A 104,309-nucleotide genomic window follows, 5' to 3' on the forward strand; every position below is an offset into this window, starting at 1 on the left:
CGCCGGGGGGGGGGGGGCCGGGGGGCGGGGGGGGGGCGGGGGGGGCCCCCCCCCCCCCCCCCCCGCGCCGCCCCCCCCGGGGGGGGGGGGGCCCCCGCGGCGGGGTGAACCCGGGCCGAGCGCAGGGCCGGAGGCCGACGGTCCGTCAACCCCGGCCGGGGCTCTCAGCGCTGGCCGGGGTGCGGTTCGAGCGGCGGTGCCGGATCGGGGTCGGGCGCCGGGAACGGCGGCACGGGCGGGGGCGCCGGATCGGGGTCCTCGCCCGGTCGGGGCGCGGGGTTGGGATGGGGGATCGGCTGGGTGTCCGGATCCGGGGGCATCGGAATGGTCATGGCGGGACCTCACGGACCTCGTCGAGGGGTACCGGGCGCGCTCAGCGTCCCAGCGCGTCGGCCAGCTGGTGCTTGTTCATCTTCGAACGGCCCTTGATGTTGCGGTGCTTGGCCTCGTTGTACAGCTGGTCGTAGGTCGGGCCCTGGGCACCCCGGTGGGAGCGCTGCCCGCCGCGCCTGCTCGACGACATGTCGTGCGTCGAGGTGCGGCTCGCGGTCTTCGACTCGCCGTGCCGGGCACGTTCCTTGTTGACCGTACGGGCGGCGATCTCCTTGGCCCGCTTCTCGCTCTCACCCCGGTCGAGCGCGCTGTCCTTGATGTGCTCGTACTGGCGCTCGCGCTTGGGGCTGGATCCTCGGGGCATGACCGCCCTCCTCTCGTGTCGCAGTCCTGTCGCCACCGCGTGTACCCGGAGGAAATACAAGAAACCCACCCAAAACATGAATTCGAGGTCGCAGGTAGGGTAGAACACGGATGCGGTCGGATGGACGAACGGCCGCTCGGCACCCCGAACGCGGGGTGCGACCGGGGCCCAGCCGACGGCACGGGTCCTGGGGAAGAAGCCTCGACACGCCGGCGCGAGTCCGCCGGGCGTCACCAGGCGTTCACCCCGTCACCTGGAGAGACCAGTGTCCACCTCCCTGGAAACACCTCGTACCGGCGAACGGACCACCACCGTGCCGTCGGGCACGCCGTCCGATCTGCCACCGAGGCCCACCGAGGCCGAACTGCGCTCGATGGGCAAGACCGAAGCGCGCGAACTCAGCGACGCGCTGTTCGAGCGCCTGGGCGGACTCGCCCAGGAGACCCACGCCTACAGCTACGTGCGCGGCACGATCATCGAACTCAACATGCCGCTCGTCCGGTTCATCGCGGCCCGCTTCCGGCACCGCGCGGAGGACATGGACGACATCCTCCAGGTCGGTACGATCGGCCTGATCAAGGCCGTCGACGGGTTCGACCCGGCGCGCGGCGTCGAGTTCGTCACCTACGCCATCCCCACCATCGCCGGGGAGATCAAGCGGTTCTTCCGCGACACCTCCTGGCCGGTGCGGGTGCCGCGCAGCATGCAGGAGCTGTACCTGACCGTCGCCCGCGGCTCGGACCGGCTGGAGCAGGAGCTCGGCCGCCTCCCGCAGCCCGAGGAGATCGCCGAGGACCTCCACCTGAGCGTGGCGGAGGCCACCGAGGGCCTGGTGGCGGGCCGGGTGTACCGCCCCAGCTCGCTGGACGCCCTGCGCGAGCAGAACACCGACGAGACCGGCAGCGCGCTGCTGGACCGGCTCGGCTGCTGCGATCCCGGCATCGAGCTCGCCGACTTCCGCACCGCCGTGCGCCCCCTGCTGGCCAGGCTGCCGGAGCGCGAGCAGAAGGTGCTCAAGCTGCGGTTCTGGGACGGCTGCACCCAGTCCGAGATCGCCGAGCGGATCGGCGTCTCCCAGATGCACGTCTCCCGGCTGCTGAGCGCCACGCTGAGCCTGCTGCGCGAGCAGCTGGAGAACGAGGACGCGCCCGGATGGGCCGACGAACCGGAGGAGGCGGGCTGACTTCCTCCCGGGCGGGCGTTTCCGGTCCCCCGCAGCGGTTACCCGCGCTGCGGGGGACCGTCGTGTCACGGCGGGGCCGAGGGGCCGGGGCGCGGAGCCGTCGGCGCCGAGACATCGGGACGTCGAGGCCTCGGGGCGCCGAGTCGTCGGGGCCGTCGAGGGCGGAGGCGAGGCGGAGAAGAAGTCGTACGGAGAGCACCAGCAGCGAGAAGGAGGAGCACTGTGTCCCCGAAGGTTTCCGACCACATCCTGGAACGACTGCGTGCCTGGGACGTCCGCTACGTCTTCGGCTACCCCGGTGACGGCATCAACGGGCTGGTGGCCGCCTGGGGCCGCGCCGACAACAACCCCGTCTTCGTCCAGGCCCGGCACGAGGAGATGGCGGCCTTCGAGGCGGTCGGCTACGCCAAGTTCTCCGGCCGCACCGCGGTGTGCGCCGCGACCTCCGGCCCGGGTGCGATCCACCTGCTCAACGGCCTCTACGACGCCAAGCTCGACCACGTCCCCGTGGTGGCGATCGTCGGGCAGACCAACCGCAGCGCCATGGGCGGCTCCTACCAGCAGGAGGTCGACCTGCTGAGCCTGTTCAAGGACGTCGCCGCCGAGTACTGCCAGATGGTGACCGTCCCCGAACAGCTGCCCAACGTGCTCGACCGGGCGCTGCGCACCGCCACCGCCCGCCGCACCGTGACCGCCGTGATCGTGCCCGCCGACGTCCAGGAGCTGGACTACAGCCCGCCCGAGCACGCCTTCAAGATGGTGCCCTCCAGCCTCGGCAGCCCCCGCTGGACGGTCGTCCCCGAGGACGGCGAACTGCGCCGGGCCGCCGACGTGCTCAACTCCGGACGCAAGGTCGCGATGCTGGTCGGCCAGGGTGCCCGGCACGCCCGCGAGCAGGTCCAGCAGACCGCCGAACTGCTCGGCGCCGGCGTCGCCAAGGCGCTGCTCGGCAAGGACGCCCTGCCGGACACGCTGCCGTACGTCACCGGGGCGATCGGCCTGCTCGGCACCCGCCCCTCCTACGAGCTGATGCGCGACTGCGACACCCTGCTCACCATCGGCTCCAGCTTCCCGTACACCCAGTTCCTGCCCGAGTTCGGCCAGGCCAGGGCCGTGCAGATCGACCTCGACCCGTTCATGGTGGGGCTGCGCTACCCGTACGAGGTCAACCTCGTCGGTGACGCCGCGCGCACCCTGGACGCGCTGCTGCCGCTGCTGGCCCGCAAGGAGGACCGCGACTGGCAGCGCACCGTGTGCGACAACACCGAGCGCTGGTGGGACGTGATGGAGCGGCGGGCCCGGGTCGGTGCGGACCCGATCAACCCCGAGTACGCGATCCACACCCTCGACCACCTGCTGCCCGACGACGCGATGGTCACCGCAGACTCCGGCTCCGCCGCCAACTGGTACGCCCGGCACCTGCGCTTCCGCGCCGGGATGCGCGGCTCGCTCTCCGGCACCCTGGCCACCATGGGCCCCGGCGTCCCCTACGCGATCGGCGCCAAGTTCGCCCACCCGGACCGGCCGGCGATCGCCCTGGTCGGTGACGGCGCGATGCAGATGAACGGCCTCGCCGAGCTGATCACCATCGCCAAGTACTGGCAGCACTGGGACGACCCCCGGCTGGTGGTCGCGGTGCTCAACAACCGGGACCTCAACCAGGTGACCTGGGAGCTGCGGGCCATGGAGGGGTCACCCAGCTTCCTGCCCTCCCAGGAGCTGCCGGACGTCGACTACGCCGGCTTCGCCCGCAGCCTCGGCCTCGGCGCCGAACGGGCGGACGCCCCGGAGGACGTCCAGGACGGCTGGCAGCGCGCCCTCGCCGCCGACCGCCCGTTCGTCCTCGAACTGCGCACCGACCCGGCCGTGCCGCCGATCCCCCCGCACGCCACCTGGGACCAGATCCAGGCCGCCGCGACGTCCGTACTGCGCGGGGACGCCGACCGCGCGGCCATGGTCCGCCAGGGCTTCAAGGCCAAGCTCCAGGAGTTCCTGCCGTCGTTCGGGGGCCGGCATGGGCGCCACTGACCAGGCCCGGCGGGGCGCCGGGCTCGCGGTGCGCAACATCCGCACCGGCCGCTTCCAGCGCTCCCTGGCCATGGCCACCGGCATCGGCTCGGTGATCACCGCCGCCGAGATCTACCTGGAGCACGACCGGGCCGGATTCGGCAACCGCATGATGTGGTGGCCGGTCGTGCTCGGACCGGTCGGCGCGGCGGCCGGGATCGCCGGGGCGCTCAGCCCCAGGGCCGCCCGCACCCTGCTGCCGGTCGCCTCCGCCGCCATCACCGCCAACGGCCTCCAGGGCACCTGGCTGCACGTGCGCGGCGTCGCCCAGAAGCCCGGCGGCTGGGCGATGGCCCGCTACAACGTCGAGATGGGGCCGCCGCTGTTCGCGCCGCTGCTGATGAGCATGGTCGGAGGGATGGGCCTGGTCGCCGCCGTACTGCGCCGGGAGTCGCGTGATGCCTGAGCCGCGCTTCCCCGGCTACGACGCGCTCAGCCAGTCCCGGCACTGGGACCGCGAGACGGTGGCCGCCGTCGTGGCCCGCACCGGCCCGCTCCCGCCGCTGCGCTTCTTCACCCCCGCCGAGGAGGCCACCGCCCGCGCCCTGCTCGACCTGCTGCTCGACCACCCCGACGTCCCGCTGCTGCCGATGATCGACGCCCGGCTCGCCGAGCTGGAGACCGACGGCTGGCACTACGCCGACATGCCGCCCGACGACGAGGCCTGGCGGCGCAGCCTGCGCGCCCTGGACGAGGACGCGGACGGCCCCTTCGCCGCGCTCTCCGAGGTCCAGCAGCGGGCCCTGGTCGGGCGGGTCCAGGAACTCCGCGGCGAGCGCTGGCACGGACTGCCCGCCCAGCACGTCTGGAGCCTGTGGACCCGCTACGCCTGCACCGCCTACTACTCCCACCCCACCGCCTGGAGCGAGATCGGCTTCGGCGGCCCCGCCCACCCGCGCGGCTACCTGCGCCTGGGCGTCGACCAGCGCGAGCCCTGGGAGGTCGCCGACGCCCACTCGAAGCCGCCCCGGCCGCCCGACGACCGGCCGCCCGCTCCCGTGCCGCCCGCCACCGACCCCGGCCGGCACTCCCGGCTGCGCGCCGCCGCCGGGACCGTACGGGCCAACGCCGCCGCCCAGCGCGAGGTGCGCCGCTCCAACGCCTCCGCGTGGCTGCTGCCCGAGCACGGGCACGGCTTCGACCACACCCTGCGGCGCGACATGCGGCGCTACGCCGACTCCGACGAGGTCGACCTGCTGATCGTGGGCTGCGGGGCCGGCGGCGCCACGCTGGCCCAGCGGATGGCCCGCCGGGGCTGGAGCGTCGTCGTGCTGGAGGCCGGCCCGTTCTGGGACCCGCTCACCGACTGGGTCAGCGACGAGGCCGCCTCCCACCACCTGTACTGGACCGAGCCGCGGCTCATCTCCGGCTCCGACCCGGTGCCGCTCGGCTCCAACAACTCCGGCCGCGGCGTGGGCGGCTCGATGGTCCACTTCGCCGGCTACGCACCCCGCCTGCACCCCTCGGACTTCCGCACCCACACCCTCGACGGCGTCGGCGCCGACTGGCCGATCGACTACGAGGACCTGCGCGAGTCCTACCGCCGCGTGGAGTACGAGCTGCCCGTCGCCGGCCAGTACTGGCCCTGGGGCGACCCGCACCCCTACCCGCACCCGCCGCACCCCGTCGGCGGCAACGGCGAGATCTTCCTGCGCGGCGCCGCCGCCCTCGGCATCGAGGCCCGGGTCGGCCCGGTCGCCATCGCCAACGGCCGCTTCGGCCGCCGCCCGCACTGCATCTACCGCGGCTTCTGCCTCCAGGGCTGCAAGGTCAACGCCAAGGCGTCCCCGCTGATCACCCACGTCCCGGACGCCCTCGTGCACGGCGCCGAGATCCGCGCCGACTGCATGGCCGCGGCCGTCGAACTCGACCACGACGGGCTCGCCCGCGGCGTCCGCTACTTCCACCACGGCCGCGAGCACCTCCAGCGGGCCCGCACCGTCGCCGTCGCCGGGTACGCCATCGAGACCCCGCGGCTGCTGCTCAACTCCACTTCCACACGCTTCCCGGAGGGCCTGTGCAACGACCACGACCTCGTCGGCCGCTACGTCATGGTGCAGGGCGCCCCGCAGACCTCCGGCCGCTTCGAGGAGGAGGTCCGCGCCTACAAGGCCCCGCCGCCCGAGGTCTCCACCGAGCAGTACTACGAGACCGACCCGACCAAGCCCTACAAGCGCGGCTTCACCATCCAGAACACCTCGCCGCTGCCGATCACCTGGGCGGAGCACGTCGTCGCCCAGGGACACTGGGGCGCCGACCTGCGCGCCTACCTCTCCGACTACGTGCACTGGGCCACCCTCGGTGCCGTCGCCGAGCTGCTGCCCCAACCCGACAACCGGGTCACCCTCGCCGCCGAGACCGACCGGAACGGCCTCCCGGTGGCCGAGTTCTCCTACTCCCAGTGCGACAACGACCGGCAGGTGATCGCCGCCGCCCGCGGGGTGATGGAATCCATCCTGCGGGCCGCCGGCGCGAGCGAGGTCATCACCATCGACCGCTACGCCCACCTGGTCGGCGGCTGCCGGATGGCCGACCACCCGCTGGCCGGCGTGGTGGACCACCGGCTGCGCACCTTCGCCGTACCCAACCTGCTGATCACCGACGGCAGCGTGCTGCCCACCCAGGGCAGCGCCAACCCGGCGCTGACCATCATGGCCCTGGTCGACCGCGCCGCCGGCCTGCTGGCGGCGGGCGAACGCTCCGGACTGCGGGCGCCGTCCTCGTGAACCGGGCCGACCGCAGCCGCGCACGCGTCCGGCCCCACCAGGGGCGGACCGGAAGGAGGAGTCCATGACCACGACCCCGGCGGCGCTGTTCGACGTCGACGGCACCCTGCTCGACACCGCCTACTTCCACGCCCTCGCCTGGTGGGAGGCGCTCCGGCAGTACGACCGGACCGTCCCCACCTCCCGGGTCCACCGGGCCGTCGGCATGGGCTCCGACCAGCTCCTGGACCACCTGCTCGGCAGTGAGCGCGACCACGGCGACGACGAGGCGATCACCGCCGCCCACGACGCCCTGTACGCCCGGTTCTGGCCGCAGATCCAGCCGCTGCCGCGCGCCGCCGACCTGCTGCGCGCCTGTGCCGACCGGGGCTGGCGGGTCATCCTCGCCAGCTCCGCGTCCGAACGGGAACTCGTGGTGCTGCGCCGGGCGCTCGACGCGGACGACGCGATCACCGCGGCCACCTCCGCCGACGACGTGAGCGCCACCAAGCCCGCCCCCGACCTGGTCCGCGCCGCCCTGGCCCGGGCGGACGCCGAGCCCGAGCACGCCGTGTTCATCGGCGACACCGTCTGGGACGTCACGGCGGCCGGCCGGGCGCGGGTGCCCTGCATCGCGGTGGAGACCGGCGGCTCCGACGCGCGGGAGCTGCTCGCCGCGGGCGCCGCGGAGGTCCACCGCGACACCGCCGAACTGCTGGCCGACCTGGACCGGAGCCTGCTCGGGCGGCCCGCCCGCTGACACCGGGCGCGCTGCCGCCCGGGGCCGCCGGTGGCACAGTGGGAGCAGGACGGCACCCGCCGTCCTCCCCCTCCCCCCGACCGGGGGGCGTCCCTCCCGGACGCGCCCCGGCGGTTCCCTTCGGGAAGGCCGACCGGCTGGACGCGAAATGACCGAACCGAGCCAGTCACCGGACCCCACGGCGCAGGCCCTGGCCGCGACCGTCCGCCGGCTGCAGGACGAGGTCCGCCACGTCCAGGCCGGGGCCCGCGGCCGCTCGCTGGTCGACCTGGCCACCGGGATCCTCGCCGAGCGCCTCGGCCTGCTGCCCGTCGAGGCGGCGGTCCACCTCGCCCGCCTGGCACGGGACGCCGGCGTCCCGGTGCCCTCGCTGGCCGCCGACATCGCCGGATCGCCGGCCCCCGTGCCCGTCCCCGGCCACCCCGGTGCGCCCGGGGACGCCGCCGACACCGTGCCGTCCGCGCTCGCCGCCGTCCCGGACCTGCAGCGCGCCGCCGAAGCCGTGCTGGAGCAGCTGGGCGCCGCACTCGGCGCCCACGCCGTCGTCGTCTGGCGGCGCCTGCCCGGCGGCGTCCTCGCCCTCGCGGCGCACGCCGGGCTCCCCGCCGCCGAGGTCGCCCCGTGGGCCCGCGTCCCGCCCGGTGTCCCGACGCCCGCGCAGCGCTCCGTCGCCGAGGGAGCGGAGCTCTGGCCGGGCGAGCCGGGGAGCGAGGACCCGTCGGTGGACCCCGGCTCGGCACGGGCGGTGCTGCCCACGGTCGACGGCGGCCGCCGCCGGGGCGCACTGGAGGTGCTCTGGCAGGCGCCCGCCCCGGCCCTCGGCGGGGCGCAGCGCCGCCAGCTGCGGGCGCTCGCCGAGCTGTGCGCGACCCTGCTGCACGAGGACGAGCCCGCCTCGCCGCCCGAGGACCCACCGGACTTCCTGGAGGGGCTCGCCACGCCGGCCCTGCTGCTGCAGCCCGTCCTGGTGGAGGGGCGGGTCGTGGACTTCACGATCGTCCGCGTCAACGCGCGGTTCCGCGATCCGCTGGGCCGGCCCCGGCGCCGACTGGAGGGGGTCCGGCTGCTGGAGGCCTACCCCGTCGCCTCCGCCACCGGCCTGTTCGAGCGGCTGGTGCGGGTCCACGAGACCGGCGAGCCGCTGCCCGCGCAGCACCTGCGGCTCGTCTTCCACCGCGGCGGGCTGACCGTCCCGGACACCGTCCTGCTCGCGGTCGCGCCGCTCCACGGCGGGCTGCTGGTCGAGTGGCAGCAGGGGCGCGACCGGGAGGACGGGCAGGCCGACCCCGTCGAGCGGAGCGGCCTGCTGGACCAGGCCCAGCGGCTGGCCCGGGTCGCCGGGTTCGTGGAGGGCCCCGGCGGCAGCCGGGTCCAGTGGAGCGAGGGCCTGCGGGAGCTCTTCGGCCTTCCGCCGGACGCCGACCCGGTCCCCCTCGGCCGGCTCACCCGGCACGCCCACCCCGACGACGCCCCGGCGGTCCGCCGACTGCTGGACCGGGTGGTCCGCCGCCACCGCACCGCCTCGGCGGTCTTCCGCCTCGCCCAGCCCGACGGCACCCACCGCTACACCCGGGTGATCGCCGAGCCCGTGCTCGACGACGAGGGCCGGACCACCGCGATCCGCGGCGCCTACCAGGACGTCTCCGCCCAGCACTCGACCGAGGTCGCCCTCGGCGCCACCCGGGCCCGCCTCGCCGACTCCGAGCACCAGGCGGCCGAGCGCGAGCAGCTGGCCCTGCGGCTGCAGCAGGCCATCCTGCCCGCCGCGCCCCCGGCGCTCGCCACCGCCGGCCTCCAGGTGGCCGTGCGCTACCGCCCCGCGGCCCAGCGCGACCGGGTGGGCGGCGACTGGTACGACGTGCTGCCGCTGCCCGACAAGCGGGTCCTGCTGGCCGTCGGCGACGTGGCCGGCCACGGCGTCGAGGCGGCCACCGGGATGGTCGCCCTGCGGCACGCGCTGCGCGGCCTGGCCGTCACCGGGGCGGGGCCGGGGCGGCTGCTGGAGTGGGCGAACACGGTGGCACTGGGTGAACCCGCCCAGGTCACCGCCACCGCCGTGTGCGCGCTGTTCGACCCGGCGGGCGGCCGACTGCGCTGGGCCCGGGCCGGCCACCTCCCGCCGGTCCTGCTCGGGCCGGGCAGCGCCGAACTGCTGCCGCTGCCGCACGGCGTCCTGCTCGGCGCCCTGGAGGACGTCCGGTACGAGGAGCACGGGCTGCAGCTGGTGCCCGGGGACGTCCTGCTGCTGTACACCGACGGCCTGGTCGAGCGCCGGGACCGCCCGGTCGAGGAGTCCGTCGACCAGCTGATCCGCGCCGCCGGGGCGCCCGGCCGGGACCTGGAGGGCTACCTCGACCGGTTGCTCGCCCTCAGTTCCGCCGACACCGGAGACGACACCTGTCTGATCGCCGTGCAGGTCGAGTAGCCGGCGGGAGCGCCCGGACGGCGCAAGCCGGCGGAAGCGCCTGCGGCTGCAGGCGTTGGCCCGGGCCCCGCCGCCCGCCGCAGCCATCGCCCACCGGCCGGGCCACCGCCGCGTGCCGCCGCCCCCGCCGGTCACCCGGACGGAGCAGCCCGCGCCCGGCGTGAATCCCCGCCGTCGGGGTAGCCGTGGGATCGCCCCGAATCCGCCGGCCGAGGAGGAGGACGCGATGGACCACCGCGTCGACGAACCCGATCCGCCCCGGCCGCCGCGCCCGCGGGTGGACGAATGGCCGCGCGACGAGACCTCGGGGCAGCTGCCGCCGGACCGTACCCAGGCCATCCTGGAGGCGGCGAAGCGCATCGCCTCACTGCTCAAGGCCAAGGACCACCCGTTCGCGCTGGCGGGCGGGGTGGCCGCCTACGCGCACGGAGCGGTGGTGCGCCTCCAGCACGACGCCGACTTCTGCATCCGCCGCGAGGACGTCGACGCCGTCACCCGCACCCTGCGCGAGGCCGGGCTGCAGGTCTTCCTCCCGCCGGAGGACTGGCTGATCAAGGCCCGCTGCCTGGGCCAGGACATCGACCTCATCCTCGAACTCGCCAAACGCCCGGTCACCTCCGAACTGCTGGACCGCGCCGAGGTGCTACCGGTCGACTCGGTGCACATGCCGGTGCTCTCCGCCACCGACCTGGTCAGCAGCCTGCTCGCGGCCTTCTCCGAGCACCACTGCGACTTCGGGGCGGTGCTGTCGGTGGTGCGCCCGCTGCGGGAGAAGGTCGACTGGCGGCGGGTGCGCGCCGAGCGCGGGGAGGCGCCGATGGCGGCCGCCTTCCTCTTCCTCCTGGAACGGCTCCAGGTGATCGAACCCGAGGAGGCCGCGCCATGAGAGGCGCCGACGACACCGAGTACCGGCTCGCCCACCTGCGTGACCGGCTGGCCGACGACGAGGTCGGCGAACTCGGCCTGCGGATCGAACTGCACGGCTCCCACGTCACCGTCTCCGGCACCGTACCGAACGAGGGGCGCCGCGCAGCCGTCCAGCGCATCGTCGCCGAGGCCCTGGCGGGGCTCACGGTGTACACCGACATCGCCCTGGCCGACGGCCGGCCGCCGGTGGGCGCGGAGGACCTGCCGTGATCCGGGTGGCCGCCGTGGGGGACATCCACCTGGGCCCGGACAGCCGCGGAGCGCTCCGGCCCGCCTTCGCCACCGTGGCGGACCTGGCCGACGTGCTGCTGCTGGCCGGCGACCTGACCCGGCACGGCACGCCCGAGGAGGCGGCGGTGGTGGGGGAGGAGGTCGCCGGCCTGCCCGTGCCGGTGGTCGCCGTCCTCGGCAACCACGACTACGACGCGGGCCGGGCGGACGAGGTCACCCGGATCCTCGAGTCCCACGGCGTGCGGGTGCTGGAACGCAGCTCGACCGTCGTCCGGGTGGACGGTCGGCTCGTCGGCGTGGCGGGCACGAAGGGGTTCGGCGGCGGGTTCGCCGGCCGCAGCGGCGGTGAGTTCGGCGAACCCGAGATGAAGGCCTTCATCCGGTACTCCCGGCACTGCGCGGACGGGCTGCGCGAGGCGCTGGACGGACTCACCGCCGCCGGCTGCGACCTGCGGATCGCGCTGACCCACTTCGCCCCGGTGCCGGACACCCTGGCCGGCGAGCCGCCGGAGATCTACCCGTTCCTGGGCAGCTACCTGCTCGCCGAGGCCATCGACGAGGCCGGGGCGGACCTGGCGGTGCACGGGCACGCCCACCTCGGCACCGAGCGAGGCCTCACCGCCTGCGGTGTCCGGGTGCGCAACGTCGCCCAGCCGGTCATCGGGCGGGCCTTCGCGGTCTACCACCTGCACGGTGCCGAACCGGGCGGCCGACCCGGCCGAGCCGCCTGACCCGGGCAGCCGGCGGAGACCACGGCCGCGGTCAGGGGCCGGGCGGCAGCGCCAGACGGGCGGCGGACTCCAGCAGCATCGCGTGCACGAACGCCTGCGGCAGGTTGCCGCGTTGCTGCCGCTGGGCGACGTCGTACTCCTCGGAGAACAGGCCGGCCGAGCCGCACAGCCCGCGGGTGGTCTCGAACCAGCGGGCCGCCGCCACGGTGTCGCCCTGCTGGTGCTCGGCGAGCGCCAGCAGGAACCCGCAGAGCACGAACGAACCCTCGGCCTCGGCCAGCGGGCGCTCGTCGTGCCGGAACCGGTAGGCGTAGTGGCCGTCGGTCAGCTCCTCGCGGCAGGCGCGCAGGGTGGCGACGGTGCGCGGGTCGTCGGGAGCCGGGCAGCCGCGGACCGGCGGGAGCAGCAGCGCGAGGTCGGGTGCCGGATCGTCGGGGGAGCGCTGCCACCGGCCGGAGGGGTGCAGCGAGCGGCGGGCGGTGCGGGCCAGCAGCCGGTCGGCCAGGGCGTTCCACTCGGCCGCGAGCCCGGCGGACAGGCCCGCCGCCGCGGCCACCCGCGGGCGGGTGATCGCCCGCAGGCCCGCGGCGCAGATCAGCCGGCTGTGGGTCCACCGGCGATCGTCCAACTCCCAGATCCCGGCGTCCGGTTCGCGCCAGCGGGCGGCGATGGCCGCGGCCGCGATGCGGACCGCGCGGTGGGCGTCCGGGTCCAGCCGGTCATGCCGGGCGGCGGCCGCGAACAGCAGCAACGCCTCGCCGAAGGAGTCCAGTTGGAACTGCCGGTTGATCCGGTTGCCGACCTGGTCGTGGCCGCCCGGGTAGCCGGGCAGGTCGACGGTGCGCTGGTCGGGGACCCGCCCGCCGGTCACGGTGTACGCCGGGGCGATCCGCGGGCCGTGCTCGTGGAGCCTCGCGGTGGTGAACCGCACCGCGTCGTCCAGGAGCGGGTACGGCCCGCAGGCGGCGACGGCCTGTCCGGCCAGGCACTGGTCGCGGATCCAGACGTAGCGGTAGTCGTAGTTGCGGCCCTCCTCCGCACGTTCGGGCAGGCTCGTGGTGGCCGCGGCGACCATGCCCCCGGTGGCCGGGGAGGTGAGTCCGCGGAGCACGGCGTAGGAGAAGCGGGCGTCGCGCCCGTCGAGGGTGTGGGCGAGGTCCGGTACGGCGTCGCGCCAGCCGCGTTCGGTGGCGAGCCAGCACCGGTCGGGGTCGGGCGGCGGGCCGTCGAAGCCGCCGTCGCAGACCTCCAGGACGAGGTCCAGCCGCTCGCCCGGGTCGAGCACGACCTCCGCGGTGAGCTGCCCGTCCTGGTCAGGGCGGGCCGTCCCGGCTCCCGTCCAGCGCAGGTGCAGCGGCCCGGTGCGGATCGTCCAGCCGTCCGCCGTGCGGCGCGGGGGGCGGGTGCGGTCCGCTCCGAAGCCCTTGCCGGCGGCCAGCCGGATCCGCAGCCGGGCCGGCCCGTACGCGGCGGTGACGCGGCGCAGCAGGACCAGCCGGTGCGGATCGGCGGGCAGGGCCAGCGCCTCGCGGCACTCCACCTCGCCCTGTTCGGTGACCCACCGGCTGCGGCGGATCAGTCCGCCGTTCTCGTAGTAGCCGCCGGGGACGAACCGGCCGACCGGTGTCACCGCGTACACCCCGCTGCCGCCGACCAGGCCGGCGAACAGCGGGTCGGAGTCCCACCGGGGCGCGCAGAGCCAGGCGATCTCGCCGAACGGGCCCACCAGCGCGCCGCGTTCGCCGTCGGCGAGGAAGGCGTACTCGCGCAGGCTCCAGGGCGGGAAAGCGGTCACGGCACGCTCCTCGGCGCTCAGGCCACTTGGGGCAGGATCTGCTCGCGGTAGAAGTCGAAGAAGCCTTCCTGCTCCTGGCCGATCTGGCCGACGTACACCTCGTCGAAGCCCGCCCCGACGTAGGCGCGAAGCTGGTCGATGTGCTCCTGCGGGTCGTCGCCGCAGGTCACCGCGTCGGCGACCATCTCCTCGGTGACCAGCTCGGTGGCCTGCTCGAAGTGCTGCGGGGTGGGCAGGATCTGGGCGAGCTCACCGGGCAGCAGCTCGCTCGGCCAGAGCCGGTGGACGGTCTTGACCGCCCGCTCGCGGTCCTGCGACCAGCACACCTTCACCCCGCCGATCACCGGCCCCGCCCCTCCGGCCGCGCGGTAGCGTCCGATCAGCTCGGTGTCCGGCGTCATGGTGACCAGGCCGTCCGCGAACGCGGCCGCCCGCTCGGCCGCCTTGGGGCCGAAGGCCGAGACGTACACGGGCAGCCGGCCGTCCTTCGGCGGGGTGTAGAGCCGGGCGTTCTCGACGGTGTAGTGGGCGCCGCGGTGGGAGACCGAGCTGCCGGTGAACAGCTCGCGCATCACCGCGACGGCCTCCTCCAGCATGTCGGCCCGGACCTCGTACGGGGGCCAGCGGTCCCCGAGGACGTGCTCGTTGAGCGCCTCGCCGGTCCCCACGCCGAGCCGCAGCCCGCCGTCCAGCTGGACGTCCGCCGTCGCCGCCGCCTGGGCCGTCACGGCGGGGTGGAGCCGGACGGTCGGGCAGGTGACGAGGGTGGTCACCGGCAGCCGGGTGACCTGGGACAGTGCCCCGATCACGCCCCAGACGAACGGGCTGCTGCCCTGGGCGTCGTTCCACGGGTGGAAGTGGTCGGAGATCGCCAGCCGGGTGAACCCGGCCTGCTCCGCCATCCTGGCCTGCTCGACCAGCTGGGCGGGGGTGAACTCCTCGCAGGACAGGAAGTAGCCGAACGCGGTCATGTCAGCCTCGGTTTCCTCGGACGGGGGCCTCTGGTGCTGTCGTTCCTCCGCCGAGCGGTTAACCGGCCCCGGCCCGGTGAAACCTCCGCCCGGTTTGCCCCACCTCCGCCCGGGTAGCCAGCGGGGTCGATCCCCGGCGACCGGCCGGGGCCCCGCACCCGGAGGTGACCACCATGGACGCGCGCGAAGGCCGTCCGGCCGAAGCCGCCCGCCCGCTCGAACGGTCCGACGTCGGCGGACCGGCCCGCTCCGGCCCGTCGGGCGTACCGGACGACGAGAGCGCGGAGCAGGGCGACGCGGAGACCTATGCCGTCCTCGGCGAGGACTGAGCGGGCCGAGTCCTGGGCGGGCTGAGCGGGCCGGGAGCCCTGGGCGGCGCGGGCCGGGAGTCCTGCGAGGACCGACCGGACGGCCCCGGCTGTCCCGGCCCGCCTGCCCTGTCGTCGCGTGCCGGCGGCCGCCCCGGGGTGGGGCGTCGACCGCGGAGCGTCCGGCTGATGCGCCGTCAGCCGAAGCCGCTCCCCGGTCGCGCTCCCGGCGGTGGATTCGACCGTGCCTGTGGGGGAATCCGCAGCTAGGGGGCCGTGGAAGGAGACGGCGATGGCCAGACCGGTCTGGACGGGCGTGCTCACCTTCGGCCTGGTGACCGTGCCCGTGGCCCTGTACACCGCGACGCAGTCCCACGACGTCCACTTCCACCAGCTGCAGCGCGGCACCTCCGACCGGGTCCGCAACAAGCGCGTCAACGAGCGCACCGGCAAGGACGTCGACTACGCGGACATCGTCAAGGGGTACCAGGTCACCGAGGGCGAGTACGTGGTCGTGGAGCCCGACGAGCTCGAGCAGATCTCCCCCGGCCGTTCCCGCACCATCGACATCGCCGGGTTCGTCGACCTCGCCGACATCGACCCGATCTTCTTCGACCGCACCTACTACCTCGGCCCCCGCGGCAAGGAGTACCAGAAGGTCTACGCGCTCCTGGTCGAGGCCCTCGAACACGCGGGCAAGGCGGGGCTGGCGATGTTCGCCATGCGCGGCAAGGAGTACCTGACGGCCGTGCGCTCCGAGAGCGGCATCCTCAAGCTCCACACCATGCACTTCGCGGACGAGGTCCGCGACCCGCGCCGCGAGATCGGCGACCTGCCGGAGAAGGTCAAGCTGTCCCCACAGGAGGTCAGGACCGCCGAGCAGCTCATCGGCATGCTCGCCATCGAGTGGAAGCCCGACGAGTGGCACGACACCTACGAGGAACAGGTCAAGCAACTCGTCCAGGACAAACTCGCCGGCCGCGAGATCGCCGTCTCCGCGGGGCCCGCCCCCGAGGCCACCAACGTCATCGACCTCATGGACGCCCTGCGCCGCAGCCTCGAGGCCGCCAAGGGCGAACCGGCCGACCGGCCCCGGAGGAGGGGCGCCGACCAGCCGCAGCCCTCGGCCGCCCGCACCGGCCGCTCGCCCAAGCCGACCGGAGGGAAGAAGAGCACCGCGGCCCGGGCCGGCGCCGCCGCCGAGCCCGCGAAGCGCGCCGCCACCGGTGGCCGCCAGCTGTCCCGGCTCACCAAGGCCGAGCTCTACAAACGGGCCACCGACCTCGACATCCCCCACCGCTCCACCATGAGCCGCGACGAGCTCCAGCAGGCCCTGGAACACACCGGCCGGCCGCGGCACAAGGCGTCCTGACCGACCGCGAGGAGTGCCACCGCCAGGCCCTGACCCCGCCCGCCGGCGCCACGTCGCTCCCGGCCGCTACCCGCGGTTCGCGGCCTGTTTGACCGTCCTGATCGACGGTGCCGTCTCGACGTGGGTGACGGCCGGGAGCGCGGCGATCCGGGTGGTCAGGTAGCGGTAGAGGGCGCGCTGGTCCGCGCACACCACGGTGGCGTACAGGTTGGTCCGACCGGTCGTCGCGCAGGCGAAGGCGACCTCCGGGTGCCCGGCCAGTGCGCGCCCGGCCTCCTCCAGGTACGGGGGAGCGACCGAGACCCACAGCAGGGTCCTGGTGCCGACACCGAGCAGGCGCGGGTCGCAGTCGATGTCCAGGTAGAGCAGCCCGCGTTGGCGCAGCTCCGCCATCCGGCGCCGGACGGTGGTCGGGGACCAGCCGGTGACGGCGGCCAGTTCCTCGAACCCGGCGCGGCCGTCCGTGCCGAGGGCGGCGAGCAGTCGGCGGTCGCCGTCGTCCAGCCGTACCGGGCCGGGCGGTTGGGGCGGCGTTTCCGGCTGCGACGGTTCTTGCGGCTGCGGCCGCCGGTCCGGCGACGGCCCGTGCGGTGGCGGCGCCGGGCGCAGGGCCGCGACAGCCGCCGGGGGCAGCGGGCCGAGCTTGGCGATCAGGCTGTCCGGGCCGCCGTAGAAGGTGTGCAGCACCGAGTGCGCGCTCACGCCCTCCACCCTCGGCGTGCGCGGCAGGCGGGCCAGCAGCAGGGCCTCGCTGTCGGCCTCCGTCTCGGCGCGCACGGTGCAGGTGATCTCGGTGCCGCCCGAGGTCAGGCTCACCCAGGAGGTGTCGGGGCGGCGGGCCAGCGCCTCGGCCACCGCGACCGCCGCCGAGGGCGCGCAGCGCACCCGCAGCAGCCACAGCTCCGCGCCCAGCGCGACCGGGTCGACCCCGCCGAGCACCCGCACCGCCCCGGACGAGCGCAGCCGGGCGTACCGGCGCGCGACGGTGCGGTCCGAGACCCCGAGGACGGCCGCGAGGGTGCTGAACGGGGCCCGGCCGTCGATCTGCAGGGCGTGGACGAGGCGGCGGTCCAGCTCGTCGTAGTCGGATTCCACCGTGCCGAGGGTAGCCGGTGCCGGATTCCGCCGTCACCGCGCCGGTCACTGGCCCAACGGCCGCCGCCGGGGCGAGCGTTGACCCGTCAACGAAACACCTGACGGATCCTGAGGAGACCACCATGGACACCGACGTACTTGTCGTCGGAGCCGGACCGACCGGCCTGACGGCGGCCAACGAACTGCTGCTGGCGGGCGCGTCGACCGTGCTCGTCGACCGGCTGCCCGCGCGCAGCACCCTGTCCAGGGCGGGCGGCGTACAGACCCGGACGCTGGAGGCGCTCGACCAGCGCGGGCTGCTGGAACCGCTGCTGGCCGGCGGCGAACACCCGGTCGGCGGGAGCCACTTCGCCGGCATCCCGCTGCCGGACGCCCCCACCCCCGACACCGGACCGGGCGCCCACCGCCCCCGTCAGCCCTGGCGCTCCGTGCCCCAGGTCGCGCTGGAGGCCTTCCTGGAAGACCATCTGGCCGGGCAGGGCCTGAAGGTCAGGCGCGACCACGAGCTGGTCGCCCTCGCCCAGGACGAGGAGTCCGTCACCGCGACCTTCGCCGACGGCCGGTCGCTGCGCGCCCGCCACCTGGTCGCCGCCGACGGCGCCCACAGCACCGCGCGGAAGCTGCTCAAGGCCGAATTCCCCGGCCGCGCGGGCACCGTGACCACGATCGCCGCCGACGTGCGGCTCAGCGGCGCCGACGGCCTGCCCACCCACCACCACAGCACGGACGGCCACTGGACGGGGATCTTCCCGCTCGGCACCGACAGCGAGGGCAGGCCGCTGCGCCGGCTCGCCATGGGCGGGCCGGGCCGCTCGCTGCCCAGGGACGTGCCGATCACCGAGGAGGAGATCCGCGACGGGCTGCGGGCCGTGTTCGGCGACCGGGTGCAGCTGCTCGAACTCTGCCACGCCCGCCGGATCACCGACGCGGCCCGGCAGGTCGCCCGGTACCGCCACGGGCGGGTCTTCCTGGCCGGCGACGCCGCCCACGTGCACCTCCCGCTCGGCGCCCAGGGCATGAACGGCGGGATGCAGGACGCCTTCAACCTCGGCTGGAAGCTCGGCGCCGCGGTCCGCGGCTGGGCGCCGGAGGGCCTGCTCGACAGCTACCACACCGAACGCCACCTGGCCGGGACCACCGTGCTGCGCAACGTCCAGGCGCAGGGACTGCTGATGGACTGGGCCGGCACCCGCGACCCGGGCGTGCTCGCCACCCGGGACCTCTTCGCCGAGCTGGTCACCCTGCCGGAGGTCCGCCGCCTGCTGAGCGGCCTGATGTCCGGCACGGCCGTCCGCTACCCGATGCCGGACACCGGCCCGCACCCGCTGCTCGGCGGCCCGGTGCCGGACATCGACCTCGGCCCGGTCCGGGTGCACCAGCTCCTGCGCTCCGGCCGGGGCCTGCTGCTCGACCCGCAGGACGCCCTCGCCGGGATCGCCGCCCCCTGGGCCGACCGGGTGGACCGGGCCGGTGGGGGAGCGCCGGTCGAACCGATGCTGATCCGCCCGGACGGCCACGTCTGCTGGGTGGGCACCCCGGAGACCCTCCGGCCCTCACTCACCCGCTGGTTCGGCACGCCGACCCCGGCTGCTTGACAACGACATCAGGAAGCTCGGAGCTCCGCCAGGGCGCCCTTCGACAGACCGGCGCGGACCAGCGCGGCGGACAGCCGGGCGTACTCCTCCGGCGGGACGAGGCGGCCGAGGCCCTCGGGGGTGTGCGGCAGCCCGAGCTCCTCGGCGGCCCCGCACGCGCGGTCGTCGAAGTACGGGCGCAGCCACGGCCACACCACCTGGACCTCCCGGCAGAAGATCTCCGCCCCGACCGGGCCGATCCTCGGCACCTCCCGCAGCAGCCCGCGCAGTGCGCCGGGGTCGTCGCCGGCCTCCTCGCGCATCCGGCGCAGGTCGCCGTGCCAGCGGTCGAGGACCAGTTGCGCCCCCTCGCCGAGCGCGGTCGCGGTGCTCTCGTCGTAGCGGACGTAGTGGGCCCGGCCCAGTGCGTCCACCCGTTCCTGCCAGCCGGAGTCGGCCATCGCGCGCGGCGTGCGGAAGCCCGCGGCCGACAGCTCGCGGGCCGCCTTCACGGCCGTCTCGGCGCTGATCCGGATCGAGCAGAGGACGGTGAGGACCAGCAGCCGGTACAGCGGCGACGGCTTGTCCTGCAGCGTGATGCCCGCCTCCTCGGCGTAGGTGCGGCCGTGCTCCGCCAGGAGCCTGCGCACCACGGTGTCCGTCGACATGGTCCACCCACCTCTCGTGCCTCCTGGTGACGGACGGTCAGCCGGCTCCTGCCAGCCGCGCCTCCAGGTGCCCGGAGAGCACCCTGGTCTCCAGCACCGGCTGGGGCGCCGTGGCGGGGCCGTTGGCGACCTGGCCGTCGCGCAGCCGGAACTCGCTGCCGTGCCAGGGGCAGCGCAGGCAGCCGTCGACGACGGTGCCCTCCGACAGCGGCCCGGACAGGTGGGCGCAGCGGTCCGCGAGGACGTGGAACTCGTCCCCGTCGCGCACGACCACCACGGCGAGTTCACCGGCGCTGCGGCGGACGGGCTCGCCCTCGGGGAACTCCTCGACCGGGCCGAGCGCGACCCAGTCCGCCGGCGCCAGCCGGGGCACGGCGGCGGTCCGGTCGGGTCCGGCGGCCTGCCGGTAGGACAGGTGGCCGCCGAGCACCCCGCCGACCGAGACGGCGGTCAGCCCGGCCAGGCCGAGCAGCCGGCCCCGGGCGCGGTGGCCGCGGCAGCGGGCCAGCAGCGAGCCGCCGTACAGCAGCAAGCCGGTCGTGTTGGCGAGTGCGTGGACCAGCCCGGTGCGCCGCCGCGGCGGGTCGAGCCGGGCCCAGTCCACCCAGCCCGCGAGGGCGGCCGGGACGGCCGCGGACAGGCCCGCCGCCACCAGGACGCCGGCCGACCGGCGGCCGCCCGGGGAGAAGTCCAGCAGCGCCGCCGACGTCCAGCAGCCGAGGGGCAGTTGGACCAGCGCCGGGTGGAGGGGATGGCCCAGCCAGACCCCGTGCAGGGCGTCCCGGTAGGGCCCGAGCGGAAGGGACTCGGCCGCGTTGGCGAGCGGCCCGGCCGGGGAGTCCAGGAACTCCCAGTGCGCCGGCGCGTCCAGGGCGCGGCGCAGCCGCCGGGACCACGGGTGGGATTGCAGAGAAGAGGCGTCCATACCGGGGCGGCTAGCCGAACGCCGTCCGGCCAAACCCGCGGCCCGGGATTCCCCGGGGACGGGAGCGTTTCCGCCCGCCCACCACGGGCAGCCGCCGGGTGTCGCAGCCGCTACCACCTGGGATGACATCATGGCCACTCCAGATCCCGATCCCGACCGCACTCCGGCGCTGGACGAACACGGCGCCCTGCCCGGCGGCGACACCCCGCCGGCCGAGGGGGGAATCTCCGGCATCTCCCATCCGGAGCCGGTGGAAGTGCGGCGGGCCTGGGGGGCCTGGCCCGCCGTCCTGATCGTGCTGCTGGCGGTGCTGGTGTCCGCGATGCTGGTCGCGATGATCGTGATGCTGGCCTGACCCACGGCCCGACCCATGGCTCGGCCCATGGCTCGGCTCGTGGCCGGAGCCATGGCCAGGCCGGCGGTCCGGCCGGCAGCCCGACCACCGGTCGGTGCATCCCGTCCGCCCCGCCCGTCCGGTCCGTCCGGCCCACTCGGCCCGGGGCGGCCGGGCCGTCACCTGCCGGCCTCGGCGAGCGTCTCCCTGACGGTGACCAGACACGGGTCGCAGTACCGGTCCGGCAGCGGCGGGCCGTTGCCGTCGTCCGTCGGGACCACTCGCTGCGAGGGTTCCAGGACCCGCCCGCACAGCGACGCGGTGGCGTCGTCCTTCGCCACCACGTGCCACACCAGTCCGGGCGGCGTCACTGCCAGGTCGTGCTCGGCCCACATCTCGTACACGGCGACCTCCGGGTCTCGGGGCTGGGTCATCTCATGCAAACCCGGGACACGGCGGGCGGCCACCGGACCGGACCCGGTGGGATGGTTACGCCGGGGTGGACGGGGCACACGCGCGGTCGGCCGGGAACGACCCGGCCGCAGCTCCCGAGGAGGCCCGGATGAGCATGGTGAAGGAGTCCGTCGAGGTCGACGTCCCGCTGCACGCCGCCTACAACCAGTGGACGCTGTTCGAGGAGTTCCCGCGGTTCATGGAGGGCGTCGACTCGGTGACTCAGCTGGACGACCGTCACAACCACTGGCGGACCAGCATCGGCGGCGTCAGCCGCGAGTTCGACACCGAGATCGTCGACCAGCTGCCCGACGAGCGGATCGCCTGGCGCACCACGGACGGCGACGTGAACCAGAAGGGCGTCGTCACCTTCGAGCGCCTGGACGACCAGCACACCCGCGTCAACATGGCCATCGACTTCCGGCCCGAGGGCATGGCCGAGAAGGCCGCCGACGCCATGGGCATGGTCGACCGGCGGGTGAAGGGCGACCTGAGGCGCTTCAAGGAGTTCATGGAGCAGCGCGGCCGGGAGGAGGGCGGCTGGCGGGGCCGGATCACCCCCGGCTGATCCCCACCCGGCGCGCCGCGAGCGGCTCCGGTCCTTCGGTGGACCGGAGCCGCTCGCGCATGCCGCGGGGCGCTTCAGCGCCGCGGCGGCCGGTCGCCCTCGGCGTCCTCGCCGTCCGTGCCGTCCCCGGCGCTCCCGCCTGCGGCGCCCGCGCCGCCGGTCCTGCCCTCGACGGACTCCGGCGCCTCGATGCCCGGGATGTCCCGCAGGTCCTCCGGCTCCTCCAGCCCGGCGCCGGATTCCCCGCCGTCCGAGCGGATCCGCACCGCCTCCTCCTCGGCCGACAGGCCCGCCGTGTCCCCGGTGGCCTCACCGCGCAGATCACCGTGCGGATCCGGGAGGTCCAGCCGCCCGGCGGCGTCCTCGGGCACGCCCGCCACGGCCGTCCGTTCGTCCGTCTCCGGCTCCTCCTGGGCCAGGCGGGCGTCCAGCGACTCGCCCTCGGCCTGTTCGGCGCCGGTGGTGCCGAACGACTCCGCGGCCACCGGGGTGTCCCCGGGCACGGCCTCGACCTGGGGGTCCTCCGACCACTCCCGCGCGGGCGAGCCGTCCTGGAGGTCGGGGATGCCCTCGTCCTCCGGCTCCGCCGCGGGGTCGTGGTGCCCCCGTTCCGGCTCCGGCACCGGATCGGAGGGGTCCGGGACCGGCTCGGAGGACGCGTCACCGGTGGCGCGGCTCGCTCCGGCCGGCGGGTCGACGGCGACCGGCTCCCGGCGCGGCGGCCCGCCGTACTCCTCGCCGGGCTGGACGCCGGGCCCCGGCCCCTCGGCGATCTCCGGCTGCTGCTCCCCGCTCCCGGCGACGTTCGGCGTCCCGCCCTTGCCGATCGGCGACGGCCGGCGCTCGGGGCCCTGCTCCTCCTCCTCGGCGGACCGTGCCCCGCCCGTGTCCGCGGGACCGATCGCGCCGCCCATGTCGTGCAGCGGCCGTTCCTTCGGCGATCCGTTCATGGCTTCCTCCCTGCCGTGGGCGGCCCCGTCCTCCGGGGCCGCCCCTGCGCCTACCCGCCGGATGCCGCTCACACCGCCCGGGTTGGCCCCGCCCGCCCGGGGTAGGCGCGCGGGCATGGAGGACACCGGACCACCGCCGGACGGCCCGCCCGCCGACGACACCGACGCGTTCGACCTGTGCGACGAGTGCGGACGGGTCGTCGCCGCGGCCGAGCTGCTCGGCGCCCTGGTGCCGGACTCCTCGGCGCTGCACCCCACCGACTCGGACCTCGACGGCAAACGGGTGCTCACCGCCTGTTCCGTGGACCACCTGGCCGTCCTGGTCGAGCACTACCGGCAGCGCCCCTTCGTCCCCGAGGAACAGTGGGCCGGAAAGGTCTGCCGGGCGCTCGCCGACTGCGACCAGCCCGTGCCGCTGAGCGTGGTCGCCCGGCTGAGCGGCCTGTCCGAGCACCAGGCGGAGCAGGGCGTGGAGTGGCACAACGCCCGGGCCCGCGAGTGGCAGGCGCGCTACGGCGGGCCGGCGGGCGCCGACGGGGACGAGAACGAGGGCGACTGAGGCGGCGAGGGACGACGGCAGCCGACGGGAGGAACGGCGGCGGGAGGGACGGCGGCCGGGAAGGACGACACGGCACGGCCCCGGACCCGGTGGTCCGGGGCCGACGCGCGATCGGCTCGGTGCGGCTCAGGTGTTGCGGCTCAGGTGTTGGGATCCGCCACGCTGATGTCCGCGAGTGCGGACTCCGGGTCGCGGTCCAGCGCGAGGTCGCCGAGCGAGACCACGCCCACCGCCCGGCCGTCCTCCACCACGGGAAGGCGGCGCAACCCGTGCTGCCGCATCAGGTCGACGGCCTGCCGGACGTCGTCGCCGGGAGCGACGGTGACCAACTCGGCACTGCAGACGTCACCGGCGTTCGTGCTGTCCGGGTCCTTGCCGTCGGCGAGCACCCGGACCACCAGGTCGCGGTCGGTCAGCAGCCCGTACAGCTCGTTGCCGTCCGCCACCAGGACGTCGCCGATGGCGCTGTCCCGCATGAACCGGGCCGCGTCCCGGACCGAGCACAGCCGGGGGACGGTCACCGGACCGGCGGTCATGACGTCCCTGATCTTCTGGGTCATGTCTCCTCCACGCGCTCGTCGGGTCCCCTCTGGGGGGCGCGCCTGCCCGGTGGGCGCGCCCGGAAACGCACGGTGACGGGACCCGGCGGACGGGCTCACCCGTCCACGGCCGCACGCAGTTCCGTGCGGTGGGCGGTCAGCCAGTCGGCGAAGTCCTGGAGCTGCGGATCGAGCAACCGGGCGGCGCCCGGGTCGCGCGGGGCGAGGAACGTCCGCTCGCACTCCGCGTAGTACTGGAACATGTTGCCGGCCTCCGTCGCCCCCGGGAAGTCCCCGGCCCGGAACGCGTCCGGGGTCACCGGCCGGTACGTCACCTGCTCGCCGAGGACCTTCGACATGGCCACCGCCATCTCGATGAGCGTCAGCGCCTCGCCCGCGATGCTCACGGTGGCGCCGATCAGGTCGGAGCCCCGCCGCAGGATCGCCAGCGCGGTGCGCCCGATGTCCTGGACGGCGATGCCGGCCAGCCGGCTCGTGCCCATCGGGAGCGCCAGCTGCAGGGCGCCGTCCTCGCCGCGCCGGGGGGCGAACGGGCCGAGCAGGTTCTCCCAGTAGAACGTCGGACGCAGGTAGGTGGTCGGCACCCCGGCATCGGCGAAGTACTGGTCGGCCTCCGCCTTGGCGTCGAAGTGCGGCACCTTGTAGCGGCCCTGGAGGGTGGGCATCCGGTCGTCGTCGACCGGGATGCACGCCCGGGTGTCCTCCAGCGTCGACCAGACCGCGTGCCGCACACCGGCGTGCCCGGCAGCCCGGGCGAGGGCCTCGGCCTGGGCCTTCTCGCGTTCGGCGGACATGTGCTCCCAGAAGTTCGTCACCAGGTACGCGCCGTACGCGCCCTCGAACGCCCGGGCCAGGCTCTCGGGATCGTCCAGGTCGGCCTGAACGACCTCGGCGCCCGCCCGCTCCAGCGCCCGCGCGGCGGGCGACTCCGGGTGCCGGGTGACGGCGCGCACCGCGAAGTCACCGGCGGGTTCGCCGAGGATCGCGGCCGCGAGGGCGCCGCCCTGGCGGCCGGTCGCGCCGACCACCGTCACGGTTCGGGGTTCTGTCATGGGTCGGTCCTCACGGTGCTGCCGCGTCCGCCGCCGGGGGCTCCGGCCGGTCGTCCGGCTCGTTCTCGGCCCGGCGGCCCGCGGTCGGGGCCTCGGCGACCGACGGACGGGGCCGCGACGGGCCGCCGCCGTTCGCCACGGAGTGGCGGTCGGGACCGTCCGGCGCGGATTGCCGGTGCCCGGCCCTCGCGTGCATCGTCACGGCCCAGGACCTTCGTCTGATGCTCACCACGGTCTCCGGTGGTTCGGGGCGGGCACCCTCGGCCCGCCGGTACGGCGCGGCTACCCGGATCGGATCCGGCCAATCCGGCATGCCCCCGGGCGGGCCGGGTACCCGCCGACCTCCGGGGCGCGGACACCGGTGCCCGGCCGGCGCCCCCGCCAGGCACCCACCGATGACAACGGATGACCAGGAGCAGAGATGACCCACCACACCAAGGTCCTCGCGATCGTGACGAACTACGGCGTCGAACAGGACGAACTCCTCGTCCCCCTGAGGCACCTGCGCGACGACGGCGTCCAGGTCGACATCGCGGCCCCCGACCGGGACGACATCCAGACCCTGGTCGGGGACAAGGACCCGGGCGAGACCGTGCGCCCGACCCACACCCTCGGCGAGGTCGACCCCGCCGAGTACGACCTGCTGCTCATCCCCGGCGGCACGATCAACGCGGACACCCTCCGGCTGCGCCAGGAGGCCGTGGCCCTGGTGCTCGCCTTCACCAACTCCGGCCGGCCCGTCGCCGCCATCTGCCACGGACCCTGGCTGCTGGCCGAGGCGGGCGTCGTCTACGGCAAGCGGCTCACCTCGTACCCCTCGCTGCGCACCGACCTCGCCAACGCCGGCGCGACCTGGGCGGACGAACCCCTGGTCACCGACGACGCGAACGAGTGGCGGCTGATCACCTCCCGCAACCCCGGGGACCTGGAACAGTTCCTGAAGGGGATCGACTCCGCCCTGCGGGCCCGGGCCGGCGCCGTCGGCTGACCCGGGCCGCCGGCGCCGCCGACGGCCGCGGCGAGGACGTGGTCAGCCGACGTAGCGCCGGGCCCGGGAGGTGCGCTGCGGGCCCTCGAGGGTCCGCAGCGCCCGCTCCACCCGGGGCGGTACGGCCCGCCGTTCGCGGAGCACCCACGGCGTTCCGGCCGCGGCCTCCGCGAAGGCCCGGACGGACACCGCGTCCCGCGGCACCGAACGGGCCAGGAAGAGGGTGCGGCGCGCCGCGCGCCACAGCGGCCGCCGGAGCCAGGTGAACCAGAGGGTGTTGCGGATCCCGTGCCGCCGGCGCAGCGTCGCGTCCCGCGCCGGCGAGGGGCGGTGATGGACCGTCAGGTCCTCGGCGTACAGCAGCCAGTGGCCCGCGGCCGCGAGGTCGGCGGCGAGCAGCTCCTCCTCGCCGCCGAGCCACAGCCGCGGGGAGAAGCCGCCGGCCGTGCGGAACAGGTCGGTGCGCAGCACGGTGGCTCCGGCGAGGAAGGAGCCGAGCGCCGGGCCGGGGAGCCAATCCGGCCGGGGCAACGGGGAGTTGCGCAGCTCGGCGACGATCGGGTCCTCCCGGGGCGGCTGGTCCGGGCGGTCGCGGTCGTGCACCACGATCCGCGCGGTGACCGCCGCGACCGGCGGGTGGGCGTCCAGCAGCCGGACCGCCCCCGCCAGGGAGCCCGGCTCCCACCAGGTGTCGTCGTCGCAGAAGGCGAGGTAGCGGGTACCGACCTCCCGGGCGGCCAGGTTGCGGGCGCAGGCGCCCGCGTTGCGCCCGGCGGACAGCAGCCGGGCGCCGCCGGGGTGGTCGCGCACCGCCCGTGCGGTGCCGTCGGTGGAGCCGTTGTCCACCACCAGGACCGGCGGGTGCTCGGGCAGCTCCGCCAACCGGTCGAGGGTGTGCAGGAGTTCACGGCGGCGGTTGTGGGTGATGACGACGACGGTGACCGGCTGCTCCCCGGCGGGCCGCGAGGGATCGGGCGCAGCCGTGCCCTGCGGCGCGGGGCTCGGCACGGGAGCGCTCGGCAGGGGAGGGTTCGGAACGGGAGGAACGGGAGGGGCCGGTACGGGACGCTCCGGCACGGGCAGCCGGTCCAGGTGCCGGGCTGCCCGTTCCACCCGCTGCGGCACCGCCCGGCGGCGCAGCAGGGCGGCGGGCAGCCGGGGCAGGGCGGAGGCCAGGGCGTGGCGGGCCACCGGCGAGCGCGGGGCGGCGCGCAGCAGTGCGGCGGTGTGTCCGAGCGCCACCGGCCGGGAGCGCCGCAGCCAGTCGGTGAGCAGGGTGTTGCGCAGCTGGCGGGCCTCCCGCCCCGAGCGGCCGTCCGGCGCGGGGTGGTGGCGGGCGACCACCTCGGGGCAGTACGCCAGGCCCCAGCCGTCGGCCGCGAGGTCGAGCGCCAGCAGCTCCTCCTCACCGCCGAAGTGCAGCAGCCGGTCGAAGCCGCCGACGGACAGGAACGCCTCGCGGCGCACCACGGCCGCGCAGGCCAGGAAGCCGAGGACGGACGGGCCGGGCAGGTCGGGCTCGGTGCCGAGCGGTCCGGCGACCAGGTCCGCGTTGATCGGGTCCGGTCGACCGGCCGGGCCGACCAGGGTGGCTCCGGTGAGCAGGGCCAGCCGGGGGTGCCGGTCGAGCAGGCGGGCGGCGGTGGCGAGGGCGCCGGGCTCCCACCAGGAGTCGTCGTCGCTGAACGCGACGTACCGGGTGGACAGGGCGGCGGCTCCGACGGTGCGGGCGGCCGCGCCGAGGTTGCGGCGCAGGGCGATGACCCGGACGCCGGGGTGGCGCTCGCGCACCGCGCGTGCGGTGCCGTCGTCGGAGCCGTTGTCGACCACCAGCACGGGCGGGTGCTCGGGCAGCGCCGTGAGCTGGTCCAGGTTGGCGAGCAGCCGCGCCCGGCGGTTGCGGGTGATCACGACGACGCCGAGATCGGGAGCGGTCACGGCGGTGCTCCGGGGGAGTGGCGGACCGAGGATCGGTGCGGCAGCGCGGCCAGGGCGTCCAGGACCTCGCTCGGGGTGATCCGCAGCAGCCGCACGTCCGGCCGGTCCGCGTGCGGGTCGCCCGGGCGCAGCCCGTCGGCCGGGCCCGGGTGCCAGAGCGCGCGGTGCGCCCGCGAGTCCGGCGGCCCCCACAGCGCGGGCGAGAGCGGGCCGAACAGGGTGACGGACGGGGTGCCGAGGGCGGTGGCCAGGTGCGCGGGGCCGGTGTCCCCCGAGACGACGGCCCGGGCGCCGGCGAGCACGGCCGCCAGGTCGGGGAAGGACAGCCGGCCGCCCAGGACGGCGGACGGCGACAGCCCGGCCAGTTCGGCGACGGCCCGGGCCAGGGGCAGCTCCGCGGGGCCGGCGGTCAGCGCCACCGGCTGCCCCCGGGCGCGCAGCGCCCGGGCGACCGCCGCGAAGCGTTCGGGCGGCCAGCGGCGCGAACCGTGGTCCGCGCCGGGGTGCAGGACGACGGCCCCGGGCGCCGGACTGGGCCGGTCCGGCGCCGGCACTCGCAGGTCGTCCGGATCGGCGGGGATGCCGTACCAGCGCAGCAGCCGGCACCACCGTGCGCGCTCGCCGTCGTCCGACCGCCAGGCCGGGCCCGCGACACCGGGGCGGCTCGGGTGGTGGAAGGCGATCAGCCGGGCCGGCCGCAGCTCGGTGAGCACCCGCAGGCTGGGCGGGCCGTTGCCGTGCAGGTCGACGGCGAGGTCGGGCGGCGGGCCGGACCAGTCGAGGACGGCCGGGACGGCCCGGTCCGGTCCGCCGGCGGGCAGCAGTTCGTCCACCACACCGATCGCGCTGACCGCGTCGGCTAGGGCGGCGGGTGCGGCCAGGACCATGCGGTGGCCGGGCAGGTGCCGCCGCAGCGCCCGCAGCGCGGGAACGGCGGTGAGCAGATCACCGAGGCCCAGGGCACGCAGCACCAGGACGCTGGGGCCGCTGGTCACGGCCCCGTCCCCGCCGGGCCGACCGGTCACGGCTCGGCTCCCACGGCGCCGTCCGCGACGACGGCGGCGGCCCGGGCCGCGCGGCCCGCCAGGGCGGTCGTGGAGTGGCCCGCGACGTACGGCAGGACGACCGCCTGGCCGCCCCAGTCGCGCAGCACCGCCGCCTCGGGGAGGGTGCCGACGGTGTAGTCGCCGCCCTTGACCCACACGTGCGGCCGCAGCCCGGCCAGCAGTTCCTGCGGGCCGTCCTCGTCGAAGACCACGACGGCGTCCACGCAGCTCAGCCCGGCGAGCACCCGGGCCCGGTCGGCGGCGGGGTTGATGGGGCGTCCGCGCCCCTTGAGCCGCCGCACGGAGGCGTCGGAGTTCAGGCAGACGATCAGGCAGTCGCCGAGGCGGCGGGCCGCCTCCAGGAGCGAGACGTGTCCGGTGTGCAGCAGGTCGAAGCAGCCGCCGGTCGCCACCACCGTGCCGCCGCGGGCACGGACGGCCTCGGCGAGGGCCCGGGCGTCCCGGTGGGGCCCCGGCTCCGGCGCCGGCGCGTCGGACCACAGCGCCGGGTCGCTCGCGCCGCCCCGGGCGACGAAGTCGGCGGCGGCGAGCACCGCCCGTCCGGCGGCCTCCTCGGGCAGCGCCCCCGCGGCGAGGGCGGCGGCGGCCACGGCGGCGAAGCAGTCCCCGGCGCCGCACGGGTCGCCGTGCGCGGTGAACGGCGAGGGCAGCACCAGCGGGTTCTCGGTGCCCCGGCTGAGCACCGCGCCGCGGGCACCGAGGGTCACCGCGACGGCGGCCGCCTGCCAGCGCCGGGCCAGCAGGGAGGCGCGCAGGAGGTCTCCGGCGAGCGCCCCCGCGGGGCCGGGCGGGTCGGCCCGGTGGATGATCCGGCGGGCCTCGGCGCCGTTGGGGGTGGCGAGCCGGACGCCGCGCACGGGCGGGCCGCCGCGCGGGTGCGGGTCCCAGACGACCGGTACCCGGCGGGCCGCCTCGGCGAGCAGGGGGCGCAGGGCCCGGGCGGTGCCGTTGCCGTAGTCGGCGACCAGCACCGCGCCGGCCTCCCGGATCGCCCGGCGCACGTGCGGGCCGGCCGTGCCGGGCGTGCCGCCGCCGCGGTCGAACCGGACCAGCGGGCGTCCGCCGGCCCGGACCCGCGTCTTCACCGGCAGTTCGCCGTCCAGGGGGAGTTCGGCGAGGCCGATCTCCGGCGCGAGCGCGGCGCGGACGGTCTCGGCGGCGGCGCTCTCGCCGAGCGCGGTGACCAGCAGCACCTCCGCTCCGGCCCGGTCGGCGAGGCGGGCGGCGAGCCCCGCTCCGCCGGGCCGGGCGTGCTCGGCGGTCACGTCGACCACCGGCGCGGGGGCGTCGGGCGTCAGCCGTCCTGCGTCGCCGTCGATGTCCCGGTCCAGGAGGGCGTCGCCCACCACGACCAGCGGCCCGTTCATGCCGTCCTCCTTCCGACGGACGCCGAGGTCGCGGCCGAGGCAGCAGCAGTGGCCGCAGCCGCAGCCGAGGCCGGGAACCGCCGCACGCCGTCCGTCCGGGCGGAGCCGTCCGGGCGCGCGAGGGCGGCGTCGAAGGCCTCGCAGACCAGGTGCAGCGCGACGAGGTGGACCTCCTGGACGGTGGCGGTGCGGGTCGAGCGGACGGCCAGGAAGTCGTCGGCCAGGTCGGCCAGCGGGTTGGGCGGCGGCCCGGTGAGCGCGAGGACGCGCAGGCCGGCGGCGTGGGCGGCCTCGGCGGCGGCGAGCACGTTCGGGCTGCGGCCGGAGGTCGACATCAGCATCAGCACGTCGCCGGGCCGGCCGTGGGCGGTGACCTGGCGGGCGTACACGTCGGCGAAGCCGTAGTCGTTGCCGATCGCGGTCAGGCTGGAGGTGTCGGCGTGCAGGGCGATGGCCGAGAACGGCGGGCGCTCCTCGCAGTAGCGGCCGACGAGTTCGGCGGACAGGTGCTGGGCCTGGGCGGCGCTGCCGCCGTTCCCGGCGACCAGGAGCCGCCCGCCGCGGGGCAGCAGCTCGGCGAGGTCCCGGCCCCAGCGGGTGAGCGCGGCGAGCCCGTCGGAGCGCAGCCGCGCCAGGGCGTTCTCCAGCGACAGGCAGTGCCGGGCGGCGCGGGCGCGGTCCGCGGCGACGTCGGCCGGGGCGGGGGCGGGCCCGCCGGCGTGCGGGGCGGCGCCGTTCATCGGCTCGCTGCCGTTCAGCCGGTCGGGGTCCTTCGAGGAGCCGTCCACGGGGTCGGTCGGCGGGCCGCCCAGCCGGTCGCCGAGCGGGTCGTCCAGACGGTCACGGCCGTTCAGGGGGTTCATCGGAGTGCTCCTTCCACGGGGTGGACGGACCGTTCGGACCTGGACCGGTCCAGGAGTTCCCGGTAGACCAGCTCGGTCGCGGCGGCGATCCGGTCCCACCCGAAGTGGTCCAGGGCCCGCTTCCGGCCGGCCCGCCCGTAGGCGGCCCGCAGGCCGGGCCGGGCGAGCAGGTGGGCGCAGGCCTCGGCGAGCTCGGCGGGCCGGTCCGGCGCGACGAGGCGCCCGGTGCGGTGGTCGAGGACGGTGTCGAGCTGCCCGCCCACGGCGGTCGCCACCACCGGGACCCCGCAGGCCATGGCCTCCAGCGGGACGATGCCGAAGGGCTCGTACCGGGCCGGGCAGAGGACGAGGTCGGCGCTGCGGATGAGCGCGGGCATGTCGCTCGGGGCGACCCCGCCGAGCAGCCGCACCCGCTCGCCGAGCCCGAGCGCCCGGGCCAGGTCGCGCAGCCGTCCGGCCTCCGGGTCGTGCGGGAGCTCCCAGGCCGGCGGGCCGCCGGCGAGCAGGAGTTCGGCGCCCGGCAGCGCGGCCAGGGCGCGGATCGCGGTGTCGGCGCCCTTGCGCGGGACGAGGCGGCCGATCTGGAGCAGCCGTGGGCGTCCGGAGCGCTCGGCGACCGGCCCGTCCGGGCTGAAGCGGCGGGTGTCGACCCCGCAGGGCACGATCCGGGACCGTTCCGGGTCGACGCCCATCGCCTGGAGTTCGCCCACCTCGTCGCGGCAGGTCGCCACGATCCGGGCGGCGCCGAGGCCGACGGCCGTCTCGATGGCGATCCGGCCGGGCGGGCTGGTGTCGGCGGCGCCCTGGTGGCGGCGCTTGACGGTGCCGAGCGCGTGGTAGGTGTGCACCACCGGCGGGCCCGCGCCGGCGCTCCCGTCGCACACCGAGGCGCCGAGCAGGGAGGCCAGGCCGGACATCCAGAAGTGCGAGTGGACGACATCGGGGCGCTCGGCGCCCCAGTGCTCGCCGAGCCGGTCGCCGAACGCCGGCATGTACGGCAGCAGCTGGTCCTTGGGCAGGGGACGGGGCGGCCCGGCCGGGACGTGGTGCACCACGACACCCGGCCCGAAGGGCACCAGCGGGTCCAGGTCCGGATCGTCCCGGCGGGTGTGCACCGTGACGCGGTGGCCGCGCCTGGCGAGGCCGGCGGCGAGCGCGGCGACGTGGACGTTCTGGCCGCCCGCGTCGACGCCGCCGAGTACCGCCAGTGGACTGGCGTGCTCGGAGACCAGTGAGATCCGCAGGCTTCTCATGAGCCCGTCACCTCCTCGATCAGTCGGTCCCAGTCGGTGAGGAACCGGTGGAGTCCGTAGCGCCGCAGCGCGGCCCGCCGGGCGAGGGCGCCGTCCCGGGCCGCGGCCTCGGGCTCGGCGACGTAGTGCCGCGCGGCCCGGGCGAGTTCCTCGGGCCGGGTGGAGATCACCCCCGCGCCCTCCGGGACCGCCGCGACGGCCTCCGTGGTGGCGAGGGCCACCACGGGCAGGCCGAGGTGCATCGCCTCCAGCAGGGACAGGCCCAGCGAGGTCCAGCGGACCGGGTGCAGGTAGAGCCGGCGGCGGGCCAGCTCGTCGTGCAGACGGGCCTGCGGCAGGTCGGCGGTGCGGCACCGGGCGGGAGGCAGGCCCAGGTGCTCGGCCAGGCCTTCGGTCCGCATGCCGAAGACGTCCAGCGGCGCGGCGCCGGCCAGTTCGGGCAGCAGGTCGGTACCGGTGGTCCGTCCGCGCCGCACCGGCTCGTTGACGACCACGGCGGCGCGCGGGAGCTCGCCGGTGTAGCGGTGGCCCGGATCGACGATGCCGTGCTCGATGACGGTGGTGGGCGTGCGCCCGTTGTCCCAGAAGAGCCGGTTGAAGTGGGTCACGTGCACCAGCGTCAGATCGGTGCGGTCGGCCATCGGGTGCCGGGCGTCGGGCACCGGCCCCGGTGGGGCGTTGTGCTCCAGGTAGACGGCCGGGACGTCCCGGCCCGGGCGCCGGCCCAGCCAGCGCCGGACGAGGTCCTCCTCGTGCGGGCGCTGGAGGACCACTAGGTCCACCGGGGTGTCCCGGAGTCGGCGGGGGCTGAGTTCCTGCACGCTCCCGGGCCAGTCGTAGGTCAGGGCGCGGCCCCGGCCGTCCGGCCCGCGGTCGGGCAGGACCGGGATCAGGTAGGTGTGCGGGCCCTGGACGAACGCGGTGGTCCAGGAGCCGTGCACGTGCCAGAGCAGGATGTTCACGGGATCACCGCCCGGAGGTCGGGGTGGGCGCGGGGCGACTCGGCGAGCAGCCGCTCGACGGCCGCCGCGATGTCCGAGCCGGTCAGGCCGGACAGGCAGGGATGTCCGGGGACGGGGCAGACCCGGGCCCGGGTGTCGGCGCACGGCGCGTCCTGGCGGCCCAGCAGCACGCAGGGCACCCCGTACGGGCGCCAGCGCCAGGCGGGCACCACCGGGGCGAACAGCGAGACCACGGGGGTGCCCACGGCGGCCGCCAGGTGCGCCGGGCCGGTGTTGCCCGCCACCACGGCGTCCGCCCCGGCCAGTACCCCGGCCAGCCCGGGAAGGTCGGTGGCCCCGCCGAGGTCGGTGCCGTGGCGCCCGCTCACCGCGGCGGTCAGGGCCCGCTCGCCGGGGTGGCCGGTCACCACGACCCGCCGGCCGGACTCCGCCAGCGCCTCGACGGCCTCGGCCGCGAGCGCGGTGCCCGGGGCCCGGGCCGGGGCGGCCGAGCCCGGGTGGACCACCACGTACGGCTCGGGGCCGGTCAGCGGGCGGGTGTCGGGCGGCGGGAGGGTCCGCAGGGCGCCGTCGTCCCCGGTCGGGAGGCGGAAGCCCGCCGCCTCGGCCAGGTCGAGCGCGGCCTCGGCCTCGTGCCGCCCGGGCGCCCGGCGGTGCCGCAGGTCCAGCAGCGAGCCGGGGTAGTCCGTGCTGTCCGCGGCGATCCAGGGCACGCCGGCCAGGCGCAGCACGAGCGCGGTGGGCAGCGGGCTCTGGTGGAAGGAGGTCAGGACCAGGGCGCGGGACGGGCGGTGACGGGCGATCGCGGTGACGGTCCGTAGGACGTCCGCCCTGCGCACGGGAGGAGCCGGGACGCTCACCCAGGGGGCGTCCCACACCAGCACCTCGTCGACGCCCGGCAGCAGCCGGGCCGCGGGCGCGCCCTGCGGACCGCACAGCATGACCACCGGGTCGGGGCCGGTGGCCGCGGCCCGCACGGCCGGTCCTGCGAGCAGGACGTCACCGAGGCTGTCGAGCCGGACCACCAGGGTGCTCACCGGTGCCCCCCGGGGCCGTCCGCCTCGGAGAGCACCAGGTCGACGGCCGAGGGCAGGTCGGGGGCGGTGCGCCCGGCACCGGCGACCTCGGGGGCGAGGGTGGCCGCCGTCGGGACGAGCACCGACCGGGCCCCGGCGGCGCGGGCCGCCGCGACGTCGGCGCCGATGTCGCCGATGACGACGGCCCGGTGCGGGGGGACGCCGAGCGCCGCGCAGGCGGCGAACACCAGCCCCGGAGCGGGCTTGCGGCAGTCGCAGCCGTCGTCCGGTCCGTGCGGGCAGACCGCCCACACGTCGAACGGCCCGAGCAGCTGCTCGATCCGCTCGCGGACCAGGGCCACCGCCTGACGGGTCAGCAGGCCCCGGGCCACCCCGGACTGGTTGCTGACCACGCCGAGCGCCACGCCGCGGGCCCGCAGCCGGTCGAGCGCCCGGGCGGCCCCGGGCATCGGCCGGACGAGCGACGGATCGCCGTTGTACGGCACGTCCTCCACCAGGGTGCCGTCCCGGTCGAAGAGCACCGCGGCGGGCGTCCGCACGGCGGCCGGCGTGCGCCGGTCCGGTCCGGGCCGGAACAGCCACGGAGCCGGTCGTGCGGAGGAGCCGCGTTCACGGGAGAGGTTCGACATGCCCGGGCGGGTGTCCGGGGCCGCCGGAACCAAACGTCGGGCCGGCGGCTCTCCCGGTTCCGGTGACGGGCCGTGAGCAGCGCGGCGGGGCGCGGACCCGGCCCGGTCGGCGGTCAGCGGTCAGCCCTGGAGCTCGGCGGCCGGGGCGCCGGCGGGCCGGACGGGCGCCGTCGCGGCCGACCAGGGCGGCGCATTCCGGTGACGCAGCGTGCCCAGCAGTCGGTGCCGGACGGCGGCTGGCGGGATCAGCGCGCTGGTCCGGAGCATCGCGCGGATCTCGGCGGCCGTCCGCGGGCCCGGCAGGATCCGGGCGAGGGCGAACTCGGCGGTGCCCACCAGCCAGGCGCAGGCCGCCGCCCCGGCGGCCCGCCTGGCCCCGAACAGCGGCAGCACGACCGCGGCCAGGCCCGCGGCCGTGACCGCCGCGTGGCGGCGCAGCCGGCCCCGTCCGGCGCCCGCGCGCTCCCACCAGTCCCGGCCGTGGAGGCGGACCATCAGCGCGTCGTCGGCGTTGCCCGCCTGGGCGCGCAGGGACACCCAGGGATCGGCGGCCCGGACGGGGTGCGCCGTGCTGCGGTGCCCCCGGGTGAGCTCCCAGCCGGCCCCGATCAGCCGCAGGGCGAGGTCGGCGTCCTCCCGGAACGCCCGCCGGAACCGCTCGTCGAAGCCGCCGACGGCCACCAGCGCGGCCCGGCGGCAGGCGAGGTCGGCGGTGATCCAGCGGGCGTCGGCCAGGCCGGCCGTGGTGCGCTCCCAGTCGGTGGGGCGCCGCCCGCCGGGCAGCGGGACGACGATCCGGCCCTGGACGGCGGCGACGCCGGGGGCGGCCGAGTCGAGGTCGGCGGCCAGCTCGGCCGCCCAGGAGCGGCCCGGCACGGTGTCGTCGTCCAGGAACACCACCCAGGGCTCGCGGACCGCCCGCCAGCCGGTGTTGCGGGCCGCCGCGGGCCCGTTGCCGCACCCGGGCAGGACGGTCAGCCGGTCGCGCAGCGCGGCGGGCACCGTGAGGTCCAGCGGGGTGCAGTCGGACAGCGGGCGGTCGTCCACGACGACGACGTGCCGGGGCGCGGGGCCCCGGCACGCTGCGAGTGCGGCCAGGCAGGCGTTGAGTTCCGGTCGGCCGATGGTGGGCACGACCACGGCGTACGGGGCGGTCACGGCCGCTCACCCGCCGTGAACATCCGGCCGCGGCGGACGGCGAACGGGCCGAGCGCCAGCAGGTCGACGGGGGCGGAGCCGAAGCACTCCAGGGCGTCGCGCGGGTCGTCGACCATGGGCCGTCCGGCGGTGTTCAGGCTGGTGTTCACGACCACCGGCAGCCCGGTGGCCTCCTCGAAGGCGGTGAGCATCCGGGCGACCAGCGGCTCGTCCTCCGGGTCCACGCTCTGGATCCGCGCGGTGCCGTCGACGTGCACGACCGCCGGGATGCGGTCCCGCCACTGGGGCCGGACCTCGTGCACGAACAGCATGTACGGGCTGGGCAGCGGGCCGTCGAAGATCTTCCCGGCGCGCTCGGCGAGCACCATCGGGGCGACCGGGCGGAACTGCTCGCGGCCCTTGACATCGTTGAGCCGCTCCAGGTTCTCCGCCCGCCCCGGGTGGGCCAGCAGCGAGCGGTGGCCGAGGGCCCGCGGGCCGTACTCCGAACGGCCCTGGAACCAGGCGACGATGCCGTCCGCCGCCAGCGTCTCGGCGACGGTGCGGGCGATGTCCGGCGGCCGCTCGTACGGGACGGCCGCCCGCCGCAGCCAGGCCTCCAGTTCCTCGTCGGACCAGCCCCGGCCGAGTGCGGCGCCGGGCATGGCGGCGGTGTGCTCCCCGCCACTGGCGGCGAGGTGGAGGGCGGCGCCGAGGGCGGTGCCGGCGTCCCCCGCGGCGGGCTGCACCCAGACCCGGTCGAACGGGCCCTCCCGGGCGATCCGGGAGTTGGCGACGCAGTTCAGCGCCACGCCGCCGGCCATGGTGAGCAGCCGGTCGCCGGTGCGGCCGTGCAGCCAGCGGACCAGGTCCAGCAGGACCTCCTCCAGCAGCCGCTGGGCCGAGCAGGCGAGGTCGGCGTGGTCGCGCGTCCAACTGTGCCCGGGGGCCAGCGCGGGTGCGAAGCGCTCCCACACCACCCGGTCCGCGTGGAAGCCGCCGTCGCCGGTGGAGTGGACCAGCCGGCGCAGGTCGGGCAGCATCCGCGGAGAGCCGTAGGAGGCGAGCGCCATCACCTTGTACTCGTCGCTGGAGCGCTGGAAGCCGAGGTGGGCGGTGAGTTCCTCGTACAGCAGGCCGAGCGAGTGCGGCAGCCGCTGGGCCGCGAGCGGTTCGATCTGCCGCCCGGTGCGGCGGGCGGCCAGGTGGGAGGCGGACTCGCCGCGGCCGTCGAGCACCAGCACCGAGCACGGGTCCCCCGCGCCGTCGACGGCCAGCGCCGCGGAGGCGGCGTGGGCCAGGTGGTGCGGGACGAAGCGCACGACGGACGGGTCCAGGCCGGGCAGGGCGTCCGCGAGGAAGGTCGGCGCGAGGCGGGCGTACTGCTGGCGCAGGTGGTCCCACGGGTCGTCGAGGCCGAGTTCGCGCGCCGGGCGGGCCAGCGAGGGGTCGTAGGAGTAGCCGACCAGGTCGAGGTCGGCCGGGCGCAGCCCGGCCTCGGCCAGGCACCAGCGGGCGGCCTGCTGGGGCAGCTCCCAGGCGGAGAAGGGGACCGGCCGCTTGCCGTGCTTGCGCCGGGAGAACCGTTCCTCCTCCGCGGCGGCCACCGTGCGGCCGTCCACCACGAGGGCGGCGGCCGGGTCGTGGAAGAGGGCGTTGATGCCGAGGACGCGCATGTGTCGGACTCCTCTTGGTCGGAACCGGTCAGTCGTGGTGCCGGAACCAGGCGATGGTGCGGGCCAGGCCCTCGCGCACGGGCGTGCGCGGCGACCACTGGAGCTTGTCGCGGGCGAGGGTGATGTCCGGTCGGCGGACGGCCGGGTCGTCGACCGGCCGTTCGATGAACCGGAGCTCGGACGTGGAGCCGGTCAACTCGATGATCAGCATGGCGAGTTCGCGCATGGTGAGCTCGGTGTCGTTGCCGATGTTCACCGGCCCGGACAGATCGGAGGCGATCATGGCGAGCAGGCCGGCCACCGTGTCGTCCACGTAGGTCAGCGACCGGGTCTGCCGGCCGTCGCCGGTCACCGTCAGCGGCTCGCCGGCCAGCGCCTGGCGGATGAAGGTCGGCACCGCCCGGCCGTCGAAGGCCCGCATCCGGGCGCCGTAGGTGTTGAAGAGCCGCACGATCGCGGTGTCCACGCCGTTGGCGGTGGCCTCGGCGGTGGTCATGGCCTCCGAGAACCGCTTCGCCTCGTCGTAGACGCTGCGCGGACCGACCGGGTTGACGTTGCCCCAGTAGCGTTCCGTCTGGGGGTGCTGCAGCGGGTCCCCGTAGACCTCGGAGGTCGAGGTGAGCAGGAAGCGGGCGCCGTGCCGGCGGGCGAGGGCGAGCGCGTTGCGGGTGCCGAGGCTGCCGGTCTCCAGCGTGTGCACCGGCAACCGGAGGTAGTCCAGCGGGGACGCGGGCGAGGCCAGGTGGCAGACCAGGTCGACCGGACCGGGCGGATCGAACGGCTCGGACACGTCGGCCCGGCACAGCTCGAACCCGTCGCCGCCGATGAGGTGGGCGACGTTCTCGGGCGATCCGGTGCAGAAGTCGTCCACGCAGAGCACCCGGTAGCCGCGGTCGAGCAGCGCCGTGCACAGGTGGGAGCCGACGAAGCCGGCTCCTCCGGTGACGACGGCCCGGGGCGCGCGGGTGCCGCCGGTACGGGACTCGGGACTCGTCATGGCCGTTCCTTCGGCGCCGGCCCGGTGGCGGGGCCCGCCGGGCCGACGGGGCAGAGGGGGGCGGGGGAGGCGTGGCCGGACCGCCCCGGGCGCCGGCCACGGAGGGGGTCAGCCGTCCTTGAAGAGGGCCTTGCTGACCTCGTTCGGGCCGTCGAAGTTCTTCTGGTCGAGCCCGGAGATGCGCTGCACCAGGGCGTCGTCGGCTCCGTTGGAGCGCGCGGCCTCGGCGAGGTCGTCGCGGTCGGCCGGGTAGTTGACGCCCCGCAGGGCCTTCTGGACGTCAATGGGGCTGAACGAGCTCATCAGGCGTCTCCCTCGGAGAAGGTCGCGGAGCCCGGGCGGGTACCCGAGGCCCGCCCGGCCATGCGCGCGCCGCGGGCCGAATGTCGGCGCTCCGGGCGCGGGGCGCGGCGGGGCGGTGACCGGCCGATCCCGTGGGCCGGTCCGGCGGGCCTGCTGCGTCCCGCTGCGGCCCGGTCGCGGAGGCGGGCCCGGCCGCACAGGCGGGGCCGATGTCGGAGGCGGGGCCGATGTCGGGGGCGGTGCTCATCGCGGCGCGGGGCGGGGTGTGCGGCCGGTGCGGGTCAGCGCCGCAGGAGCAGGTCCGCCGCGGCCTCCGGGCCGCCGGCCCTCCGACAGGCCGTCAGCGTGCAGGGCGCGCCGGGGTCGTCCAGCGGCCGTCCGGCCTCCGGGACCCTGATGGCGTGCGCGCCGACCGCGAGCGCGGCGGCGATCACGGTGTCCTCGCAGCCGATCACCGTGACCCGTGAGGGCGGCAGCCGCAGCGCCCGGCACGCGGCGGTGACCAGGGCTCCGGCGGGCATCCGGCAGGCGCAGCCGTCGTGCGCCGCGTGCGGACACACCGCCCACACGTCGATCGGGCCCAGCAGCGCCTCGGCCCGCGCCTGCACGGCCACGACCTCCCCGCGTCCGAGCAGCCCGCGGGAGACGCCCGGCTGGTTGCTCAGGACGCCGACGGCGAAGCCGGCTGCGCGCAGCGCCGTCAGGGCGGCCCGGATGCCGGCCATCGGGTGGACCATCGCCGGATCGCCGTTGTAGGCGACGTTCTGGAGGAGTGTGCCGTCGCGTCCGAACAGCACGGCGCCCGCCGGGCCGTCCACCGGGGGCGTGCCGGGGCGGACGAACAGCCACGGTTCCGGCCGGTCGGCGGGCACCGGGGCGGCGGGCGGGGCGGTGGCGGCGGTCTCTCCTCGGGAGGTCATACCCCTGCGGGTTGCCATCGCCCGGGAAGTCAAACGGCCGTCGCGGGCGGCGCCGCCCGCCGCCGGCTGTCAGTCGGTGGAGTCCCGGCCGGGGGTGAAACGCTCCCGGTAGCGGCGCACCGCCTGGTCGAGTGCCCGGCGGCCGACCCAGGCGAGCGGCTGGGGGTCGGCGAGCAGCGGCTCGTGGTCGGGCCCCGTCCCGACCACCCGGCCGGTCAGCACCCAGGGCCGGCGTCGCGGGGAACTCTCCGCCAGATCGGCGTACTTCATCACCCGGCGGGCGACCCAGTCGGCGGCCGGGCGGGGCCACCAGGGCTCCGGCCGCAGCGGGGTCACGGACAGCCCCGGCAGCGGGACGTCCGCCTCGTAGTCCCTGCTGCCGGCACCGTCCTGGACGGGCCCCTCGGAGTACCGCAGGTAGACGTCGAGGTCCCCGGTCGCGAGCCAGGTCAGCAGGGAGAGGTCGTCGATCAGGCCCATCCGGTCGGTGCCGGTCTCAGGGCCGGTTGGCTCGTGCATCGCTCGCCCAGCCTCGTGGACATTGGCCGTCCCGGTGGTCGTTCCGGAGCCGGGACGTATCCGGGCGGCTGCCCGGAATCCGGGGCGGCAATCCCGCCGGCCGCGGCCCGCGGATGGCCGGGGTCCGCCCGCGCCTGGCCGGGGTCCGCGCGTGTCGGGCCCGGATCCGCCCGCGTTTGGCCCGGGTCCGCCCGGGGACACGCCGCACCGGCGGGGGCCGTCGACGAGGAGACGAGCCATGTCGAACGATGCCATCGTCCTGCTGCGGGAGGACCACAAGGACGTCCGCCGCCTGTTCCGGGAGTACCGGGGCCTGGCCGAGGGCGGGGGCGGCGACGACGGGGCACGGCACAGGACGGTCCAGCGGATCATCGAGTCGCTGACCGTCCACACCTACCTCGAGGACGAACTGGTCTACCCCCGGATCCGCCAGGAGGTGCCCGACCTCGCCCGGGAGATGGACCGGGCCGAACAGGAGCACCACGTGGCCGACCTGCTCTGCGAGGAGCTGAGCCGGATGTCCCCCGGGGACGACGGCTACGACGCCAAGACGGCCGTCCTGATCGACGCCGTCGAACGGCACATCGAGCAGGAGGAGGCCGAGTGGTTCCCCAGGGTGCGGGCCGTGCTCGGCCGCAAGGAACTGCGGGAGATGGGCGAGCGGATGCAGGCCGTGCGCGAGACCGCGCCCCGTCACCCGGTGTCCGGCGGCGTCCTGCACCGCATCGCCGACGCGCTGGAGGGCTGACCCCCGCCGTCCACCACCCACCGGGCCCGCCGGACGCCCGGCGCGCCGCCACCCGTGTGAAGCCGGGTTTCATCGCGGCCGGTCCGGGCAGCCGAGCGGCAGCCCGCCGCGGCGAACGGACGGCGGGGACACGGAAGGGACCGGAAGCATGGGACACGGCGGGAACGTCATCGCGGAGCTGACGACCGATCACCGCGAGGTCGAGGAGCTGTTCGACAAGGTCCAGGCGCTGCCGCCGGGCGACGAACGGCGCCGCGAGATCGTGGACGAGTTCACGATCGAGCTGGTGCGGCACTCGGTGGCCGAGGAGGAGTACCTCTACCCCGCCGTGCGCGAGCACGTGCCCGGCGGCGGCCCGCTCGCCGACAAGGAGATCTCCGACCACGCGACCGTCGAGCGGCTGCTCAAGGAACTGGAGGGCATGGAGGCCACCGACAGCCGGTTCGACCCCCTCGTCGACAAGGTGGTGTCCGAGGTCAGGGAGCACATCGCCGACGAGGAGCAGAACCTCTTCCCCGCGCTCGCCAAGGCCTGCTCCCCCGAGGCGCTGGACGACCTCGGCGACAAGATCCGGGCGGCGAAGAAGCTGGCCCCCACCCGGCCGCACCCCTCGGCCCCGGACACCCCGCCGGCCAACAAGCTGCTCGCCCCCGGCGCGGGACTCGTGGACCGGGCCCGGGACTTCGTCACCGGCCGCGGCAGGTCCTGACCCAGCGGGCGGGCCCGGGCGACCGGGCCCGCCCCCACCGGCGCGCGGAGGCCGCAGATGCGTGAGCGAGTGGACCGGATCGCGGATCCGTGGGGTGACCGCACCCCCTACGGCCCCGGCGGCCGGTGGCCGACGCGGGTCGACACCTTCCTGGAGCCCGGGGTCCCCGCCGACCGGGTCGAGCGGTGGGTGCGCACGGCGTCGCTGCTGCACTCCAACGGCGACGCCATGGACGTCGCCGTCCTGGACGGCCGGATCGTCGGCGTGCGCGGGCGGGCCGGTGACCGGGTCAACCGGGGCCGGCTCGGCCCCAAGGACCTGTTCGGCTGGCAGGCCAACCACGCCGCCGACCGCCTCACCCGCCCGCTGGTCCGCGAGCACGGGCGGCTGGTGGAGACCGACTGGGACACCGCGATGAACGCCGTGGTCACCCGCTCCCGGCAACTGCTGCGCGACCGCGGACCGGGCTCGATCGGCTTCTACACCACCGGGCAGCTGTTCCTGGAGGAGTACTACACCCTCGCGGTGCTGGCCCGGGCCGGCATCGGCACCAACCACCTGGACGGCAACACCCGGCTGTGCACCTCCACCGCCGCCGAGGCACTGAAGGAGACCTTCGGCTGCGACGGCCAGCCCGCCTCCTACGGCGACGTGGACCACTGCGACACCCTGGCGCTGTTCGGCCACAACATGGCCGAGACCCAACCCGTGCTGTGGATGCGGGTCCTCGACCGGCTGGCCGGCCCCGAGCCGCCCCGACTGGTCTGCGTCGACCCGCGCCCCACCCCGGTCGCCGCCCGCGCCGACGTCCACCTCGCCCCGCGCGCCGGGACGAACGTCGCCCTGCTCAACGCGCTGCTGCACGAGATCATCCGCACCGACCGGATCGACCGCGACTTCGTCGAACGCCACACCGTCGGCTTCGACGAGCTGGCCCGGCGGGTCGCCCGCTGCACACCGGGCTGGGCCGGATCGATCTGCGACGTCCCCGCCCGGGACATCAGCCGCGCCGCCGAACTCATCGGCGGCGCGCAGAGGTTGCTGTCCACCGTGCTCCAGGGCGTCTACCAGTCGCACCAGGCCACCGCCGCCGCCTGCCAGGTCAACAACCTCCAGCTGATCCGCGGCATGCTCGGCCGCTCCGGCTGCGGGGTGCTCCAGATGAACGGCCAGCCCACCGCCGAGAACACCCGCGAGTTCGGCGCCAACGGGGACCTCCCCGGCTTCCGCAACTGGGAGAACGACCAGCACGTCGCCGACCTCGCCGCGATCTGGAACGTCGAACCCGAGCGGATCCCGCACTACGCGCCGCCCACCCCGGCGATGCAGATCTTCCGCTACGCCGAGCAGGGCTCCATCCGGATGCTCTGGATCTCGGGCACCAACCCGGCCGTCTCCCTGCCGGACCTTCACCGCGTCCGCGACGTCCTCGGCCAGGAGCGGCTGTTCACCGTCGTCCAGGATCTCTTCCTCACCGAGACCGCCCGGCTCGCGGACATCGTCCTGCCGGCCGCGACCTGGGCGGAGAAGACCGGCACCTTCACCAACGCCGACCGCACCGTCCACCTCTCCGAGAAGGCCGTCGACCCGCCCGGCGAGGCCCGGCCCGACCTGGAGATCCTGCTCGACTACGCCCGGCGGATGGACTTCCGGGACCGTGACGGCGGCCCCCTCGTCCACTGGCACGACCCGGAGTCGGCGTTCGAGGCGTGGAAGGCGTGCAGCCGCGGCCGGCCCTGCGACTACAGCGGCCTGAGCTACCGCAGACTGCGCGGCGCGAGCGGCATCCAGTGGCCCTGCACCGACGAGGCACCCGAGGGCACCGAACGGCTCTACACCGACGGCATCAGCTGGGCCGCCCCCGACACCTGCGAGAGCTACGGCAGGGACCTGGTCACCGGCGCCTCCGTCTCGGAGACCGAGTACCGGGCCCTCAACCCCGACGGCAAGGCGGTGCTGAAGGCGGCCGAGTACCTGCCCCCGCACGAGGACACCAGCGCCGAGTACCCGCTCCAACTGACCACCGGCCGCACCCTGTACCACTTCCACACCCGCACCAAGACCGGCCGCGCCCCCCAACTGGCCGCCGCCGCGCCCGAGGTGTGGGTGGAACTGTCCGCGGTCGAGGCGCTCGCCCGGCACCTCGGCGAGGGCGACCTCGTCGAGGTCACCAGCCCGCGCGGTTCGGTGCGGGGGCGGCTGCGGATCACCGGCATCCGCGACGGCATGGTGTTCCTGCCCTTCCACTACGGCTACTGGGACGCACCGGGAGGCGACCGCCCGGCCGGGCCGGAGGCGGGCCGGGCGGCCAACGAGACGACCGTCACCGACTGGGACCCGGTGTCCAAGCAGCCCCTGTTCAAGACCGCGGCCGCCCGGATCACCCTGGTCGAACGCGGCGACGGCACCCCCGCTCCCGCGCCCACCACCACCGCCTCCGCCCCCGCCGACCCGGCCCTGACGGCCCCCACCACCGGCGGCCGGACGGCGCTCGCCACCCAGCACACCGAGCCCGCGGAGGACCGGCCATGAGCGGCATCACCCTCACCCTGCGCGCGCTCCACGACGGCGAACGCCGCCTGGAGCGGGACCTGCTCGCCGCGGCGCAGCGCCACAGCGCCGAAGCCGAGGTCCACCACGTGGCCACCGACCTCGCCCACTGGTCGCGCGAGCACAGCCGCCGGATCCCCACCCCCGGCCCGATCGGCCGCCTCGGGGAGAAGGCCGCCGCGGCGCTCGGCCGCCGCCCCGAACCCGGGCTGCTCCTGCTCCACGACCTGCGCGAGCTCCATCTCGGCGCCACCGGCAACTCGCTGTACTGGGAGATGCTCGCCCAGGGCGCACAGGCCACCCGGGACACCGCGCTGCTCGCCCTCGCCGCGCAGTGCCACCCGCAGACGCTGCGTCAGATGCGCTGGACGAACACCATGGTGAAGACCCTCGCCCCGCAACTGCTCAGCAGCGTCTGAGACACCTCCCCACCCGGGGCGCAGGACCCTCGCCCAGGGCGCGGGACCCTCGCCCAGGGACCGGAGCGGGCCTACTCGACGGCCTTCTGGAGGCCGGCCCGGACGAAGTGCAGCAGATCGGCCGCCGTGAGCGCCGTCAGCCCGGAGCAGACCAGCCGGGTCGCCCCCGGCGCCAGCACCGAGGCCGCGGTCAGCCCGGTGGCGACCCACAGACCGGTGCAGAACGGGCAGGTGATCAGCTCGCCGACGGCGCGCCGCGCACCCCGGCCGCGCACCTCCTCGGTGAGCTCGCCCGGGCCGGCCTGGCCGCGGAACCGGGCGAACGGCAGCCTGAGCGGGCTGGTCACCGGGTCCTTGGTGAGCAGCCGGGACAGCCGGTGCACGGCGCCCGCGGTCAGCAGCACGTCCCAGGGGCCGGGCTGCGGCAGCGGCCGCCCCGTACGGCGGGCGAGCGCGGCGAACGCCCCGGTACTGCCGAGGTACACCGCCATGGCGGCGAGGTACCCGGCGATCGGCTGCTCGCCGTCCGGCTCGTAGGCCTCGCGCTCCCGGCGCACCGCGGTTTCGAGGTCGTCGCCGGTGGGGGTTTCCCGGTCGGTCATGGCAGGCTCCGGAGTCCGGGGGGAGGACCGGCACCACCGGTACGGCCTCCCTGGGGGAGTGGATGGTCGCACCCGCGTGTGCCCGCTCCGGCCCGGCCCATACGTGGCCCCCGGCGGCGCTGCGCGGCAGCGGGCGGGAGGCCGCCCCGGGGGTGGGACCTCCGGGGCCCAGCGCCTATCCTGCCGGGATGTCGTCCTCCCACGCGAAGACCGCCGTGCCACCGGGACCGGTCGATGCTCCGGCCGTCCTCCTCTGCGGTTACGGCCCCGTCGGCCGCGCCTACGCGGAGCGGCTGGGCGCCCGGGGTGACGAGCTCGCCGATGCCCATGGGGTGCGGCCGACGCTCGCGGCCGTGCGGGTCGGATCCGCGCAGGTCGTGCTCCGGGGCGGGGACGCCGTCCCGGACCGCTCCCACTGGGCCCCGCTCGAACCGCTGGAACACGTCCTCGAACGGACCGGTGCGCGGGTGCTCGTCCAGGCGCTCCCCTCCTCGCCCCGGGCACGGCAGCAGGCCGCCGAGGAGGCGGGCCTGGCGCTGCGCCGCGGGGTCCACGTGGTCACCGCGACCAAGAGCCACCTGCTGAGCCACTGGCGGGAGCTGGGCGAAGCCGCGCGGGCGGGCCGCAGCCTGATCAGGATCTCCGGTGCGACCGGTGCCGCCCTCCCGACGGCGGACCTGGCGCGCACCGGGGTGCGCGGTCTGGGCTGCCGGTCGATCCGGGCCTGTCCCAACGGGACGGCCACCTTCGTCCTGGACCGCCTGGCGGCCGGTGAGTCCCTGGAGGAGGCGGTCCGCGAAGCACAGGTCCGCGGCATCGCCGAGGCGGATCCCTCGTCGGACCTCTCCGGCGCCGACGCGGCCACCAAGGTCCGACTGCTCGCCGCTCTGCTGTGGGGCTGGGACCCGTCGACGGTGCACGTCAGCACCGAGGCGGTGGACGAGCAGGCCGGCCGGGAGGCGGTCGCCGCGGCGGCCCGCGGACTCCGCCTTAGAGCCGTGGCGACCGCGAGCGCGGACCGCCCCCGTACCGTCGAGGTCCGCCTGGAACGGACGGTGCCGGGCGACCCGCTGCACGCGCTCACCGGACCGGAGAAGGCCGTCGTCTACGGCTGCCCCGACGCGGGGGACATCACGGTCAGCGGCGGCCGCTCCAGCCCGCTCGGCGCGGCGCTCGCCCTGTTGCGGGACACCCTCGACGTGACCGCTCCGCGCCCGTTCGGCTTCGGTTGAGCCGCGCGGCCCGGAGCGGGCCGCCTGCGGCGGGGTTCCGGCCGAGGGGCGGCCGGGGGCGTCGAGGACCCGGGCCGACGGCGCGATCGGTCGGCCGCCGGGCCTTCGGCAGCGTGGCGGTCACCGCTCGGCCTTCCTCGCCAGCCACTCGGCCAGCACGGCCGCCTGACTGTGCTCCGGGTCCTTGGTGGCGGTCAGCAGGGTGAGCCGGTCGTGGGCGGCGAGCTCACGCAGGTGGCCGGCGGCCTCGCGGTGTTCGGCGTCGCGCAGCTCCGCGAGGTAGCGGCGGCGGAACTCGGCGAACCGGTCAGGATCGTGGCCGTACCAGCGGCGCAGCCCGGTCGACGGCGCGACGTCGCGCAGCCACTCGTCCAGGTGCGCGTCCTCCTTCCGCATCCCGCGCGGCCAGACGCGGTCGACCAGGATCCGCTGCCCGTCCTGGGGCGAGGCCTCCTCGTAGATCCGCCGGTAGGCGATCGATGCGGCCATGGCGGCCTCCTCTGGGTTCGGCCTGCTGCGGGGACGGGCGGCGAGCGGCGCCGCCGGGCGACGACGCGCGCCCCCCACCAGGGTGTGCCCCGGCCGCGACGATCCGCACTCGGACGGGGGACGGGCGGCGACGGCGGCGCCGGCACCGCAGCGTGGCGCCCCGGCGCGCCGGGCCGCCGACGCTAGGGTCGCTCCCGGCGCGCGAAGCCGTGTACTCCGTGGAGGACGACGACCCGGGGCGCCGGCGCGGGGCGCGTCATCGGCTCCGCTGCGGAGGTTTCATGACTGCGTCCGACACCGCGCCGTCGCGCGCCCAGGTCCGGGTCCGGCGTGGCAGCACGCTCCTGCGCTGGCTGTTCACCACCGACCACAAGGTGATCGGGAACCTGTACCTGGCGACGGCCTTCGGGTTCTTCCTGGCGGGCGGCCTCATGGCGCTGCTGATGCGGACGCAGTTGCTGGGCCCGGACACCGGCTTCCTGACGAACCAGCGGTACAACCAGCTGTTCACCATGCACGGCACGATCATGCTGCTGCTGTTCGCCACCCCCACCTTCGCCGGCTTCGCCAACGCGATCATGCCGCTGCAGATCGGCGCGCCCGACGTGGCCTTCCCCCGGATGAACGCCTTCACCTACTGGGCCTTCCTGCTGGGCGGGCTGATGGTGCTCAGCAGCTTCCTCACCACCTACGGCGCCCCCGCCTTCGGCTGGTTCGCCTACGCGCCGCTGAACGGTCCGGCCCACGCGCCGGGCACCGGCCCCGACCTGTGGGCGCTCGGCCTAGTGGTGGCCGGCCTCGGGACGATCCTGGGCTCGGTCAACTTCATCACCACCATCACCTGCCTGCGGGCACCCGGCATGACCCTGTTCCGGATGCCGATCTTCAGCTGGAACGTCCTGTTCACCTCGATCATGGTGCTGCTGGCCTTCCCGGTGCTCACCGCCGCCCTGCTGATGCTGGAGGCGGACCGCAAGCTCGGGGCGCACGTCTTCGACCCGGCGAACGGCGGAGCGCTGCTGTGGCAGCACCTGTTCTGGTTCTTCGGCCACCCCGAGGTGTACATCGTCGCGATCCCGTTCTTCGGGATCGTCACCGAGGTCATCCCCGTCTTCAGCCGCAAGCCGGTGTTCGGGTACTACGGGATGATCGGCGCGACCGTCGCCATCACCGCCCTGTCGATGTCGGTGTGGGCCCACCACATGTTCGCCACCGGGCAGGTGCTGCTGCCGTTCTTCTCGATGATGTCCTTCCTGATCGCGGTGCCCACGGGGGTGAAGTTCTTCAACTGGGTCGGGACGATGTGGAACGGCTCGCTGTCGTTCGAGACCCCGATGCTCTGGTCGATCGGCTTCATGGTGACCTTCCTGTTCGGCGGGCTGAGCGGCATCCTGCTGGCCGCTCCGCCGGTGGACTTCCACGTCACCGACAGCTACTTCGTGGTGGCCCACCTCCACTACGTCCTGTTCGGGACGGTCGTGTTCGCGACCTTCGCGGGCTTCTACTTCTGGTGGCCGAAGCTGACCGGGAAGATGCTCGACGAGCGCCTGGGGAAGGTGCACTTCTGGATCCTCTTCGTGGGGTTCCAGGCGACCTTCCTGGTGATGCACTGGCTCGGCGCCCAGGGGATGCCGCGCCGCTACGCGACCTACCTCGAGGTGGACGGCTTCACCTCCCTCAACGTGCTCGCGACGATCGGCTCGTTCCTCCTCGGGGTCTCCAACCTGCCGTTCTTCTACAATGTCTGGACCACCACCCGGCACGGCACGCCGGTCGGCCAGGACGACCCGTGGGGCTGGGGCCGGTCACTGGAATGGGCTACGTCGAGCCCTCCCCCGGAGCACAACTTCCACGCGCTGCCCCGGATCCGCTCCGAGTCACCGGCGTTCGACCTGCACCACCCGGAAGTGGGCACGGAGAAGCGACCGGGCGGCGGAGCCGACCTGCCGTACGGCGGCCGGCGCGCACTTGGCGGCCAGGGCGCCCCGGAGGGCCAGGACGGGCAGGAGGGCGGGCGATGAAGAACGAGGGCCGGTTGTTCGGCATCATGACCGTGTTCTTCGCGGTGACCGGGCTGATCTACGGGTTCTGGGCCCGGGAACCGGCCGGCAAGGCGATCCTGACCGTGGCGTTCCTGATGTCGGGGCTGGTCACGCTGTTCTGGTTCGTCCAGCACCAGCGGCACGGCGGCGGCCGGCCCCAGGACCGCAAGGAGGCCGAAGTCGCCGAGGCCACCGGTCCGCTGGGCTTCTTCCCGCCCCGCAGCGGCTACCCCGTGCTCGCCGCGGCGGGGCTCACGGTCTTCGCGCTCGGCCTGGTCTACGCCCGGTGGCTGCTCGTCGTCGGCGGGCTGGTGCTCGCCGTCGCCGTCTTCGGGTTCACCTTCCAGTACCGCGACCACGGCGGCGGGGACTGACCCGGCGCAGCAGCCGGCCCAGCACCCCGCCCCGGGGCGGGCCGGCCGGCTCCTCGGGCCGGGGGTGCTCCGGCGCGGTCAGGACGGCCTCGACCCGGCGCTCCTCCTGCTCCAGCGTCGTCACGGCGACCCCGTCCCCGTAGTACCAGGAGCCGAGCGCCGCCCGCACCCGCTCCGTCCGCGGCGCGTCCACCGGCGGCGACTGCGGCAGCGGCTCCTCCCGCACCACCATCGCGTAGCGTTCGGCCGCCGAGACCGGCCGGTGGCCCCCGACGAAGCCGCCGTAGCTGGACTGGACGATCCGGCCGGTCTCGTCACCCTCCAGCAGCCGGGCCCGGTCCCTGGCCTGGAGGGCCAGGCAGAGCCGCCGGGTGACCATGAAGGACAGCGGCGGCAGCACGAACACCGACACCCGCAGCACCCAGGTCAGCGCGTTCACCGAGACGCCGAACCCGTACGCGATCACGTCGTTGCCGCCGGCGATCAGCAGCACCGCGTAGAAGACGATCCCGGCCACCCCCAGCCCGGTGCGGGTCTGCTTGTTGCGCGGCCGGTCGCACAGGTGGTGCTCCCCGCCGTCGGGCGTGAGCCAGCGCTCAAGGAAGGGGTAGCCGAACAGCGCCCCGAACAGCAGCCCGGGGACCACCAGGGCGGGGACGAAGGCGTTCCACGACACCGTGTGCCCCGCCACCCCGGTCTCCGCGGCCGGCATCAGCCGCAGCGCCCCCTCGATGAACCCGATGTACCAGTCGGGCTGGGCCCCGGCCCCGACGATGTCGGGCCGGTAGGAGCTGTACCGCCAGATCGGGTTGATCTCCGCGAACACGGCGGACAGCGCCAGGGTCCCGGCGATCGTGAATGCCAGGCCGGTGGTGCGGGCGAGGAACTGCGGGAAGAAGGGCTGGCCCACCACGTTCCGGTTGGTCCGCCCCGGCTTCGCCCACTGGGTGTGCTTCAGCACCACCACCAGCGTCAGGTGCGCCCCGACCAGCGCCAGCAGCACGCCGGGCACCAGCAGGATGTGCAGGGTGAACAGCCGCGGGACGATCACGTGCCCCGGGTACTCGCCGCCGAAGGCGAAGAAACCGAGGTAGCTGCCGACGACCGGCACCGAGAGCAGGACGCCCTCGGCGATCCTGAGCCCGGTGCCCGACAGGGTGTCATCCGGCAGGGAGTAGCCGGAGAACCCCTCCAGCAGCGCCAGACTGAACATCGTGACCCCGATCACCCAGTTCAGCTCGCGCGGGCGGCGGAAGGCACCGGTGAAGAACACCCGCAGCAGGTGCACGCAGATCGACGTGATGAACAGCAGCGCCGCCCAGTGGTGGATCTGACGGACCAGCAGGCCGCCGCGCACCTCGAAGCTGATCCGCAGCGTCGAGGCGTACGCCTCGGACATCCGGACCCCGCGCAGCGGCAGGTAGGAGCCGTGGTAGTCGATCTCGCTCATGCTCGGATCGAAGAAGAGGGTCAGGAAGACCCCGGTCAGCAGCAGCACGACGAAGCTGTACAGCGCCAGCTCGCCGAGCAGGAACGACCAGTGGTCGGGGAACGCCTTGCGCAGCAGCTCCTTGCCCGCCTCCATGAGCGGGAGCCGCCGGTCGAGGGCCCGTGCGGCGCGCTCCCCGAGCGGCGGTCGCCCGGGGCCCGTCCGCGCGGTGGAGTCCGGCAGGCCACCCGGAGACGTGTCGCTACCCTGGTTTCCGTCCATAGCGGGCAACCTAGTGCGAAACGCCCGTTCCGGGCGTGCAGGTCCGCGCGATCCTCCCTCCGCGCGAGGGCGGAGCAACCCCATCGGAGCAAGGCCCGGGTGCGCCCGGGTGCGCAAGCCCCCGCCCGGCCCGGCGGGCCGCCCGCGGTCAGCCTCCGCGCCGGTGCCGCAGTGCGGCCGCCCCGCGTGCCGCGGTGCGGACCAACAACCGCTCCACCGACGGGACGTGGCGCGGCGCCACGGCGGCCACACCGACGGCGGCGGCGACCCCCGCCCAGGCGACCGGCCCGAGCGGGGTGCAGCCGAAGAACCGGCTGACACCGGGGGTCTGCACGAGCAGCACGAGGGCCGCGGCGGAACCGAGGACGGTCACCACGACCAGCCCGCTGCTGCGCCGGTCGCTGAGCGTCTGGACGAGCTGGGCGCCGACCACGCCGCACAGGGCCATGGTGCTGGTGCGCCGCGCCGAGCCGGGGGTGGCGGTGCCGATCAGCCAGGCGGTGGCCCCGCCGAGAGCGGTGACCGCGCCGCGCTGGCGGATCTGCCGGCTCAGCGGCTCCCCGAGCGCCGAGATGCCCTCCGAGGCCGACGGGACGGCGCCCTCGGACGGCCCGTCCGGCGCCTCCGGGCGATCCGCACCGGTCGCGCCGTCGGGAGTGTCCGGGCCGTCGGGGGCGTTCGCGCCCTCCGGGGCGTCCGCGCCCTCCGCGGCGTCCGCGCCCTCCGGGGCGTCCGCGCCCTCCGCGGCGTCCGCGCCCTCCGCGGCGTCCGCGCCGCCGCGCTCGGCCGGGTCGGCCGGGTCGGCCGGGCTGTCGGTGTCCCGGGGCGTGGCGGCCACCGCCATCGCCGGGAACATGTCGGTGAGCAGGTTCACCAGCAGGATCTGCCGGGTCGACATCGGTGCGCTGCCGGACAGCAGCGTGCCGAGCACGGAGAAGCCGATCTCACCGGCGTTCCCGCCGATCAGGATGCTGATCGCGTCCGCCACGCTGCGCCACAGCGCACGCCCCTCGGCGACGGCGTCGGTCAGCGCGGTCAGCTCGTCGCCCGTGACGACCAGGTCGGCCGCATTGCGCGCGGCCGCCGAACCGCGGGCGGCGACGCCGACGCCGATGTCGGCCGCCCGGATCGCGGCGGCGTCGTTCGCGCCGTCGCCGACCATCGCCACCACCCGGCCCGCCTCCCGGAGCGCCTCGACGACCTGCAGCTTCTGTTCGGGGGCGACCCGTGCGACGACGCCGCAGTCGCGCAGCCGCCGGGCCCGTCCGGCCCGGTCCAGGGCGGCGAGGTCTTCGCCGGTCACCAGCTCGACGTCCTCCGGCCAGCCCAGCGAGACGGCGACCGCCCGGGCGGTCGCCGGGTGGTCGCCGGTGAGCATGACGGGCCGCACCTGCGCCCGCCGCAGGCCGTCGATCAGGGCCGCGGAGCCCGCGCGCGGTGTGTCGGCCAGCGCGACGAACCCGACCAGGCGCAGCCGTCCCAGCGGCAGGTCGAGGGCCTGCTCGTCGCCGTCCCATTCCCGGGCGGCGACGGTGAGCACCCGCAGGCCCTCGTCGGCGAGCGCGGTGACCGTCGCGCCCGCGTCGGCCCCGGCGTCGGTGCAGGCCGGCAGGACGACCTCCGGCGCGCCCTTGACCACCAGCAGCCGGTGTCCGTCCTGGTCCGTTCCGGTGGCGCCGGCGTAGCCGCGACTGGCCTCGAAGGGCAGGCTCTGGGCGGGCGTCCAGGCCGGTTCGGGGGCGGCGGCGAGCACCGCCTCGTCGGTGGAGTGGGCGTGGGCGACCGGTCCGTCGTCGGGCGGCGGGCAGGCCCGCGCGGCCATCCGCAGGACGGCTTCGGCCTCGGGCGCGTCCGCGGGGTGCAGGCGGCCGTCCGCCGTGCCGATCCTGCTGACCCGCAGGCGGTTCTCGGTGAGGGTGCCGGTCTTGTCGAAGCAGACGGTGTCCATCCGGCCGAGCGCCTCCAGCACCCGGGGGGTGCGCACCAGGAGTCCGTGCCGGCTGAGCCGGCGGGCAGCCGAGAGCTGGGCGACGGTCGCCACCAGCGGAAGCCCCTCCGGCACGGCGGCCACGGCGACCGCGAGCCCGCCCTGGACGGCCTCGCGGACGGGGCGGCCCCGGAGCAGGGCGAGCACCGCCACGGCGGCGCCGCCGAAGAGGGTGAACGGCAGGTTGCGGTCGGTCAGTTGGCGCAGTCGGGCCTGGACGCCGCCGGGCGGGGGTGTCCGGGCGGCCAGGTGGGCGGCGCGGCCGGCCTCGGTGTCCTGCCCGGTGCCGACCACGACGGCCCGGGCCTGCCCGGCCACCACGGTGGTGCCCTCGAACACCATGCACCGCCGATCGGCGACCGGTGCCTCGGGGGTGGCGTCCACCTGCTTGGTGACCGGGAGCGACTCGCCGGTCAGGGCGGACTCGTCGACCTCCAGGTCGTCGACGTCGAGCAGCCGGGCATCGGCGGGCACCACCTCGCCCGTGTTCAGCTCGATCAGTTGACCGGGCCTCAGCCGGGAGGCGTCCACGGTGCGGGTCCGCTCGCCCTGGGCCCGTTCGTCCTGGGCCCGTTCGTCCCGGACCAGGTGCGCGACCTGACGCTGCGCCATCTCCAGCGCGGAGATGGCATTCTCGGCCCGGAGCCGCTGCACGCCGCCGACCAGCGCGTTCATGCCCATGGCCCCGGCCACCAGCAGGGCGTCCACCGGCGAGCCCAGCAGGGCGGAGGCCGTCGCGCCGACGAGCAGGACCGGTGTGAGCGGATCGTCCAGTTCGGCGCGCACCGCCCCGGCCAGCTGGAAGGCCTGGCGGGCGGGGCCGAACGCCGGGTGCCGGGCCGTCCGGCGCACGGCGTCCCGGGTCGTGCGCAGCGCGGCAGGGGCGGGCCGGGCACCGACCGCCCGCAACCGGGCCAGCGCCTCGCGCGGCGGCAGCGCGTGCCAGGCGGTCCGCGGCGGCGGGTGCGGGGCGCCCTGGACGGAGACCCGCAGTGCGGCGCGCCAGCCGGAGAGCAGCGCGGCGGCCGTCGCGAGGTTGACGGGGGAGAGGCGGGCCGCGACGGGGAAGGTGCCGCGTGCCCGTCTGCCGCGGGTGACGACCAAGAGGCCGGACAGGGCGGTGCCGGCCTCGGCGAGGGTGGTGGAGTGCCGTGCCACCGTCCGGGCGGCGGGGATGGCGGCCAGCAGCCGCCAGACCGCGTCCAGTCCGTGCAGGGCCAGCAGGTCCGCCCCCCACACCACCGCGCTGTCGTCGTCGGTGACGGCGACGGCGAGGTCGCCGCGGAGCAGAGCGGCGAGCACCTCACCGGCGGCCTCGGAGGGCGTCCGGCCGTCGCCGGCGGGGACGTGGGCGACGGTGAGCACCACGTGGCCGTCCCGCTGGAGTTCGGTCACGACCTCGGCCAACGGCCTTTCCATGCCGACCAGTTGGTCGGCAAGGGCGCCGAAGTCGCCGAGCGTTCCGTCGTCGGCGAGGACGACGTGGAGCCCGGCCCGCCGGGCCGCGTCCAGGGCGGCCTCGGCGCGCGGGTCGATCTCACGGCCGATCAGGACGGTGCCCACGTCGGCCCCGTCGGCGCCGGCGATCATCAGCCCGGTGTCGGAGCCGCGCTGGTCCGGGACGGGCCGCAGGTGGATCCGTGCGCGGTCGGCGCCGGTCCGCGTCCCGGACTCCGCGGCGGGCGGGGCGGAGGGCCCGGCGGCGGCCCGGGTCTCCGGCTCGCCGACGGTTGCGGGCCCGGCGCGGGTGCCGGCGGTGCCGAGCGCGGCGGCGGCCGCCAGCCACAGCCGGTCGTGGTCCCAGTCGGGAGCGTTCGGATTGACGTGCAGGACGGTGCGCGCCCTGCCGCGCAGGGCGTCGGGGTGCAGGACCACGGTGTCCACCAGCTCCAGGCGCCGCAGCCGGTCCGGGTTGCGGACCAGCACGCCCTCGCGGGCGAGTTCGGTGCCGACCACGGCGGTGAAGGCGTCCGGCCCGTAGCGGGCGGCCTTGGGGTTCCCGGCGACCAGGGCTTCGGCGGTCTCGGTGAGGTCACGGGTGATCAGCGCGGTGGAGGCGGCGCCGAGCAGGGTGCCGACCACGGCCTGCCCGGCGTACTCCTCGGTGGGCAGCGGGCGCAGCGGCGGCCGGGCGGTCCGGTCGGGCGCCACGCTGACCCGCCCCGCCGCGCAGACGGTGTCGTGGGCGTGGTCGAAGGCGGCCGCTGCGCCGACCGCCTCCAGCAGGCGGCCCGTGCGGAGCACCGCGTCCAGCACCAGCGCGGTGGGGGAGCGCCCGATGCCGTGGGCGGCGGCTCCGGCGGCCGCCAGCACCAGGTCGGTGGTGGTGCTCCCGAGGCGGCGCCGCAGCTCCCGGCGGACGTCCGGGTCCTCGCAGAGCAGGCCCGCGCCCGCGGTGACCAGCCGGGGGGCGCTGCGCAGGCGGACGGTCCGCGCCCCGACGGCGGTGGCCAGGCCGACGGCGTCGCAGGCGAGGCCGAACGCCTGGGTGCGGACGCCGCCGATGCGGTCCGGGTGGGCCGACTCCAGGGTCTCCTCGTCCGACTCCTCGCCGGCCGCCTCCAACCGTTCGCGGGCGGCGAGTTCGGTGGCCCGGCCCACCACCCGGTCGGTGACGGCGTCCTCGGTCAGCTGCACGACCAGCCGGGCGAGGCCGCCGTCCCAGTAGGCGGCGATGACGTCCGGCCGGCGGGCCAGCGCCACGGCGACCTTGCGGGCGGCGGCCTCCACGTTCCGCGCCCGGCCGGCCGCACCCGGTCCGGGCCGCAGCGGCAGTTGCAGCCGGGCGCCGGCCCGCCAGTAGCCCCGGCCGGCCTCGGCGGCGTTCACGGCCACCCGTCCGACCCGCCGCGTGGTGGCGATCGCCTCCGCGGCCCCGTGCGCGCCGGTGCGCACCCCGGCCCCGGCCGCCTCGGACGCCGCCTGCGCGGCGGTGCGGGCGACCGGGACGGCCCGCCGGACGACCGCCGTCGGCACGGCGAGCGCCAGCCCGGCGCCGGTCGCGGAGAGCCTGGTGAGCAGACGCGGAAGCATGCGGGCACCCGCCGTTCAGGACGCCGGACCGGTGCGGCGCCGGGGCGCTCCGCCAGTCGCGCCGCGGGTGGTAGAACGGCCGGAGGGCGTTCCGGCCGGCCCGGACGCCTTGGTCGTCGTACGGCTCCTGGTCGCGGTCCGGCTCCGGCCGCCGGAGGCGGTCTTCCCCGGGCCGGACCGGACCGAGGCCGCCGCGGCCTCCTCGGCGGCCGCGGGCCGCGGCTGGGTCAGCCAGACGGCCGCCGCACCGGCGGCTGCCACCGGCCACTCGACGGCGCCCAGCGCGCCGAGCAGCCCGGCGCCGGCGTAGGCGGCGATGCGGCGCGCCCGGGGCGACACCAGACCGACGGTGTCCAGCACGCCGTTGACGGCGCTGCCGACCGCGTCCGCGCCCGGCACCCGGTGGACGGTGGCGGTCACCGTGCCCACCGGGTGGAGCAGCATCGACGGCCCGGACGGCGGCCGCGGGGGGCCGGTCGTGGTGGATGGATGCTCGTTCATGATCGTCTCGTCCGGTTCGAAGCGGTCCAGGACCTGTCCGGCGTATGCCCGGTCGGATCGGGCCAAACAGTCCGCGCGAGGTGCTCCTCCGCGATGGCCCGTCCTTCCATGGTCCGCCCGGTTCCGTCGGTCCGCGCGGCCCGTCCGGACCGGACGTTACGAGTCGGGTCCGCCGGGTAGGCGCGGCCGCGACACCGGGGGCCGAGACCGGGACGGAAGAGGACTGATTCCCATGCTGCTGCTAGGACTTCTGCTGATGGCGGCGTCCGGTGCCTTCATCGGGCTCCTGATCGCCGACAACCTCTCCGGCGGGCCGGAGTACCAGGTCACGATCCTCGGCAACGACCTCGTGAAGCTCGACAGCCTCGGGATCTTCCTGTCCGGGGTCGCCCTCGCCCTGCTGTTCTGCCTGGGCCTGGCCCTGATGTGGCCGAGGCGGCGGCGTGCCCGCGCGGCGGGGCGCCACACCTACCGCGGCGTCCGCCCGGCGGAGCCGGCCGAGCGGCCGGAGTTCGGCGACACCGGGGCGCGGACGGCTCCCGTGATGCCGGAGGAGCGGGCGGCCGAACAGGGCGGCCGGGCCGGCGACGTACCGGGCGAGGCGGGGCGGCGGCACGGCCGGCACCTGTTCGGCCACTGAGACCACCCCTTCCGAGGGCGCGCGGCGGACCGGCCGGCTGAGGGCCGGTCCGCCTCGCGCCACGTCCGAGCGGACGGCCCCGGCCCGGCCTGTGCCGGGCCCCGCCTCACCGCGCGGTGCCCGGGAGCGGAAAGGAGTGGTGCTCGTGCGCCACCAGCCAGCGTCCGCCCTCCTTCCGCAACCCGACGGTGAGCCGCAGCCGCTGGGCCGGCCGCTCGCCGAGGTCCTGCCGGGTGCCGCACCGCAGCAGGGCGTGGGCGAAGGCCACGTCCGCGCCGGCGGTGACCCGGAGCGACTCCAGCTCGAAGACGGCGCCCTGCGCCTGCCACTCGAAGAACGGCGGCCAGGCGGCCCGGTAGGCGTCGATGCCGAGGACGCCCTCATAGGGCGGCGGCACGTCGAACATGACGATGTCCGAGGAGTGGTCGGCGACGACCCCGTCGAGATCGCCCGCGTGCACGGCCGCGACCCAGCTCCGGATGAGGTCCTCGATCTGCTTCTCGTCGCTCGTGGCCATGGTCAGGATGCTGCGCCGCCCGCGCCCTCCCCGCAACGGCAGGGCCCCGGCCGCGCCCCCGGGCCGTCCCGTGGCGTTAGGAAGCCTTCTTCCGGGGTAACCGCCCGCCGGATCATGAGGACGGCCGCACGAGGAGACGACCAACGATGGACCGGCAGGAGCCGATACCGCCGCTGAGCACCGAGCACGACCGGCGGAGCGGCCACCGGCCGGACACCGCGGTCCGCCGGTTCTGCCTGCGGCTGCGCAGCCGGGCCTGGGACGTCACCAGCGGGCTGCGGCCGCGCACCGTGCTCGCGCTGATCACCGTCTCCGTGGCCCTGCTGGCGGTCGGCCTGCGGGCGTCCGCGGAGCCGCTGTTCTGGGCGTTCACCGGCGGCTGGGCGCTGGCGCTCGCCGTCTCGTTCGCCGTCCTGTGCGCCTGCGCGGGGCCGGGCCGCGACGCCGCCGGGCTCCCGGTGCGCGAACTGCCCGCAGAGGGCGGACCGGCGGTCCGGGGCGGGGACACCGGCGAGCCGACCGAGCCGTGAGGAGCCCGGGCCGTCAGCGGCACCGGCGGTGCGGAGCCCCGGCGGTGCGCGGCCCTGACGGTACGGAGCCCTGACGGTACGGAGCCCTGTCTGTGCGGAGCCCCGGCGGTCGGGGCCTCAGTCCTGCCGCTTGGCGCGGACGATGACCACCGGGCAGCCGGCGTGCTGCGCACAGCGCGTGCTCACCGAACCGAGCAGCGCCCGGGTGAACCCGCCGCGGCCGTCGCTGCCGACCACCAGCACCTCGGCGCCCCGGGCCGCGTCCAGCAGGACGTCGGAGGGATCACCCATCACCATCGCCTGCCGGACCTCGACGGGCTGCTCCCCGTCGAGCGCGGCTCGGAGTCCGTCGGCGAACCGGCGCTCCGCCAGCTCCCGGTCGAAGGTGTGGTCCACCACGGGCGCCGACCAGCCGAAGTGGCTCGGCGGCTCCCATGCGCCCACCGCCTCCACCACACCGCCGATCAGCTGGGCGTGTCGGGTCGCCCAGCGCAGCGCGGCGTGTGACGCCGGTGAGTCGTCCACGCCGACCACGACACGGGGAACCGAGTCGTTCGCGTCCATCTGTACCGTCCTGTCGGTCATCGCTCTCCCACCACGGTGCGGGCCGACCGGGGCTGCTGCCAGTACGGTCCGGCACTCGGGTGACGCAGCCGGGAAATCCGCGGTCCGTCGGCCGTAGCGGTGACGGGCCCGGCTGTCGGCGGCTGCTCCTAGACTGCGGCGCGCAACCGAGTGAAGGAGCAGCAATGGATCGACCCACCGTCCGCGACACGGCCGCCCTGCGCCGGACCGTAGGGGACGCGGCCACGCCCTGGACGGAGGTGGCGGCGGCAGTCCGGGCGCTGGGCCGGGCCGGTGAGGAGGAGCAGGAGTCCGCGACCCGCACATTGCTCGACCGGGAACTCTCCCTGCCGTGGGCCGAGGAGATCGCCGAGGCGATGGCCGACTACGCCGCACCGCACCGTGCTGCCGTGGCCGAGCGCCTGCGCGGACCGGCGAGCGCGACGGGCGCGTTCGACGAGCAGCGGATCCAGGCCGCGCTGGCGCTCGCCGCGCTCGGGCCCGAGTACCGGGACGAGGCCGTCGGCGCACTGCGCGGCGCGATAGCCGACCCGCAGACCGGTCAGCCTTCGCGGTACCGCGCCGCCCAACTGCGCTGGACGGCGGCCCTGGCCCTCGCCCAGACCGATCCGGAGCTCCGGGACGAGGCCGCGGAGGTGATCCGGCGCGAGGACCTGGCGAACGACGGTTGGGAGAACGAGCTGGCCCGTGCCGAGCACCTCCACGAGCTCGGCGGCGCCTGGGCCGAGGAGGCCCGGCGGATGCTGCTGGCGCTGCGGGAGCAGGTGGACGAGGAGTTCGCCGTCGACGTCGACCTGGCACTCGAGGAGTTCGACGAGTCCGAGGACTCCGAGGATTCCGAGGATTCCGAGGAGGACTCGGCCGACGGGTCCGGCGTCCCCGGCCTCCTCTCCCCGGAGGAGTCCGCGGCCCAACTGCGGGCCAGGATCCAGGCCGGCCAGGGCGAGCGCGGTGACGTCTTCGTCGCCCTCTCGGACCAGGCCGGGGACCAGATCTGGAACGTACTGCGCCCGGTGGAGTTCGGCTCGGTCAAACTCACCTGCAAGGAGCTGACCGGGGCGCCGCGGTCGGGCCGACCGAGCCCGGGCCCGGACGCCTCCACCGAGGACTACGTCGTCGAGCTGAACCCCAAGCAGCGCCACCACCGGCCGGTCACCCTGCACTACCGCTACCACCCGGAGCTGGAGGCCGTCCTGGTGCTCACGCTGGTGGTCGACGCCTGAGGCCCGACGGCCGGTACGGGGGCGGCGGCGCCGCAGTCCCGTACCGGAGCGCGCCGACCCGCGCCACCGGGAGCCCCCTCGGGCGGCTGTCGCCACCCGGTCGTCGGACCTGGCGGAACACTCCAAGATCGGTTGGCGATCCTTGTCCCCGGCGCCGGTCCTGCCCTGATCACGACGGCAACAGACTGGCAGGGCGCGGCGGCCGACCGGTCGTCGCACCGCCGACCGACCCAAGGACCGCCACCGTGACCGAGCGCGTGATCGACCCCCGCAACCGGGGCTTCCTCTTCCTCGACTCCCACCCCGCGGGCTGCCGGCACCTGGTGGCCGACATGTGGCGCTCCTGCCCGGAGCCCACCGGCGTGCCGGAGGGCGCCGGGCCGGTCGCGCTGATCATCGGCTCCTCCGCCGGGTACGGCCTCGCGGCCACCCTCGCCGGACTCAAGCGCGCCGGCATCCGCGGGATCGCGGTGTCCTTCGAGAAGGCCCCCACCGAGCGGCGCACCGCCACCGCCGGGTGGTACCGCACCGCGGCCACCGCCGAGCTCGCCCGCGCCGAGGGGCGCGACCTGGTCTTCCTCAACGGCGACGCGTTCTCCGACGCGACGAAGGAACAGGTCGCCGACCTCATCGAGCGGCGTTTCGGCGGCAGCCTGGACTACCTGGTGTACTCCGTGGCCGCGCCCCGCCGCACCGACCCCGCCACCGGCACCACGTACGCCTCCGTCCTCAAGCCGATCGGCCGGGCCGACCGCACCAAGACCCTCGTCTTCGACGACCGGGGCGCTCCGGAGGTCCGGGAGGTGGAGACCGCACCGGCCGGGGGCGACGACGTCGAGCAGACCGTCGCCGTGATGGGCGGCGCGGACTGGGAGCGCTGGATCGACCACCTGGCCGGCCGCGGCCTGCTCGCCGCCGGCTTCACCACCGCGGCGCTGACGTACATCGGCTCGCCGCTGACGGCGGCGATCTACCGGCAGGGGACCATCGGAGCGGCCAAGGCGCACCTGGAGGCCACCGCGCGCAGCCTGAACGAGCGCCTCGGCGCGGCGGTGGGCGGGCGGGCCGTGACCTCCGTCAACGGCGCCGCCGTCACCCAGTCCTCCACCGCCATCCCGGGCATTGCCCTGTACACCGGGCTGCTGCGCGGTGTCCTCGGTGCGGGTGTGGTGCCGCCGATCCGTCAACTGGCGGAGCTGTGGGACCAGCTGACGGGGGCGGCCCCGCTCGCCACGGACGACGAGGGGCGCATCCGGCTGGACGGCTGGGAACTCGCCGACGACGTCCAGGCGGCCGTCGCGCAGCGCTGGGAGGCCGCCACCACCGCCACCGTCGCGGGCCTCGCGGACCTGGAATGGTTCCGCGCCGAGGTCGAGCGCCTGTACGGCTTCTCCGTGCCGGGCGTCGACTACACCGCCGCCGTGGCCACCGACGTCCCCTGGCCCGACCACACCCGCTGAGGCGGCTGTTGGCGCCGGTCCGAGGCCCCCGGAAGGCCCACCCGGCGTGTGGTGGGAGCGGGACCGGCCGATCCTCGACTCATGGCATCGATCATCGTCCTGTTCGAGCTGGAGCAGGACGAGGCCCTCGGCCCGGACGGCGTGGAGCCGGTGGTGCTCGCGGTGCACGCCGCGGGCGCCGACCCCGACGCGCCCGAGGACCCGCTGGAACGCACGCTGTGCGGTCTCGACACCGACGAGATGGAGCACTCCCACTACCGCGCCATGCGCCCCGGCGATCCCTGGTACCCGCTCCCGCTCGCGGACCGGCGCTGCCGCGCCTGCGAGGCGGCGCTCCGGGCGCTGTGAGCGGTCGGCCGCGGGCCCGCCCGGGCGGTGCGGGTGGAGCGGGTGGAACAGGCGGAGCGGGCGGAGCGGACGGAGCGGACGCGCCGGGCGGGACGGGTGGGGCGGGTGGGGACTTCGACACCGCCGCGGACGGCCTCTACGGCCTGGCGCCCTCCGCCTTCACCCGGGCCAGGGACCAGGCCGCGGCCGACGCCCGGCGCGCCGGGGACCGCGCCCTCGCCGCCCGGATCAAGGGCCTGCACCGGCCGACGGTCGCCGCGTACGCCCTCAACCGGTTGGCGCGCGATCACGCTGCGGAGCTCGGCGCGTACCTCGACCTGGGCCGGGACCTGCGGCGGGCGCAGGCCGAGTTGGCCGGGCCCAGCCTTCGGGAGCTGTCCGCCCGACGCCACCGGGTGGTCACGGCGCTGACCTCCCGGGCCCGCGAAGCGGCCGCCGCCGGCGGCGTCGACCTGGCCGAGGGGCAGCTGCGGGAGATCGAGGAGAGCCTGCGGGCGGCCTCCGCCGACGAGGGCGCGGCGGCCGCACTGGCCGCCGGCCGGCTCACCACCGGCATCCGGCAGACCTCGGGCCTGCCCGCGCTGCCGGACGTCGCCGTGGCCCCGGAGCCGGGGCCGGAGCCGCAGCCGGAGCAGCAGCGCGGGCGAACGACCCGGCCCCGGCCGGCGCGGGAGGCGCGTGCGGAGGAACCGGACCGGTCGGCAGCCGACCAGGAGGCCCGCCGCCGTGCCCGGGCCGAAGCCGCCCGGGCCGAAGCCGCACAGGCTGAAGCCGCACAGGCCCGAGCCGCCCGGGCCGAGGCCGAGCAGGAGCACCGGGCGGCCGTGCGGGACCATGACCGGCTGACGCGCCGGGCGGAGCAGCTCGCCGCCGACCGCGAGCGGGCCGACCACCGCGTCGAGAAGGTGCGGGCCGAACTCCGGCAGGCGCAGCAGCGCAGCGAGGCCGCGGCCGCCGCACTCGCCCGGTGCGAGGCCGAGCGGGACACCGCCGCCACCCGGGTCGCCGACACGGCCCGGCGGCTACGGGAAGCGGAGGACAGGGTGGCGGCCGCGGACGGTGCCACCGGCGGCGGCCGGATGGACGGATCCTGACGCGGTCGGGCCGGTCTCAGCTGTCCGCCCGATCGTCCGCTCTCCGGGCCCGGCGGCGGACGACCACCCGCTCGACGGCGGTGCCGAGCGCGAGGAGCGCGAACAGGAGCGCGGCCGCGGCGCAGTACACGGTCGTCTCCGTGTCGTCGCTGCCCACGCCGGCGAGGACCGCGAGCACCACCGCCGTGAGCGCGAACAGCCCGGCGAACGACGTGGCCGCGAATCGCCGGGCCGGGGGATCACCTTCGTTCGGCATGCCGACTCCCTCGTTCTCCGGGCCGCTTCCGGTCCCCCCGGCAGGTGCGCCTGACCGATCCTCCGGGGACGAAACACCGGCTCCGCTGAGCCTGCCCACCGCGCCCGGCCTCCTCGCGCCCCGGCGGGCGGGTGCCGGTGCTCAGGGCAGCGGGTGGGGGGAATTCCCGCCCGGACCGCGCTTGTTACTGATGCACCATCACATTTCTCGAAAAAAGGCCGCAGCGTCCGGCTGTCGTTTTTTGAATAACGATTGACTCCGGGGGCTATCCGGAATTCCCTCCCGGGTCCTACGCTGCGGCGCGTGTCGATATTCCGAAGGCTCCGCGCTTCCGGGCCGCGTCTGCGGCCGGAGCTGGACGACGTCCAACTCGGCCGCGTGCGGCGGCAATTGCAGTCCACCGGGCGGCTGGGGGTGGACGACGTCCAGATCGACCAGGTGGAGCGGCTGCTCCAGGAGGCCGGTGCCGACTGGGACCGCCGCGGGCACCGGTTCGCCGTGCTCGCCGAGGCGGCCGCGCCGTCCGCGTTCGCCCGGTCCTGGCGGCGGCGCCGCCAGCGCAGCACCGACGCGCTGGTCTTCGACGCCTGGGTCGAGCTGGTCCGGGGCCGGCAGGCCGGGCGCATGGAGGACGCCCGGGCCGCCGCCGACCAGTGCTACCGGGCCGCCGACGCCGAGCCGGCCGACCCCGGACCCTGGGTGGTGCTGCTCGCGATGCTGCGCCTGATCCGGGCCGAGTCGCGCGAGGTGTTCGCCGTCTGGTCGGAGGTGGCCGCGCGGGACCCGTGGAACCGCGAGGCCTGCCTGCAGATGCTGCGGTACCTGTCGCCGGAGGAGTGCGGCTCGCGCAGCGGCCAGCTGGACTTCGTCGACTCGCTCCGGGCCTCGATGCCACCGGCCGCGCCGGTCGTGGGGGTCGAGCTGACCGCCCTGGTCGACGAGTACGCCCGGACGACGGCCAAGGGCGGCGTCGAGGGACTGATGGCCCGCCGCCAGTGGACGCACGTCCGGGCCACCGGGGCGCTGGACGCGGCCCTGAACGTCTGGCCGCGCCAGGGCCGCCTGCGCCACGCGGCGGCGCTGGCCGACCTCAACCTGCTCGCCTACGCCCTCGTCCAGGCCGGTCGGGTCCGCGAGGCCGGCGAGACCTTCCAGGCGATCGGCGACACCGTCACCGCCTGGCCGTGGTCGCTCGACGGCGACCCGCTCCAGCGGTTCGCGTACTGGCAGGCCAAGGGCCTGGCCTGAGGCGCGCCGCCACCCGGCCTCCAGCGCCGCCACCCGGCCTCCAGCGCCGCGACGAGCTGGGCAGGCCGTCGGCGGCCACGGCGAGGGCCAGGTGGTCGTGGTAGTCCCGGCTGTGCACGATGAGCCCGTCGCGGACCCGCAGCACCTGGATGTTGGCGGCCTCGACGGTGCGCCCGGTGCCCCGGTTGAGCACCCGGTAGTCGTACTCGGCGACGATCACCTCGGGGTCGTCGGTCTCCCGGACGACCACGTTCCGCGCCCGCAGCTCCAGCGGCGAGTGGGTGCCGATCTGCTCGAACCGCTCAGCGAGCACGGCCCGCCTTTCGAACCGGCGCGGCCCGACCGGACCGGGGACCGGTTCGCCGCCCGCACCGGTTTCGACCCGCGCACCTCGGCCGGTTCCTACCTCTGGTTCCGGATCACCCCGCGCCGGATCCAGGCCTGGCGGGAGGCGGACGAGCTGCGCGGGCGGGAGCTGATGCGCGACGGCCGCTGGCTGGTGTGATCCGGGCGCCGCCCGGGCCCGTCCAGGTCCGGCCCCTCCCGGCTCCGGCCTCGGGGGGACTGCGCCGCTGCCCCGCCCCGGCGCCGTCGGCACCGGGGCGGGGCAGCGGGAGCCGGGCGGCCGCGCTACCGCGCCGCGGCCCGGCCGGCGGCCGCCACCGGACCGTCCTGGTCCCGGCCGGGGAGGGCCCGCAGGATCGCCTCGACGCTCTGCTTGGCGTCGCCGAAGAGCATGCTGGTGTTGTCCCGGAAGAACAGCGGGTTCTGCACCCCCGCGTAACCCGAGGCCATCGAGCGCTTGAAGACGATCACCTGCTCGGCCTCCCACACCCGCAGGACCGGCATCCCGGCGATGGGGCTGCCCGGGTCCTCGGTGGCGGCCGGGTTGACGGTGTCGTTGGCGCCGATGACGAGGACGACCGAGGTCGCGGCGAAGTCGTCGTTGATCTCGTCCATCTCCAGGACGATGTCGTACGGGACCTTCGCCTCGGCCAGCAGGACGTTCATGTGCCCCGGCAGGCGCCCGGCGACGGGGTGCACGCCGAAGCGGACCTCGACCCCGCGCTCGCGCAGCCGGTGGGTCAGCTCCGCCACCGGGTGCTGGGCCTGGGCCACGGCCATGCCGTAGCCGGGGGTGATGACCACCGACCGGGCCTGGTCGAGCAGCGCCGCGACCTCCTCGGCGCGGATCTCGCGGTGCTCGCCGTGCTCCTCGCTCCCGGCCGTCGGGGCCTCGATGCCGAAGCCGCCGGCGATGACGGACAGGAAGGACCGGTTCATGGCCTTGCACATGATGTACGAGAGGTAGGCGCCGGAGGAACCGACCAGCGCCCCCGTGACGATGAGCAGGTTGTTGTCGAGCAGGAACCCGGAGGCGGCCGCGGCCCAGCCGGAGTAGCTGTTCAGCATGGAGACGACCACGGGCATGTCGCCGCCGCCGATCGAGGCGACCAGGTGCCAGCCCAGGGCGAGCGCCAGGACGGTGACCGCGACCATCAGGGCCGGCCCCGGGCTGGCGGTGAACCAGATCGTCAGGCCGACGAACGCGGCCAGCGCCCCCAGGTTGAGCGCGTTCTTGCCGGGCAGCGTCAGCGGGCGCGAGGCGATCCGGGCGGACAGCTTCAGGAAGGCCACGACGGAGCCGGTGAAGGTGACCGCGCCGATGAAGACGCCGATGAAGACCTCGGCGTGGTGGATGCCCAGCAGGTCTCCGGCGATCGTGGTCTGCGCGGACCCGTGGGACTCGACCTCCAGGTAGCTGTTCCAGCCGACCAGGACGGCGGCGAGGCCGACGAAGCTGTGCAGGACGGCGATCAGCTCGGGCATCTGGGTCATCTCGACCCGCCGTGCCCGCCACAGCCCGGCCGCACCGCCGAGCGCCATCGCGACGACGATCAGCGCGACCGCGCCGGCGGTGATGCTCTGCGCCGCCACCACGACGGTGGCGACCAGGGCGAGGGCCATGCCGGCGATGCCGTAGACGACACCGGCGCGTGAGGTCCGGTGCTGGGAGAGCCCGGCGAGGCTGAGGATGAACAGCAGTGCGGCGACCAGGTCCGCGGCGTGCGAGGCCGTCGTGGAAGTCATCGGGCTCAGCGCCTTTCGGGGGAGGTCGAGAACATCGACAGCATGCGGCGGGTGACGGCGAAACCGCCGAAGATGTTCACGCTCGTCAGCAGGACCGCGACGAAGGACAGCACGGTGACGACGCGGCTCTCGTGGCCGATCTGCAACAGGGCGCCGATCACCACGATCCCGGAGATCGCGTTGGTCACCGACATCAGCGGGGTGTGCAGGGCGTGGTGCACCTTGCCGATGACGTAGTAGCCGATGACCACGGCGAGCGCGAACACCGTCAGGTTCTGGGCGAGTTGGGCGGGCGCGAAGGCGGTCAGCAGGAAGGCGGCGAGCATGCCCGCGCCGATCAGCCCGAAGCGCGCCGCCGGGGTGAGCCGCGACCGCTTCGGTTCCGCGGGCGCGGGCGCGGCGACGGCGGGCTGCGCGGCCGGGGCGGCCGACACGGCCACGGGCGGCGGCGGCCAGGTGATCTCGCCCTCGCGGACGACCGTCACGGCCCGCTGGACCACGTCGTCGAAGTCGAGCACGAGCTGCCCGTCCCGGTCGGGCGTCAGCAGCTTCAACAGGTTCACCAGGTTGGTGCCGAACAGCTGGGAGGCCTGCGCGGGCAGCCGGGCCGGGAGGTCGGTGTAGCCGATGATGGTGACGCCGTTGTCGGTGACCACCGTGCGGCCCGCCACCGTGCCCTCGACGTTCCCGCCCTGCGCGGCGGCCATGTCGACGATGACGCTGCCGGGCCGCATCGCCGCCACGTCCTCGGCGGTGACCAGCCGCGGGGCGGGCCGGCCGGGGATCAGCGCGGTCGTGATGATGATGTCCACGTCCTCGGCCTGCTCGTGGTAGAGCGCGGCGGCGGCTCGGTCGTACTCGGCGGAGGTCGCCTTGGCGTATCCGTCGGTGCTCGCCTCCTGGACGACCTCCACGGCCAGGTACTCGCCGCCCAACGACCTCACCTGGTCGGCCACTTCGGGCCTCGGGTCGGTCGCCCGGACGATCGCGCCCAGGCTGGAGGCCGCGCCGATGGCGGCGAGCCCGGCGACGCCGGCTCCCGCGACCAGGACCTTCGCCGGCGGCACCTTGCCCGCGGCGGTGACCTGGCCGGTGAAGAACCGCCCGAACACGTGGGCCGCCTCGATCACCGCACGGTAGCCGGCGATGTTCGCCATCGAGCTGAGCACGTCCATCGACTGCGCCCGCGAGATCCGCGGGACGGCGTCCAGCGCGAGCGCGGTGACGCCGTGGGCGGCCAGCGCCTTGAGCAGTTCGGGGCGCTGCGCGGGGGAGAGCAGGCCGATCAGGGTGGTGCCCTCGCGCAGCCGGGCGATCTCGGCGTCCGTCGGGGCGTTGATCTTCAGGACCACGTCCGCGGTCCAGGCGTCGCCGATGCGGGCGCCGGCGTCGGCGTAGGCCGCGTCGGTGAAGCCGGAGGCGGCACCGGCCTGCGGCTCGACGACGACGTCGTAGCCGAGGCCGAGCAACTGCTGCACCGTCGTCGGTGTCGCCGCGACGCGGGCGTCCCCGCTGGCCGACTCGGCGACCACGCCGATGCACCGGGGTGGGGATTGGGTCGGGACAAGTGCAGACATGTCTGGTGTCTCTCTCGTCGAAAGCGCTGCTGACCGGGGGTTCACGGCCGGGAGCGGATCCCGGCCGTTGGTCGAAGGAACCTACTCCTACCCAGTCTGCGAACCGATGGCGCGAACCAGTGACAAGCCTCACTCACCCTCGTGGGCGAGGGCCGGAAGCCGCCGGGCACGGCCGCAGGTCGGGCGGAACCGGAAGCCCGGGCGGAACCGGAAGCCCGGGCCGGAGCGGAAGGGGCGGCCGAAGCGGAAGCCCCGGCGGAAGCGGAAGGCCCCGGCCGCCCCGGGGAGGGGGCGGCCGGGGCCGTGGAGCGCCGGCGGACGGGTGTCAGCTCAGCTGGGTCGGGACCGGGCGGTCCTTGCCGATCGAGCGCACGCCGCCCGGGGTGAGGGCCTCGGCGAACAGCTGGACGTCCGCGACCCGGCCGGCGGTGTACTCGCCGTAGAAGCCCTGGTACTTGCGGCGGCCGATCTGCACCGGGCCGGTGGCGTTCCACACCGTGCCCGTGTAGTCGGCGGCGGCCGCGGTCTCGTCGTTGACGTACAGCTTCAGCTGCTGGCTGTCCGCGTCGAAGACGCCCACCAGGTGGTACCAGGTGTTGGTCTTCGGGCTGAGCGGCCCGGTGGTGGGCCCGTAGGCGCTGGTGAACGCGCCGGCGGTGTCGTCGGCGTGCCCGTGGCCGAACGCGAAGGCGTGGGCGCCGCTGGAGTAGTACAGCTGGAGGCCGTTGCCGGTGGTGCCGGACTGCGAGACGAAACTCGAGTTGTTCGTCAGGCTGGTCAGCCTGACCCAGGCCGACACGGTGTAGCTGCGACTGGTGTCGACCGCGGGGCCCGGGGTGTCGGCGAACGCGGTGGTGCCGTTGAGGGCGAGCGCGCTGCCGCGGTCCGGGTCGGCGACGACGGCGGCGGTGCCGTAGAGGGTCAGGGCGCCGTCGGTGCGGACGCTGTCCTCGGTGCTGTCCAGCTTCCACCAGGCGGTCGGCCGGTGGACGTGCCCGATGGACACCGGAGCGGCGAACTGGGCGAGGCCGCCGACCGCCGCGGCGCCCGGGAACTCGACCAGCCGGCCGGAGCCGCTGCCCGCGTACAGCGCCGGGAAGCCGGTGCCCTGGACGTCCCCGGGCGAGGCGACGGTCGGGAAGTCCTTTCCGCCCACACCGAGCGGGAGCACCGTCTGGGCGGCGGGCAGCACGTTGCCGCTGGTGGCGGCCCACTTCTGGTCCGCGATGTTCAGGCAGTCGTAGATGATCACCTGGGTGCGCGGGGTGCGGTTGCTCGCCGGGTCGGCCAGGCAGCGGCCGGACTGCGGGTTCTTCAGGGTGCCCGGGTACGGGCCGGGGACCCACTGCTGGGCGCCGGTGTTGTTGCACTGGTAGAGCTGCACCGCAGTGTTGTTGTCGGTGCCGCCCTTCACCACGTCGAGGCACTTGCCCATGACGTGCACGGTGCTGTCGGCGCCCAGGGTGAACGTCTGGGCGTCGGTGCCGTTGCAGGTGTACATCTGCGCCGGGGTGCCGTTGGCGGTCCGTGCGTGGTCGATGTCCAGGCAGAGGTTCTTGTTCGCGGTGTCCAGGACGCCGGAGACCAGCGCGGCGCCGGTCGGAGCGGCGATCCGGGTGGTCGGGACGCCGCCGGCGAAGGCCAGCGGGAAGCTGCTGACGGCGCCGGTGGTGTCGTTGCGCGCCCACAGCGTCGGCACGCCGTTCACGGTGCCGGGCGCCAGCAGGGTGACGTCCGACCAGTCGCCGGTACCGATCCGCACGCCGGCCCCGAGGTTGCAGCCGGCCTGGAAGGTGCCCGGGAAGTACCAGAGTTCACCCTTGTCGACGGTGATCAGGTCGGGGGCGTCGGCGAAGCCGGCGAGCTTGCCGGGAGCCAGGATCTGGCTGACGTTGTTCCAGGTGCCGTCCGAGCCCTTCGCCGGGCAGCTGCCGGAGTTGCGGATCGGCACGACGTTCTGGGTCAGGGTGAAGTGGCCGCTGGTGCCGCCGGGAGTGATGGCGTCGTTGGGGTAGAGGTACAGCTCGTGGGTGGCCTTGTCGTAGGCGAACAGGTCGTCCACGTTGGTGCCGGTGGCCGTGCCGCGGTGCGCGACCAGGTAGTTGTTCCAGCCGGTGCCGTCCGGGCTCTGCGCCTTGGTGGAGACGGTGACGGGCGGGGCGGCCGGGTCGGCGTTGCCGCGCACCAGGACGAGGTCCCCGCCGGTGGTGGGGGCGACGAGGTCGGGCACGGCGTCGCCGTCGAGGTCGCCGGCGGCCACCTTGGCGTTCGGGTTCCAGGGGGCGAAGAAGCTGTACTGCCCCACCGTGCCCTGGGTGTTGCCGGCGTTGTCGACGGCCCGGACGAACAGGGTGTGGGCGCCCCACTGGGCGGCGCTGAGGACGATCGGGATGTCGGCGGTGGCGTTGCCGCCGCCGGCCTGGACGGCGTCCACCTTGGCGGCGCCGTTGGCCGGGATGTTGACGTCCAGCGCGTACTCGAAGCGGTCGATGCCGCTGCTGACGCAGGAGCCGCGGGTGCAGCCGGTCGGCGTCGGGTCGTTGGCGCTGACGGCGACCTTGACGCCGGTGTCGCCGGCGTGGCCGGTCGGGGCGTGGTCGCTGCCGAGCGGCGGGAACACCGGCGACTCGGTGAAGGTCGGCACGCTCGGCGCGCTGAGGTCCACCTTGAAGTAGCAGTTCGGGGACCAGCCGCTCATCAGGGTGTCGTCGTCGGCCCGCACGTGCCAGCCGTACTGGTGGCCGTCCGCGACCTTGAAGCCGATGTTCTGGCGGGTGGTGCCGCCGTCGCTGACCCAGCCGCTGACGGGGGAGCCCTTCCCGGTGGAGTTGCCGGCCGAGTCGGCGATCTTGGTGTCCCACACCTCGTACCGGGCGCGCAGGTTGACGCCGCTCATGTCGGTGTCGAGGTGCGCGTTCAGGGTGATGTCGGAGGCGTCGCCGGCCAGACCGGACTGACCGATCCAGCCGGGATCGGCGCCGTCGCAGCCGTTGCTCGAGGGCGAGACGGCGGCGGGGGTGGTGCCCAGCTTGTCCGGCACCCGGGGCGCGATGTCGAAGACCGTCGTCAGGTACGGGTTGTTGGCGAAACGGACGAAGTCGTTGTTGCCGGACGACTTGGACTCGTTCCCGAACAGCCCGAAGGTCCAGCTGTCCTTCTCGCCGGCCAGCTTCTTGATCTGCCCGGTGACCTCCCAGTTGGCGTCGTGGTCGCCGCAGTGCTGGGAGGGGTTGGAGCTCTTCACCTTCTGGGTGCCGCCGATGTAGCCGTCACCGGTCACGTCCGGCTGGTTGTTCCACGTGGTGGAACCGCTGATCCCGGTGACCGTCGCCAGCTTGACGTCGGTCTCGTTGTCGCAGTCGAAGGAGGCGCCGTACGTCGAGGTGAGGTGGATCGTCGACTTGGAGATCACCATGGCCTTGGTGAGGTTGCCGATGTTGATCTCGAAGTAGGCGCGGTTGAGGCCGTAGCAGTCCTTCCAGTGCTGGTAGCCGACGCCCTCGCCGTTGTCCTGGGCGTCGTCGTACGCGCTCTGCGACGGGCAGCCCTCCTTCACCGTGATGAAGTGGCTCTTCTTGCTGGTGATCGGGCTGGTGTACGGGTCGATGTACACCGGCCACACCGTGGCCGGGTCGGTGAGCAGGCCGGCGTCCGGGACGAGCGTGAGCGCCCCGGGCGAGCTGGTCACCGCGATCGGCCGCACCTGGGCGGCGGTGCCGGGCTGCTCGGCGGTGGAGGCCGTGGCCGGCTGAGCGGTGGGGGTGGCGGTCGGGGTCGGGGCCGCGGGGGCGGTCGCGCCGTCCGCGCCCTCGGCGGCCGGGGCCGCGGCCACCTTCGGCGCTGCGGCCGACTTCGGTGCGGCGGCCCGCAGCGCGGCGTTCTGCGGTGCGGCGTTCTGCGGTGCGGTGCTCGGGGCGCTGCCGGAGGCCGTGCGGGTGGAGTCCCACATCAGCGGAGCGGGGGAGCGGAAGACGGCCGTGCCGTCGGCGGTGGTCGCGGCGACCCGTCCGTCGGCGTCCGCGTTCAGCGTCAGGCCGTCGCTGGTGGTGGCCGTCAGGCGGAGCGCGGCGAGCGCCGGGTTCGCGGCGGCCTTCGCGTCGTGGACGACCAGCACCTCGTGGAAGCCGCCCTGGTCGGTGCTGGTGACCTTGAGGTCGACGCCGGGCAGCACCCCGTCGTACTGCGCGGTGCTGCCGCTGACCTGCGGTGCGGGCAGGGGGAACGGCAGGGTGTACGAGAGCCGGTGGCCCTCGGCGTCGGTGAGGGTGGCCAGCGGACCGGTGCCGCCGCCGGACAGGGCCAGTCCGGAGGGCGTCGCCTTCGGCGAGAGGCTGCCGTCCGCGTTGCGGACCAGCGCCGCGTCCACCGCCGCCCAGCCGTCGCCCCGGCGGACCCGGGCGGGCTGGAGGTGGCTGGTGACGCTGAAGGTGCCGTCGGCGTTGGCGACGGTCTCGTCGGTCTCGGTGGTGAGCCCGTCGACGGTGACCGGCTTCCCGGTGCGGACGGCCTCGGCCTTCGCGGCCGCCAGCGGCGAGGCCGCGGCGCTGCCCGCCGCGGCTCCGGCGCCGGCCGGCACGTCGTCCGCCAGTGCCGGGCCGACGGTGCCGAGCAGCAGCCCGGTGACCACCGCCGACACCGCCAGGCGGCGTGTCGGTATTCGGGCCGGATGACTCCGGGCGCGGGTGCGCTCCCCCATGTGTCGTCGTCCTTTCGAGGACCGGAAGCGGCGACCGCGCGCGCCGCTGTGGTTCTTCTCACAGAACGCTGCGTCGCACGGGCCGCCGTGTGTCGGAATTGCGGTCGTTCCGTCCGTCTCCGACCACTTGGTGAACGACTTGGCGAACCTGTGTGGCGGATGAGGAAGGTGTGACCGCTGGGGAAGGGTATTGCTGACCCTTTGTCATGGCAATACGGTTCCAGCCGGGCCGAGGACGGCCCGTCAGCTGACGTGACCTCAACGGATGTCACCGTTCGTTCTCATGGGGGATTGTGCGCATGCGCGCAGGACCACGCGGAGCCCAGGGGTTCCGCATACTCGACAGAGCCCGCCGCCGGGCCTGGATGAAACGGGGAGCGGTGACGGTCGCGACCGTCACCGCCCTCGCGCTGTCGGCGCCGTTCGCGGTCGCCGACTCCGTCGTGGGCGGCTACCACTACACGGACAAGGTCTGGGACGCGGACCCGCTCCCCTCCCAGCCGAAGGTGCCGGGCCACCCGGCGGACAGCCCCGCGGGCAACGCCCCCAAGCCGGTGGTCCCGGCCGGCGCACGGGAGTTGAGGCCGCACGAGGTCAAGGGCCCGCAGTGGCCCGCCGCCGCCAGCGCCACCGTCGACCTCGGCGGCGCCTCCGCGGTGCGCAGCCTGGCAGCTCCGGCGGGCGAGGTGAAGGCCGGCTCGCTGCCGGTCTCGGTCTCACCGGCCGCTCCGGCGGCCCTCGGTGAGCGGGCCCGTGCCCTGGCCGCCCCGCTCACCCCGGTGTCCCCGGTGTCCGCCGTGCAGGTCACCGTGGCCGACCGCGGGCGGGCCCAGGGGGCCGGCGTGGACGGCCTGCTGGTCGGCCTCAGCCGCGCCGACCGCGGAACCGACACGGGCAGCGTGTCGGTCTCCCTGGACTACGGCTCCATCGAGCAGGCCTACGGCGGCGGTTGGGCCTCGCGGCTGCACCTGGTCGCGATGCCGGCCTGTGCGCTGACCACCCCCCAGGTGGCCGCCTGCCGCACCCGCACCCCGCTGGAGTCGGTCAACGACCCGGTCGGCCGGAAGGTCAGCGGCACCGTCGCCCTGCCCGGCTCGGCGGTCGCCGGGAAGTCCTCCTCCTTCTTCGCGGCCCCCGCCGCGCAGGCCTCCTCCGGGGGCATGGCGGTGGCCGCCGTCGCGGGCTCCAACGGCTCCCAGGGGGACTTCGGCGCGACCTCGATGTCCGCCTCCGGCTCCTGGTCGGCCTCGGCCTCGGGCGCCTTCACCTACCACTACCCCGTCACCGTGCCCCCGTCGCTGGGCGGTACCGCGCCGACGGTCAGCCTCTCCTACGACTCCCAGTCGGTGGACGGCGAGACCTCCGCGCGCAACTCCCAGTCCTCCTGGATCGGTGACGGCTGGTCGTACACCCCCGGCTTCATCGAGCGCTCCTACAAGGGCTGCAAGGACCAGGGGATCAAGGACTCCGGCGACGAGTGCTGGGCCGGCTGGAACGCCACGCTCCAACTGGGCAGCCACAACGGCCGCCTGCTGCGCGACGACAACGGGGCGTACCACCTCCAGAGCGACGACGGCACGAAGATCGAGCGGCTCACCGACGCCGCGAACGGCCTGTGGCAGGGCGAGTACTTCAAGGTCACCACGACCGACGGCACCGCCTACTACCTGGGTCTGAACCACGCCCCCGGCACCACCTCGGACGACGCCACGAACAGCGCCTGGGGCGTGCCGGTCTACCACCCCAAGTCGGGCGACCCGTGCCACAGTTCGGACAAGGGCGACGACTCCCAGTGCGACAAGCCGGTCGGCTGGCGCTTCAACCTGGACTTCGTCGTCGACGCCCACGGCAACGTCCAGCGCTACGACTGGGCGACCGAGTCCAACTACTACAACATGGGCTACGGCCAGGTCGCCAAGGACGACAAGGGCGGCACGATCACCAAGTACACCCGCGGTGGCCGGCTGACGAAGATCTCCTACGGCTACCAACTGGCCGACGCCCGCGCGGGCCGCGAGCCGGCCGCCCAGGTGGTCTTCCGCGCCGCGCAGCGCTGCACCAAGTCGGACAGCGTCTGCAAGGACGGCAACCTCTCCTCGGACACCGCCGCCAACTGGCCGGACACGCCGTACGACCTGCACTGCGAGTCCGACTGGAAGAACAAGGTCGGTGACGACGACAAGACCGACGGCGTCTGCCTGACCGGCGGGCCGACGTTCTGGTCCACCTACCGCCTGAAGGGCATCGACACCAGGGTCCGCACCGTCTCCGGCTGGCAGGACGTCGACACCTACGAGCTCGACCACGTCTTCTCGGACGCCGGCGGCACCTACGACCCGGTCACCGGCAAGACCCAGGACCAGAAGGCCACCGGCTCGCTGCAGTCGGTCATGTGGCTGTCCTCGATCGTCCACACCGGCAAGGACACCTCCGCCGGCGGCAGCGGGCCGATCACGCTCGACCCGGTGACCTTCACCGGCATCGAGATGGACAACCGGGTCGACGGCCTCACCCCGGCCGCCCCGCCGCTGTACCACCCGCGCATCTCCAGCGTGCAGACCGAGACCGGCGAGTCGATCGCCGTCACCTATCGGGCGCCGGAGTGCTCGCGCGAGAAGAAGACCATGCCCGCCTCGGCGGACAGCGACACGATGGCCTGCTACCAGGTCTACTGGAACACCCCGGGCGGCGTGGAGCCGATCGCGGACTGGTTCCACAAGACCCTGGTCGAGCAGGTCACCGACAGCGACCGCACCAAGGCCGGCTCGCCCGCCAAGGTCACCCGCTACACCTACGCCGACGGAGCCGCCTGGCACCGCGACGACTCCGAGCTGACCGACGACAAGCACCGCACCTGGAACGACTTCCGGGGCTACCGCACCGTCACCACCACCACCGGCGCCGCGCCCGACCCGATCACCCAGAGCACCGTCTCCTACCTCCAGGGCATGGACGGCGACTACAAGGCCGACGGGACGACCCGCAGCGTCACGGTGAAGAACGCGCTGGGCGAGGAGATCACCGACAGCCCGTGGCTGGCCGGCACCCCGTACCAGACGCTCGGCTACACCAAGGCCGGCGGCAGCGTCGTCACCCGCACCCTGGCCGACCCGCCGACCTCCAAGGTCACCGCCACCGCCGCCCGCAAGGCGTGGACCTCCGAGGACCCGGCGCCGGACAAGCTCTCCACCCTGCCGGACCTCACCGCCCGGCAGGTCACCGCGACCTCCTCGCGGACCATGAGCCTCCTGTCGGACGGCAGTTGGCGCACCTCCCGGACCAGCACCACCTTCGACGGCGTCGGCCGGATCTGGAAGGAGGACGACCAGAGCGACCTGGCCGATCCGAAGCAGGAGACCTGCACCACCACCACGTACGCGGACGCCCCGGCGGACAACCCGATGATGCTGGTCTCCCCCAAGGAGACGATCAGCGTCGCGGGCCCGTGCGGCACCGCGCCCGGCAAGGACACCACGCTCTCCCACAAGCGGATCTTCTACGACGGCGACGGCTCGGTGGACCACCCGGGCACCTACGGCGTCCTCGGCCAGAACGGCACCTCGCTCGGCCTGGTCACCGCCACCCAGGCGGTCACCGGCTACGACGGCAAGGGGCAGCCGCAGTTCCAGACCCTCGGCGGGATGTCCTACGACCCCTACGGCAGGGTCACCGCCAGCACCGACGCGGCGGGTCGGACCACGACCACCGGGTACCAGCCCGACACCGGCGTGCTCCCGACCACCCTGTCCACCACCAACCCGCTGAAGTGGACCGCCACCAGCACCGTTTCCCCCGGACGCGCCTCGGTGACGCACTCCGTGGACGTCAACAACCAGGTGACGGACGCGGCCTACGACGCCCTGGGCCGCCGGGAGAAGGTCTGGTCCCCGGGCCGCGACAAGGCCACCCAGACGCCGGACCGGGTCTACTCCTACGACGTGCACGGCGCCGGTGACAACCCGACGCCCTCCTCCGTCACCACCAAGAGCCTGCGGGAGGACGGCTCCTACAGCACCGCCGTCACCATCTACGACGGCACCCTCCAGCCCCGCCAGACGCAGTCGACCCCGGCGGACAACTCGGCCGGCCGGCTGGTGTCCTCCACCTACTACGACTCGCACGGCTGGGCGGTCTCCAGCATCGCGACCTACTCCGACGCCGACCACGCGCCGAGCAGCACCATGTGGGCGGAGACCAACCGCACCGGCCCGTCGGTGACCCGCACGGCCTACGACGGCCAGGGCCGGCCGGTCACCACCACGCTGGCCTCCTTCGCCAGCACCCTCTGGCAGAGCTCCGTCAGCTACCAGGGCGCCGACCGGGTGGACACCACCCCGGCCCAGGGCGGCAAGGCCGGCACCACCTACACCGACGCGCAGGGCCGCACCACGGTGCGCATCCAGCGCGACGACACCCCCGACCGGCAGCTCGCCGGCGGCAGCCGGATCTCCTCCGGCACCTCGGTGGTCGCCGCCGGGATCCGCCTCGCCATGCAGCCGGACGGCAACCTCGTGCTGACCGCCCTGGTCGGCGAGAAGGTCCTGTGGTCCAGCGGCACCGGCGGCCACCCGGGCGCCTACGCCGTGATGCAGGCCGACGGCAACCTCGTCGTCCTCGACCCCACCGGCAAGACCACCCTGTGGTCCACCGGCACCGGCGGCCACCCCGGCGGCTACCTCAAGGTCCAGGCCGACGACGACGTCGCGGTCTACGACGCCAAGAACGCCCGGCTCTGGTCCGCCGGCACGGCCGGCACCGCGCCGGCCGCGGACATCACCACCCGCTACACCTACACGGCGCGCGGGCAGATCTCCACCGTCCAGGACAACGCGGGCAACACCTGGACGTACGGCTACGACATGCAGGGCCGGATGACGTCCCAGACGGACCCGGCCGCCGGCTCCTCCAGCGCCACCTACGACCCGCTGGGCCGGCTCGCCAGCACCACGGACGCCCGCAGGCAGACCCTGTCGTTCACCTACGACGAGCTGGGCCGCCGCACCGCCGAGTACTCCGGCACCGACACCGGCGACCCGGCCAAGCTGCTGGCCGAGTGGAGCTACGACAAGCTCGGCAAGGGCCTGCCCGTCGCCTCCACCCGGTACGTGGGCGGGAAGAACGGCAGCGCCTACGTCCAGCGGGTCGACGGCTACAACGCGGTCGGCCAGCCGACCTCCGTCAGCACCGTCATCCCCGCCGCCGAGGGCGCCCTGGCCGGTACCTACACCGCCAAGGCGTCCTACACCGAGAACGTCGGCATGCTCGCCTCGACGTCCTTCAACGGCGACGGCGGCCTGCCCGCCGAGACCGTCGGCTACGGCTACAACCTGGAGGGCGGCCTGGTGAGCCTGGGCTCGCCCAGCCGCCCGTACGTCGCGACGGTCAACTACAGCCCGCTCGGCCAGGTCGTGCAGACCACCGTCGGCACGCCGACCAAGCAGCTGCGCACCGCGCAGACCTGGGACGCGGCGACCGGCCGGCTGGCTACCAGCCGGGTCACCCTGCAGAACAACACCGCCAACCCGATCTCCGACACGACCTTCGGCTACGACCCGTCGGGCAACCTGACGGCCGTCTCCGAGGTCCAGTCCAGCGGCGGCACCGACCGGGTCACCGACACCCAGTGCTTCGGCTACGACGCCCAGCGCCGGCTGGTCAGCGCCTGGACCGACACCAAGGGCATCACCGCCGCCACGGCCGGCCAGCTGGCCCGCTGCAACACCGCCCGGCCCGGCCCGGCCACCGTCGGCGGCCCCGCGCCGTACTGGCAGGACTGGCAGTTCGACCAGCTCGGTGACCGCACCCAGCAGATCAGCCACGACGTGACCGGCAACGCGGCCAAGGACACCGTCCAGACCCTCGCCTACCCGGGCCAGGGCGTCACCCCGGCCAAGCGGCCCAACGCCGTCTCGACCGTCACCACCCGCACCGCCACCGGCACCACCGTGCTCACCCCGGGCTACGACGACGCCGGCAACACCCAGACCCGGGTCACCACCGGCGCCAGGGCCGGCAACCAGAGCATCGACTACAACGAGGAGGGACGCACCGCCGCCGTCACCACCGACGGCAGGAAGAGCGGCTACCTGTACGACGCCGACGGCGGCCTGCTGATCCAGCGCGGCCCCGGCGGCAACACGCTCTACCTCTTCTCCGGCAACGAGCAGCTGAACCTCGACACCGCCGGAAAGACCGTCACCGGGCTGCGCTACTACCGCTCGCCGGACGGCACCGTGACCGTGCGTGCCAGCAACGGCGCCATCAGCTACCAGCCCACCACCCCGCAGGGCACCGCCCAGCTCCAGGTGGACGGCGGCACGCTGGCCGTCACCCGGCGCTCGTTCGACCCGTACGGCAACCCGCGCGGCACCGCGCCGGGCGGCTGGGCCGACAACCACGGCTTCCTCGGCAAGCCCGCCGACGCCGCCACCGGCCTGAGCCTGCTCGGGGCGCGCCACTACGACCCGGTCATCGGCCGCTTCCTGCAGGTCGACCCGGTCTTCGAGAACGGCGACCCGAACCAGATGGGCGGGTACGGCTACGCCGCCGGCAACCCGGTCTCCGGGAGCGACCCGACCGGGCTGTGGTGGGGCTCCGACTGGTGCGGCGCCGCCGGCAACTGGCTCACCGGCATCGGCGACTCGATCGTCGGCGACCCGTACCAGTGGGGCGTCAACTTCCTGTCGGACGGCTGGAACTCGTTCGCCGACATCGTCAACGGCGACAACGACGTGTTCAACGGCATGACCGGGTACGAGAACGAGACCCCGTTCAAGCTCGGCCACACCGGCTACGTCGACGACCACCCGCTCGCCGAGCTCTTCGGCGTCGACACCAGCTCCACCTCGTACGTCGCCGGCCAGTGGACCGGGATCGTCGGCTCCTTCGCCCTGGACGGCTACGGCGCGGTCAAGGCGATCAGCAGCGGCGTCAAGGCCGTCAAGGCCGTCAAGCTCGCGGTCGAGGACGGCGACTCCGTCCTCAGCGCGATCAAGAAGCTGCTCTCCGGCGACCTGCCCACCACCACCCCGGCCGACCCGGCGCCGACCACCCCGAAGGGCGACACCCCGTCGACCCCGAAGTCCGGAACCGGCAAGGGCGGCAAGGAGCCGGGCGGCAGCGGCAAGGGCGGCGGGGGCGGCAAGACCGCCGAGGAGCCGGCCCCGGCCCCGGAGGCCACCGACGCCGGCCCGAGCGGCAACGCCTACCGGCGCGGCTCCAAGGGCAAGCCCAACGAGTACGAGTCCGGCCCGGTCGTCAGCCTCGGCCGCCTCAAGGAGACGCTCGCCCGGGCCGGCTACCGCGACGTGTGGGACCGCTACGACGTCGTGCACAAGGAGCGGATCTACGACGCGGAGACGGGCGAGACCAACTACGGCAACAGCCCGCACTACATCCGGTCCAACTCCACCTTCACCGACGTGCCGCACCGCGGCCGCAACGGCCTGCCGATCATCGAGCTCTCCAACAAGGGCCTGCGCAACATCAAGGAAGCCGTGGTCACCTTCTTCCACGAGGTGCACCACCAGGAGGGGATGAGGATCCACGGCGACAAGGGAAGCGAGGAGGACGCCGAGGACTTCGGCCAGATGATGTGGCGGAGGATCTCCGGGGACAACTGATAGCGTTCCCAGCCGGCCGGACGGCTCCGCGCCGGTGAACCGACAGCACGGCGGGGGGGGGGGGGGGGGGGGGGGGGGGCCCCCCCCCCCCCCCCCCCCGCCCGCCGCTTTCCCGCACAGCTTTCCCGCACAGCTTTCCCGCACTGCACCAGAAAGGTCACCCACCCCATGGCCCGCCGCTACGACGAGACCGACCGCGAGGCGCTGCGCGCCCAGCTGGACCGGCCGGTGACGGAGCGCACCTGCCCGGTCTGCGGCCACCTCGGCCTGCGCTCCTACCACCGGGAGAAGCCCGGCCGCGACACCCCGTCGATGATCAACTACCTGTGGTGCCCCGCCTGCCACGCCTACTCCTCGTCCTTCACGTCCGCGGAGCGCCGCACCGTCGACCGCGACCCGCTGGCGGACGCGTACGGCGACCGGGTGCCCGAGCTGATGCGCGATCCCGAGGCCCTGCTGACCGTCCTGGACGGCTACTGGAACGACGGCCGCCTGCCGCAGGCCATGGTCCGCCGCCGGTAGCGCGGCGCGGGGCGGTGCCGGTCCCGTTCCCCGGTCAGAGGGCCAGGGTGCGCCAGCCCCGGGTGATCTCTTCCCGCACGCCGCCCGGGGACGGACGGGCGGTCAGCGCCTCCAGCAGGGCCGCGCCGTCCGAGGGGCGGCCCGCCGGGTCGGGGGAGAGCGCGCCCACGACGACGGCGGCCAGGGCCGGGTCCAGGACGGCGGCGAGGGCGGCGGGCTCCGGGCCGGTGTCGACGATCCGCCGGATCACCGCGGCGGTGCTGGTCGCCGCGAACGGGCTGGCGCCGTGTGCCGCGCAGACCACGCAGCAGGCCCAGGCCCAGACGTCCGCGGCCGTGCCGACCCGCTCGTCGCCGAACTGCTCGGGCGCCATGTAGGTCAGGGTGCCGGGCCCACCGCCGACCGCCGTGAGCCTGGTGCCGTCCACCAGGGCGGCGATGCCGAAGTCGAGCAGACGGGGGCCCGCCGTGGTCAGCATGATGTTGGCCGGCTTGAGGTCCCGGTGGATCAGGCCGAGCCGGTGCACCCCGGACAGGGCCACGGCCAGCGCGAGGGCCAGGGCGCGTAGCGCCTCGGGGGAGCGGATCGGGCCGTGCTCGCGAAGGTGGGCGTCCAGGGGCCTGCCGTCCAACAGCTCCATCACCAGGTACGGCCGTCCGTGGTCCACCCCGCCGTCGAGCACCCGGGCGGTGTAGGCGCCGGGGACCATGCCCAGGACCTCCGCCTCACGCTCGAAGCGGCGCAACAGCTCGGCTTCGTCGAGGAGTTCCGGGTTGATGGTCTTCAGCGCCACCTGTGTCGCCGCGCCCTCCCGCCGGGCCAGGTACACCGTGCCCATCCCGCCGGAGCCGATCCGGCCGAGCAGGTGGTAGCCGCCGATCGTCCGCGCCTCTCCGTGGCGCATCGGGTGGTGGGCGACGGTCGGGGCCAGCGCGGCAGGAGCGACCGGTGGGGCAGGAGCGACGGGCGCGGCCGGTGCGGTCGGTGCAGGCGGTGTGCTCGACGCCGGGGCGGAGTCGGGGGACTGTCGGCGTCGTTCGTTCCGTCTGGAGACGCCCCGGAGCACCACGGCAACGATGAAAACCGCGTAGATCAGGACCAGGACGATCGGCTCCATGCGGACACCTTAGGGGGCGGTCGACGGGTACCGCCAGGCTTCCTGTCGCTCCGACTCTCTTCCTCCGATGGGCCTCTGACGGAACATCACCCGGCGCGCGGCGTCCGCGTCCGGGCCGTGCGGGGCCTCGATTCCCGACTCGCTGCGACCGGCGGTTATTGTTGATCTTCATCGTGATCGGGGGTGGGTCCCATCAGTGGGAACAGTGCTGCGCTGAGTGCGCTCGGAACGGACGAACCGCAGGAGATCGCCGGGTACCGGCTGCTCGCGAGGATCGGCGAGGGCGGCATGGGGTCGGTGTACCTGTCGCGGACGCGGGGGAACCAGCCGGTGGCCCTGAAGGTGATCCGCCGGGAGTTCGCGGGGGACGCGGAGTTCCTGCGCCGGTTCCAGCAGGAGGTGCGTGCGGCGCAGCAGGTCCGGGGCTACCACCTGGTGCCGGTGCTGGACCACGACGTGAGCGGGGCCCGGCCGTGGCTGGCGAGCGCGTACGTGCCGGGGCTGCCGCTGGACGAGGCGCTGGCGGCGTACGGCCCGCTGCCGGTGCCCGTGGCGCTGCAGCTGGTCGGCTGCGTGGCCCGCGGGCTGGCGTCCGTGCACGCCGCCGGGGTCGTCCACCGGGACCTCAAGCCGTCCAACATCCTGCTCGGCGCGAACGGCCCGTGGGTGATCGACTTCGGGATCGCGCGCGCCGCCGAGGCCACCCAGCTCACCCGGAGCGGTGGCTTCATCGGCACCCCGCAGTTCATGTCGCCCGAGCACGGAACGGGGGCCGAGATCACGCCGGCCGCCGACGTGTTCTCGCTCGGGCTGATCGCCGCCGTCGCGGCCACCGGCCGGCACCCGTACGGCTCGGGCGGCATGCTGACGGTGGCCACCCAGATCGCCAACACCGAGCTGCGGCCGCCGGACCTGACGGGGTATCCGGAGGAGTTGCGGCCCCTGCTGGAGCGCATGCTCGCCGCCGATCCGGCGGCCCGGCCGTCCCCGACCGAGCTGGCGGAGCTGTGCGAGCGCGCCTCGGGCCGCGCCCCGCAGCCGGGCGAGGGCTGGCTTCCGGCCCCGCTCGCCGCGGCCGTCGCCGAGCGCGAGCGGGAGGCGGCGCGCCTGCTGGCAGCGGAGCCCGCACCAGCAACGGAGCCCGCACCGGCGGCCGGGTCCGGAGCCGGCGCGCCCACCTACGTGCCCACCCGGGTGTCGGCCCACCCGGGCGGCGGCGTGCACAGTGCGCCCACCCACACCGCACCCCCGCCCCCGGCGGCGCCGCCGCGGGCGCCCACGGTGGCGGCCCGGCCGCCGCGTCGACGGGCGCCGCTGGCCGTCGCCCTCGTGGCCGCCCTGGCGGTGGTGGCCGCTGCCACGGCCTGGCTCGTGTCCGGCGACGACAAGGCCGGAACCTCCGCGGCCACCGGCGCGCCGGTGGCGAACCCGCCCGCCCCCGCGAGCGCGACCGCGACCCCCTCCCTCACCCCCAGCAGGCAGCCCGCTGACGCCCCGCCGGTCACGGCGTCCGCCACCGCGACTCCCAAGCGCGGCTTCGAGCCGGCCTTCACCGACCGCCCGCTGCTGATCGGGCCGCCGGTGACCGGCGCGATCATCACCGTCGACCTGGACGTGCCCAAGGTCGTGCCGAACGGCGACGTCAGCGACCACGACGCCGAGTTCTCCTACCTCCTCCAGTGGATGCACTTCCGCACCGCCATGGCCAAGAGCCCGGGGACGTCGCCGGAGCAGTGCCGTCAGTCGGTGGACACCGCCCCGCTGCCCGCGGAGCTCAGCAACACGGCGCTGATCGACCAGAAGGCCCTGAAGAAGGGCGACGTGCTCTGCACCGTCACCGACAAGGGCAACCTCGCGATGCTCAAGATCACCGACGTGAAGCCGACCGGGGCGCCGTACGATCCTCCGGCGTACAGCGTCCTGCTCACGCTCTGGAAGCCGGCCCCGTAGCGCCGCTGCCCGTGGGCGGCCGAGCCGTCTGGTCGATCATCCAGTCCGGATCACCCGGACTGGTGTCCGAGCCTACTCGTTCGGGTGTGCGGCCGTTGCTTCAATGGCCGCACTGAACGGTCGAGGACGGTGGTTGGACGTGGACCTGAACACGGTGGTGGAGCTGCGTGACGCGCGGCGTCGCGACACCTGGCGGCCGGGGGACGCCTGGCTCGGCGGCGGGACGTACCTGTTCTCCGAGCCGCAGCCGCACCTGCGCCGGCTGGTCGACCTGAGCCGGATGGGCTGGGAGCCGGTGCGGACGACCGCGGCGGGGGACCTGGAGATCGCGGCGACCTGCACGATCGCCCAGCTCTCCCGCTTCGCCCGGGAGGCGGACCTGCCGGCCGCGCCGCTGTTCGAGCAGTGCTGCCGGGCGTTCCTGGCGTCCTGGAAGATCTGGAACATGGCCACCGTCGGCGGCAACCTGTGCAACGGGCTGCCGGCCGGGCCGATGATCTCGCTGACCGCCGCGCTGGACGGTGTGTGCACCCTGCTGTCGCAGAGCGGCGCGGCTCGCCGGGTGCCGGTGAAGGACTTCGTGACCGGCGCCGGCGTCCAGGTCCTGCGGCCGGGCGAGCTGCTGCGCTCGGTCACCCTGCCCGCCCGGGCGCTGGCGTGCCGCACGGCCTTCCGGCAGGCCTCGCTCTACGGGCTCGGCCGCTCCGGCGCCCTGCTGATCGGCACCCGGGACCCGATCGACGGCGAGCTGGCGCTGACGATCACGGCCTCGACCGTCCGGCCGATCCAACTGCGCTTCGCGGTGCCGCCGAACGCGGACGCGGTGCGCGAGGCGGTCACCCACGGCGTCCGGCCCGAGGAGTACTTCGACGACATCCACGGACTCCCCGCGTGGCGCCGGCACATGACGCACCGGTTCGCCGAGGAGATCCGCCGCGAGCTGCTCGGCGAGGCCGGGCGATGAGCTTCAGGATCAACGTCAACGGCGAGGACTTCGACGCCGAACCGAGGCCCGGGCAGTGCCTGCGCACCTACCTGCGCGAGCGGGGCTGGTTCGGGGTGAAGAAGGGCTGCGACGCGGGCGACTGCGGCGCCTGCACCGTCCAGGTGGACGGCGATCCGGTCCACAGCTGCCTCTACCCGGCCCTGCGCGCCGAGGGCCGCTCGGTCACCACGGTGGAGGGGCTGGCCCGGGACGGCGAACTCCACCCGATGCAGCAGCGGTTCCTGGACGCCCAGGGCTTCCAGTGCGGCTTCTGCACGGCCGGCATGCTGATGACCACCTCCGCCGCGGCCTTCGACGCATTCGAACGCGCCGATCTGCCCAGGGCGTTGAAGGGCAACCTGTGCCGCTGCACCGGCTACCGGGCGATCGAGGACGCGATCCGGGGCGTCAAGCACACCGAATCGCCGTGCGCCGGACAGGCCGTGGGCCGCAGCGTCGGGGCGCCCGCCGGGCCGCAGGTGGTGACCGGCACCGCCCGCTACACCTTCGACCTCGACGTCGAGGGACTGCTGCACATGAAGCTGCTGCGCTCCCCGCACCCGCACGCGCGGATCGTCGCCGTCGACACCTCGGCGGCCCTGCGGGTGCCCGGGGTGGTCGCCGTGTTCACCCACGAGGACGCCCCGGGCAAGCTGTACTCCTCGGCCCGGCACGAGCACCCCACCGAGGACCCGGACGACACCCGGGTGCTGGACGACGTGGTCCGCTTCGTCGGCCAGCGGGTCGCCGCCGTGGTCGCCGAGAGCGAGGGCGCCGCCGAGGAGGGCTGCCGGCGGATCGTCGTCGAGTACGAGGAACTCCCGTACGTCCTCGACCCGGAGGAGGCGATGGCCCCGGGCGCCCCGGTGATCCACCCGAAGGGCCCGGAGTCGCGGATCGCCCGGGCGGAGAACAACATCTGCGGTGAGGCGCACGGCGAACTCGGCGACGTCGCGCAGGGGTTCGCCGAGGCGGACGTCGTCTACCAGGAGACCTTCCGCACCCAGCGGGTGCAGCACGCCAGTCTGGAGACCCACGGCTGCGTCGTCTACTTCGAGGAGACCGCGGCCGGAGCCGGAGCGGCCGCCGGGGCGGAGCCCGGGCCGGGTGCCGAGCCGGGGTCGGGTGCCGGGCCGGGGTCCGGTTCCGGTGCTGGTTCCGGCGCCGGGTCCGGGCCCGAGGACGGCTCCGGGGCCACCGGACTGCCGGCCGGGCGCAGGCTCGTGGTCCGCACCTCCACCCAGGTGCCGTTCCTCACCCGCAGGGCGCTGTGCGACCTCTACGACCTGCCGATGGAGAGGGTGCGGGTGGTGGCGGGCCGGGTCGGCGGCGGCTTCGGCGGCAAGCAGGAGATGCTCACCGAGGACATCGCGGTGCTCGCGGCGCTGCGGCTGCACCGGCCGGTGAAGCTGGAGTTCACCCGGGCCGAGCAGTTCTGCGGGGCCACCACCCGCCACCCGTTCCGGATCACCGTCAAGCTCGGAGCCAAGCGCGACGGGACGCTGACGGCCGTCCAGTTCCGGGTCGTCGCCGACACCGGGGCGTACGGCAACCACGGACCGGCGGTGATGTTCCACAGTATCGGCGAGTCGATGGGCGTCTACCGGGCGCCGCACAAGAAGGTCGACGCCTACTCCGTCTACACCAACGCCGTGCCCGCCGGGGCCTTCCGCGGTTACGGCCTCGGCCAGGTCACCTTCGCCCTGGAGTCGGCGATGGACGAGCTCGCCCGGCGCCTCGGGATCGACCCGCTCGTGCTGCGCGAGCGGAACGTCATCGGACCTGGCGAGCACATGCAGGGCCCGCTCGGCGAGGAGGAGGACCTGCGGATCGCCAGCTACGGCCTGGACCAGTGCCTGGGCGTCGTGCGCAACGCCCTCGCCGACGACACCAGCGCCGAACAGGCCCCGGAGGGCTGGCTGGTGGGCCAGGGCTTCGCCATGGCGGCGATCGCCTGCGGGCCGCCCGGCGGCCACATCGCCGACGCCACCGTGAAGCTGCTGGAGGACGGCAGCTACGACATCGCGGTGGGCACCGCGGAGTTCGGCAACGGCACCACCACGGTGCACCAGCAGATCGCCGCCGGGGCCCTCGGCACCACGGTCGAGCGGGTCGTCGTCCGGCAGTCCGACACCGACGTCGTCCGGCACGACACCGGTGCCTTCGGCTCGGCCGGCACGGTCGTCGCCGGCAAGGCCGTGCTGAGAGCGGCCACCGCGCTCGCCGAGCGGATCCTCGGTTTCACCGCGGAGTACGCCCGCACCCCGCGCGGTCCGCTGCGGCTCACCGCCGGCGCGGTGGAGGGCGGCGGGCGGCTGGTGACGCTCAAGGAGGTCTTCGAAGCCGCCCGCGCCAGGGGAGTGGAGCTCAGCGCCGACGGCCGCTTCGGCGGCTCGCCGCGCTCGATCGCCTTCAACTCCCAGTGGTTCCGGATCGCCGTCGATCCGGACACCGGCGAGATCCGCATCCTGCGCAGCGTCCACGGCGCCGACGCCGGGAAGGTGATGAACCCGCTGCAGTGCCGCGGCCAGGTCGAGGGCGGGGTCGCCCAGGCTCTCGGCGCCACGCTGTTCGAGCAGGTGCTGGTCGACGTACGCGGCGAGGTCACCACCGCGGCCTTCCGCCGCTACCGGCTGCCCGCGTTCGCGGACGTGCCCCGCACCGAGGTGCACTTCACCGACACCTCGGACGCCATAGGGCCGCTCGGCGCGAAGTCGATGTCGGAGAGCCCGTTCAACCCGGTGCCGCCCGCCTTCGCCAACGCGCTGCGCGACGCGACCGGCATCCGCTTCACCGAGACGCCGTTCCTGCGCGACAAGGTGTGGCAGGCCCTCGACGAGCACCGCCGGCGTTCCGGCACCGCCGCCTGACGCCCCGACACCGCCTGCGCCCGGGGCCTGGACACCCGGCCTGGGCGTGAGCCCCCGACATCGGGCCTGAGCCCCCGGCCGCGGGCCCGATTCACCGGCCTCGGCGGGGTGTCCGGTGGCCGGGGGCCGGCCCTGCGGGGTCGACGCCTCAGCTCCGGGCCAGCCAGCCGTCGACGGCCCGCCGCGCCAGGTCCGCGGCCCCGGCCTCGCCGAGCCGCAGGGCGGTGTTGGCCGCGGAGAGGGCGGCGTCGATCTGGAACGCGGCGAGCTCGGGGTCGATCTCCCTGATCTGCCCGGCCTCGACACCGCGGCGCACCTCACCGGCGAGCAGGGCCATCCAGTCCCTGCGCTGCCGGGCCAGGGCGTCGCGGACCGCCCCGGGGCGGCTGTCGAAGTCGGGAAGGCTCGCTGCCCAGAAGCAGCCGCCCGGGAAGAGCGGCGCGCTCGCGTAGCCGATCCAGTGCTCGGTCAGGGCGCGCAGCCGCTCGGCGCCGCCGGGGTCGGCCGGTACCGGGCGCACCACCTCGTCCAGGAAGGCCTCCCGGGCGGCTTCGACGGTGGCGAGTTGGAGTTTCTCCTTCGTCCCGAAGAGGGTCTGCACGCCGCTCTTGCTCAGGCCCAGGTCGGTGGCCAGGCGTCCGATGCTCAGCCCGGACAGCCCTTCCAGGGAGGCCACGTCGACGGCGTGGCGGCTGATCGCCCTGCGGGTCCGGTCGCCGCGGACCAGGCGGAGGTCGGCGCGTTCGGGAGCCTCGTCCATCGGAAGGTCGTTCATGGGGCCATCTTGCCATGCTTGAACAATACGTACGACCGGTCGTATGGTTTCTGTGTGACTGGAACGACGTTACCCCTGACCGAGGATTCAGACCCCTACTGCCTGCCACCCGACCGCGCCGCCGCGCTGCTCGCCGACGCCCCCTGGCGCCGGTTCGCCGTCATCGGCGACAGCCTCTCGGCCGGGACGGGCGACCCGCGCCCCGGCTACGCCTCCGGCGGCTGGGCCGACCGCGTCGTCCGCGCCCTGCGCCGGGTCCACCCCGACCTCGCCTACGCGAACACCGCCGAGGTCGGTGCGACGACCGCCCGGACGCTGACGGACCAGGCCCCACGGCTCGCCGGGTTCCGGCCGGACCTGGTCCACGTGCCGTGCGGCGCCAACGACCTGTTCCGCGCCGAACCCGACTACGCGCGGATCGAACGCGACCTGCGGCGCGTCTTCGAGGTCGCCGCGTCCACCGGTGCCCGGCTGACCGTCTTCACGCTGGGCCGGGCGTTCCGCCTCCCGGCCGTGCCGGACTGGGACCACAGGATCCGGACGCTCAACGCCGTCACCCGGGAGCTGTCCCGCGTCTTCGGGGCCGTTCTGGTCGACATGTGGGACCACCCGGTCAACGACCGCCCCGACCTGCTGAGCGCGGACGGCATCCACTTCGCCGCCGCGGGCCAGGCCGTCCTGGCCGCCGAGGTCGTCAAGGCGCTGGCAGCTGCGGCCGGTGCGGCCGGTGCCCGGGGGAGCCGGTCATGAGCCGTACGGAAACGCCTGCGGACCTGCCCGCCGCCGAGCGTGCGGCGCCCGCCGCCGTGCCCTGGTCCGCCGTGTCCGTCGTCCTGGTCGGCGCCTTCATGGCCATCCTGGACGCGTTCATCGTCATCGTCGCCGGGCCCTCGATCCAGGCCGGACTCAACGCCTCCGCCGGGGAGCTGGAGTGGATCCTGGCCGGGTACCAACTCACGTACGCCGTGCTCCTGATCACCGGGGGCCGGCTGGGGGACCTGTTCGGGCGCCGGCGCATGTTCATCACCGGGATGGCCGTGTTCACCCTGGCGTCCGTGGCCTGCGCGGCGGCACCGGGCGCGCTCGTCCTCATCGTCGCCCGCCTGGTGCAGGGCCTCGGGGCGGCGGTGATGCTGCCCCAGACCTTCGCCGCCGTCACCGTCCTGGTCCCCGCCGCGAGCCGCCACCGCGTCTTCGGCGTGCTCGGCGTCGTGATGGGCGTCGCCACGATCAGCGGACAGCTCGTGGGCGGGCTGCTGATCGGCGCCGACCTCTTCGGCTCCTCCTGGCGGCCGGTGTTCTGGATCAACGTCCCGATTGGAGTGGCGACGATCTGGCTGGCCGCCCGGCGGCTGCCCGAGTCCCGGGCGGTCGGCGCCCGCCGGCTCGACGTCCCGGGTGTCCTCGTCCTCAGCCTCGCCCTGTTCCTGCTCGCCTTCCCGCTCATCCAGGGCCGGCAGGAGGGCTGGCCGGCCTGGACCTGGCTGTGTCTGGCCGGCAGCGGGCTCGCCCTGGCCGCCTTCGTGGCGATCGAACGGCGGACCGGTGCGCGGGGAGGCGACCCCCTGGTGCGGATGTCGCTGTTCCGGACCCGCTCCTTCGGGGTCGGCATCCCCCTGGTCCTCGTCGTCTACACCGTCGTGACCTCCTACTACCTGGTGCTGTCGATCTCCCTCCAGGACGGCCTCGGACTGTCCGCGCTCGGCGCGGGGCTCGTCTACACCCCGGCGGCGGTCATGTTCTTCAGCTTCAGCATGATCGCCAGCAGGCTGGTGCCCCGGCACGGCCGGCGCGTCCTGGAGGCCGGCGCGGTGGTCCTGGTCGTCGGGTACGCCGCCACGGCGATCGTGCTGTTCGGCGGTGCCCCGTTCGAGCCCGCCGTGGTCATTCCCACCCTGATGCTGCAGAGCGTCGGCGGCGGACTGCTCATCACCCCGGCGATGAACGTCGTCCTGGCGCGGATCGCACCCGAGGACGCGGGCACCGCCTCCGGCGTGCTGTCGACGGCCCAGCAGATCGGCGGCGCGCTCGGCGTCGCGGCGATCGGCGCGGTGTTCTTCGCCGCCCTCGGCAGCCCCGCCGCCGACCGGGCCCACGCAGCCGGCCACGCCCTCGCCACGGCGTCCGTCGCAACCATGGTCGCGGCGATCGCCGCGACGGTGCTGGTGTTCCTCCTGCCCGCAGGACACGGTGACTGACGCATCCCGCCCGGAATCCGCAAAACCCGTACCACGCGCACCACACGTTACGAGAGGCTGTTCCGCATGACTGAGATCAAGCCCTTCCGGATCGACATCCCACAGGCCGACCTCGACGACCTCCACGACCGCCTGGCCCGCACCCGCTGGACCGACGAACTGCCCGTCGACCCGGACGCGGCGCCGACCGGCCCGGTGCAACCCGGCTGGGAGCGCGGCGTGCCCCTGTCGTACGTCAAGGACCTTGTCGAACGCTGGCGCACCACCTACGACTGGCGCGAGCAGGAGGCGCGGCTCAACAAGTACCCGCAGTTCACCACCGAGATCGACGGCCAGAACGTCCACTTCGTGCACGTCCGCTCCCCGCACGAGGACGCCACCCCGCTGATCCTCACCCACGGCTGGCCGAACACCTTCGTGGAGTACGTCGGCCTGATCGACGAGCTCACCGACCCCGCCGACCCGGCAGAGGCGTTCCACGTCGTCATCCCCGACATCCCCGGGTTCGGGTTCTCCGGGCCCACCCGCGAGGCGGGGTGGAACCGGCACCGCATCGCCGCCGCCTGGGCGGAGCTGATGCGCCGGCTCGGCTACGAGCGGTACGGCGTGCACGGCAACGACGCGGGGGCCCACATCGCCCCGGAGCAGGGCCGGCAGAACCCGGACAATGTCATCGGCGTCCACGTCAACCAGCTCTTCTCCTTCCCCGACGGCACCCCGGGCGAGTTCGACGGCCTGACGGAGCAGGAGCTGGGGCTGCTGCAGTTCCTGCAGTCCTTCAACGCCGAGATGTCGGCCTTCGCCGAACTCCAGGCCACCAAGCCGCAGAACCTGGCGCACGCGCTCGCCGACTCGCCCGCAGGCCAACTCGCCTGGATCGGCCAGCTGCTGGGCACGGCGGTGGACCCGGACACGGTGCTGACCATCGCCACCGTCTACTGGCTCACCAACACCGGCGCCTCCTCGGCCCGGCTCTACCACGAGGACCGCCACACCGAGCACCCCACCGAGCCGACGACCGCGCCGACGGCCCTGGCGAGCTTCGCCTACGACTTCCGGCCGGTCCGCAAGTTCGCCGAGCGCGACCACGCCAACATCGTGTCGTGGAACGAGTTCGACCGCGGCAGCCACTGGGCCGCCCACGACGCACCGGACCTGCTGGTCGGCGACCTGCGGCAGTTCTTCCGCGGCCTGCGCGAGCGCTGAGGCGCCCGGAGCCACCAGGCGCTCGACGCCCGGTCGCCGCCGGCCCGCCGGAGCACCGAAGATCGGCCCCCGGCGGCGGCCCGGACGCCCGAGCGGCCTCCGGGCCGCCGCCGTCGTCGGGCCGGGCCGCGGCGCGCAGCCCCCCGACGCGCCCGCCCGGCGGACTGCGGCCCCGGCCGGAACCCGGTCACATCCGACCCCGGGAACCGCTGGACCTGCGGCCGATGGGAGGATGGCCGCCATGGACACGCGCCGCAGGAACAACGTGACAGTCAGCGGACCGGTCGACGGGCCTGCGGTCGTACTGGCGCACGGGTTCGGCTGCGACCAGAACATGTGGCGCCTGGTCGTGCCCGCCCTGGCGGAGCGGTACCGGGTGGTGCTCTTCGACTACGTCGGCTGCGGCGGATCGGACGCGGCCGCGTGGAGCGAGGAGCGCTACTCCTTGCTCGACGGCTACGTGCGAGACGTGGCGGACGTCTGCGAGGCACTGGACCTGCGGGACGCGGTGTTCGTCGGGCACTCGGTGAGCGCGATGGTGGGGGTGCTGGCGGCCGAGTCGGTGCCCGAGCGGATCGGCGCGCTGGTGATGGTGACCCCCTCGCCCTGCTACATCGACGACGACGGGTACCGGGGCGGCTTCAGCGCCGAGGACATCGAGGAGCTCCTGGCCGCCCTGGAGTCGAACTACCTGGGCTGGTCCTCGGCCATGGCCCCCGTGATCATGGGAAATCCGGACCGGCCGGAGCTGGGAAGGGAACTGACGAACAGTTTCTGCGCCATGGATCCGGAGATCGCCCGGGTCTTCGCCCGGACCACGTTCCTGTCCGACAGCCGGGAGGACCTGAAGCGCGTCACCGTCCCGACGCTGGTCCTGGACTGCACGCAGGACGCCATCGCACCCCGGGAGGTCGGCGAGTACGTGCGCGCCTCGATCCCTTCCTCCCGCCTGGTCACCCTGGACGCCACCGGTCACTGCCCGCAGCTGAGCGCACCCGAGGCCACGGCCGAAGCCGTCCTCGCGTTCCTCACCGGACTTCGGTGATGTCCCGGATCGGTGAGGAACCGGGCGCGTCGGACGACCGCGCGGCCACCGACGCCGCGTTCACCGCACTGCTGGAGGACAGCGCCGAGGACCTGTACGAGCGGGCCCCCTGCGGGTACCTGTCGACGCTGATGGACGGCACCATCGCCAGGATCAACACCACCCTCCTGGACTGGCTGGGGCTGGACCGCTCCGCGGTGGTGGGCCGGATGCGCTTCACCGACCTGCTCACCGTCGGCGGCAAGCTGTACCACGAGACGCACTTCGCCCCGCTGCTGCGGATGCAGGGAGAAGTGCACGGGATCGCCCTGGAGATGAAGACCGGCGGCGCGGGCCGGCTGCCGGTGCTGGTGTCCTCCGTCATCAGGCACGGGAGCGGCGGGGAGGCGCTGCTGATCCGCACCACCGTCACCGACGCCTCCGACCGGCGGGCCTACGAGATCGAACTGCTGCGCCGGCGCGAGGAGGCCGAACGGGCCCGCACCGAGGCCGAACAGGCCCGCGTCGAGGCCGAACGGGCCCGCGTCGAGGCCGAACGGGCCCGCGCGCAGGCCGAGGCCGCGCTCCGGCAGGCGGAGACCGACCGGCAGCGGCTGGCCGAGGCCCTCACCGCCCTCCAGCGGTCACTCGTCCCCTCGTCGCTGCCGACCGTGCCGGGACTGGAGGCGGCCGTCTACTACCACACCGCCTCGCCCGACCGGCTCGGCGGGGACTTCTACGACCTCTTCCCGGTCGGCGGCGGCCGGTGGGCCTTCTTCCTCGGCGACGTCTGCGGCAAGGGGCCCGAGGCGGCCTCCCTCACCTCGCTGACCCGCTACACGCTGCGCGCCGCCGCCCTGCACGATCCCGAGCCCGCGGCCGCCCTGGCCACCCTGAACGCCGTCCTGCACGAGCACTACGCCGCCGCCGGAGACCCGCGCTACTGCACCGCCGTCTTCGGTCTCCTGGAACCCGCCGGTGACGACGGCCGGGTCGAGGTGCGGGTCGCCTCCGGCGGCCACCCGCCGAGCCTGGTGCTGCGCGCGGACGGGAGCACCGGGTTCCTGCCGACCCCCGGCGGGCTGCTGGTCGGTATCCTGCCCGAAGCGCCCTTCACCACCGCCCGGACCGTCCTCGACCCCGGAGACACCCTCCTGCTGTACACCGACGGACTCACCGAGGCCCGAACCGGCCCCACCCGCGAGAGCCTCTTCGGAGACGACGCACTGCTCGCCTTCGCCGCCGACCGGGCGCCCGCCGGGGCCCACGCGGTGATCGACGCCCTGACCGCGCTGCTGAAAGGCTTCGGCGACGGTCTGGACGACGACACCGCCCTGCTGGCCCTCGGCGTCCCCGCCACCCGCCCGTCCACCGACCCGTCGACGAATCCCTGACCATGAGCCTGACCATCAGCCACCGCGACACGTCCATCGGCCCCGTCCTGCACGTGGCCGGCGACCTCGACTACGAGCACGCCCCCGACCTGCGCCGACACCTGGACACGCTCGCCCTGCACGAGCACCAGTGCCTGGTCGTCGATCTGTCCGGCCTGGAGTTCTGTGATTCCAGCGGCATCACGGCGCTCCTCGCGGCCCGGCGGCACGCCCACGCCTCGGGCGCGGACATCGTCCTGGCCGCCGTGCCGGCCAACACGCTGCGCGTGCTCGCCCTCGTCGGTCTCGACCAGGTCTTCACCATCCGCGCCGACGGCGCGGACCCGGGGTGACCCCGCCGCTGCCCTCCCGCGGCGCGAGGCAGGGTAGCGCCCCACCCCCCGGATGTCACCGCACGGACCGCGCGTGCCGCCCGGAGGGGCAGGCGGTTCGCGCCCGGTGAACGGGCTGAGGTAGCCTCTCGGCGGTGCGTTCGCCTGCCGGCGGCGCCGCCGAACGGCAGCAACAGGTCTACCGGGCTGAGCAGGCACGCAGTGGCCGTGGGGCCCCGGCGTTCTACGGAGGCGACGTTCGATGGCTGGCTCGACGAAGTCCACTACCGTCGGCGGTCCGCAGGGCCCCGGCCCCGCCCAGGTCGGCGAACCGGAACTGCGCCAACTCCTGGCCGGTCTGACGGCGGTTCGCGACGGCGACTTCGGCACCCGGCTGCCCGGCGACGCCGACGGCCTGCTGGGCGAGATCGCCACCGTCTTCAACGGCATGGTCGACCAGCTCGCCCTGTTCACCTCCGAGGTGACCCGGGTGGCCCGGGAGGTGGGCACGGAGGGCCAGTTGGGCGGTCAGGCCGACGTGCCGGGCGTCTCGGGGACCTGGAAGGACCTGACCGACTCGGTCAACGCCATGGCGGGCAACCTGACCAGCCAGGTCCGCGACATCGCCCAGGTGGCCACCGCCGTGGCCAAGGGCGACCTGTCGCAGAAGATCGACGTCGCCGCGCGCGGCGAGATCCTGGAGCTGAAGAACACCGTCAACACGATGGTCGACCAGCTGAGCGCCTTCGCCGACGAAGTCACCCGGGTGGCGCGCGAGGTCGGCAGCGAGGGGCGGCTGGGCGGTCAGGCCCAGGTGCCCGGGGTCGCCGGGACCTGGCGGGACCTGACGGACTCCGTCAACTTCATGGCCGGCAACCTGACCGACCAGGTCCGCAACATCGCCCAGGTCACCACGGCGGTCGCCAAGGGCGACCTCTCCCAGAAGATCACCGTCGACGCCCGCGGCGAGATCCTGGAGCTGAAGAACACCGTCAACACGATGGTCGACCAGCTGAGCGCCTTCGCCGACGAGGTCACCCGGATGGCGCGCGAGGTCGGCACCGAGGGCATCCTGGGCGGGCAGGCCGACGTCAAGGGCGTCTCGGGGACGTGGCGGGACCTGACGGACTCCGTCAACTTCATGGCCGGCAACCTGACCGCGCAGGTCCGCTCGATCGCCCAGGTGGCCACCGCGGTCGCCAAGGGCGACCTCTCCCAGAAGATCACCGTCACGGCCCGCGGCGAGATCCTGGAACTCAAGGACACCATCAACACGATGGTCGACCAGCTCTCCGCCTTCGCCGGCGAGGTGACCAGGGTGGCCCGCGAGGTCGGCACCGAGGGCCGGCTGGGCGGCCAGGCGGACGTGCGGGACGTCTCGGGGACGTGGCGGGACCTGACCGAGTCCGTGAACGTCATGGCCGACAACCTGACCGCTCAGGTCCGCTCGATCGCCCAGGTGACCACGGCGGTCGCCAAGGGCGACCTGTCGCAGAAGATCCGGGTGGACGCGCGCGGCGAGATCCTGGAGCTGAAGGAGACCATCAACACGATGGTCGACCAGCTGGGCGCGTTCGCGGACGAGGTGACCAGGGTGGCCCGCGAGGTCGGCACCGAGGGAAACCTCGGCGGCCAGGCCACCGTCCGGGGCGTCTCCGGCACCTGGAAGGACCTCACCGACAACGTCAACGTGATGGCCTCCAACCTCACCGGCCAGGTGCGGTCCATCGCCCAGGTCGCCACGGCGGTCGCCAAGGGCGACCTGTCGCAGAAGATCAACGTCGAGGCGAAGGGCGAGGTCGCGGCGCTCGCCGGTGTGATCAACACCATGGTCGACACGCTCTCGGCCTTCGCCGACGAGGTCACCCGGGTCGCCCGCGAGGTCGGCACCGAAGGCACCCTGGGCGGCCAGGCCCGGGTGCCGAACGTCGCCGGGACGTGGAAGGACCTCACCGACAACGTCAACTTCATGGCGCACAACCTGACCAGCCAGGTGCGCAACATCGCCCAGGTCACCACCGCGGTGGCCAAGGGCGACCTGACCCGCAAGATCGACGTGGACGCGCGCGGGGAGATCCTCGAGCTCAAGACGACCATCAACACCATGGTCGACCAGCTGAGCTCCTTCGCCGCCGAGGTCACCCGCGTCGCCCGGGAGGTCGGCAGCGAGGGGCGCCTGGGCGGCCAGGCCGAGGTCGAGGGCGTCTCCGGCACCTGGAAGCGGCTCACCGAGAACGTGAACGAGCTGGCCGGCAACCTCACCCGGCAGGTCCGGGCGATCGCCGAGGTCGCCAGCGCGGTGGCGGCCGGCGACCTGACCCGCTCGATCACCGTGGACGCCTCCGGCGAGGTCGCCGACCTCAAGGACAACATCAACTTCATGGTGGAGTCGCTGCGCGAGACCACCCGGGCCAACGAGGAGCAGGACTGGCTGAAGTCCAACCTCGCCCGGATCTCCGGTCTGATGCAGGGCCGACGAAACCTCGCCCTCGTCGCCGAGCTGATCATGGACGAGCTCACGCCGCTCGTCTCCGCGCAGTACGGGGCCTTCTACCTCGCCGAGGAGACGGACGAGGGGACCTACCTCAACCTGATCAGCTCCTACGCCCACCCCGACGAAGCGGTGGGCAGCCGGTTCAAGCTCGGCCAGTCCTTCGTCGGCCAGGCGGCGCGCAGCAAGCGCACCATCGCCGTCTCCGACCTGCCCGCCGGCTACGTGACGGTCTCCTCCGGCCTGGGACGCACCGAGCCGGTCGACCTCGTCGTGCTGCCCATCGTGGTCGAGGAGCAGGTGCTCGGCGTCATCGAGCTCGCCACCGTCCACTCCTTCACCCAGGTCCACCGCGACTTCCTCGAACAGCTGCGGGAGGCGATCGGCGTCAACGTCAACACCATCGTCGCCAACGCCCGCACCGACGAGCTGCTCGGCGAGTCCCAGCGCCTGACCGCCGAACTCCGCGCCCGCTCCGAGGAGTTGCAGGCGCGCCAGGAGGAGCTGCAGTCCTCGAACGCCGAACTCGAGGAGAAGGCCGAGCTGCTGGCGGCGCAGAACCGCGACATCGAGACCAAGAACCTGGAGATCGAGCAGGCCCGTCAGGAACTGGAGGCCCGGGCCCACCAGTTGTCGCTCGCCTCGAAGTACAAGTCGGAGTTCCTGGCCAACATGAGCCACGAGCTGCGCACTCCGCTCAACAGCCTGCTGATCCTCGCCCAGCTGCTCGCCCAGAACCCGACCCGGAACCTGACGGCCAAGCAGGTCGAGTACGCCGGCATCATCCACTCCGCCGGCTCCGACCTGCTCCAGCTCATCAACGACATCCTCGACCTCTCCAAGGTCGAGGCCGGCAAGATGGACATCAACCCGGACCGCATCCCGCTGCGCAAGCTGCTGGACTACGTCGAAGCCACGTTCCGGCCGATGACCAGCCAGAAGAACCTGGCGTTCACCGTCCGGACCGCCTCGGCGGTCCCGGCCGAACTGCTCACCGACGAGTACCGGCTGCGGCAGGTGCTGCGGAACCTGCTGTCCAACGCCGTCAAGTTCACCGAGCAGGGCAGCGTCGAGCTGCGCATCGACGTGATCGAGGAGTCGCGGGCCCCCGAGGCCGCCAGGCGCGGCGGTCCGGTCGTCGCCTTCCGCGTGGTGGACACCGGCATCGGCATCGCTCCCCAGCACCTGGAGACCGTCTTCGGCGCCTTCCAGCAGGCCGACGGGACGACCAGCCGCAAGTACGGCGGCACGGGACTGGGCCTGTCGATCAGCCGGGAGATCGCCTTCCTGCTCGGCGGCGTCATCACCGCCGAGAGCACGCCGGGCCAGGGCAGCACCTTCACGCTCTACCTGCCCGCCGTCCAGCCCGACTTCGCCGAACTGAGTGCCCAGGGCGCCCGGGCGACGTTGGAGGCCGCCTCGCCCGGGGAGGCCACCGACGACACCGGGCAGCCCGAACCGCACCGCACCCCCACGGCCGCGGTGGACGCGGTCCAGCCGAAGCGGCTGCTGGTGATCGAGGAGCGTCCGCGCGGCCTGCTCTCCCTGGTCGCGGAGAGTGCCGTCGCCGACCTGGCCGGTCAGCCGAACCTCGGCCGACCGCGGGTGCCGGTGGAGATCATCACCACCGTCGGTGCCTCCGAGGCGGCCGCCGCGCTCGCCGTCACGCCCTGCCACTGCGTCGTCCTGGAACTGGACCTGCCCGAGGACGCCGCGCTCGGATTCCTCGACGACATGGTCCGGGACCCGGCGCTGCACGGGGTGCCGGTCCTGGCCCACCACAACCGCCGACTGGGCACGGAGCAGGAGAGCGCGCTCCAGGCGCACGCCGCGAGCCAGCCGCTGGAGCTGATCTCCAGCCTGGACGAACTGCGCGAGCGCATCGCCCTGCACCTGAGCGCGGAACAACCCGGCGACGTGCTGCCGCTGGTGCGCTCCGAGGAACCGGCGGCGGCCACCGGCCAGGACGTCGACGGCTCACTCGCGGGCCGCACCGTGCTGGTCGTCGACGACGACGACCGCAACCTGTACGCGCTCACGGGGATCCTCGAACTCCACGGCGTCCGGGTGCTCCAGGCCGAGAACGGCCGCGCCGCCCTCGACGCCCTCGCCGAGCACGGCGAGGTCGACGTGATCCTGATGGACGTCATGATGCCCGAGATGGACGGGTACGCGGCCACCTCCGCCATCCGCGCCATGCCCGAGCACGCGGCCCTGCCGATCATCGCCGTCACGGCCAAGGCCATGATCGGGGACCGCGAGAAGAGCCTGGCCGCCGGTGCCTCCGACTACGTCACCAAGCCGGTGGACGCGAGCGACCTGATCGCCCGGATCAAGCGGCAGCTGGCTCCGTAGAGCCGGTGGGCCCGTAGACCCGTGGGCCCGTAGACCCGTCCGAGCCGACCCGCCTCCCCGCGCCGCGCACCGCCGACGGGGGGGCGGGTCGGTGCGCAGCGCCCTGCTCTCCGGCCGTTCCCACCGCCGGGTGCGGCGCAGTGGCGCGGATCGCGTCGCCGGGGTGCTTGAGCACGGCGTTCGGGGTTAGACGGGCTCCGTGTTGAGATTCCTGTGGATCGCCTGGCTGGGGTGTGGAGCGGTCGCCGCAACGGTGGTGGCCGCCGTCGTGTCGCCGTGGTGGTGGTGCGCGGCCGTCCCGTTGCTGGCGCTGGCGGCGCTGGGGGTGGCGGATCTGCTGCAGACCCGGCACTCGGTGTTGCGCAACTATCCGGTCCTGGGCCACCTGCGGTTCGCCCTGGAAGGCATCCGGCCCGAGCTGCAGCAGTACTTCATCGAACGCAACGTGGACGGGCGCCCGTTCGACCGCGACACCCGCAGCATCGTCTACGAGCGGGCCAAGGGGACCGACGCGGAGGAGCCGTTCGGCACGGAGCTGGACCTCTACGGGAGCGGGCGCGAGTTCCTCGTGCCGTCGATGGCCCCGGTCGCGGTGCCCGAGCACCCGCCGCGGGTGCTGGTCGGAGGTCCGGACTGCACCCGGCCGTACGGGATGTCGCTGCTCAACGTGTCCGCGATGAGCTTCGGCTCGCTGTCGGCCAACGCCGTGCTGGCCCTGAACACCGGTGCCGCGCTGGGCGGTTTCGCCCATGACACCGGGGAGGGCGGCCTGTCCGAGTACCACCTGCGGCCCGGCGGGGACCTGGTGTGGGAGATCGGCACCGGCTACTTCGGCTGCCGCACCGAGGACGGGGACTTCGACCCGGGCCTGTTCGCCGAGAAGGCGGCGCACCCGCACGTCAAGTGCGTGTCGCTGAAGCTGAGCCAGGGCGCCAAGCCCGGTATCGGCGGCGTGCTGCCCGGTTCCAAGGTCGATGCGGAGATCGCCCGGGTGCGCGGCGTCCCGCAGGGCCGGACCGTCGTCTCCCCGCCCTACCACCGGGTCTTCTCCACCCCGCGCGAGCTGGTCCGCTTCATCGGCCGGATGCGCGGGCTGGCGGGGGGCAAGCCGACCGGGTTCAAGCTCTGCGTCGGCTCGCGCCGCCAGTTCCTCGCGGTCTGCAAGGCCATGCTGGAGGAGGGGGTGACACCGGACTTCATCGTCGTCGACGGCGCGGAGGGCGGGACCGGCGCCGCCCCGCTGGAGTTCGCCGACCACGTCGGCCTGCCGCTCACCGAGGGCCTGATGACGGTCCACAACGCGCTGGTCGGCAGCGGTCTGCGCGAGCGGATCCGGATCGGCGCCAGCGGCAAGGTGGCCACCGGCAGCGACCTGGTCAAGCGGCTGATCCAGGGAGCCGACTACACCAACGCCGCCCGGGCCATGATGTTCGCGGTCGGCTGCATCCAGGCCCAGCGCTGCCACACCAACACCTGCCCGGTCGGCGTGGCCACCCAGGACCCGCGCCGGGCGCGCGCCCTGCACGTGGGGGACAAGTCCCAGCGGGTGCGGCGCTACCAGGAGGCCACCGTCAAGAGCGCCCTGCAGATCATGGCCGCCATGGGGGTCCGCGAACCGTCGCAACTGCGTCCCCACATGCTCCAGCGCCGCCTCGACCCGCAGACCATCCGCTCCTACGCGGACATCCACTCCTGGCTGGCACCGGGGCAGTTGCTCCAGGACGCCCCCGAAGCGTGGGCGCGCGACTGGGACGCGGCCGACCCCGACCGGTTCACCGTCTGAAACCACGAACACTACGAAGGGAACCACCGTGGCACGTACCGTCGCCCGCGTGATCGTCGACGCCCTGAAGGAGCTGGGCGTGCGCCATGTCTTCGGCGTGGTCGGCGACGCGCTGAATCCGCTGACCGACGCGATCCGCACCACCGAGGGCCTCGACTGGGTGGGCTGCCGCCACGAGGAGGCGGCCGCCTTCGCCGCGGGCGCCCAGTCCCAGCTGTCCGGCACCCTCGGGGTGTGCATGGGCACCGTCGGCCCCGGCTCGGTCCACCTGCTCAACGGCCTGTACGACGCGGCCAAGAGCCGGACCCCGGTGCTGGCAATCGCCGGTCAGGTCCCCTCGGCCGAGATGGGCAGCGACTACTTCCAGGAGGTCGACAACGACCTGCTGTTCCGGGACGTCGCCGTCTTCCGGGCGACCGTCACCTCGCCGGACCAACTGCCCAGGATGCTGGAGGCCGCCGTCCGCTCGGCGATCAGCGAACGCGGCGTGGCGGTCCTGACGGTCCCCGGTGACCTCGGCGACCGGGAACTCACGGACGACCGCCCCGCCCGCTTCCCGCGGACCCGCCCCGTCACCCGCGCCGACGACGCCGGCATCCGGGAGGCCGCCGACCTCATCAACGCCGCCGACCGGGTGACCCTGCTGGTCGGCCGGGGCGCCCGGGACGCCCGAGAGGAGGTGCTCGCACTCGCCGAGCGCCTGTCCGCGCCGATGGTCCTCACCCTCAAGGCCAAGGAGGGGTTCGAGGAGGACAACCCCTACCAGGTCGGGCAGACCGGCCTGATCGGCAACCCCGCCGCCGTCCAGGCCCTGGACGACTGCGACACCCTCGTCATGCTCGGCACGGACTTCCCGTACCGCGACTGGTACCCCACCGACTGCAAGGTCGTCCAGATCGACCTCCTCGAACGCCACCTCGGCCGCCGGATGCCCGTCGACGTCGGACTCGCGGGTGACACCGCGGCCACCCTGCGCGCGCTCCTGCCGCACCTCGAACCCGCCACGGAGCGGTCACACCTGGAAGCCGCCCGCAAGAGCTTCGAGGAGTGGACCTCCGGTCAGCAGCGCCTCGCCGACCCCCACCACGACCACCGGTTGCTCGGCCGGCTGCGCAGCGCCCTGGACAACCGCGACCACGACGTGCGCCCGGAGGCGCTCGCCGCCGCGGTGGACGCCTGCGCGAGCGACGACGCGATCTTCACCTCCGACACCGGCATGGCCACGGTCTGGCTGTCCCGCTTCGTGACCATGCGCGGCCGCCGGCGGCTGCTGGGGTCGTACAACCTGGGCTCGATGGCCAACGCGATGCCCCAGGCGCTCGGTGCCCAACTGTGGGCCCCCGACCGGCAGGTGGTGGCGTTCTGCGGCGACGGCGGCCTGAGCATGCTGCTCGGCGACCTGATGACGATCAGGACGTACCGGCTGCCGGTGAAGCTCGTGGTGTTCGACAACCGGCGCCTCGGCATGGTCAAGCTGGAACAGGAGCAGGCGGGACTCCCGGAGTTCGGTACGGAGTTGGACAACCCGGACTTCGCCGCGGTCGCCACCGCGCTCGGACTGACCGGCATCCGGGTCACCGACCCGTCCGAGCTCGAGGACGGTGTCCGCCGGGCCTTCGCGACGCCGGGGCCGGTGCTGCTCGACGTGCTGACCAATCCCCGGGAACTGGCGGTGCCGGGCAAGCCGACCGTCCAGCAGGGGTGGGGCTTCGCGATCGCCAAGGTCAAGGAAACCCTTCGGAGCCACGGTGACTGACACGCCGTCCGCGCCGGCCCGCGCCCGGGCGTCGCGTGGACGGCCACGGCGCCGGCCCCCGCCCCGAGGTGGGTGATCCGCGGGTGCGGACTTCGAGACGCCGAGACCCGGGGCACTGGTGGCCCCGGACCAACTCTGACACCATCTCGGCCAAGGGTGAAGGAACAGTGTGCCAATCGTTCACTTCACCCACGCCAAGTGTCGTAGAGCGTCGAGAAGATCCGAGGCAGGCATTGAAGACCGTACGGGACCGCATACCTCATCTGCTGACTGTCGTGCTCATGCTCCTGGGGGTGATGACCGCCGCAACCGCGCAGGCGCAGGCGGCCCCCCAGCAGCTCACCGCGAGCGCGACCATCTGCTCCAATTCCCCCATCCCGCCCGGCTGGGTCATCACCAGCTCGTACCGCAGCAGCACCTGCGCCGGCACCGGCGTCGCGTACACCATCGCCGATGTGAGCACGCAGAGCTACGCGACGGTGTGTTCGATGTCGCCCATTCCGACCGGTTGGGTGATCACGAGTTCGTACAGCAGCAGTACGTGTGCGGGTACGGGTGTGGCGTACACGATCAGCAACACCGCCAACCAGAGCTACGCGACGGTGTGTTCGATGTCGCCGATCCCGGCCGGTTGGGTGATCACGAGTTCGTACAGCAGCAGTACGTGTGCGGGTACCGGTGTCGCGTACACCATCAGCAACACCGCCAACCAGAACTACGCG

At 74.7% G+C, this 104,309-nt stretch carries 82 protein-coding genes and 3 pseudogenes; 46 read left to right on the forward strand and 39 right to left on the reverse strand.

The features are described 5' to 3' along the window. Positions 1-373 precede the first annotated feature (373 nt). Positions 374-697 (reverse strand): plasmid stabilization protein, encoded by a 324-nt coding sequence (locus tag ACGF07_RS20495; RefSeq protein WP_350746775.1) that lies wholly within the window; start codon positions 695-697, stop codon positions 374-376. A gap of 265 nt (positions 698-962) precedes the next feature. On the opposite strand from ACGF07_RS20495, the gene ACGF07_RS20500 reads away from it, so the two are divergent. From ACGF07_RS20500 to ACGF07_RS20540, 9 genes are all read left to right on the forward strand, one after another. Next, positions 963-1,880: a SigB/SigF/SigG family RNA polymerase sigma factor gene (locus ACGF07_RS20500; RefSeq protein ID WP_392900782.1), complete on the forward strand. Its 918-nt coding sequence runs from the start codon at positions 963-965 to the stop codon at positions 1,878-1,880. A gap of 222 nt (positions 1,881-2,102) precedes the next feature. Next, entirely contained in the window at positions 2,103-3,908 is a 1,806-nt protein-coding gene (locus ACGF07_RS20505; RefSeq protein ID WP_392900785.1) for a thiamine pyrophosphate-requiring protein, read from the forward strand. After that, complete coding sequence (locus ACGF07_RS20510) at positions 3,895-4,353, forward strand: hypothetical protein (RefSeq protein WP_350746768.1); 459 nt, start codon at positions 3,895-3,897, stop codon at positions 4,351-4,353. Before ACGF07_RS20505 ends, ACGF07_RS20510 begins: the two co-directional genes overlap by 14 nt. Next, positions 4,346-6,673 carry a GMC family oxidoreductase gene (locus ACGF07_RS20515; RefSeq protein WP_392900788.1) on the forward strand — a complete coding sequence of 776 codons (2,328 nt, stop codon included), beginning with the start codon at positions 4,346-4,348 and terminating at the stop codon, positions 6,671-6,673. The genes ACGF07_RS20510 and ACGF07_RS20515 overlap by 8 nt, the downstream gene beginning before the upstream one ends. A 64-nt stretch (positions 6,674-6,737) precedes the next feature. Next, positions 6,738-7,412 (forward strand): HAD family hydrolase, encoded by a 675-nt coding sequence (locus tag ACGF07_RS20520; protein ID WP_392900791.1) that lies wholly within the window; start codon positions 6,738-6,740, stop codon positions 7,410-7,412. 148 nt (positions 7,413-7,560) lie between these two features. Beyond that, positions 7,561-9,837, forward strand: coding sequence for a SpoIIE family protein phosphatase (locus ACGF07_RS20525; RefSeq protein ID WP_392900794.1), 2,277 nt, complete (start codon positions 7,561-7,563; stop codon positions 9,835-9,837). A gap of 226 nt (positions 9,838-10,063) precedes the next feature. Then, positions 10,064-10,723 carry a nucleotidyltransferase family protein gene (locus ACGF07_RS20530; RefSeq protein WP_392900797.1) on the forward strand — a complete coding sequence of 220 codons (660 nt, stop codon included), beginning with the start codon at positions 10,064-10,066 and terminating at the stop codon, positions 10,721-10,723. Continuing rightward, a complete protein-coding gene (locus ACGF07_RS20535) occupies positions 10,720-10,974 on the forward strand; it encodes a hypothetical protein (protein WP_350746753.1) in 255 nt (84 codons plus the stop codon). Before ACGF07_RS20530 ends, ACGF07_RS20535 begins: the two co-directional genes overlap by 4 nt. Next, complete coding sequence (locus ACGF07_RS20540; protein WP_350746750.1) at positions 10,971-11,726, forward strand: metallophosphoesterase; 756 nt, start codon at positions 10,971-10,973, stop codon at positions 11,724-11,726. The genes ACGF07_RS20535 and ACGF07_RS20540 overlap by 4 nt, the downstream gene beginning before the upstream one ends. A 31-nt stretch (positions 11,727-11,757) precedes the next feature. Here the strand turns inward: ACGF07_RS20540 and ACGF07_RS20545 are convergent, their stop codons facing one another. Continuing rightward, on the reverse strand, positions 11,758-13,521 hold the full coding sequence (locus ACGF07_RS20545) for a glycoside hydrolase family 15 protein (RefSeq protein ID WP_350748604.1): 1,764 nt from the start codon (positions 13,519-13,521) through the stop codon (positions 11,758-11,760). A 17-nt stretch (positions 13,522-13,538) separates the two neighbouring features. Then, positions 13,539-14,492: a TIGR03557 family F420-dependent LLM class oxidoreductase gene (locus tag ACGF07_RS20550; RefSeq protein WP_392900801.1), complete on the reverse strand. Its 954-nt coding sequence runs from the start codon at positions 14,490-14,492 to the stop codon at positions 13,539-13,541. A 173-nt stretch (positions 14,493-14,665) separates the two neighbouring features. Between ACGF07_RS20550 and ACGF07_RS20555 the strand changes: the two genes are divergently transcribed. Together ACGF07_RS20555 and ACGF07_RS20560 are read left to right on the forward strand one after the other, a co-directional pair. Further along, positions 14,666-14,821, forward strand: a complete 156-nt coding sequence (locus tag ACGF07_RS20555) for a hypothetical protein (RefSeq protein ID WP_350748598.1) — start codon at positions 14,666-14,668, stop codon at positions 14,819-14,821. A gap of 271 nt (positions 14,822-15,092) precedes the next feature. After that, complete coding sequence (locus ACGF07_RS20560; protein WP_392900804.1) at positions 15,093-16,172, forward strand: Ku protein; 1,080 nt, start codon at positions 15,093-15,095, stop codon at positions 16,170-16,172. A gap of 66 nt (positions 16,173-16,238) precedes the next feature. Here ACGF07_RS20560 and ACGF07_RS20565 read toward each other — a convergent pair whose 3' ends face one another. Further along, the gene (locus ACGF07_RS20565; protein WP_392900807.1) at positions 16,239-17,267 is read right to left on the reverse strand and encodes an Lrp/AsnC family transcriptional regulator; all 1,029 of its coding nucleotides are present in this window, start codon (positions 17,265-17,267) and stop codon (positions 16,239-16,241) included. A gap of 122 nt (positions 17,268-17,389) precedes the next feature. Between ACGF07_RS20565 and ACGF07_RS20570 the strand changes: the two genes are divergently transcribed. Beyond that, positions 17,390-18,862 (forward strand): FAD-dependent monooxygenase, encoded by a 1,473-nt coding sequence (locus tag ACGF07_RS20570; protein ID WP_392900810.1) that lies wholly within the window; start codon positions 17,390-17,392, stop codon positions 18,860-18,862. An 8-nt stretch (positions 18,863-18,870) separates the two neighbouring features. Here the strand turns inward: ACGF07_RS20570 and ACGF07_RS20575 are convergent, their stop codons facing one another. Further along, a complete protein-coding gene (locus tag ACGF07_RS20575; protein ID WP_392900813.1) occupies positions 18,871-19,509 on the reverse strand; it encodes an endonuclease in 639 nt (212 codons plus the stop codon). Positions 19,510-19,546: 37 nt separating this feature from the next. Then, positions 19,547-20,434 carry a Rieske (2Fe-2S) protein gene (locus ACGF07_RS20580; RefSeq protein WP_350744057.1) on the reverse strand — a complete coding sequence of 296 codons (888 nt, stop codon included), beginning with the start codon at positions 20,432-20,434 and terminating at the stop codon, positions 19,547-19,549. Between the two features lie 130 nt (positions 20,435-20,564). On the opposite strand from ACGF07_RS20580, the gene ACGF07_RS20585 reads away from it, so the two are divergent. Then, the gene (locus ACGF07_RS20585) at positions 20,565-20,789 is read left to right on the forward strand and encodes a DUF6480 family protein (protein ID WP_350744056.1); all 225 of its coding nucleotides are present in this window, start codon (positions 20,565-20,567) and stop codon (positions 20,787-20,789) included. 158 nt (positions 20,790-20,947) lie between these two features. Here the strand turns inward: ACGF07_RS20585 and ACGF07_RS20590 are convergent, their stop codons facing one another. Further along, on the reverse strand, positions 20,948-21,202 hold the full coding sequence (locus ACGF07_RS20590) for a hypothetical protein (RefSeq protein WP_392900816.1): 255 nt from the start codon (positions 21,200-21,202) through the stop codon (positions 20,948-20,950). 128 nt (positions 21,203-21,330) lie between these two features. On the opposite strand from ACGF07_RS20590, the gene ACGF07_RS20595 reads away from it, so the two are divergent. Beyond that, complete coding sequence (locus ACGF07_RS20595) at positions 21,331-21,789, forward strand: SRPBCC family protein (protein WP_350744054.1); 459 nt, start codon at positions 21,331-21,333, stop codon at positions 21,787-21,789. A gap of 74 nt (positions 21,790-21,863) precedes the next feature. Here the strand turns inward: ACGF07_RS20595 and ACGF07_RS20600 are convergent, their stop codons facing one another. Next, a complete protein-coding gene (locus ACGF07_RS20600) occupies positions 21,864-22,739 on the reverse strand; it encodes a hypothetical protein (RefSeq protein WP_392900819.1) in 876 nt (291 codons plus the stop codon). A gap of 115 nt (positions 22,740-22,854) precedes the next feature. Between ACGF07_RS20600 and ACGF07_RS20605 the strand changes: the two genes are divergently transcribed. Beyond that, positions 22,855-23,298 carry a hypothetical protein gene (locus tag ACGF07_RS20605; RefSeq protein WP_392900822.1) on the forward strand — a complete coding sequence of 148 codons (444 nt, stop codon included), beginning with the start codon at positions 22,855-22,857 and terminating at the stop codon, positions 23,296-23,298. Between the two features lie 140 nt (positions 23,299-23,438). On the opposite strand, the gene ACGF07_RS20610 is transcribed toward ACGF07_RS20605, so the two are convergent. Together ACGF07_RS20610 and ACGF07_RS20615 are read right to left on the reverse strand one after the other, a co-directional pair. Next, positions 23,439-23,858, reverse strand: a complete 420-nt coding sequence (locus tag ACGF07_RS20610) for a CBS domain-containing protein (RefSeq protein ID WP_392900825.1) — start codon at positions 23,856-23,858, stop codon at positions 23,439-23,441. A 95-nt stretch (positions 23,859-23,953) separates the two neighbouring features. After that, positions 23,954-24,910 carry an NmrA/HSCARG family protein gene (locus ACGF07_RS20615; RefSeq protein ID WP_392900827.1) on the reverse strand — a complete coding sequence of 319 codons (957 nt, stop codon included), beginning with the start codon at positions 24,908-24,910 and terminating at the stop codon, positions 23,954-23,956. Positions 24,911-25,331: 421 nt separating this feature from the next. Between ACGF07_RS20615 and ACGF07_RS20620 the strand changes: the two genes are divergently transcribed. Continuing rightward, entirely contained in the window at positions 25,332-25,898 is a 567-nt protein-coding gene (locus ACGF07_RS20620; protein ID WP_350744049.1) for a type 1 glutamine amidotransferase domain-containing protein, read from the forward strand. Positions 25,899-25,940: 42 nt separating this feature from the next. Here the strand turns inward: ACGF07_RS20620 and ACGF07_RS20625 are convergent, their stop codons facing one another. The 15 genes and pseudogenes from ACGF07_RS20625 to ACGF07_RS20695 form a co-directional block, all read right to left on the reverse strand. Beyond that, a complete protein-coding gene (locus tag ACGF07_RS20625; protein ID WP_392900969.1) occupies positions 25,941-26,906 on the reverse strand; it encodes a glycosyltransferase family 2 protein in 966 nt (321 codons plus the stop codon). 501 nt (positions 26,907-27,407) lie between these two features. After that, positions 27,408-27,836, reverse strand: a pseudogene (locus ACGF07_RS20630) (glycosyltransferase family 2 protein); the annotation flags it as partial. Next, a complete protein-coding gene (locus ACGF07_RS20635; RefSeq protein WP_392900830.1) occupies positions 27,833-28,831 on the reverse strand; it encodes a glycosyltransferase family 9 protein in 999 nt (332 codons plus the stop codon). The gene ACGF07_RS20635 and the pseudogene ACGF07_RS20630, both read right to left, overlap by 4 nt. A gap of 26 nt (positions 28,832-28,857) precedes the next feature. Further along, positions 28,858-30,270 carry a D-glycero-beta-D-manno-heptose 1-phosphate adenylyltransferase gene (gene rfaE2 / locus ACGF07_RS20640; protein ID WP_392900833.1) on the reverse strand — a complete coding sequence of 471 codons (1,413 nt, stop codon included), beginning with the start codon at positions 30,268-30,270 and terminating at the stop codon, positions 28,858-28,860. Next, positions 30,267-31,010 (reverse strand): SIS domain-containing protein, encoded by a 744-nt coding sequence (locus tag ACGF07_RS20645; protein WP_392900971.1) that lies wholly within the window; start codon positions 31,008-31,010, stop codon positions 30,267-30,269. The genes rfaE2 and ACGF07_RS20645 overlap by 4 nt, the downstream gene beginning before the upstream one ends. Before the next feature lie 119 nt (positions 31,011-31,129). Then, a complete protein-coding gene (locus ACGF07_RS20650; protein ID WP_392900836.1) occupies positions 31,130-32,386 on the reverse strand; it encodes a glycosyltransferase in 1,257 nt (418 codons plus the stop codon). Beyond that, positions 32,383-33,348, reverse strand: coding sequence for a glycosyltransferase (locus tag ACGF07_RS20655; protein WP_392900838.1), 966 nt, complete (start codon positions 33,346-33,348; stop codon positions 32,383-32,385). The genes ACGF07_RS20650 and ACGF07_RS20655 overlap by 4 nt, the downstream gene beginning before the upstream one ends. Further along, on the reverse strand, positions 33,345-34,385 hold the full coding sequence (locus ACGF07_RS20660; protein ID WP_350744044.1) for a glycosyltransferase family 9 protein: 1,041 nt from the start codon (positions 34,383-34,385) through the stop codon (positions 33,345-33,347). The genes ACGF07_RS20655 and ACGF07_RS20660 overlap by 4 nt, the downstream gene beginning before the upstream one ends. Then, on the reverse strand, positions 34,382-35,014 hold the full coding sequence (locus tag ACGF07_RS20665) for a D-glycero-alpha-D-manno-heptose-1,7-bisphosphate 7-phosphatase (protein WP_392900841.1): 633 nt from the start codon (positions 35,012-35,014) through the stop codon (positions 34,382-34,384). Before ACGF07_RS20665 ends, ACGF07_RS20660 begins: the two co-directional genes overlap by 4 nt. Before the next feature lie 120 nt (positions 35,015-35,134). Next, positions 35,135-36,172: a glycosyltransferase family 2 protein gene (locus tag ACGF07_RS20670; RefSeq protein ID WP_392900844.1), complete on the reverse strand. Its 1,038-nt coding sequence runs from the start codon at positions 36,170-36,172 to the stop codon at positions 35,135-35,137. After that, positions 36,169-37,827, reverse strand: coding sequence for a carbamoyltransferase C-terminal domain-containing protein (locus tag ACGF07_RS20675; protein ID WP_350744041.1), 1,659 nt, complete (start codon positions 37,825-37,827; stop codon positions 36,169-36,171). Before ACGF07_RS20675 ends, ACGF07_RS20670 begins: the two co-directional genes overlap by 4 nt. Before the next feature lie 28 nt (positions 37,828-37,855). After that, complete coding sequence (locus tag ACGF07_RS20680) at positions 37,856-38,824, reverse strand: UDP-glucuronic acid decarboxylase family protein (RefSeq protein WP_350744040.1); 969 nt, start codon at positions 38,822-38,824, stop codon at positions 37,856-37,858. A 108-nt stretch (positions 38,825-38,932) separates the two neighbouring features. Further along, positions 38,933-39,127 carry a DUF2795 domain-containing protein gene (locus ACGF07_RS20685; protein ID WP_392900848.1) on the reverse strand — a complete coding sequence of 65 codons (195 nt, stop codon included), beginning with the start codon at positions 39,125-39,127 and terminating at the stop codon, positions 38,933-38,935. 281 nt (positions 39,128-39,408) lie between these two features. After that, positions 39,409-40,047, reverse strand: coding sequence for an HAD-IIIA family hydrolase (locus ACGF07_RS20690; RefSeq protein ID WP_392900851.1), 639 nt, complete (start codon positions 40,045-40,047; stop codon positions 39,409-39,411). A gap of 69 nt (positions 40,048-40,116) precedes the next feature. Continuing rightward, positions 40,117-40,566: a DUF6098 family protein gene (locus ACGF07_RS20695; protein ID WP_392900854.1), complete on the reverse strand. Its 450-nt coding sequence runs from the start codon at positions 40,564-40,566 to the stop codon at positions 40,117-40,119. Positions 40,567-40,804: 238 nt separating this feature from the next. Here ACGF07_RS20695 and ACGF07_RS20700 point away from each other — a divergent pair, with 238 nt between their 5' ends. The 4 genes from ACGF07_RS20700 to ACGF07_RS20715 all read left to right on the forward strand — a co-directional run bounded on the left by ACGF07_RS20700 (position 40,805) and on the right by ACGF07_RS20715 (position 44,992). Next, on the forward strand, positions 40,805-41,314 hold the full coding sequence (locus ACGF07_RS20700) for a hemerythrin domain-containing protein (protein ID WP_392900857.1): 510 nt from the start codon (positions 40,805-40,807) through the stop codon (positions 41,312-41,314). A gap of 148 nt (positions 41,315-41,462) precedes the next feature. Then, positions 41,463-42,023, forward strand: coding sequence for a hemerythrin domain-containing protein (locus ACGF07_RS20705; protein ID WP_392900860.1), 561 nt, complete (start codon positions 41,463-41,465; stop codon positions 42,021-42,023). A 57-nt stretch (positions 42,024-42,080) separates the two neighbouring features. Then, entirely contained in the window at positions 42,081-44,555 is a 2,475-nt protein-coding gene (locus ACGF07_RS20710) for a molybdopterin oxidoreductase family protein (protein ID WP_392900863.1), read from the forward strand. Further along, positions 44,552-44,992 carry a hypothetical protein gene (locus ACGF07_RS20715; protein WP_392900866.1) on the forward strand — a complete coding sequence of 147 codons (441 nt, stop codon included), beginning with the start codon at positions 44,552-44,554 and terminating at the stop codon, positions 44,990-44,992. The genes ACGF07_RS20710 and ACGF07_RS20715 overlap by 4 nt, the downstream gene beginning before the upstream one ends. 71 nt (positions 44,993-45,063) lie before the next feature. Here ACGF07_RS20715 and ACGF07_RS20720 read toward each other — a convergent pair whose 3' ends face one another. Further along, positions 45,064-45,594: a DUF1360 domain-containing protein gene (locus ACGF07_RS20720; RefSeq protein WP_392900869.1), complete on the reverse strand. Its 531-nt coding sequence runs from the start codon at positions 45,592-45,594 to the stop codon at positions 45,064-45,066. A gap of 188 nt (positions 45,595-45,782) precedes the next feature. On the opposite strand from ACGF07_RS20720, the gene ACGF07_RS20725 reads away from it, so the two are divergent. Continuing rightward, entirely contained in the window at positions 45,783-46,826 is a 1,044-nt protein-coding gene (locus tag ACGF07_RS20725; RefSeq protein WP_392900872.1) for a homoserine dehydrogenase, read from the forward strand. A 120-nt stretch (positions 46,827-46,946) separates the two neighbouring features. Here ACGF07_RS20725 and ACGF07_RS20730 read toward each other — a convergent pair whose 3' ends face one another. Further along, positions 46,947-47,315, reverse strand: a complete 369-nt coding sequence (locus tag ACGF07_RS20730; protein ID WP_392900875.1) for a DUF488 domain-containing protein — start codon at positions 47,313-47,315, stop codon at positions 46,947-46,949. A 281-nt stretch (positions 47,316-47,596) separates the two neighbouring features. Here ACGF07_RS20730 and ctaD point away from each other — a divergent pair, with 281 nt between their 5' ends. Together ctaD and ACGF07_RS20740 are read left to right on the forward strand one after the other, a co-directional pair. Next, positions 47,597-49,336 carry a cytochrome c oxidase subunit I gene (gene ctaD / locus ACGF07_RS20735; RefSeq protein ID WP_350745550.1) on the forward strand — a complete coding sequence of 580 codons (1,740 nt, stop codon included), beginning with the start codon at positions 47,597-47,599 and terminating at the stop codon, positions 49,334-49,336. Then, on the forward strand, positions 49,333-49,731 hold the full coding sequence (locus tag ACGF07_RS20740; RefSeq protein ID WP_350745548.1) for a cytochrome c oxidase subunit 4: 399 nt from the start codon (positions 49,333-49,335) through the stop codon (positions 49,729-49,731). The genes ctaD and ACGF07_RS20740 overlap by 4 nt, the downstream gene beginning before the upstream one ends. Here ACGF07_RS20740 and ACGF07_RS20745 read toward each other — a convergent pair. The 3 genes from ACGF07_RS20745 to ACGF07_RS20755 all read right to left on the reverse strand — a co-directional run bounded on the left by ACGF07_RS20745 (position 49,694) and on the right by ACGF07_RS20755 (position 56,963). After that, a complete protein-coding gene (locus tag ACGF07_RS20745) occupies positions 49,694-51,442 on the reverse strand; it encodes a cytochrome bc complex cytochrome b subunit (protein ID WP_392900880.1) in 1,749 nt (582 codons plus the stop codon). The two genes, ACGF07_RS20740 and ACGF07_RS20745, sit on opposite strands and share 38 nt — an antisense overlap. 148 nt (positions 51,443-51,590) lie before the next feature. Then, on the reverse strand, positions 51,591-56,462 hold the full coding sequence (locus ACGF07_RS20750) for an HAD-IC family P-type ATPase (RefSeq protein WP_392900882.1): 4,872 nt from the start codon (positions 56,460-56,462) through the stop codon (positions 51,591-51,593). Positions 56,463-56,477: 15 nt separating this feature from the next. Next, positions 56,478-56,963 (reverse strand): hypothetical protein, encoded by a 486-nt coding sequence (locus tag ACGF07_RS20755; RefSeq protein ID WP_392900885.1) that lies wholly within the window; start codon positions 56,961-56,963, stop codon positions 56,478-56,480. Positions 56,964-57,195: 232 nt separating this feature from the next. Here ACGF07_RS20755 and ACGF07_RS20760 point away from each other — a divergent pair, with 232 nt between their 5' ends. Continuing rightward, positions 57,196-57,603, forward strand: a complete 408-nt coding sequence (locus tag ACGF07_RS20760) for a hypothetical protein (RefSeq protein ID WP_392900888.1) — start codon at positions 57,196-57,198, stop codon at positions 57,601-57,603. 106 nt (positions 57,604-57,709) lie between these two features. Here ACGF07_RS20760 and ACGF07_RS20765 read toward each other — a convergent pair whose 3' ends face one another. Beyond that, positions 57,710-58,120 carry a YybH family protein gene (locus ACGF07_RS20765; protein WP_392900891.1) on the reverse strand — a complete coding sequence of 137 codons (411 nt, stop codon included), beginning with the start codon at positions 58,118-58,120 and terminating at the stop codon, positions 57,710-57,712. A gap of 146 nt (positions 58,121-58,266) precedes the next feature. Between ACGF07_RS20765 and ACGF07_RS20770 the strand changes: the two genes are divergently transcribed. Further along, complete coding sequence (locus tag ACGF07_RS20770) at positions 58,267-58,650, forward strand: hypothetical protein (RefSeq protein WP_392900894.1); 384 nt, start codon at positions 58,267-58,269, stop codon at positions 58,648-58,650. A gap of 117 nt (positions 58,651-58,767) precedes the next feature. On the opposite strand, the gene ACGF07_RS20775 is transcribed toward ACGF07_RS20770, so the two are convergent. Further along, on the reverse strand, positions 58,768-59,214 hold the full coding sequence (locus ACGF07_RS20775) for a universal stress protein (RefSeq protein WP_392900897.1): 447 nt from the start codon (positions 59,212-59,214) through the stop codon (positions 58,768-58,770). Positions 59,215-59,399: 185 nt separating this feature from the next. On the opposite strand from ACGF07_RS20775, the gene ACGF07_RS20780 reads away from it, so the two are divergent. From ACGF07_RS20780 to ACGF07_RS20795, 4 genes are all read left to right on the forward strand, one after another. Next, positions 59,400-60,458: a hypothetical protein gene (locus tag ACGF07_RS20780; protein ID WP_392900900.1), complete on the forward strand. Its 1,059-nt coding sequence runs from the start codon at positions 59,400-59,402 to the stop codon at positions 60,456-60,458. A gap of 245 nt (positions 60,459-60,703) precedes the next feature. Next, positions 60,704-61,918, forward strand: a complete 1,215-nt coding sequence (gene fabV / locus ACGF07_RS20785) for an enoyl-[acyl-carrier-protein] reductase FabV (protein WP_392900903.1) — start codon at positions 60,704-60,706, stop codon at positions 61,916-61,918. A gap of 81 nt (positions 61,919-61,999) precedes the next feature. Beyond that, positions 62,000-62,266 carry a hypothetical protein gene (locus ACGF07_RS20790; protein WP_392900906.1) on the forward strand — a complete coding sequence of 89 codons (267 nt, stop codon included), beginning with the start codon at positions 62,000-62,002 and terminating at the stop codon, positions 62,264-62,266. Further along, on the forward strand, positions 62,263-63,360 hold the full coding sequence (locus ACGF07_RS20795) for a hypothetical protein (protein ID WP_392900909.1): 1,098 nt from the start codon (positions 62,263-62,265) through the stop codon (positions 63,358-63,360). Before ACGF07_RS20790 ends, ACGF07_RS20795 begins: the two co-directional genes overlap by 4 nt. A gap of 16 nt (positions 63,361-63,376) precedes the next feature. Here the strand turns inward: ACGF07_RS20795 and ACGF07_RS20800 are convergent, their stop codons facing one another. Further along, complete coding sequence (locus ACGF07_RS20800; RefSeq protein ID WP_392900912.1) at positions 63,377-63,616, reverse strand: hypothetical protein; 240 nt, start codon at positions 63,614-63,616, stop codon at positions 63,377-63,379. 303 nt (positions 63,617-63,919) lie between these two features. On the opposite strand from ACGF07_RS20800, the gene ACGF07_RS20805 reads away from it, so the two are divergent. Continuing rightward, entirely contained in the window at positions 63,920-64,864 is a 945-nt protein-coding gene (locus ACGF07_RS20805; RefSeq protein ID WP_392900915.1) for a hypothetical protein, read from the forward strand. On the opposite strand, the gene ACGF07_RS20810 is transcribed toward ACGF07_RS20805, so the two are convergent. Continuing rightward, positions 64,788-65,177, reverse strand: coding sequence for a nuclear transport factor 2 family protein (locus ACGF07_RS20810; protein ID WP_392900918.1), 390 nt, complete (start codon positions 65,175-65,177; stop codon positions 64,788-64,790). The genes ACGF07_RS20805 and ACGF07_RS20810 overlap by 77 nt on opposite strands. A gap of 18 nt (positions 65,178-65,195) precedes the next feature. Here ACGF07_RS20810 and ACGF07_RS20815 point away from each other — a divergent pair. Continuing rightward, positions 65,196-65,369: pseudogene (locus ACGF07_RS20815) on the forward strand (pyridoxamine 5'-phosphate oxidase family protein); the annotation flags it as partial. Positions 65,370-65,494: 125 nt separating this feature from the next. On the opposite strand, the gene pntB reads toward ACGF07_RS20815, so the two are convergent. From pntB to ACGF07_RS20830, 3 genes are all read right to left on the reverse strand, one after another. Next, on the reverse strand, positions 65,495-66,955 hold the full coding sequence (gene pntB, locus ACGF07_RS20820; RefSeq protein ID WP_392900921.1) for a Re/Si-specific NAD(P)(+) transhydrogenase subunit beta: 1,461 nt from the start codon (positions 66,953-66,955) through the stop codon (positions 65,495-65,497). A 5-nt stretch (positions 66,956-66,960) separates the two neighbouring features. After that, positions 66,961-68,532, reverse strand: a complete 1,572-nt coding sequence (locus tag ACGF07_RS20825) for a Re/Si-specific NAD(P)(+) transhydrogenase subunit alpha (protein WP_392900924.1) — start codon at positions 68,530-68,532, stop codon at positions 66,961-66,963. A 325-nt stretch (positions 68,533-68,857) separates the two neighbouring features. Next, the gene (locus ACGF07_RS20830) at positions 68,858-73,228 is read right to left on the reverse strand and encodes a ricin-type beta-trefoil lectin domain protein (RefSeq protein WP_392900927.1); all 4,371 of its coding nucleotides are present in this window, start codon (positions 73,226-73,228) and stop codon (positions 68,858-68,860) included. Between the two features lie 380 nt (positions 73,229-73,608). Here ACGF07_RS20830 and ACGF07_RS20835 point away from each other — a divergent pair, with 380 nt between their 5' ends. Next, positions 73,609-80,850: an RHS repeat-associated core domain-containing protein gene (locus ACGF07_RS20835; protein ID WP_392900930.1), complete on the forward strand. Its 7,242-nt coding sequence runs from the start codon at positions 73,609-73,611 to the stop codon at positions 80,848-80,850. A 168-nt stretch (positions 80,851-81,018) separates the two neighbouring features. Continuing rightward, on the forward strand, positions 81,019-81,372 hold the full coding sequence (locus tag ACGF07_RS20840) for a hypothetical protein (RefSeq protein ID WP_392900933.1): 354 nt from the start codon (positions 81,019-81,021) through the stop codon (positions 81,370-81,372). A 34-nt stretch (positions 81,373-81,406) separates the two neighbouring features. Here the strand turns inward: ACGF07_RS20840 and ACGF07_RS20845 are convergent, their stop codons facing one another. After that, positions 81,407-82,489: a serine/threonine-protein kinase gene (locus tag ACGF07_RS20845; RefSeq protein ID WP_392900935.1), complete on the reverse strand. Its 1,083-nt coding sequence runs from the start codon at positions 82,487-82,489 to the stop codon at positions 81,407-81,409. 183 nt (positions 82,490-82,672) lie between these two features. Between ACGF07_RS20845 and ACGF07_RS20850 the strand changes: the two genes are divergently transcribed. The 3 genes from ACGF07_RS20850 (at position 82,673) to ACGF07_RS20860 (ending at position 88,294) form a co-directional block, all read left to right on the forward strand. After that, positions 82,673-84,439: a serine/threonine-protein kinase gene (locus ACGF07_RS20850; RefSeq protein ID WP_392900938.1), complete on the forward strand. Its 1,767-nt coding sequence runs from the start codon at positions 82,673-82,675 to the stop codon at positions 84,437-84,439. Between the two features lie 139 nt (positions 84,440-84,578). Beyond that, positions 84,579-85,403 (forward strand): FAD binding domain-containing protein, encoded by an 825-nt coding sequence (locus ACGF07_RS20855; protein ID WP_392900974.1) that lies wholly within the window; start codon positions 84,579-84,581, stop codon positions 85,401-85,403. Then, positions 85,400-88,294 (forward strand): molybdopterin-dependent oxidoreductase, encoded by a 2,895-nt coding sequence (locus ACGF07_RS20860; RefSeq protein WP_392900941.1) that lies wholly within the window; start codon positions 85,400-85,402, stop codon positions 88,292-88,294. The genes ACGF07_RS20855 and ACGF07_RS20860 overlap by 4 nt, the downstream gene beginning before the upstream one ends. A 148-nt stretch (positions 88,295-88,442) precedes the next feature. Here ACGF07_RS20860 and ACGF07_RS20865 read toward each other — a convergent pair whose 3' ends face one another. Then, complete coding sequence (locus ACGF07_RS20865) at positions 88,443-89,069, reverse strand: TetR/AcrR family transcriptional regulator (protein WP_392900944.1); 627 nt, start codon at positions 89,067-89,069, stop codon at positions 88,443-88,445. A gap of 54 nt (positions 89,070-89,123) precedes the next feature. On the opposite strand from ACGF07_RS20865, the gene ACGF07_RS20870 reads away from it, so the two are divergent. The 10 genes and pseudogenes from ACGF07_RS20870 to ACGF07_RS20915 all read left to right on the forward strand — a co-directional run. Next, a complete protein-coding gene (locus ACGF07_RS20870) occupies positions 89,124-89,819 on the forward strand; it encodes an SGNH/GDSL hydrolase family protein (RefSeq protein WP_392900947.1) in 696 nt (231 codons plus the stop codon). Then, on the forward strand, positions 89,816-91,267 hold the full coding sequence (locus tag ACGF07_RS20875) for an MFS transporter (protein WP_392900950.1): 1,452 nt from the start codon (positions 89,816-89,818) through the stop codon (positions 91,265-91,267). Before ACGF07_RS20870 ends, ACGF07_RS20875 begins: the two co-directional genes overlap by 4 nt. Before the next feature lie 66 nt (positions 91,268-91,333). Further along, complete coding sequence (locus ACGF07_RS20880; RefSeq protein ID WP_392900953.1) at positions 91,334-92,473, forward strand: epoxide hydrolase family protein; 1,140 nt, start codon at positions 91,334-91,336, stop codon at positions 92,471-92,473. 241 nt (positions 92,474-92,714) lie between these two features. Next, a complete protein-coding gene (locus ACGF07_RS20885; protein ID WP_392900956.1) occupies positions 92,715-93,518 on the forward strand; it encodes an alpha/beta fold hydrolase in 804 nt (267 codons plus the stop codon). Further along, positions 93,518-94,891, forward strand: a complete 1,374-nt coding sequence (locus tag ACGF07_RS20890) for a PP2C family protein-serine/threonine phosphatase (RefSeq protein ID WP_392900959.1) — start codon at positions 93,518-93,520, stop codon at positions 94,889-94,891. The genes ACGF07_RS20885 and ACGF07_RS20890 overlap by 1 nt, the downstream gene beginning before the upstream one ends. Positions 94,892-94,893: 2 nt before the next feature. Continuing rightward, on the forward strand, positions 94,894-95,223 hold the full coding sequence (locus ACGF07_RS20895; RefSeq protein WP_392900962.1) for an STAS domain-containing protein: 330 nt from the start codon (positions 94,894-94,896) through the stop codon (positions 95,221-95,223). 241 nt (positions 95,224-95,464) lie between these two features. Beyond that, positions 95,465-100,048: a HAMP domain-containing protein gene (locus tag ACGF07_RS20900; protein WP_392900965.1), complete on the forward strand. Its 4,584-nt coding sequence runs from the start codon at positions 95,465-95,467 to the stop codon at positions 100,046-100,048. Between the two features lie 211 nt (positions 100,049-100,259). Next, entirely contained in the window at positions 100,260-101,831 is a 1,572-nt protein-coding gene (locus ACGF07_RS20905; RefSeq protein ID WP_392900977.1) for an FMN-binding glutamate synthase family protein, read from the forward strand. A gap of 28 nt (positions 101,832-101,859) precedes the next feature. Next, entirely contained in the window at positions 101,860-103,587 is a 1,728-nt protein-coding gene (locus ACGF07_RS20910) for a thiamine pyrophosphate-dependent enzyme (RefSeq protein WP_350746658.1), read from the forward strand. Between the two features lie 275 nt (positions 103,588-103,862). Beyond that, positions 103,863-104,309 (forward strand): annotated as a pseudogene (locus tag ACGF07_RS20915) (hypothetical protein); the annotation flags it as partial.

Origin of the sequence: Kitasatospora sp. NPDC048194 (assembly GCF_043202455.1) — a bacterium.
GTDB lineage: Bacteria > Actinomycetota > Actinomycetes > Streptomycetales > Streptomycetaceae > Kitasatospora.

Bases quoted from the DNA above. Each gene is read 5' to 3' on its own strand.
- ACGF07_RS20780 (WP_392900900.1), top strand. From the start codon at position 59,400: ATGGATCGACCCACCGTCCGCGACACGGCCGCCCTGCGCCGGACCGTA.
- ACGF07_RS20525 (WP_392900794.1), top strand. From the start codon at position 7,561: ATGACCGAACCGAGCCAGTCACCGGACCCCACGGCGCAGGCCCTGGCC.
- ACGF07_RS20695 (WP_392900854.1), bottom strand. From the start codon at position 40,566: ATGCACGAGCCAACCGGCCCTGAGACCGGCACCGACCGGATGGGCCTG.
- ACGF07_RS20685 (WP_392900848.1), bottom strand. From the start codon at position 39,127: ATGAGCTCGTTCAGCCCCATTGACGTCCAGAAGGCCCTGCGGGGCGTC.
- ACGF07_RS20705 (WP_392900860.1), top strand. From the start codon at position 41,463: ATGGGACACGGCGGGAACGTCATCGCGGAGCTGACGACCGATCACCGC.
- ACGF07_RS20865 (WP_392900944.1), bottom strand. From the start codon at position 89,069: ATGAACGACCTTCCGATGGACGAGGCTCCCGAACGCGCCGACCTCCGC.
- ACGF07_RS20825 (WP_392900924.1), bottom strand. From the start codon at position 68,532: ATGTCTGCACTTGTCCCGACCCAATCCCCACCCCGGTGCATCGGCGTG.
- ACGF07_RS20620 (WP_350744049.1), top strand. From the start codon at position 25,332: ATGACCCACCACACCAAGGTCCTCGCGATCGTGACGAACTACGGCGTC.
- ACGF07_RS20775 (WP_392900897.1), bottom strand. From the start codon at position 59,214: ATGGACGCGAACGACTCGGTTCCCCGTGTCGTGGTCGGCGTGGACGAC.
- ACGF07_RS20725 (WP_392900872.1), top strand. From the start codon at position 45,783: ATGTCGTCCTCCCACGCGAAGACCGCCGTGCCACCGGGACCGGTCGAT.
- ACGF07_RS20530 (WP_392900797.1), top strand. From the start codon at position 10,064: ATGGACCACCGCGTCGACGAACCCGATCCGCCCCGGCCGCCGCGCCCG.
- ACGF07_RS20880 (WP_392900953.1), top strand. From the start codon at position 91,334: ATGACTGAGATCAAGCCCTTCCGGATCGACATCCCACAGGCCGACCTC.
- rfaE2 (WP_392900833.1), bottom strand. From the start codon at position 30,270: ATGAACGGGCCGCTGGTCGTGGTGGGCGACGCCCTCCTGGACCGGGAC.
- ACGF07_RS20845 (WP_392900935.1), bottom strand. From the start codon at position 82,489: ATGGAGCCGATCGTCCTGGTCCTGATCTACGCGGTTTTCATCGTTGCC.
- ACGF07_RS20580 (WP_350744057.1), bottom strand. From the start codon at position 20,434: ATGGACGCCTCTTCTCTGCAATCCCACCCGTGGTCCCGGCGGCTGCGC.
- ACGF07_RS20770 (WP_392900894.1), top strand. From the start codon at position 58,267: ATGGACCGGCAGGAGCCGATACCGCCGCTGAGCACCGAGCACGACCGG.
- ACGF07_RS20675 (WP_350744041.1), bottom strand. From the start codon at position 37,827: ATGCGCGTCCTCGGCATCAACGCCCTCTTCCACGACCCGGCCGCCGCC.
- ACGF07_RS20710 (WP_392900863.1), top strand. From the start codon at position 42,081: ATGCGTGAGCGAGTGGACCGGATCGCGGATCCGTGGGGTGACCGCACC.
- ACGF07_RS20520 (WP_392900791.1), top strand. From the start codon at position 6,738: ATGACCACGACCCCGGCGGCGCTGTTCGACGTCGACGGCACCCTGCTC.
- pntB (WP_392900921.1), bottom strand. From the start codon at position 66,955: ATGACTTCCACGACGGCCTCGCACGCCGCGGACCTGGTCGCCGCACTG.
- ACGF07_RS20860 (WP_392900941.1), top strand. From the start codon at position 85,400: ATGAGCTTCAGGATCAACGTCAACGGCGAGGACTTCGACGCCGAACCG.
- ACGF07_RS20730 (WP_392900875.1), bottom strand. From the start codon at position 47,315: ATGGCCGCATCGATCGCCTACCGGCGGATCTACGAGGAGGCCTCGCCC.
- ACGF07_RS20900 (WP_392900965.1), top strand. From the start codon at position 95,465: ATGGCTGGCTCGACGAAGTCCACTACCGTCGGCGGTCCGCAGGGCCCC.
- ACGF07_RS20575 (WP_392900813.1), bottom strand. From the start codon at position 19,509: ATGTCGACGGACACCGTGGTGCGCAGGCTCCTGGCGGAGCACGGCCGC.
- ACGF07_RS20830 (WP_392900927.1), bottom strand. From the start codon at position 73,228: ATGGGGGAGCGCACCCGCGCCCGGAGTCATCCGGCCCGAATACCGACA.
- ACGF07_RS20495 (WP_350746775.1), bottom strand. From the start codon at position 697: ATGCCCCGAGGATCCAGCCCCAAGCGCGAGCGCCAGTACGAGCACATC.
- ACGF07_RS20800 (WP_392900912.1), bottom strand. From the start codon at position 63,616: ATGCCGAACGAAGGTGATCCCCCGGCCCGGCGATTCGCGGCCACGTCG.
- ACGF07_RS20700 (WP_392900857.1), top strand. From the start codon at position 40,805: ATGTCGAACGATGCCATCGTCCTGCTGCGGGAGGACCACAAGGACGTC.
- ACGF07_RS20765 (WP_392900891.1), bottom strand. From the start codon at position 58,120: ATGGCCACGAGCGACGAGAAGCAGATCGAGGACCTCATCCGGAGCTGG.
- ACGF07_RS20615 (WP_392900827.1), bottom strand. From the start codon at position 24,910: ATGACAGAACCCCGAACCGTGACGGTGGTCGGCGCGACCGGCCGCCAG.
- ACGF07_RS20885 (WP_392900956.1), top strand. From the start codon at position 92,715: ATGGACACGCGCCGCAGGAACAACGTGACAGTCAGCGGACCGGTCGAC.
- ACGF07_RS20535 (WP_350746753.1), top strand. From the start codon at position 10,720: ATGAGAGGCGCCGACGACACCGAGTACCGGCTCGCCCACCTGCGTGAC.
- ACGF07_RS20585 (WP_350744056.1), top strand. From the start codon at position 20,565: ATGGCCACTCCAGATCCCGATCCCGACCGCACTCCGGCGCTGGACGAA.
- ACGF07_RS20560 (WP_392900804.1), top strand. From the start codon at position 15,093: ATGGCCAGACCGGTCTGGACGGGCGTGCTCACCTTCGGCCTGGTGACC.
- ACGF07_RS20745 (WP_392900880.1), bottom strand. From the start codon at position 51,442: ATGGACGGAAACCAGGGTAGCGACACGTCTCCGGGTGGCCTGCCGGAC.
- ACGF07_RS20680 (WP_350744040.1), bottom strand. From the start codon at position 38,824: ATGACGAGTCCCGAGTCCCGTACCGGCGGCACCCGCGCGCCCCGGGCC.
- ACGF07_RS20740 (WP_350745548.1), top strand. From the start codon at position 49,333: ATGAAGAACGAGGGCCGGTTGTTCGGCATCATGACCGTGTTCTTCGCG.
- ACGF07_RS20605 (WP_392900822.1), top strand. From the start codon at position 22,855: ATGGAGGACACCGGACCACCGCCGGACGGCCCGCCCGCCGACGACACC.
- ACGF07_RS20555 (WP_350748598.1), top strand. From the start codon at position 14,666: ATGGACGCGCGCGAAGGCCGTCCGGCCGAAGCCGCCCGCCCGCTCGAA.
- ACGF07_RS20890 (WP_392900959.1), top strand. From the start codon at position 93,518: ATGTCCCGGATCGGTGAGGAACCGGGCGCGTCGGACGACCGCGCGGCC.
- ACGF07_RS20750 (WP_392900882.1), bottom strand. From the start codon at position 56,462: ATGCTTCCGCGTCTGCTCACCAGGCTCTCCGCGACCGGCGCCGGGCTG.
- ACGF07_RS20510 (WP_350746768.1), top strand. From the start codon at position 3,895: ATGGGCGCCACTGACCAGGCCCGGCGGGGCGCCGGGCTCGCGGTGCGC.
- ACGF07_RS20755 (WP_392900885.1), bottom strand. From the start codon at position 56,963: ATGAACGAGCATCCATCCACCACGACCGGCCCCCCGCGGCCGCCGTCC.
- ACGF07_RS20875 (WP_392900950.1), top strand. From the start codon at position 89,816: ATGAGCCGTACGGAAACGCCTGCGGACCTGCCCGCCGCCGAGCGTGCG.
- ACGF07_RS20595 (WP_350744054.1), top strand. From the start codon at position 21,331: ATGAGCATGGTGAAGGAGTCCGTCGAGGTCGACGTCCCGCTGCACGCC.
- ACGF07_RS20515 (WP_392900788.1), top strand. From the start codon at position 4,346: ATGCCTGAGCCGCGCTTCCCCGGCTACGACGCGCTCAGCCAGTCCCGG.
- ACGF07_RS20720 (WP_392900869.1), bottom strand. From the start codon at position 45,594: ATGACCGACCGGGAAACCCCCACCGGCGACGACCTCGAAACCGCGGTG.
- ACGF07_RS20715 (WP_392900866.1), top strand. From the start codon at position 44,552: ATGAGCGGCATCACCCTCACCCTGCGCGCGCTCCACGACGGCGAACGC.
- ACGF07_RS20690 (WP_392900851.1), bottom strand. From the start codon at position 40,047: ATGACCTCCCGAGGAGAGACCGCCGCCACCGCCCCGCCCGCCGCCCCG.
- ctaD (WP_350745550.1), top strand. From the start codon at position 47,597: ATGACTGCGTCCGACACCGCGCCGTCGCGCGCCCAGGTCCGGGTCCGG.
- ACGF07_RS20645 (WP_392900971.1), bottom strand. From the start codon at position 31,010: ATGAACGGCGCCGCCCCGCACGCCGGCGGGCCCGCCCCCGCCCCGGCC.
- ACGF07_RS20760 (WP_392900888.1), top strand. From the start codon at position 57,196: ATGCTGCTGCTAGGACTTCTGCTGATGGCGGCGTCCGGTGCCTTCATC.
- ACGF07_RS20570 (WP_392900810.1), top strand. From the start codon at position 17,390: ATGGACACCGACGTACTTGTCGTCGGAGCCGGACCGACCGGCCTGACG.
- ACGF07_RS20665 (WP_392900841.1), bottom strand. From the start codon at position 35,014: ATGTCGAACCTCTCCCGTGAACGCGGCTCCTCCGCACGACCGGCTCCG.
- ACGF07_RS20840 (WP_392900933.1), top strand. From the start codon at position 81,019: ATGGCCCGCCGCTACGACGAGACCGACCGCGAGGCGCTGCGCGCCCAG.
- ACGF07_RS20650 (WP_392900836.1), bottom strand. From the start codon at position 32,386: ATGAGAAGCCTGCGGATCTCACTGGTCTCCGAGCACGCCAGTCCACTG.
- ACGF07_RS20590 (WP_392900816.1), bottom strand. From the start codon at position 21,202: ATGACCCAGCCCCGAGACCCGGAGGTCGCCGTGTACGAGATGTGGGCC.
- ACGF07_RS20550 (WP_392900801.1), bottom strand. From the start codon at position 14,492: ATGACCGCGTTCGGCTACTTCCTGTCCTGCGAGGAGTTCACCCCCGCC.
- ACGF07_RS20600 (WP_392900819.1), bottom strand. From the start codon at position 22,739: ATGAACGGATCGCCGAAGGAACGGCCGCTGCACGACATGGGCGGCGCG.
- ACGF07_RS20895 (WP_392900962.1), top strand. From the start codon at position 94,894: ATGAGCCTGACCATCAGCCACCGCGACACGTCCATCGGCCCCGTCCTG.
- ACGF07_RS20790 (WP_392900906.1), top strand. From the start codon at position 62,000: ATGGCATCGATCATCGTCCTGTTCGAGCTGGAGCAGGACGAGGCCCTC.
- ACGF07_RS20610 (WP_392900825.1), bottom strand. From the start codon at position 23,858: ATGACCCAGAAGATCAGGGACGTCATGACCGCCGGTCCGGTGACCGTC.